This is a genomic window from Ketobacter sp. MCCC 1A13808 (assembly GCF_009746715.1).
In the GTDB taxonomy this organism is placed as follows: domain Bacteria; phylum Pseudomonadota; class Gammaproteobacteria; order Pseudomonadales; family Ketobacteraceae; genus Ketobacter.
The window spans coordinates 115,344-230,686 of record NZ_VRKW01000003.1 but is presented as its reverse complement, the minus strand read 5'-3'; the positions used below and the strand labels follow the sequence as shown (position 1 = coordinate 230,686).

Genomic DNA, 115,343 nt, shown 5'->3' with positions numbered 1-115,343 from the left:
AGCAACCATTACCCCATGACCTATGGCCACCCGCAGGCGTGGGCTGTGCTGATGGCCATTTTATTAATCGGTGCCTGGACCCGGCACTTTTTCAATCTAAAACACAAAGGCATAGTAAAACCGGGCATACTGATCAGTGCCGCTATTGCTACGCTGATCCTGGCGTGGGCTATTGCGCCGAAAGCACTTCCAAAACCGGCTGCTGCGTCGTCCGATCCGGTTAGCATTGTGACTAACGAAGAAGCCTTGAGCATCGTGCAACAACGCTGTGCGAGCTGTCACAGCGCCACACCCACTGATGATATTTTTAAAGCGGCACCGGGTGGTGTAAAACTGGATACCGAACAGGAGATGATGCAATGGGCTCCGCGCATTATGGCACGGTCGGTAAGCAGTAAAGACATGCCGTTTATGAATAAAACAGCCATGACCGACGAGGAACGCATTAAGTTAGGAACCTGGATTACGGCTCAGTAATAACAACGCCAGTTCCAATAAAAAAGGGCGAAGCAATACCATGGGTATCACTTCGCCCCTAAAAAATCATTATTCAGGAACCCCATAACTGATACTGACGGAGTCCACGAAATACTTCGATGTGCTTGATACATCCTGGTAATAGTTATAATACAAACTGGGACGTGTGGTATCGGACACCGCCGGCGCCCACATATTAATTGGGCCTGAATCAGTGGTAACGCCCTGCGCAATTACCGAGATAGTGCAGATATCGGTTGCCTTATCCACATTGAATATCAACACGTGATTGACGTTATTGGTATAGCTACCGATTGTCTGATGGGATGTGTTCCCGGTTTTCTTATAGAGCACGCCATTCTTAAAACGTAATCCACACATGGTTCCGAAATGGCCATCACCAAACCAGATATCCAAACCGGAACCGGAGGCCGATAAACTAGGCCGGCCAGATGCAATCGCCAACAGGCGCCCATTTGACGGGATGTTGGTATTCGCTGAAATCATACCCAGATAACGCTGCCACAACGCGACCGCTATATTGGAATATTGCAGGCTGTTGCTACCGGCAGCATCGAAAAAATTGTTGTTCACTACCTGCCACGATAGCTGGTCCACATCCGACATATAAACCTGATCGCCGGCCGGAGCCCCTGCCGGACTTTCAGACGGAGCGGAACCGACTGCATCGGCCGAGAAGTCATCGTTAAAAATAGTGGTATTATCGCAACCGGTTAAAATTGTAATTTGGGCAATAAACAATAAAGGTAAAGTGCGTCTGAACAGGCGAATCGATGTTCTTAAAAGTGTGCTCATGATGATTTCCTCTCATTGAAGTTAGCAGCGATACAAAAAATGCAGCCCGCCTAAACACGTTTCCTACAACGAATCGGGGCTGTCCTTTTTAGCTTCCACCTGTCGCGGTCTTTTTTCCATTGCATATGCCTGCTTTAATATCCGTTAAATTACAGACCTCTATTGCGGACTGTTTAAGCTTAAAATTGCCACTATGTCGCATTGGGCGCCTTTCGATCGCATACTGCCCCGGCGTCACTTCAATGCTATTATTTCCTGCCGCGATCACAGCCGAGGAAAAGACAGTGTCACAAAGTCCGATAAAATCACCACTAGTCTCGATCTTATGCCCGATCCTCATGAGCAGCCTGGGGCTGTACGGTTGCGCCTTTCAAGATGAAATTCCGATAGCAAGCGGTTATGCCGCTAAAAATATTTGTTCCGATTACTTCGTTAGCGGCCTAAACCCTGAAACCATAAAAATTCGCCTGGTCGCCCCCCAAATTAAACCCTTCAACAAAATCTGGCGTGTCAATCTGGATGAGGATAAAAAAAACGTAACCGTAAGCGATATTATTTTTGGCAACCGCTATGCCCATGAGGCGCATTACCGGGAGGGCTTCGGCTGTACCCTGTTGCACGGATCAACCAATGACGAGCTCAATCAGCAGATACCGCCGTTAAAAACCTGGTCCATCCCCACCGATACCCAATGGCCAATCGGTGCTGGTGGAACGGCGCCGCCTGTTAGCGGTATAGATTACGGCACGCTCGAACGTTCAGTTGAGAATGCGTTTGAAGAAGATAGAGACCTAGGCATTAATACCCTGTCTGTGGCCGTCGCTTACAAAGACCAGCTACTCATGGAAAAATACGCAATGAGTGCCACCGCTCAATCACGATTAATCGGCTGGTCAATGACAAAAAGTTTTACCAGCACTCTGGTGGGGCTGCTCTTCGATCAGGGTAAGCTGGACCCGAAAAAAGCGGCACCGGTTGCAGAGTGGAAAAACACAGAAAAACAAAACATCACGTTGGAAAACCTATTGCATATGGCGGGTGGCCTACAGTGGAGTGAAACATCGAAAGGATCAACCCCGGATCAAGGTATCATGCTGTTCCGGCAACCGGACTACGCTGGCTACTATCTTAAAAAGCCGGTGGTCGCAGAGCCCGGCGTTCAATTCAATTACTCCACAGGAGCCACCAGCTTAATCGCGCGCATTGTTCAGCATCAATTAGGCGGCAGCATCAATCATACTTATCAGTTCATGCAGGACAGCCTGTTCCACAAAATAGCCATTAGCAGCGCTGTTCTGGAATACGACGAAGCAGGACAACCTTCCGGAGGTGCTAATCTTTACATGACGACGCGGGACTGGACGCGCCTGGGGCTGTTATATTTAAGACAGGGAAATTGGTTTGGCGAACAGATACTTTCCAAAGAGTGGATTCAATTCGCGACCAGCCCCTCGCCCGCCAATGCACAATATGGCGCTCAGATCTGGCTCAATACCGAACAGAAGAAATGGCCCGCCCTACCCGCAGACACCTATGCTTTTGTGGGTTTCGAGGGCCAGTACGTGATCATCGTACCTCAGCACGATCTGGTGGTTACCCGGCTCGGAGCGACTTTTGAAACTGACCGTTTCGCCCTCGAAGCGTTGATCAGCGGGGTTATTTCCAGTTTACCGATACCCGCTACCCCGACTGCACCCAGCGCTGGCTCGCATCCCATAATTGTTTCGCCAGTGCTGGATCCTGAGCAGCAGCGGACGGCTCTATGACCTGACATTTTTTGTAATAAAGTCCGCTCTGCTCCGACACCTCATCGCTGGTAGCACAGTACAGACTGGTGGCAGCACCTTCTTCCGGGGTGAGCATCGAGCGCTTAATCCATTTATCCAGCGGCCAGTGCAAAAACCGCCAGACATCCGTTGCAACCACACCCGGATGCAAGGCATAGGTATTCACTCCTGTCCCCTCCAACTGCCTGGCCAGCTGTTTGGCAAACAGAATATTCGCCAGCTTGGCAACACTGTATTCTTTCAGCGCGCCGAAAGAGCGGGTCGGTTTACGCACGGCGTCAAAATCGATCGTATTAACGCCAGTGTGCATTTTACTGGCGACCACTACAATCCGCGCCGGTGCAGCTCGCTTGATGCTATCCAGCAACAGTTGGGTCAACAGGAAATGGCCCACATGGCAGGTGCCAAACGTCAACTCAAAACCCGATGCTGTCTTGCCTTTTGCCCCCGCCAATCCGGCGTTACAAATCAGAAGATGGAGCGGCAAACCCTGCTCCAGAAAACCCTGGGCACACTTCCTTACGGAATCCAGATCGGCCAAATCCAGCGGCAAGAATGACACCTTTGCTTTTCCACCGCTTTGCTCTGCGATTTCATCCAGGACCGGCCGGGTTTTTTGCAGCGAACGACAGGCCAGAAAGACGTGCGCGCCCTGGAGCGCCAACTCACGGGCGGTAACCCGCCCTATACCCGTATTGGCTCCGGTTACCAGTGCCACCTTTGCGTTCATATCCACGGTCGATCCTCTATGCGTTACCCATTGACTATCGTAGTATCTCAAAGATACGGTTAGAAGTAGTCAATAAAAAGCGGGGGCACTCGGCTATGAAGTCTCACTCACCAATAACACATGAGCGAACAGCAGTATGAAAAGAGCGTTTATATGCCTGCTAATTTCGTTGACGATCTCGTGCATAGGACTGCTGTATTTTACCGTATTTGTTGCCAGGGATACTTGCTTGGCTGCAGGTGGGCGCTGGATTGGTGTGGTTCAAGGCTGCGAAGGTGGCAATGAATATAGTTTGAGCCTTCTTCTATCGCCGCTGGCTGTGAGTATTTTCATCGGCATCGTGCTGGGAATCAGCAGCGTACTAATCCAGCTTCACACTCTGATTTTCGGTACTAAAAAGGTGGTCGCTGACCAACAAAACCCTGACACTCCGCTCTGAACAGACACGTTGGGGTTCTAGGGATTTTCCGTCCAAAAACGACAAAATGCTCTGGAGTCCGCGCCATCCATGGCATTCGAATAACGTGTTCAGATCTTGTCCGAGGCAGAACAAGATGAGCTTTATGGACCTCCCGCTTTCACCTCAGCAGACCAACGCTTCTTTTTCTCGCTAAACACCTCCGTCATCGGGGTCAGCGTTACATGCTGGTGGTATCGCTGGGCTATTTCAAAGCCAAGCCGGTGGTGCTGAATCCCGGCTTCCACCAGATCAAGCAGGATCTCAAATACGTTTATCCAACCGTTCTACCAGGGCCAGGCTGTAGACCCTTTAATCTCACGCCAAAAGAGAACGAACGGATTTACCAACGTATTTTCCAATTCTGCAATTACCGGCGCTGGAATGCCAAAGACCACGGAGCGGCGTTGAGCGCCTACGTATCCCAGCAAGCCCGAGCCTGGACGGCTCCAAGACACCTCTTCGATGCGGCCATTGAGTATTGTTCGAGACAGAAGATAGCGTTCCCTGCCTACAGCACGCTGCAAAAGATCATCAGTAAAGTGGTTGGAGATGAACAGGGACACATGGCCGACAGCCTTGAGCCTGCTTCCACTGTCGCAGAAAAATCAGCAAGGCGGCCTAATTACCGGGCTGAGTTAGCTAACTCTTTACTAACCTTTGTTAATTATGTTGAAGGGCAGTAGCTATTACTCTTGGATCTCGGACCTTGCGCGCCGTTAGATTGGGCGTAGGGCAACTACTAACATAAATCAGGATATTCCCATGTACAACTTACTGAGATTCCCCCATCGTTCAATTCTTTGTTGCACTAGTAAGTTAAAAACGAACCGGTTTAAAAATCTAATACTTGTAGCCCTGTTGCCCGTTCTCGGGTTGGTTGGGTGTGGTGGCGATATACAGCAACGCCTGGATCTATCAGCCATAGAGTTGCTGGAGGCCCATGGTAATACCGGAAGCGATGGCGCTCGCTGGCTATATGCTTCGGATATGTATAATTCCGGTCGTGGCTTAGAATTACCGGGGGCGCCATCAGGCGATCGTATTTATGCTTTTAACGATTCGTCAATTAGTGGCGGCAATAGTCGGATTGCCACGCCCAATGGTGAGTTTAGCCCGTCAATAGTACCCAATCTTCCACCCGCACTAACACCCTCAACTTTGGGCGGTGAAGCCAGGACGTTGTGTTTGCGTGCTAACCATGCAATTTCTGAATTGCGTACTAACTATCTGGTGTTTCGCCCTGTAGATTCCTTAGAACAACAGCAAACTACCACAGTGAACCTGGCGATGGCGGTATCAGAAGGCACGCGTTTGGATCTAAACTTCCACGACGACTTTGACTTTAACCAGCTGCGCTTTTGGGGTACCGAAATGGGAGATTCGATATTAGCATTGCGAATTAACGCCGGTGCCATTTATGCCCTAACCCGATTCAGTGGCAATAGCCATGCGACGGCTGAGTGGCTGGCTGACTTTCCTATGAACCGTTCCCGGCTGGCTTTAGATCCTGTCCTTAATCTCGGTATCACGTTTAATTACGAAGAAAATTACTGTTCAGTTCATTTAGCCGAAGCGGGCGGTGGCGGCACCTTAGCCAGTGTTAGAGTGCCCGCTGGCTACTGTGACGTTGATCGAACCCATTCTCGCTTAAAGCTCGCAGCCGTTGCAAAACGCACAGTGCCGCTGGGCCCTGGCACAAGCACGCCGCAAGCCTGCTTCCGATCCGTCAATATTTTCGATTTTATCGCCGACGAAACTTGATGTCTCAATTGTTGACAAGAACAACCCGGTGCCCTGCGGTAAGTTAGACTTTTCTCTGCGTACTGGAGTGTAAGTACATGACGAGGCTAGCAATGAAATAGTTTGAAAATGCGGTAATATTCCCGGCTTTTTTCTGGAATATTACCTGCTTCTCAAGCTGGCCCTGTGGGATTATTGCGTGTAAGTAACGTATTAATTTCAAATTGGGGGCGGTGCATGAAAATGTTGATTGCAGACGATCACGCGCTGATGAGGGAAGCGGTCATACTCAAGTTACAGGCGGAATTCCCGGATGCACGATTCTATGAAAGTGCCTGTTTCGAAGATACTCTGGAACAGCTTCAATCTAACCCGCTCATCGACGTTGCGATAATCGATTTGCATATGCCGGGTATGCAAGGCATCACATCTATTCAGTGCTTTCTATTAGTGAAGCCTGAGACGCCCATTGCCATATTCTCTAACGAACAGAATACCGATTTGATGCTGGAGATACTCAATAGCGGGGTACAGGGTTTTATTCCGAAGACTGAGGCGACAGCCGTGATTGTAAAAGCAATCGAGTTGATTCTGGAGGGCAGTAGATATATTCCCGGTGCAGTGCTTGCGCCCCTGACGGTTCCCGCCACTCCATTAGAAGACATTGAGTTTCCCCTCAGCGGACGGCAGCGTGAATTGATCCGCTATATCTGCGCTGGCTATCCGAACAAGCGTATTGCCAATGAGATGAATCTAAGTCTGGGCACGGTCAAACAGTATATTCATCGGCTCTATCAGCAGTTGTCGGTGTCCTCACGTGTTGAACTACAGAACCGCGTCCGTCAACATGCGTATCTTGAGGTGGGTTGAAGCCGGACTCAGGTAAAGTTAGGGTGAACACGCTGCCTCTACCCAGCTCTGAGCGTACCGTCATTTTAATGTTCAGTAAGCCGCACAAGCGCTGGCAAATAGCGAGCCCAAGGCCCACTCCGCTATCAGGCTGAGGTAGCGGCCCGGCTAACTGAACAAATGCACCAAAAATTCCTTTTAAGTGTTCCGGGGCAATGCCGATGCCGCTGTCCCTCACCTCTATACAGTGGCGCTGGGGGCGCCAAGCAATCCATACGGAGCCCTTGTCTGTATAACGAATGGCGTTGCTCACTAAGTTTGCCATAATGCGTTCCAGTAATAAGCGGTCGGTCTTTATTGCGGTGGTCCGAAACCACACTGCACGAAGGTATAAGTCCTGATTAGAGGCGATTAAACGAAAAGTATTGTGGACGGATTGAAGCAATTCAGTTATCTCGAATACTTCAGGGTGTGCAGAAATTTGTTCGGCTTCAATTTCCCCGATCTGTAAAATGGAATCGAACATTTTTTCAAGATCATCAATACCTTTGTCCATTGACTTTGTTAGCGCATGCACATCGGCGTTATCATTGCGCTGGGTGTCGGTTAGCAACCTCAGTGCGTATAGTGGCTGCTTCAAATCATGACTGATCGCAGACAAGAAAAATTGCTGCGCTTTATGGGCGCGCTCAATACGGCGTTTCTCGACACTCAACTGCGCCAGCAATTCGCCTCTTTCGTGCTGTAGTCGAATCGATTCGCCAAAAGTGAATGAATATCGGTTGGCATAGAGTGAGACCAGAAGCCACATTACAGCAAGCCCTACACCGATGGCTTGAGCGTGCTGCGCTTCTGTCATGAAGCTCACTCCAATAAACGGGAGTATTATGGTAGCAGTGGACGCCAGATAAAATGGCCAAATATACGCGTTCGCCGTGAACACGCCGGTGAAATAAAAGCTGATAAACAAAGCTTGAATATAGAAAGCGTGAGGTAGGCTACTGTCAGCAAATAGCAGGCTGGAACCACCAGCACAAAGGCAATTTACTACACCAATTGCAATATAGGTGGAAACCTTTTGTGATAACGAGTAGCCCGACGCCCGCTGATATACCGGCCTTGCCCAGTATTGAATCGCGCTATTGATAATCCAGACCCCACCCCACGCCACTAATGCCAGCTCAGATACCGTGCCAAAGTAAAGTGATGTTAAGATCACAACGGAGGTTAGATTGGCGAAAATCGATACCCGCTCGTTGGCATAAATGATATCAAGATAGCTGTATAGATTTTGTTCGCCTGTGGAAGCGATTAAACGCGGTATCCCATTCATTTGGCCTCTCTCTGCTGGCTTGCCATTTTATGAGTTAAGTAACTAGAAGCTAACTCGTGTTAATTATGCAGCAGATTTTACTGAAATAGATTCTGTCTTAACCCTGCTTTTTGTGCTCGTTGAGAGTGGTTACCCATTCAATAGAGGGGTTCTGGGGATTTTCCGTCAAAAAACGACAAAGTGATCTGGAAGCCCCGCCATCTGTCGCCTCCAGAGAGGTATTACTTTTTCCATATCCTTATTTTGGCTCTGATGGGGTAAGATTCGGCCTTTTTAGGCTAAATCCATGGCATTCGAAGAACGTGTTCAGATCTTGTCCGAGGCAGAACAAGATGAGCTTTATGGACCTCCCGCTTTCACCTCTGCCGACCAACGCTTCTTTTTCTCGCTAAACGATTCAGCGCGCGCTGAATCGTGGAGAAGCCTATCACCAACTGCGTCGGGCCGTGAGCAGCGTCTACCATGGAGATACCAAGAGCGTCAAACAGGCATACCCTATGACCTTTCCCTACCTTGCGCTGGAGCTGAATCATGCAACCATCAGACTATCCACTGAGCGAAGTCCCCAAGAGCGACCGTAAGGGCCTAATATCGACCTCGGTTGTGCTGCTCGGCTTCACGCTTTTTACCGCCACCATGTTTGCCGGAGGCAAAATCGGCACCGCGTTCAGTCTGACTGAGCTAATAGCCGTCATCGTCGCAGGCAACCTGTTGCTTGGTGCCTACGCGTCAGCGCTGGCCTATATCGCGTGCAAAAGCGGGTTAAATTCCGTGCTTATGGGTCGCTTCTGTTTTGGTGAGTACGGTAGCAAATTGTCTGATCTGATCCTCGGGTTGACTCAAATCGGCTGGTACGCATGGGGAACAGCCACTGTTGCAGTAGTGTTGGTGAAGACTCTGGGGCTGTCTGCTGCGTGGGAAATGCCGCTCATGATCGTGTTTGGTCTTGGTTTTTGCATAACGGCGATGATTGGCTACAAAGGAATGGACCTTCTGTCGCGGGTGGCCGTTCCAGCAATGCTGATCTTTATTCTTATTAGTGTGAACACCGGCCTGGCAGAAGGTGGCACCGGATTAACGGGAAAAAATACCAGCAGTGATATGAGCTTCACTGCGGCGATTACCGTGATTATCGGTACCTTCGTCAGCGGAGGTACGCAAGCGACTAATTGGAGCCGCTTTGCGAAAGCGCCTGGAATTGCGGTATTAGCCACATTGGCAGCGTTTTTTGTCGGAAACGGCCTGATGGTGCTAACCGGGGCCCTGGGCACACTGATATACCAGCAAGCCGACGTGGTTGATGTTCTGCTGGCGCAAGGCTTTGTCACCCTCGCAGTGCTGATGCTATTCCTTAATCTATGGACCACCCAGGACAACACTATCTACAATTTTGCCGTTGCCGGTTGCAACCTACTACGCACCGATAAGCGCCGCCTTATCACCATTGCTGGTGCCAGCGTCGGCACCCTACTCGCCATCGGCGGCATGTATAACATGCTGATCCCGTTTCTGGTTCTACTCGGCACGTTCATTCCGCCCATTGGCGGCGTAATTATGGCGGACTTTTGGTTCAAATACCGGGGCGCTTATCCGAAGCTAATTGATGCATCAATACCGGCTTTTAATTGGGTTGGACTGGGTGCTTACGCCATTGGCAGCGGCTGTGCTTATTTCTCACCGCTGTTACCACCGGTTATCGGTGTTTTAGCAGCAGCTACGGCGTATTTAATTCTTTGGAAATGGATAGAAACGCCGGTGCTAAAGACCGTGAGCAACTGAAGTATAACGAGCCACAACAACAGGGCAGTTTAACGGGATTTTTTACCCGGACCCGCGACGACGCTCAGGGGTTTCGCCACCACTTCTTCGTCATCAACAGCCCAGGATATTTTAATATCCAACCGATGCCGGGATTCGTCTTGTTTCGCAGTGACTTTGAATTGCAACAGCCCCTGGGGTTCCAATTGAATTTCGCCGTCTTCGTCACTGAAGGTCAGCTCACCTTTAGCAATGCCCTTGGTGATGGATTTCAGCATCTCCTGAATACTTTTGCGGTCTTGCAGGGACTCGTGCCGGAAGCTATTTCGGTTTTGTCGCATGAAGTGTGATTTCTTTTAATCAGATGTTAAGCGGTTTTCAGAAAGCGTTGTGGCTCGAACACCTTCGCAAAGGGGTAATCATTACTAATACCGATGACCCGACCTTCCGGACGAATAATGGTGACGCCGATACCATGACCGGAGAGCCCTTCTTTCTGACGCGAATTACGATTCAATGTAATATCACCCTCGATGTGAATCATCCCCCTGCGCAACGAAATTCGCTGCCCGCTGGTCTGATTGCGATGCCCATGCACCACAGCGTGAATACCCATTTCATAGGCGCGCTCTACCCCATCCCGGGTAAGCGGACGGTCGACATCCCGATATTTAGTACGCATCGTGTTGGCCAGCGTGCCGTAATAAAAAGTATAAAGATCGCTATTAATCTGGTGTCGATACAACTGATTCAATTGTTCAATACTGTTGTTGGCCAATAGCGTCGTCATGCTGTCATCCAGGCCTGCGTGCAGAAAAACGAACGACCCTTCACGGTGGATTAGCTGCATTTCATTAAAGAACCAGGCAAACTCACCGCCGGGTTGTAAAAATAACTGGTGACAAACCAACGCCGTACCATACACATCCCGAATGGATAAACCTTCGACTTCGCAACTGGCTTCAAAATCCTTTAGTTTCTGCCGCATGCGGGTCATTTCTTTATCCACAGCGATTTTCGGAATATCCGATTTAGCGATTTTCGGAAAGCCCTTGAACCAGGACTTAGAAGGGTATAGTAGCCGCCGACACTCTTCCGCTGCCGGCACCGGCTGACTGTCCACTCTTTTGCGATACGCATTGAACACTTCTTTTATGAGGGGTATCACTTTCGGCCCCATACGCAGAAACAAATGTTCGGTCCGCATATCACGCTGCAAACTCATGCCCCGCAACCCCATCAACAAGCGTACATCGTGATTTCCGGCCAACAATTTCACATCGGCGCCTATTGTCATTAGGTGCCTAATGGCGCGCAGCAACTGCAAATTACTGGGTCCTTTATCAAGACAATCACCACCAATTACGAAGCGTCCTTTTCGGCCTTCATCCGTTAGCTGGATTTCTCCGCTTAATGATTGGGTAACACCGCCAGATGCAATCAGGGATGATTTGAATGCTTCGGCATCCGCATGGGGATCGGCGACAAAAAATACCGGCTCATCCGGCCATTGCCAAGGCTGTACGCCAACGGCTTTGCGCATTCGCCGGGACAAACTGTTGGCGATGGGCCAGGGTTGTGCGCTGGTGGGTAGTGTGCGACCGCTTATTCCAATGCTGTGATAGTCTGGGAGTTCTACTTTTAATGGCGTTAAGAGCATCGTATTCCGTTTCACCGTTTAGATTATCTTCCTGATATTTGTATTACAGCTGTGTTTCATTTTCGTGAAAAACCACCGATACCGGTTCAAATGCATCCACTTAATCAGTATAGACTGTGTTCTTGCTTCGGACTTTCCATTCACCATCAATATGACGCCATCGGCTTTCACCACTATCCGCTTCGGCGCGGGCATTAAATTCAAAAAACAACGGTTGTGCATGGTGCATACTCAATTTGGCAATATCTTCAAACACCAACAACCCCATGCAATAGGCTGCATGCCGAAATGCAGCTCCGTGACCCACGAATAACTTCAAAGTATCGGAAGTTTCGGTAGTGAACAAGCCCTGCATTTGCTTCTCCAAATGAGCGGCGACCCGCTCACCCGCCTGCATCAGGGATTCTGCACCCTGTAATGGCAAACAATAGTGGCTATTGGATTTCCAGTCTGTGGGGGGATCACGATAGCGAGGGTCGGCCTGAAGAATTTCCTCGATCTGCTGTAGCGTCAGATTTGCAGCACTACCGACACTGCGCTCCGCAAGATCTTCGTAGCCCTGTACGTCGATACCCGTTCGCTGCGATGCAGGAGCCGCCAGCTTTAATGCATCGGCAACGATACGCGCCGTTTGCCAGCCACGCAATAATTGCGAACTGTCGATAGCAGAATGCAACTCACATTGCTGCTGTCTTAAAAATCCGGCAATGCTGGCCGCGCCCTGCCGTGCTTGCTCACAGCCCTGCGCGGTCAGCGGAAACGGTTGCAGGGCACTGGGGGTATTCGCCAATTGATGATAGTCGCCGTGGCGCATTATTGCTGCGATCAAACGAGCCATCAACTCAGTATCTCGTGCTGGCATATTTCTGAAAGCGCCGCAAAGTCGACACCACCGGTTGCTTCATAAACGATAATATTTGCGAATACTTTCAGATACCCTGCTTCTGGCAATACATTTTCCTGGTAATAGTGGCCGTTGGCATCACGATAAAAAGGACCCGGTGACTTCATGACTGCGGGCAGCAAATCACGCCGTTGCCGCAAATCAACCCGGGACACCGTCATCGGTTGAGTGGAATTCGGGTCCCAACTCAGAATCAGCAGTGCCCGCAACGGTGCTTGCTGGGCAATACGATTGTCGCCATAGACCTGTTCAATAAAAACATCGTATTTTTCTTCCAGGTTCCAAAGTGTTTGCTTTGGCAGCGCCAGTAGACGATCTATATGCTCGGCGCTCAGCATAGGCTGCAAGCGCGGGTTGTTTACGATAGTGCCGGGATTGATACGGGGTAATTTGGGAATACCCGCGGCCTCAACCTGTCCGTTTGATTCGCGCACGAACAACCGGTCATTCGTTAAAAACCGGATAGCCGGGTTTTCTAACGTGTGCAGCATCAATGTGGATTTTCCACCTCCGGAAAAACCCGCGATCGCCAATGCAGCTTCGTTGTACACCAATCCGCTGGCATGGCAAATCAACCAGTCCCGTTGTTGCAACCAACTCATATACTGGGCATTAATAAAATTGATCACCTGGTTGTCGTTAGTAACACAGGGGCCGGCCGCTATTTGCGTTTGATCGGAAATTAAAAATACCATTCCGGTTCGCACTTTACGGATCAACCGCCCGTCGCTCAAATCGAAAAAGCTGTCTTTACGACCGCTCTTACCGGGTTCGCGCTTCCAGTCGACAAACTCGACATCCAGATCCAGTGGCGGGCACTCAATAGCGATAATCTCGATATCCCAATGTGCTACAGCATCCGGATGGCAACCCGGCTGCATTAAAACCGGCTTGAAATAGTGCCGTAACATTCCGCTTAATTGTTCTGAATTGGAATGCACTGAGATACGACAGTCACCCAATTGCAAATACAGTTCATAAGCCAGGTGATCGTGCCCTGCTGTCATGCGTTGTGCAAACGCGTTGCAAGATTCCATTATCATCTCTTTTTAAATTCGTTAATGACATAGTCGCTGTAGCGTGCGGCGGCATCAATACCTGCACCTTCCAACGCCCCTTTAAAGCCACCGAATGCGGATACTTCAAAGACAATGGGGCCATCTTCCGTCAGGGCCACATCAACGGTAGTGAAGTCCATATTAAAGGGTGCCTGGGCACGAGTTGCCAATGCAATGATGTCGTCTGCCGGAGTGAATGCTTCATAGCGACCGCCGCTGTGAATAGTGGTATTCCAGGTATCACTTTGCGACACCCGTGCATAGGTCCCAAGATAGTTTCCACCAAGAAAAACCATTCCCAGATCACGACCGGATAGATTGAGTTTGCGCTGGATATACATCATCGGGTTGTGCTGCTGAAAGGCACTCACTTCACTGCGTACTGCGGCAGCATCTTCACTGTGCTCAATCACACACATACCGCGAGCCTTGGTGGAAAACAACGGCTTGAATACGGCACTGCCGAAGCGCTGCACCGCGGCCATCGCAGCCTCAACACTTTCCGTTACCAGTGTGTCAGGCATGGGGATGTCCGCACTGCGCAATGTAACGGTACAGCTGAGCCGATTGACCAGCCGCAACATATTTTCAGCGCCGCTAAAAACCCGCACCCCTGCATGCTCTGCCAATCTCAATAATTCCAGCCGATCTAATGTGTTGGGGCTATATTCGGCACTGATTTTTTTTACTATTAATCCATCCAACTGGCTCAGGTCCTGCCCTTCAAAGCACAACTGACCGGTCACCATATCCAGCTGCACCTGCGCCATATCGACCACTAAACGAAATCCGGTACTGGCTTCAACTGCATCTGCCAGCACTTCCGTTGACCACTTTCCCGGTATACCTACAATGCCGATTCTAGGATCAGTCATTGAATATCTCCTTAATCGGTAACTTAAATCGCCCGGCGTTCTCCAACTCGGTTGCCACCACTTTTTCCAATAAATAACGACTGCGCAGATACATGCTGCGTGCCAGTGATTTATCCAGAATAAAACGGGTAGAGGTGGCAAATGAACGCGCTAACCCTAGCGCCAGGCGAATTTCAAAGGTGTCATCGCCCATTTTCCTGGCGAAACGACGCACGAGCTGATAAAAGTCCAGAGCCAGTTTCAATATTCGCTTGCGTAACGGCGCGTCCAGAATCTGCAACCGGTAATTTGAAACCATAAAGACCGACACATCCTGCACATAGTCCATATAACAGGAACGATGTAAATCAATGAAATGAATGCGCCGTTCCAGTGGGTCGTAGATGATGTTGTCAACGTTAAAATCCCCATGAATATAAACTGAAAAGGGGGCTGGCAGCCTGGCTTCCATGCGTGCGGCCCGATGCACCAGATCGTTATAGGAAATAAGTTTAACGCCACACAGACTGCTCTTGCTGGACTCGAACTCGGGGTGAATTTTATAAACGTCGGTTATACGTTTATCCAGCTGCCCCATGAAGCCCGCCTGCACGGGCTTTTCTGTGTGTGTTTCCTGCCAAACAGACCTCAGGGTCCTGCCCAACTGCTGTAAGGTTTCGTCCAGCAACGGTTCGGATTCATTCAGCAATATGCGTTCGAACGTAAAACCGGGAAGATGCTCTATTAGTAACGCTGCGGATTGTCCCCGTTTTTTATAGGACAGTATTTTGGGTGCCAACCCCGGATAGATCTCATGCCAACTTTGTACGCCCTCTCGCTCTTCTTTCACCTTCCGCTTCAGGCCCTCTTTGAAAATAGCAAAGTACGAGTCACCCGCAGAAGAAGAAAGACCCGAGATGGCACTACCGGAGCGGGTCTCGGCGATCGGAGCCACCTGAATCGCTTCATTTTCCGTTTCCAGTTCCGACACCAATGACTGCAGCGAATGATAGCGCTCCCGATTCATCGGCTGTCCGATATTGGCAGAAATAATTGCCTCACTGATTTGCAGCAGCGCTTCGCCCATCTGACGAATGGTGTGCGCCACAAATAACCCCCGCACCAGATCTTTGGTGTTCTGTTTACCCTTGCCCAGTTGGCCAACGTAGTTTTTAAACACTCGCTTATAGGCGCGTTCAAGCTGGGTTTCCAGTTCGCCGATAGAGAGTGCCAGACTTGCGTCATTCGCTTCCAGAGCCGGCCCCACCAACCCGATGCCGGAACGCACCTTTTCCAGCATGGCAATATATTGGTTTGCCAATACGTGCTGAACTTCGTCTACGTATTCCATTTCCCGCAGGCAATCGCGGATCAGCCCGGTAACCCGTTCCAAATCAGTAGCCACCATCTCGACCCCTCGCAGGGTCAATTTTTGGGTATTGTCGGTTTTGCCTGTGGCTAACCGGTTCACACAACTGGTATGAATACGTGTTTTCAGGTTATAGGCATAGCCGCTGCGGTCCAGAATCCGCCGTGCCATTGCCGTCGTCGGAATGGAAAAGAAGTTCTGTAAATCCGCCACCTGGGAATCCACTTCCACACTGAGGAACCGTAAATTATCTTTAATGCCCTTAGGCAAACGAATGGTCATATCAATTTCCCGGATCTGCATTCTATCGCAGCGTTCTATTTGCTCTGTCACTACCAGCCACGGCTGCTCACACTGTTTCCATTCGCGGAGTTTAACGCATTGCTGTTACAATCATTATAGTTCGGTCACCAGCAGACATCTGGGCGTGACTGCATTTCCGCCTTTCAGACAGGAATTCCTTTTTATGACCAATATCCGGGTGTCACGGACCGTTGAAATTCCGGACTTATTGCGTATTACCCGTTATCGTAAATTACCTGAACTTGGCCCTCGCATTCTGTTTTTCAGCGGCGGCTCAGCTATTAATGGTGTTTGTCAGGTTCTTAAGGAATACACCCATAATTCCATTCACCTCGTTACCCCGTTCGATTCCGGTGGCAGCTCTGCCACCTTGCGTAAAGCCTTTCAAATGCCCGCCATGGGGGATGTCCGCAGCCGCCTGATGGCCTTGGCCGATGAGACCGTACTCGGTCACCCCGAAGTGTATCAACTGTTTAACTACCGCCTGCCAAAGGATAAGCCCGCCGATGTGTTGCTGTGCACCTTGCAGGACATGGTCAGCGGAAAGTCCGCCCTGATCGCCGATATAAATAACCCCATGCGCCAACTGATTCGTCATCAGTTAGGTTATTTTCTGTCTGCCATGCCCGATGACTTCGATCTGAGGGGAGCGAGTATCGGCAATCTGATTCTGGCGGGCGGTTACCTTAACAATCATAAACACCTCGATCCCATCGTGTTCCTTTTTTCAAAACTGGTAAATGTGCAGGGCACCGTCCGCGCGATCGTGAACAAAGACGTCCATTTGGCCGCTCATCTGGCGGACGGCCGCTGTGTGATTGGACAACACCGACTCACCGGAAAAGAAGTGGCCCCGCTCACTTCCCCTGTGACCGACCTGTTTCTGTCGGAAACGATGGATGAAGCGATTCCCACCAGCGTTCAATTACGGAAAAAAAATCGCAAATTGATCGAAACCGCGGATCTGATTTGTTATCCGCCAGGCAGCTTTTACACCAGTCTGATTGCCAATCTATTACCCAAGGGGGTCGGCACTGCCATCCACCAAAACAACTGCCCGAAAGTATTTATTCCTAATTTGGGTTCCGACCCGGAACAATTGGGTATGAGTTTCGAGCAAACCATTCTGACGCTGATTCAACACATTCAATCGGATTTGAATCAATCTTGCAGCTTCGATCACTTTCTGAATTTTGTGCTTATCGATAGCAAGAATGGTCGCTACCCCTACCCCATATCCGAAGAGCTGCTGACCGGCCTGGGCATCAACATCATCGACACCCACCTGGTTAGCAAGAAAAGTGCACCCTACTACGATAATGAGCTTCTGGTTTCTGCATTGTTATCGTTATGCTAAACCTTGAGCTTTTGCCGCACCTCTGACCACAAATTATTATAGTGACTGAAGACCGGCTTGGACGCCGCGAACTCCGCAATCGGGGCTCTGTATTCCGACATTTTTTCAACATCGGATGAGAACGGTATGCGACTTTTCAACATTTTGGGTCTATTTGCTTTTATGCGCTGCATGGCGTCAATATGAACCCGCTTTTGTGCCTGCACCATCGAAAAGAACGGCATAATACGCTTGACCGGAATGTCTTTGCTGTCAAAAAAATCATATAACTGATAAAGCGGGCGCTCCGATAAGGCATTCGGTATGACCGGCACCAACACCATATCGGCGGCATTAAACACGTTTTCCGACAACAGGCTGATCGATGGCGGACAATCTAAAATAATGCAATCATAATAAGGGCGCAAACTGCGCAACAGACGACGCAAACGCTTATCTGCTTTTTTCATATCACTGAGTGCAATATCGAACTGACGAAATGACAGTTGTGCGGGCACCAGATCCAGGTTGTCGAAATCAGACCCTTTTATATGTTTCACCAACGTTTTATGATTACTGAAAAACTGATCACTCCAGTCTTGCTTCTTGCTCTTAATGCGAAAGCAATAAGTGGATGCGCCTTGAGGATCAAGGTCAATAAGCAAAGTACGCTGACCGGAATCGGCAGCAAACCAGGCCATATTGATCGCTGTTGATGTTTTTCCTACACCGCCTTTAAAGCTGTAGCAGGCTATTACTTTCATTTTTTTATCTCCTACTACTGAAACAGTTGATCGGCCAGGGCTTTGGTTTCCGGCGAATAAAAATCAGCGAAACGCAGCTCCACTTTCTCCCGCTGTAGCTGCTGCGCCTGTGCCAGAATCAAAATCAATGCGCCAATCGATTTAGCCAGATCATCGCCCCGCTTACCCGCCTCAAGATACTGCATCAACGCATCCTGCTGTACGGAATAGTCATTAAATTTGCCCAGGGTATTCTGTAATTTTCGCAACCGCGCGGCCATTTCGGGCACCTTATCGTGCTGCAAGAGCGGCCCGAAAAAATCCAGAAGGTAGCGAAATTTTTTGCATTCCTTACGCAATTCATGGACTTCTTCGTCCTCTGTTTCCGGCGTAATCAACACCCCCATTTCACCAATTTTTCTAAAACATTTTCGGGATTTCTTTTTGATTAACGTTTGCAACGATTGATGGGACAGCTCCGTTTCCGGCAACGTGCCCACGTCACGAAAAATACCGGTTATGGCATTCATCTCAGAGGCATAGGCTTCACTTTGCAGCCAGGTTTTCACAGCACGACGGGCTCTTTTCTGTTGCAGGGAAAAATCGGAAAACATAGCAGGTAATCCGTCACGAAGATTATCGGGTAACCGCGCCTGATAATCGTCCTGCTTCAGCAGATACACGTCCAGATCCCGCAATTTATTGGTTTTTCCTGCCAGGAGTCCCAGACGCTTCTTCAGCTCCAGAAAGACTGCTTGCGGAAAGACACCTTTCAGTAAGCTTACTAAAGAGCGCACTTTGCGCAAGCACACCCGATAGTCATGCAAGTATTCGGTGTCTTCACAGTGGTGCAGGATACCCATTTCATTCTGCCGGGCAACGCTCAACATCGTGAGCGAAATTTCTGCGACGGCATCTCGGGCGAGAATATCCTGCGGTAGATTTAATTGCGGACGCAGGCTGTAATTGCTGATCTGATAATCCGACAACGTCAGCAAAACCTGCGGCAAATTGCCTTCGCAGGACTCGGCCTTCATCGCAATCAATTGCATAGTGACCTGCTTGAGCGCTTTTTCGTAACCCCGAACCGGTTTGAGCAATAGGATCTGCCGGTTCAACGTTGTAAGCAGTTCCATTTTCAATACGGCTTTGTCGTCTGTATTGCGCAAGGTCAAAAACTGGCGCTGTAAATCGAACTCCTGTACCGCGTCCAGCTTACGCACGGAGATCAAAGAGCGCAGTCGTTGCCTGAATTCGGACTCTGCAATATCGGCTGCAAAGTGAAACGGTTTTTTACTACTGAACTCAAGCGTCTCAGCCTCTTCGCTATAAAGCTGGTACGTTTCGCCCTGCCTCACCAAAAGGCAGCCGGAACGTATGATATGGTTGACAAAGTCATCCACGATCAGCAGATGTTCTGCTTGACTTGATTCGGAGTTCAAATGGTATTTTCCTGCTAAAGCGTCTGCCAGCTTAGCCAGGGAAGCTGATTGGGGTAAAATCCATTGCATGTTCAATCTATTTTAAATTCACCTTTTAAGTAGCCTTTAATCAACTTTTCCATAATTTTCTGCACGGACAGGTCGTCGTTAATGGCTTTGACTTTTAGTTCTTTTAACGTTTTCGCGTCCAGACGCAACGAGGTGTTTTTTTTATGCTTGTCGTCCTTGCTGATCTTCTTATCCTGCTTTATTTTACTTTGACTGTCTTTCTTTGAAGCTGGCATGGTTTGATTCCGAAGATATGAATATTGCTGAATACTGCCCGACGCGTTACGGGTTAGAGGCCACCTGCAAAAATGACGTCATTACGTCATGACGACGCACTATAAGGCCATCCTGGCGTTTTTTCAATACCTAATCCGATAAGAGGCCACCCCCTTGAGCACGAATGATACCAACCGAAGTTCATTGCCGACCCCTGCCGGTCCGGTTAGCTTATGCCAATTGGATGGGCTTACCTGCCTGCGGGTCGATCATCCCCGCGCGACTGCACTGATTGCATTACAGGGCGCTCAGGTTCTGAGTTACACCCCCGCCGGCGCGCGGCCGGTTATATGGCTGAGCGAAAGCGCGGCATTCGCAGCCGGCACAGCGGTTCGCGGCGGTGTTCCTGTTTGCTGGCCCTGGTTTGGCGATGTTCGCCGCAACCCTGATACCGTGCAGAAGAGCCTGGGGCAAGCCACCGCGCTCCATTCCGCTTCGCCGGCTGAATACCCTGCCCACGGCTGGGCGCGGGATCAATTATGGCTGTTAGAAAAGCTGCATTGCGACGATCAAGGCGTCACGCTTTCCTTACGTTTACCCCGCAGCGTTCCCCTTGCCAGCGCATGGCCGATGGAAGTCGACCTGGAATTGGTTCTATTGATCGGCGACCAATTAACACTTCAGCTCACCACCCGTAATCGCAGCAACGCGCCGATCGCTTTCTCCCAGGCTTTACACAGCTATTTTTCTGTAAGCCATATCAATGACGTTATCGTGCACGGACTGGAGCATTGCCCTTACCTGGATACACTGGATGAGTGGCAACAAAAAGCGGATTCGAAACCGCTACTGATCGGCCAGGAAACGGATCGCATTTATGAGGGCAATCTACAAACGTTGAGCATAGAGGATCCGACCTGGAACAGGCGCATTCATTTGCTCAGCACCGGCTCAAGATCCGCTGTGGTGTGGAATCCGTGGATCGAGAAAGCCAAGCGCCTTAGTCAATTTGACGACTCTGCCTATCAGCGCATGCTCTGCATCGAGACAGCCAACGTGATGAAGGATTACGTGCAGCTTGATAGCGGTGAGTCCCATACCCTGACCGTGACCATAACGTGCGATTAGCGAACCGGTAAGGCCCGCACTGGCAAGCTGCATACTGGTGCAGATCCCCACCCAATTCGCCCGCATTGCACCGTAAAGGGACATTTGTGCTGCCAGTTTCAGCGCTAAAATAAAGCGTTATCACGATCTAACGTACATCTACATCTGTCTCGTTGCGTTACTTCTGATTTAGGTGTATTTCTACTCTCAAGCTCTATAGAAGAGAAAGCATAGGCTCCGTTCACCGGAGGAGATAAGGAAATGAGTTATACCATTAATGCCATAACAGTTTCAGATTGCATGAGTTCAAGATACGTTTCTTTCACGGCACAAACACCGGTGGTTGAAGCTGCAACAGCCATGGTTAAAAATGAATTGATCGGGGGCCCCGTGGTGGACGCGAACGGGTATTTGGTAGGCTGGATATCCGAACAAGATTGTCTGAAGACCGTAACTCAGGTTTTGTATTTCTCGGAACGGGTTGCAACGGTTTCAGATATTATGCGTCGCGAGGTGCTGTCCGTACGCAATGGCGATAGCGTGCTGGATTTAGCCAACCAGATGCTGGGTCAGAAGCCAAAAATATATCCGGTGATCAATGAACATAACAAAGTGATGGGCGTGATATCACGAAGAAGAATTTTGCGTGAAATGTGCAGGCAGATCGCCCTGCAATAAGCGCAGACATCCGCCGACAGGGCACTTGTGCCAGCGCTAAAGCTGGCACTGTGCGGCATTATTTTAGCGGATTGCAATCCTTTATAACCACCTTACCTTCCAGCATATGACCCCGTGAATATTCCTGAAAAATACAGGTATTGGAAACTGGATCGTAATTTTCTATCCACAAATTATCATCTTTCCAGGTAGCGGAGATGTGTACCTGTCCTTGAGGAACTTTAACGCTCATCTTTCCGCCCCAGTTTTTTACAAATGCCTGCTCCAGATAGAAATAATAGAACAGCACCCCGACTACCAGAAAAAAACCAGCGACAAAGAAGCCGGCGGGCCATTTTTTTAGGGAATGCCCAATGAAATACAAAACGCCCAGCACGATGGCTGCCAGAAAAATCCAATAAAAAATGGTGATCATAGTGTTTCCCGTGATTTGATAGACCCGCTCGTTGTACCTGAAGCAGTCAAAAAATGCAAAGTATTGCAAGGGCTTCCGCCCCGGCAAAACTAAGCAATGGTATCAACGATACCCCCATCGACCCGCAATGCAGCACCGGTGGTGGCAGATGCTTGAATAGAGCAGGTGTACACCACCATATTGGCTACTTCTTCGGTGGAGGCCGCCCGCTGAATAATGGATGATGGCCGGATTTCCATAACAAATTCTCGGCCCACCTCTTCAACGGATTTTCCACTTTCCAAATCGTGCTTCAACATGTCCTTTACACCCTCGCTCAGCGTGGGTCCGGGTAACACGGCGTTCACCGTCACACCGGTGCCCGCCATACGTTTGGCCAATCCACGAGACAGACTTAATAGAGCGGTTTTGGTGACGCCGTAATGAATCATTTCAGTGGGAATATTCAGGCCGGATTCCGACGACAGAAAGACCACCCTGCCCCATTGGCTTTTCTCCATATGCGGCAAATACGCACGGGACATCCGAACGGCGGACATCACATTCACATCAAAGAACGTTTGCCATTGACTGTCTTCCGTTTCAAAAAAATCTTGCGGTCCGAATATTCCCAGATTATTGACCAGAATATCGCAGCGCGGTACTTGCCTGATAAAGTCTTCACACCCTTCTGCGGAACCCAGGTCTGCTGCCACACCGATTAAGCCTGCACCCGGCACCCGCTGTTTAATGGATTCTATCGCCTTTTCCACATCCGCCCGCTTGCGCCCATTAATAACCACTTCCGCTCCACAAGCTGCCAATCCCTTCGCACAGGCCCAACCGATACCTTTGGTCGAGCCGGTCACTACTGCTGTTTTTCCGCTTAGATCGATTTTCATCGTATTTATACCTCTGACGTGTCGGTGATGTTTAATACAACAGCTTTGACATGAAGATACAGAAAAGTGTCACTTAAATTTTATCTGGCGGATTTTAAACGAATGAACCATGCAGCTTTTCGAATAGAAAATCGATCAACACCCGGACTCGCAGCGGCTGATACGTTTTTTTCGGATACATGAGACAGGCCGATCGAGCACAGCCGGAATAAGGTTGCAACACCTCCACCAACCGCCCCTGTTGCAAGTCTTTTTCTACCATAAAGCGATAGGTTTGCAGCAGCCCGCCCGCATGCCGCGCCAGATCTACGCAACCCAACAAATCCTCCTCTACACTCAACCCGCCTTGAATTTCGACGGGCTTATCCTGACCCTCTATACGAAATTGCCAGGGCACAGGCGAGCCACTACTCGGAAGCAAAAAGCGGATGCATTGATGACGTGAAAGCTGATCGAGTTTGGAGGGGATACCATTGCGAGACAGGTACTCTGGCGCAGCCACCACAACGAGCGACGCGTCGCCCAGGTGACGCGCAATCAGATCCGATTCCGGTGGTTTGCGCATTCGGATGGCCAAATCGAATCCATCGCCAATAAAATCCACGTTGCGATTGCTCAGTTGCACATTGAGAGCAACATCCGGATAGCGCTGGCAAAACTCCGGCAACAACGGCAAAACCCGCAGCTTCCCCAGGGGTGTGGGCAAACTGATGCGCACACTGCCGGCAGGGTTTTGCTGCTCCCCCGCCAACGCCTGCTCGGCTTCGCGCAAGCCCGATAGCGCTTGCCGACAGTGATGCAAATACCGCTCACCGGCCTCAGTCAAACTCATACGCCGGGTAGTACGGGCAAACAGCTCAACCCCCAAACGCTTTTCCAGGCGACTGATGGAGCGGCTCACCGCCGGCGGCGTCACCCCGGCCTTCACTGCCGCTGCCGAAAAGCTACCCTGCTCTGCGCACAGGCAAAATAGTTCGATGCTACCCAGCATCACTTCGTTAAATTGGCGCACCCATTTATTACCTTATGTAATGTATAAAGTGATTCACAACGCATTTATCATCATTTAGGTAATCAATACACTGATATTGAACTCGACACAACCGTTCCTGGAGACATGATGATGAAGCTTTACTATTCCCCCGGCACCTGCTCACTGGCCCCGCACATTGTGCTGCGGGAAACCGGCTCTGAATTCGACTTAGTACGCGTTGACCTGGCCAACGGCACTACCGAAAGCGGTGACGATTACAGCAAGTTTAATTCCCGCAACCAGGTTCCTTTGCTGCAACTGGACAGCGGCGAGCGGCTGACGGAGGGCGCAGTCATTGCGCGTTATATCGCCGATCAGAAACCCGCACGCGAACTGTTACCCGCGCCGGAAACCCTGCAGCGTTACCGGGTCGAGGTCTGGCAAAACTACATCAGTACCGAGTTACACAAAGGCTTTGCCCCGTTGTTTCATTACTCCTTTGCCGATGAGGTGATGCACACATTCAAAAACGCCCTCCTTGGCAAGTATCAATGGCTGGATCAGCAATTAAAAGACAGCAAATTCCTGTGCGGAGCGACGTTCACTGTAGCCGATGCTTACCTCTATACGGTCACCCGTTGGGCTACACCAGTGCAGCTCGATATACACGCACTGACCCACCTGCAAGACTTTATGCAGCGGGTAGCACAACGACCGGCCGTCCGGGAGGCCCTGCTCGCCGAGGGAATTCGATAATGAATAACTGGAAACAAAGCCGGGTAACGGATCGACTTGGTCTTCGCTTTCCCATTGTTCAGGGACCTTTCGGCGGTGGCCTTTCAAGTGTTGAACTTTGTTCAACGGTGTCTGCATCCGGCGGCCTCGGATCGTTCGGAGCGCATCACCTGAACGGAGCGGAAATTATCGCGACCGCTGCGCAAATCCGCGCCAATACAAGCAAGCCGTTCGCACTCAATCTATGGATTCCGTTTGATGGCAGTGACGTTCCAACTTACTCCAATTCGGAAATCACCCAATTAAGTGCGCAATGGGAACCTTTTTTCGAAGAACTTCAGCTGCCGCTGCCGGAGAAACCGGTGCGGTTCAGCCCCGATTACACGGATCAGATTGACGGAATTTTGAAAGCCCGACCCGCTGTATTCAGTTTTGTGTATGGCATCCCCTCCGCGGATATTTTGACGCAGTGTAAACAGCTCGGAATAACGACATTGGGCACCGCAACCAGTATCGCAGAGGCCGTTGCATTGGAGCGGGCCGGCGTTGATATGGTGGTGGCCAGTGGTTTTGAAGCAGGTGGTCACCGGGTTTCGTTTCTGCAACCGGCGGAAGATGCGCTCACCGGTGGTTTGTCTTTAATTCCCCAAATCGCCGATAGCATCCATATTCCGGTGATCGCGGCAGGCGGCATCGCCGATGGCCGCGGTATCGCGGCCGCACGGGTGCTGGGGGCTGAAGCCGTTCAAATCGGTACCGCCTTTTTAGCCTGTGAAGAATCCGGCACTTCGGCCTTACACAAACAAGCGCTGTTTAGTGAGGAGGCCCGCCACACCGGCTTAACCCGTGTATTCAGCGGACGCCTGGCGCGGGGCATCCGCAATCGGTTGATGCACGAGGGACAGCGCAGGCCTATCGCACCTTACCCGGTGCAAAATTGGCTGATGGGGCAGTTAAAACGGGCAGCGATTGAGGCGGAGCGGAGCGATTTGATGTCGCTATGGTGCGGGCAATCGGCGGCGTTGTTACAGCATCAACAAACCCCGGCACTCATCAACTCTTTAGTTGAGGAAACCGACCGGCTTCTGCAACAAGTTTGAGCGGCATCCGGCGCAGGGGCAGGTTTATGGCACGCCTATTCGACCCGGCGTGCCATCCAGTAATGCTTGCTCCAATAGACGTTATCCAGATCGGAAATCACCACCCCTTTCTGCTCCGACACGTGGAGGAATTTACCGCTCTCAACGTACATCCCCACATGACGGTTTTTACGCCCGGTCTTGAAAAACACCAGATCTCCGGCCCTCAACTGGTGTTTTGCTAAAGGCGAACCCACTGCAGCCTGGTATTGTGTGGTCCTGGGCAATTCTACATTAAATTTATTGGCATAGGTCAGATAGACGAACGCCGAGCAGTCCACGCCCTTGCGATTCATTCCGCCCCAGCGATAGGGAACGTGTTTCCAGTCATGGTATTGCTGGTACAGGGTTTGGGCCACTCCGGCACGATAGGCAAGGTCTTTCTTCGCCGCCGCCGTCAAGGGCACGGCTTGGGAGTCCGCCGATTGATCAGCGTTGGATGAAGCCTTGACGTAGGGGGTCGAATTATAGCCGGAAGGCGTACTACAGCCTGCTAATAGCAGGGCCAAACTAACCAGAGTCATTTTAATAGGCGAATACTTCATGGCATTCAGTGTAGTTGAAGCGGTCACGTCTTTCTCTAAACGACTTAACAATTCCACAGTATCAGACGCGCTATCTGAAACGTTGTCCCAGGAAAATAGATACACTGCGATCTCCCTCATCCGTTGCACCAAAACTCAAATAGGCCGGCCCCAATGGCGTTCGGGCCGCTAAAAACACACTGGCTGCGGTCACCGCACTGCCCCAGCTCATGGCTTTACGGTCAATCCAGACATTGCCTTTTTCGATAGAGGCACCCACGTACACCGGCAGCCCCACCGGCAGCGGACCTTTCTTCGTCAAACGCCGATATAGCACGCTGCGTAACAGCACCCGGTGCCGACCATAACGCGAATCCGGCGGTAAGCCTGATAATTCCAGGAAGCCGCCAATGGAAGGAATGTCGATGAAGTCCGAACTGTCGTTATCACCGATTTCCGCATCACCTTCAATCAGTAACGTCTGCCGCCCGGCGCTAATAGCAACGGTAAAGTCAGAATTAAAACGGGAAAAATTCGATTCCGCACCCAATTGAGAATCGTGCTCTTCATGAGTGATGCTCCAGCGTAAGCCGTTGCTTGGAAACCCCAAATCGTCCAACGAGTCTATCCCGATCCTGACAAAATAATACGAATCATGGAAATCAGAAGTATTTACCCCGAGCGAGGCTAAATCCAATCCGGCCTGTAAATCCAGGCTGGCACTCGCATAAGAGAGGCCGAATCGAATTTCGCCTAGTTCCCGCCACAAAGTACGCCCTAGCGAAAATTCAACCCAGGTAGAACCTTTCTGATATTCAGACAAAGGTGCCTCCTGTAAATCATCCAGATACACATCAAACACTCCCGCTTTATAGCCCACGGCCGGCTCCACAAAATACGTCAAACCGGTGTCCAGCGGCTGCAAAAAACGAAGTTCGATTTCCGTATTCGTTCCAAATTCAAGGCGACCAAATGCGGTACCACCAAGACTGTTTAAACCGGATTGGCGCAGGCTTGCAGAGAGCCCGAAATCACTGTGACCACTAAAATCGTCGGCCATCTCCAAACCCATTTTCAGCCAACTGTTTCCGGTCTCCCGCGCTACGCATATTATCTCCAGCCCGGTTTGATCATCGGCGTTGGTAATGTTGTAACGAACCAGGCTGAAATAGTCCAGACCATACAAGCGGGATAAGTCGTCCTCCAGTTCAGCACGATTTAACTGCTCACCCACTTTTTGTCGTACCAGGCTACGAATCGAGTCGTCACCGACTACGCTGTCGTTTTTGATTTCCAAAAAATCAATCACCGGCTCTATCTCTTCGGCCTCGGGTGTCGCCTCCTGCACGACTTTTAAATTCGATTTATCCTGGTCGAACATGATCAGTGCGGCCTCAACTCCAGCCTCAATTATGCCTTCGTCCTGATCAAAGTCGGCGGCGCCGTAACCGTCCAGATCTGGTAATATCAACACCTCGTCGTCGCGCAAATTGACCCTTTGGGCCACGGTGTTTAAACGCACCAGGAAAGCACTCGTCTGGGAGGCAATCGCAAAAATAGAGTTGAGTTCCTCGCGCTTACGTAAAGGGGCGGTCACGTCCACCGCGATAATAAAATCAGCGCCCATCTGACGCGCCAGATCAACCGGCATGTTGTTGGCGATCCCGCCGTCCACCAATAACCGGCCATCTCGTTGCACCGGAGCTAAAGCACCTGGAATGGACATGCTGGCCCGAATTGCCGATGTCACATCACCACTGTCCAGCACCACCTGCTCACCGGTTTCCAGGTCCGCCGCTACCGCTGCAAACTGAATCGGCAATTGCTCGAATGTCAGGGCCCGACCTTGTTGCTCAAAAAGCTCACCCAATACCTGCTCCAGATGCTGCCCTTCAATTACCCCGCGAGGGAAAGTAATACCGTTCGGACTAATGGACATGCGAAAGTCTGCGGTCATGCCCGCTTCGAGTTGCCGAAAGGGGTAGGGTTGATGACGTCGTGGCGAGGCATCGCTGAGGGCATCGCGCCAATTCATATTACGCGCCAAACGATCAATTTCTTCTGCCGAGCGGCCGGTGGCATAGAGCGCGCCAACTATCGACCCCATACTGGTGCCAGTGATGATATCGGGCTTGATGCCTTGGGATTCCAGCACGCGGATAACACCAACATGGGCCAACCCCCTGGCACCCCCGCCACTCAAAACCAATCCTATCTTGGCATTTTCGGGCACCACGATCTCGGCGTGGACCGCCGCAGAATGCCACCAAACGAACATAATGGCCCAGGTAAGCCGCTGCCACATGCGTATTTTTTCCTTGTGCTTTGAATCGTGAGTCCCGCAATTTCAAATCAATATAAAGCTCGTTGCAACCTATTCGTTACCCCTTCCAAGCACGCTTTCTTGCAAATCCACCCGCCGTCTTTGACTCCAGCTACCAAAAAATGGGCTTTTTCGGTGATTGACGTTTGTCAATTGATTGCCTATTCTGGCTCAATCTTAACCATAACAAACACAAGAGCACTGCATGGACTACGCAGCACAAGGGATTCAACTCCTGATTATTTTATTTTTTCTGCCCGCGGCCATTTTCAAGCTGATTGGCCATCCGCATATGCGCAAAGAATTTGCCCGCTTTCACTTTCCTTTCTGGGTGGCCCGGCTGGCAGGCACAGTCGAATTATTTGCCTGTGTGATGCTAATGATCGGCTTTTCCGGCAACGTCTGGGGTTTACTCGGGGGGCTGCTGCTGGTTGGCGTCATGGCCGGCGCCACCTGGACTAATTTTGCGAAGCGACCCCCGGTGTTCGGATGGGGCACACTGGTGATCCTGCTGCTGTGCGTCGGGGTGTCGGCCTGGCAGCTTGGCTCCCTCGACCCCGCGTGCCGCACCACCGTCAATCACCTAACCCATTGCGTTACCTCAGCCATCGGCAAAGGAGCCTGATCCAGTGACCCAAAAAAAGCCCTCCGAACAGGAAAGCGACTCCCTCACTTCCCGCTATTTTTTAATGAGCGGACTGTTACATGCGTTTTACTGGATGGACGAAGGTTTGCAGAACCATTTCAAAGCTGCCGGCTTTCCCAAGGTATCCCGTACCCAATCGATGATTATGGCGAACCTGGCCGATGGCATCACGCGCCCGTCGGAGCTGGCCCGGCGCATTGGTATCAGCCGTCAGGCGGTGCAGCAATTATTGGTGGATATGGAGCAGCGCAAATTGGTGCGCTTGGTACCGGACCCCGATGACGCCCGCGCCAAGATTGTTCGTTACAATTCCCAGGGTCTGGAAATTGGGCAGGTTGCCATTAATGCCCTGACACGAATCGACGCAGAAATCGAAAATCGGCTGGGGCGCAAGGCGTTACTTGAATTACGCCGTATTCTGGTGGAAAGCGACTGGGGTGTACCGGTGCAAGCGACCGAGGCAGAAGCACGAACACAGGATAACGACAGTTCGATAGATGCCCTGGTACGTCACACAAAAACAAAAAAACCAATTGGTAACCCAGATTTCTGAGGGGAGAAGTGACAATGGAATCCGTTCGCATGGTGTTGATGCCATGGTATATGGAAATCAAATTCATACATTTGTTCGCGGTCATGGCCTGGATCTGGAGCACATCCGTTGCCTATATGTATTATCTGGTGCCGGTATTTAAAGCTTGGCGGCGTAATCCTGATGATATCGGAATTATGGTACTGCGCGACTGGGTAATGGATCGTTTTGACGAAGGAGCCAAGATCGAGCACATCGCCTTTCCGGTTATTATGGTTAGCGGTCCATTGCTGTATCTGGCCGCGGGCTGGAATACCAGCTCGACTTGGCTGACATTAAAATTGCTGATCGTTTTCGGTTTGTTTCTGCCGATCGAATTTCTTGATTACCACCTCTCTCACCTGGGCGGCAACAAACACGCCGTCTTGGCCCGGCAAGGTCCGGAAGCCCATGAACGAAAAATCCGCCAACATTGGTGGTTCTTCCTGATTACAACGCCGCTGATCACCTATTTCGCCGTGATTGTTGTGTTTCTTGCCGTTACCAAACCAGGACTGGCATCATGAACGACACCGTTATAAATAAAGCCCCCGGCTTTCGCACCCGCCCCTTTTCAGGCTCGCCGAAACATTACTTGAGTATCGCTTTTGCCATCGGCGCGGGCACCCATGCGTGGCTCTACGGTGGATTGTTCGTCATTGAATATTGGTGGCACGGCCGGGATTGGATTATCGGCTGGAAGCCCATTACATTCTCGTTACTTTCTGCGGCTGTTTTGACACGCCATACTTATCAGTCGATTATGGGGCTGGACGCCCATCGAGGGCGTGGATCACGCTGGCAATTAACCTCTCGTCATATTAAATTACCGGAACGGAAGGTTTAAGATTGCGGCGACCCCCCGTATAATCAGGGCACCCCTAACCCTAACAAGAACTACCAATGTCGAAAGCCCGCGGCCGACCTCTGGATAAAGACCGAATCAAGCGCGATAAATTATTAGAACTCGCTTTTCAGGAATTTTCAGAACACGATTTTAAAAATGTATCGATCCGTAAACTGGCCGCCGACGTCGGTGTCAGCGACTCGCTGTTTATTCATCATTTCGGTTCAAAGCAAAAACTGTGGTATGAGGTTGTCGACACCCTCATTGAACGGGAATTTAAATCGCTGATCGCACAATATAAACAATTATCAATGCCTACCCAATCATTTGATCTATTACGCGAAAACATCGCCGAGTTATTTCGTTTGGCGAAACTCAGACCGGCTATGTTCCGTTTATTCTTCAGAGAGCTGAACAGCGACAGCGAACGCGCCGATTACCTGAAACGCAAATATCTTCACCCTTATCTTCTGCTGTTTGATGCGGCGATCGACCTGTGCATAAAACGCGGGGACATCAAACCGTTGAATCCGCTCACCCTGCATACGCTTCTGCTGGGCTCTATTAATATTCTAATTAATCCGGGACTGCTTAAACCCGGACTGAATTTTGCGGATGAGCAACAGGATCTGGACTCCGTTGTGGCAGAAGAATTGGTGGACACCATTTTTAACGGCGCCACGTCTGCGCGAACTTAAAAGGGAGCACTGTAGCTGACCTCCAGAAGATACGCGTTCATCTGGCTGCTAAAGTCCGTTCCCGCATAGGGGTTATAGATAAAATTATTAAAATCATCTGAGCTGTTCGCATTGGTACTGGTATTTGCCGGAACACTGGCTTCAGCATGCACATACCCCAACGCCACCTCCAATAACCGGTCATTTCTCATCGTGTATTCAACGCCAAAGCCAAAAAGTTCTGCGTCCCCCACCGGCAACAAGACGTCTTGCTTATCATCCGGAATGGAACTCTTGCGGGGCTCATAACCAAAGCGCAACGCCAGATTATCGTTGTACTGATATTCCACACCGAAGGCCCAATTCCACACACTTTTGTAATGTCGCGGGATCGTTAGCTCAGTCAATTCGGAATACGCCGAGACCAGGGTCGCCAATTTAGTAAAATCCAAGGGCTGATCAAACGATACGCTAAGCCCATCCCAAACTCCCCAATCGGTCCATTTAACGTCGATGTTGAGTTTCCAGCGCGGCGCGGCTTGCAGGCTGATGCCGGTAGAGAAGTGTGCCGGGGTTATAATTTCTATCTCCGCTTTTCCGTATTCAATTCCACGTCCGTGAGGGGAATCCACCTGCCCGTCAGGAAACGGCAACAGGAAATTAATGCCCTGGCCCAAATTGGACTGATGCAAGCCGCCAAAAAAATTGACCCATTCATCGTGATAGGTCAAACGATAAGTGCCATCCAAATTCGCTTTTCGCTCAAATTGATACACTACACCCCAAGTAAACCAGTCATTGGGTTGCCACAGCGCGCCGATATTGATTCCCGCTACCAAACCGGATTCCGCATCAAATTCCAGTTGAGTCGCATTGGTATAGGGTCCCATCCGCGCCAGGCTCTGGTCCAGGCCGCATAGATTTGCCAGTGGCATCGGATCATCCTGCGCCGGACACGCATTTTGTTCCTGTAACCGCCGGGTTAACAACTCCCCCCACGCCAGTGCAATGTTCGGCACTCGTATTGAGGTGCCCGCCGTAACCCCCTGCCAGGAAAAATTGATGGACGCACCCACAGACCAGTGTTCGGTCAGCTGAACGCCGATGGAGGGTGAGAAGTAGGTGATGGTTGCCATCGACATATACTCCCCCATGAATCGCGCTGGATCATCTTCATCCTCACGGATATAGCCAGCCGCCATAGGCGCATAAGCCGCCGTGGCAAAGGTGACGTCCGAGCCCGGCGGCGAATAGGAAGCACCACCCATCGGCATAATTAGAACCGGTAGCGGCCACTCAGTAACGCCTTCGTCGTAGGGCAAGCGCAAACCAATCGTAGAGGTTTTGCTGGTTCGATGAGCGGCTTCATCGTGATATTCAAAACCATCAAGAATCTGTCGGGTTTTATCATCGTGCCCGCCGAATGCGACTTCGAATTCCATCGAGGCCGCCAATACTTTCAGGTTCAACTGACGCCCTTTCAGCTTGGCTAAGCCCGCGGGATTGTAATGGATAGAATCAATGGAAGGTGGGTCAGCCGTCACCGCATTGCCGAGGGAGAGGGCTTTGGCATTACCCATGGTGAGGTTTTCTACTAGAGCGGCCTGCGTCCCAAACGAATTCACAAGCACACTGAAAACCAGCGCCCACAGAGGTACATTTATTTTAGGTCCGATTACATTCATAGTGCGCCATCTTATTGTTTTATTTAAATATTTATTTGTGGCTGCTTACTTTATGTCTGTGCCCAGACCTGCAATTACGGACTCCGAAATTAATTGAGCACGCGCTCAGTATAATGACCCTTCAGTCGGTTGAAAAGCCCCGAATACACAGACTCTGCCCCGTTTCCCCTATCACCGAGCAAAACGTCACCCACTTAGCCGACTGGTGCTATGTATAACTATTCTGCCGTGCTACCCCCCCCCACCTTTGTGTCGCTGATTGCCCGCCCACTTGCGACATTGTGTATTAACTGCCACTGTTAAAGACTATTTCACTTTGTTTACGACGGTGGAATCAAAGTCACGCACGGAGGCGCTTGATGATAAAAATCAACTGCAACGCCCTTGGTATCAGTCCGGCCTTATTCACAGCAACGATGCTGACCATCCCCTGCAATAGCACCGCACAACACACTCTCTCAGGCGGCTTTTGGGCCAACTATCAATATCTGCCAGACGACGAAGCTAACAAAAACAGCTGGGGAGAAATTGGCAGCGAAGCCCTGATTCTCTATCTGGATGGTGCCGCCGATGAAGCCGACGGGCGCTGGCTCTATTCCGCCGAAGTCCGCGCCGGTCGCGGTAGTTTTACCGATCCGGATAACAACTCCAGCGGCGATCAGTGGGGCGTACATAAAGCCTGGGTGGGCTGGCAACTGAGCCCGCAACATCAAATAAAAGTGGGTAAAAGCCAGGTGCCTTTTGGTTGGAAATCTATAAATTTCTGGCCCGGGGATATGCTGCTGGGCGGCTACGGTGATCAGATGGATGTAGGTGCAAAACTGGAAGGTGATTTCACCGGGTGGCGCTATGACGCGGCCCTTTATCTGGCCGATGACTGGGGTACCACCAGCACCGACACTATGGATGATAATGGCCACTGGGGTAGCTCCGACACGTATCGCAAGGTGCAAACCTGGGTCGGCAATATTGAATACAGCCTCACTGCACAGCACACCATCGGGGCATCGGTGCAGGCCGGCAAACTGCAGGATCTAACCGGGAACCCCGAACGCCCGGTGGATGATTCGCACAAAGCGGCCGTCCTCTATTACCAGGGCACCATGGGAAACTGGTATCTCAACGCTTCGCTGGTCAGCACCCAGCGAGACCTGCCGACGGAATACGCTCAAATACAAACCCCACCGCTGCCCGATGAAATTGAAAATCAGCGCTACGGCCTGGAACTGGGATACACCCGTGGTAACTGGAACTGGTATCTGGACACCACCGCAGCCAAGCCGGACACCCAAGGCTCGGATGCCGATACCGTTACCGCATTGGCGCCGGGGTTCAAGTACGACTACGGTCCCGGCTGGGTCTACGTAGAATACTTAACTCAGGACGGTTTTATCGATCGCAACGGCATGATCGGCGAAGGCGACTTTGAAGCGTTGTATGTCACCCTCGATTTCTATCTTTAATTGAAGAGCCCAACTCTATGAATAATGCAACCAAGCCAGACTGGTACAAAATCAATCCACCCGTGTTTTTCAGCTCTGCCGGTTTGTGTTTAATCATTGTGTTGTATGCCGTTCTGGCGCCGGAACAATCCGGAACGGTGTTCGCAGCGCTGCAATCCTGGGTAGTGAACACGGCCGGTTGGTTTTATATTCTGGCAGTAGCGTTGTTTTTGATTTTCGTGGTGATTCTGGCATTTTCCGATTATGGCAAAATAAAACTGGGGCCGGACCACAGTGAACCGGATTACAGCTATGGTTCCTGGTTTGCCATGTTGTTTTCAGCGGGCATGGGTATTGGCTTGATGTTTTATGGTGTGGCCGAACCCATTATGCATATGACCGCACCGCCGGATGCCGCGGATGGTACCGTGGATGCCGCCCGTGAAGCCATGCGCATCACCTTCTTCCATTGGGGTATCCATGCCTGGGCCATTTACGCGGTAGTTGCACTGTCCCTGGCGTATTTTTGCTTCCGCCAGAATTTGCCACTGACGATCCGTTCTTCACTGTATCCACTGATCGGCGAGCGCATTTACGGTCCTATTGGCCATGCGGTGGATACCTTTGCTGTTCTGGGCACCCTGTTTGGGGTTGCCACGTCACTGGGGCTGGGTGTGGTCCAGATTAATTCCGGTCTGCATTATCTGCTGGACGTGCCAAACAACAGCACTTTGCTGCAAGTGGGCCTGATTATCGCGATCACCGGCTTGGCCACGACTTCCGTGGTGATGGGGTTGGATGGCGGCATCCGCCGGGTATCGGAGCTGAATCTGGTGCTGGCACTGGTGCTGATGGCATTCACCTTGCTGGCCGGACCGACCCTTTATTTATTTCAGACCTTTGTACAAAACACCGGGCATTATTTATCAAGCTTGGTGGAAAGCACCTTTAACCTGTATGCCTATCAGAAAAAGGACTGGATTGGTGGTTGGACTTTGTTTTATTGGGGCTGGTGGATCGCTTGGTCGCCTTTCGTGGGTATGTTTATCGCACGTATTTCCCGTGGCCGAACCCTGCGAGAATTCATTATGGGTGTGTTGCTGGTGCCCACGGTTTTTACCTTTTTGTGGATGACAATATTCGGTAATACCGCTATCCATATGGTATTTAATGAAGGCTTGGTTGAACTGTCCGAAGCAGTTTCCGCAGACACCTCCGTCGCCTTGTTTAAATTCTTTGAGCATTTGCCGTTTACTGCCATCGCATCGACCTTAGCGACGGTGCTCATCGTTACCTTTTTCGTGACTTCTTCCGATTCCGGTTCACTGGTTGTCGACATGTTGACGTCCGGCGGTGAGAACGAAGACACGCCGGTTTGGCAAAGAATCTTCTGGGCCGTTGCCGAAGGAGCCATCGCCGCATCGCTGCTATTAGCCGGGGGCTTGAGTGCCCTGCAAACCGCGACCATCGCCAGCGCCCTGCCCTTTACCATAGTGATGCTGTTAATGTGTTGGGGATTGTTCCGTGCCCTGCGCCTGGAAAAGGTAAAACAAACCAGCCTGCGCGACGCCATGCTGGCTCCGCGGGTCATGTCCAATCCGGTTCCCTGGCAAAAACGCTTATCGCGCATCGTCCGGCAACCCTCTCACAACGAGGTCACGGAATTTATGGACACGAACGTGCGTCCGGCAATGGAGCAGGTAGCCGCAGAATTCAGCAGCAAAAATATTCGCGCCAAGGTTAATCATGATCAGGATCAGGTTTGGCTCGAAGTGTTGCATGGTGACGAAATCGATTTCTTTTATTCAGTTCACGCCAAACCCTATACACCACCCAGTTTTGTCATGCGTGATACCAGCAGCCAACGCGGATCTGAGCTGCGCTACTACCATGCGGAAGTGTACTTAAAAGAAGGTGGTCAGGACTACAGCGTGATGGGGTGGGCAACGGAACAGCTGATCGCCGATATGATCGACCAATACGAAAAGCATATGCATTTCTTAAGGGCGTTACGATAGCCTAGAGAGCAACCAGTAAAGCCCGACGATAAAATCGGGCTGTTCCCCACCTCCGGCGCTAGCCGGGCAAAGTGGCAGTGGATCCCACGCTACAACCGTGCTATGGCCATCCACTGCGCATCATGTTTATATATCCCCCTCCAGAATTATTCCAATACCACCTAATACCACCCAACCCAGAGGGCTATGAGTAATGAGTTTGTCCCGAGTCTGCCTCCACCAGATCGTTGTCGCACTGGTTTTGCTCAGTGGCGCGACCGCCAGTTATTCCCAGAGCGAAGCGGTGCCGGTCAGCGTGGTGTCGCCCACCCAAACCGTACCCACCAACCGATTACGATTGAGCGGAAACCTGGTGGCGGTGCAACAGGCCAATCTATCCGCACGGGTAGATGGTTTGGTCGGCCAGGTTAAGGTCGATGCCGGCGATCGAGTGCGCAAAGGGGATGTATTGCTCGACCTGGATGACGCCCTGGAAAAGCATGAACTGGCGCGTTTACAGGCCTCCACTTCGGCCGCCGAAGCACAGGTTAAAGAAGATCGGCGCTTGGTTGATGAAGCACAGCGACTGACCAGCAATAACAGCCTGCCAAAAAATGAATTGTATCTGCGTCAGGCGGCACTGGACGCCAACCTCGCCTTGCTCGCTGCCGCCAAAGCAGAACAGGCGGCGCAACAACAGCGGGTGGAATGGCATCACCTCACCGCTCCGTTCGACGGCGTCATTTACCGCAAACTGACTGAAAACGGCGAATGGGTCACACGCGGCACACCGGTGCTGGAATTGGTGGCGACCGATCGCTTGTATCTGGATGTGCAAGTGCCGCAGGAACGCTTCGGTACACTCAGCCCCGATACTGAAGTTAACGTACTACCGGATGCCATTCCAGGGCAAACGCTGAAAGCCAAAGTCGTGGCCCTGGTGCCGGTGGGTGAAGCTGGCAGCCGCACGTTCCGGGTGCGCCTGGTGATGGAAAACAGCGACAACCAGTTAGCCGGACTGCTGCCCGGTTTTTCCGCCAATGCCGTTTTCAATCTTTCCCAGGGAAATAAAACTGCGCTGATGGTGCCACGCGACGCGTTACTGCGGGACCCGGATGGCAGCTTCAGCCTGATGACCGTGACCGACAGTGACGGGCAGACCCTTGCCAAACGCGTCAAAGTGAAATTGGGTTACCAGTCCGGTACGCAGGTGGAAATTCTGGAAGGTTTGGTCGCTGATGCGAAAGTCGTGACCCGTGGCAATGAAATTCTGCGACACGATCAATTGGTTAAAATTGTGAAAGACAAATAGAGCCGGAAGCCCAGAACCTCCCTTAAATGCAACTTGTTAACCCTTTATTCGCAACCTGACAGCAACAGGATCATTCGATGTTTGAAGCCAGTATACGCCAGGGCATAATTGTTACCGTAACCGTCGCCATTATCTGTGTGCTGGGGATCGCCGCCGCGCTGCGGATTCCGGTACAGATGATTCCGGATCTGGAGGTCCGCACTATCAGCGTGGTAACCGGCTGGCCTGGTGCAACACCACAAGATGTTGAAAAAGAAATTCTGATCGAACAGGAACGCTATCTGCGCAGCGTGCCCAATATGAAGCGCATGACGTCCTTCGCAGAAACCGGAGAAGCCGTCATTGAGCTGGAATTTCCGTTCGGCGTGGACATCAACGAAACCCTGATTCAGGTTAGCAACGCCTTAAGCCAGGTCTCCTCTTACCCTGAAAATGTGGATCAGCCACGCCTGTTCAGTAGCTCCTTTTCACAAAATTCGTTTATGTATTTCAGTGTCATTCCGTTGCCGGGCAACCCCCACAACCTGGATATGGATATGATGTTTGATTTCATCGACGATCAGGTCCGGCCCCGCATGGAACGTGTCAACGGTATTTCCGAAGTCGCGATTCGCGGCGGAGCCGAACGGCAAATACAGATTCTGGTCGATCCCACCAAACTGGCGCAGCGGGGACTGATACTAAGCGATGTACGGGATCGAATCCGTGCCCGCAACCGGGACGCCTCGGCAGGTGATATTGACAGTGGAAAACGACGCTATCTATTGCGCACGGTAGGCCGCTTTGACGATCTGGCGGATTTGGAAAACACCATTTTATCGGAACAAAACAACGCTACCGTGCGCCTGAAGGACGTAGCCACCATTGCGCTGGATCATTTTGAAGTAAGAGAAATGGCCTACGGCGAAGGCGAGCGCAGTATCCGCATGGCAGTACGGCGGGAAGCCGGTTCCAACGTCATTCAAATCAAAGAAGATCTGTTGCCCCTGGTTGAAGAAATGCAAACCGATCTAATGGAACCCAATGGAGTCCGTATCGTGCTGCTGGGCGATGATGTGCGCTACGTACAGGCATCGATTAAAAACGTCTGGACCAATCTCGGGCTCGGTGCCCTGCTCGCCACCCTGATCATGTATTTATTTTTACGCTCCGCCCGGGCCACCCTGGTAGGCGTTCTCAGTATTCCGATCTGCACCATTGCCGCGTTTCTGGGGTTACTGTTGTTCGATCGCACTATCAATGTCATTTCATTGGCCGGTGTCGCGTTCGCGATCGGCATGACGGTGGACAACACCATTGTCGTGCTGGAGAGCATCGAGCAAGCACGACGGCGCGGCCTTGGTCTGTACGAAGCGGCATTGAACGGAGTACGGGAGGTCTGGCCTGCGGTTTTGGCGTCCTCCATGACCACGGTATTGGTGTTCGCCCCGGTGTTATTTGTACAAGAGGAAGCCGGGCAACTGTATTCCGATATTGCCATCGCAATTTCTGCGGCGATTCTGGCTTCCATGCTGGTGGCCATCACGGTAGTGCCTTCAGCCAGTGCCCGTATGGGCTTCGGCATGAAAGAAAGCACTGCGGAAGACAAGGCCAAGCACGGACCGATGCTGCACAGCATCGAATGGCTGATCGACACGGCGCCGCGCCGGTTTATCTGCATGATCCTGACCCTGCTGGCGACCATTGGCGTGGCATGGATGTTTATGCCCGCTGCTGAATATTTACCGGAAGGGGAAGAGCCCAAAGCGTTCTCGATGATGATCGCGCCACCCGGATACAACCTGGCGGAAATGGTCGAAATCGGGGATGAAATACGAGAAATAATTGAGCCCACCGTAAACGCCGACCCCACGTTGTTTGATCAGGGCAAAAGCCCGGTTCCGGCGCTGAAATACTACGCGTTGAACGTCTCATCCGGCTCTATGTGGTTCCTCAGTGAGCCGGTAAGGGAGCAGGACATTGGCCCGATGATGGACGCTCTCACGCATTTATTCCGACAGTATCCCGGCATGCGGGCGTTTTCCTCCCGAGGCTCCATAATTTCCAGCAACGACGGTGGTACGCGGGCGGTCAATCTGGATATATCGGGATCGGATCTGGCGACATTGTATAACACCGGTGAAAGCGCCTATCGCCGTGCCGAAGCCCTGTTTGAAGATCCGCAAATACAAACCGAGCCCTCCTCCCTTTCCCTCGACCAACCCTTGGTGGAAGTGCGCCCAAACTGGGAACGTCTGGCGGAATATCAATACTCGGCACAGGATTTTGGCTACGCCGTCGCGGCACTCAGTGACGGCGCTTATGTCGACGAGTTTTTTTATGGCGACGACAAAGTGGACATGTTTTTGCTCAGCAGCGCTGGACAAACACAGCAGTTGGAACGGCTCGGTGACCTGCCCATGATGACCCCCTCCGGCACCGTACTGCCATTGGATGCACTGGCGACACTGAGGGAAACCGTGGACAGCGCGACCGTACGCCGTGTCGATGGCCACCGGACCGTCACGCTGCGCATTATCCCGCCCCGGAATGTGGCACTGGAAACCGCCGTTAATCGAGTTCAGAATCATCTGATTCCGGAGATGCGGACAGCGGGTGAAATTCCTGCCGGGGTCAATGTGGATATCTCCGGTGCGGCAGATCAACTGGATGCAACCCGTTCTGCGTTGGCAGGTAATTTCACCGTCGCACTGCTGTTGATTTACTTACTGCTGGTAGCGATCTTCCAACACTGGGGTTATCCGCTGATCATCCTGACCACCATTCCCCTGGGATTGGCCGGAGGACTGGTCGGTTTAATCGCTCTGAATCAGCTTGGCATCACACAGCCATTCGATATGATTACCATGCTCGGCTTTTTGATTTTGCTGGGTACCGTCGTGAACAATCCGATCCTGATCGTGGATCAGACCCGCAACAATATGCAGATTCCCGAAATCAGTGTGCGGGAAGCGGTATTATCGGCATTGTCCGTGCGTTTACGCCCCATTCTGATGTCGACCCTGACCACGGTTTTCGGATTGGCCCCCCTGGTTTTATTACCCGGTGCAGGAACAGAATTGTATCGGGGTGTCGGCATCGTGGTATTGGCCGGCATCTTGTTTTCCACCATCATCACCCTGACCTTTCTGCCCTGTTTTCTTATGTTAGTTTTGCGCGCAAAGGAGGGGATAATGAACCGGCAGCAGAGCACCACATAACTTCGTTGCCAACGGCCATTCAGGGAGAGGAGCGTTATGTTTTCCAGCACGTTGACACACATTGCGTTGCACGTAACGCAGATAGGTGCCAGCGTCGATTTTTACCGGCGCTATTGCAACATGCATATTATTCACCAACGCAATGAAGGCGAAATTGTCTGGTTAGCGGAACCCGGCCGGGAAAAGGAGTTTATTTTTGTTCTGATGGCGGGCGGTAAAAAACAACAGCACCCGGAACAGGATTACTCTCATCTGGGCTTTGCTGTTCAATCCAAAGCCGATGTGGACCGGATAGCACAACAGGCCGAGTCCGACGGTTTACTTATCTGGCCACCACGGGAAGACCCCTTTCCCGTGGGTTACTTTTGCGGAGTCAAAGATCCCTCCGGCAACTATATTGAATTCAGTTACGGACAACCCCTGGGGCCAGGCGCTGAAGAGTTTCAGGCACTGCCCAAGCACGCATAGCGGCCCGGAGTCACACGTCTTCCGATGCCGTACTACGTGACCGGCTTCGTCGCTGATTTTCCAGGGCCACTCTTCTGCGGTAATCGGCAATGGCTGCGTCACAGGGGTCTGTGTTTCCGCGAGAGGAAGCATCAGAGACTGCGCCTGCTGGCTCAGCTGACGCTCCGGGCGAGGGTTCGTGTTTGTCAATCGGACCAAACTCTTCAATCTTGTGATTCGGTATGAACACCTTGGGTCCGCACAAGACAATAATTGAAATAATACCCACCAGCATGCCCATCCAGGGCTCAGGAAAAACGCTCAGGGCCATCGCGAAGATCACCATAGTCCCCCGCTCCGTTGCATCCTTAACCAATGAAAGCGCCAATGTCGCGCACGCAAACCCGGTCAGGATCAGGGTGACCGCGAGCGCCAGGGGCAATAGCGGCTGTAACAGGGTAACTGCGGGCAACATAATAAACAGAACGGGCGTCAGGAAAAACATCGCATAAAAGCTACTGAGGGAATCAAAAAATGAATCGACTTTGTCGCGCCCCAAAGCCCAGCGTTTTAACAATATGACCTGGATTCCCGTCCACATGACCCCTTGCGTGGAAAAGAAGGGAGCCGTAACCGCCATCAAGACATTACGGATGCCGGTTGAAAGATGGGTCCGGCTGCTGCTCAGATCGAGCTTTTCATCCGGTCGCGCCAGTTGCGTGTGTTCAATCATCTCATCGCCGGTAACCAAATCACCGAAGAAGAGAATGTAGGTGATCAGAGCCAAGGGGAACGCGCTCAAGAAAATGTCCATGGAAGGCCAACCGATCACAAACGGCGACGTCTTTTGCCAAAGAGCCACGGAGCTGTCGGCCAGATTCAGGAATTCCCAGCGAATATTATACGTGAACTCACCGGTGAAAAAGCCCACCGATCCCGCCAGAATGAAACCGGGCAGCAACCCCAACCCCACCAAAGTCGCTAACCATTTGTGCTGACCCATTCGCTCCTGGATCGGTTTGGAAAAAGCCAGCAACATACAAACCGCCACACCCAAGGTTCCGGCAATTGGCGCTTGCTCGAACACATTTGAGGAATCCCCTTCCTTGGTGACGCGCAAAAAAGCGGCTAATGCTGCGCCAAGAATTATCCCGCCCTTGAACACATCGGGAACAAATTTTACCAGTTTGGCACCCAGCCCCGTGGCCCCCAGGACGATGAGTATCAAAGCGAAATCGATGGACATGGCGGTCATCGCCTGGAACTGAGCGGTATGATCAAAGCCCCCGCCCTCCAGCCTGAAACCGGGAAGGGTCAAAAAGCCGATAACGAAAGGCACTGCAGGAGTCAGCCAACCCGGTGCATAGGGATCACCGAATACAAACCAGGACATCGAAATAAATAGGCTATGAAACATGGCCATGGTGACCGCTTCTTCAAACGACAACCCCATTAGCGAAGTAAAAATAGGCACCAGCGCCAAACCGGTAGCACCAGCGACTGCGATGCCTTGCAAGTAATCCGCCGCTGAAAAACGGGTGTGGACAAAGGGAACCCGCAGGGTAAAAGGTCCCCAGCTGATACCGGGTTGAATTCCACCGTGATGGCGTTTGGATGACATGATCGTAGTCCTTTGATTGATCTAACAGGCCGTCATTCTTTTCGAGGCACGACATTAGGGATGTCTCAAGCTCCATGGTCTTAGCATGGCCTTGTGTACAATAAACATCCATTTCGGATTCAGGTATTGTAACGGGGGAAAAGAATGAACACCCTTTTTGGGGCATCCATTATCGCCAGATCAACTACTTTTCTGGCCGGGTTGAAGCCCGGGTATCGGGGGATAGACGGGAGGAAGAGGAACTTGCTTAGCTGAAAAGGGCTATGTTGTTACCGTGATGCTAGGGAAGGCATTTTAACCAGCACCAATTCGGGCTCCTTCAGGGCTGCGTGTTCAGACAGTTTGACAGCCATCTGCGCTGCTTTTTCCTCAATAACCTGTTCCACTTTCGCTTCCAGCGAGGCGTTTACCCGCTCCTGCAGGTTGGCGGCAAGATCAACAGGCAGCTCGGCGTGTGCGGATGTCACACCCAGCAAAAGGGCAATAGCAAGAAAACGGCTCATGAAACGTACTCCAAATTCGTTAGTGTTACTATTATAAACACAGATCCGGAATGTGCAAATAAGTAACACTAAAAAGTTAAAATCGGAATTTTGGTAACACATTCGACCGCCTACACGGATTATCCGAAACCGAAAGCCAATCCTGATTTATCTATCAGGAACAATGCATTAGCAACCGGTATGAGGGGCTAAAGCCGGCTCCCGTCCCCCCAGAGCCCTGATAACGCCCACCCTAAGGTGCGAAAATCGACCCCATTTAGCCCCGGGCCAGCCTTAGCGTAACAACTCGATTTCTGCCAAAACCGGGTAATGATCGGAGTAGATTCGGGTCTCGGGTGTTTTTAACACCGTCGCATTTCGTACAATATTGGCCGGGCGGGACCATATTCTGTCCAAGCGAAACAGAGGCCACCGGGTCGGAAAGCTGGCCGCCACCGGATGCGGATGCAATACCTGATTAATATGCCGGAACGCAGAGCTGAAGAATTGCCACTCATTAAAATCCCCCCCCACCAACAAGGGCAGTTGTCCGCTTATCTCGGTCTGGCGCAAATGCTGATCCAGCAATGCTAACTGCCTGCGTCGCTCCAGCCGGTTCAGCCCCTTATGCGTATTCACTACGTGCAGCGCCCCTCGCTCTGTTTGCAACACCGCCTCCTGCACATTGCGTGGCTGAAACCCAGCCTGACTAACATCCAAGGTATGGCTGAACAAGACCGGAAAGCGCGCAAGAATCACATTGCCATACCACCCCTGCTCCAGCTCGATTGCCGGCGAAGGAACCAGGGTCGAAAAGTGACCGGCACACAAATCCTCAATATCTTTGTCCGTGTCCCGTTGGGAAGGCCGGGTGTCCATTTCCTGAATGAGCGCGATATCCACTTGCTGCTGCTTCAGGAACTCTCCGATACGGCGGTAGCTCTGAATACCATCCACGCCGATTCCGCTATGTATGTTATAGGTTACAAGTCTGAGCATTCTGCTCCTTTCGTTGCTGTATGAATTTCACCAGGTATTGCGAAGCCACCGCGATGGCAACCCAAAACACGATACCGGCGATCAGATACAGGATCGTTTCCAAGGAAGGGTGCAGAAATATTTTTGCCAACGAATCGCCCACCAACCCTTTGGCGATCATAGGAGGAGCCATCCCAATAAAGGTCCCGCATAAGAACACCGACAGCCGGATCGAGGAAATGCCGCCGATCAGATTGACCAGACTGTAGGGAGCTACCGGAATTAGCCGCAATGCGGCAACGCCGATCACACCGCTGTTGCTGAACTTTTCATCCAGCAATTGCACTTTGTGGCCACCCAACTTACGCAACCCCTGATCACCCAATTTCTGACCGACAAAAAACAACAAAGTGGCACTCGCCAGCGCGCCCAGCATGCCATAGACCGGCCCCCACACTGGCCCAAACACGGCGGCCACTGCCAATGACAATAGCGTAACCGGAAAAAAGAATACGCCGCCGACGATATAAAGCGCGACCACCGCCGGGACCGCCCAGGTGGTTCCCTGGGTACTTTCCAGAAAGGCCTTAAGATTATCAGCAGTTAACCAAGGTATAAAATGATTCGCCAACGCGCCCAACGACAACAGTAAAATTACCGTGCCGGCCACCAGACTCATTATCAGAGTCTTTCTGCGTGGATTGGGTACGCTTATTTTTTTGCCGTTTACCGTTGGCAACGGCGGACACAACGGTTCTTCCGGATCGGAAAACGGTTCCAGAATCTGCTGCCAGGATTGATCGGTAAAGGCATCGTCTTCGACCGTTTTCAGATGATAACGGGATTCCGAAATCGGCGTCATCAATCGCGCTAACGGGTTTTCCTTTCGCAACGCCTCCGCCACCTGAGACACGCTACGCCCGGTATGCTCTGCGATCAAATCGTTGCGCACCCGGGTTATTCGCTCGCGGTTACTGTCGCTGTCGCCTGCAAAAATCAAATCGCATTCGGTATCGAACGTCATGGAACGATTGCTCAGATTAGAGGAACCGATGACCAGGTAACGATCATCAATGGTCATCACTTTGGAATGAATCCGTTTGTGGCCGACGGTGCCGGTTTCGGCTACCGCTAACGAGCTGGCAATTTCGACCCGGCCGGGGTCCACTCCTTGCTGCAAAATACGTTTGAAGTCAATTCGTCCAGCCCAGTACGTTTCGCATTCCATCGTCCCTTTCGGTTTATAGGAACTGACCAACAACACCTTTAAACTGGGGCAGGCTTTCATTCGTCGATTTAATGCGTCGGCAATTTCCTTGCGACTGGCGAATTGATTTTCGATATAGATAAAATCCGATGCTGACGCAATTAAATTCAACAGCATATTGCGCACTTCCTGCGCCGGTTCTGCATCGTCCATATACGGAATCGTTCTCGCGATGGCACAGGGTATTGCCTCAAATACAGGCTTATACTGCGATGGCCACGATGCCGGCACACCCGCTTCAGAAGTGATTTTTCGCGGCGGAATAGCGTCGAAATCAGCCGCACGATTCCAGCGCCAACGGCACAATTCCGCAAAATGCTGAACGATCTCTCCGCTTACCACGACCTGCACATCATGCAGCGGACCGTAAACACCTTCTTCATCTTTACGCTCCGGTTCCTCGACTTTATGATCCCGCGTATCCCAACGTGCCGTCGTCACATCCATGCCACCGCTGAACGCAACCTCGTCATCAATTAAAACCACCTTCTGATGCTGACAGCCCCCCATTGGGATTGTATCGTCCAGGCAGGTGTGCACATTATCCGGTGTCAGGTCATCCCAAACTTCTTTGGCCCACAGCTCACGCATGCTAAAAAACGCCAACGAGGAATCCCAACGCAAAAGGTAAATCTGAATATCAGGATTTTGGCGTGCCTTCCAGGCTATCAATTCCGAGATACAAGAGGGCGCTTCACTCCCGTTTTCTTGTTCACCGCGCAACAAGCGGATACGACTATCAATATCCCAGCCGACAATAAATATACTGTGCTTCGCCCGGCAAATGGAGTCATGCAACGCACGGTAATAGTTAGCACAATCGATCAATGGTGCAGCGTAACTTGCAAATGCCCTGCGCCAACAATTGTTATTCACGTCAAACAATGCGGATGGATTCACTGCGGTAACCCCAGCTCAGTCTATTGATTTTCAGGTCAACCCTGACCTCCTGTCCGTCAACAGAAGCAGGTATCATGCCAGCCGGAAACAGCCGCGAAACAACGCCATAAAGCATGGCACTGCCGGTTTACACTGCAAATCAATGTAAGTTTTACAATACTGGTTCGTTTTGAAAAAGCCGGTCATCCGCGAACTGGGCCACGCCATCAACTCAGTCTTCTTTCACCCCCAACCCCCGAATCACAATTTTACAAAGCACATCGGTTGCCTCTTCAAAATCTTTTTTGTTGAGCTTTTTTTTGCCTAATGCGGCAGAGATTTGCACCTCGAAATCGGAATAATGCTGGGTTGAACTCCAGAGCAAAAATACAATATGAGCCGGTTCTACCGGATCTATCTTGCCCTGCTCCGCCCAGCGTCGAAACACATGAGTTTTACTATTAAACCAGTCCTGATAATCATCGTTAAAGTATTCCGCCAAGCGCGGAGCGCCCGAAAGTATTTCTTTAGCAAACACTTTAGAGGCCAAGGGATACTCGTATGAGAAGCGCATTTTCTCTGTAATATAAGCACGCAGTGCGTCACCCGGCTCAGCATCTCCATCCAAATCATTCAGTGCGTTGTCCCACAAATCAATAATGTTGGTGAGCACTTCAATATAGAGCTGGAGTTTATTCTTAAAGTAGTAATGAATGTTGGACTTGGGCAAATCAGCCCGTTGTGCAATATTGTTCATAGTCGCGCCTTTAAAGCCGTTGTGCGCGAATTCAGCTTCTGCCGCAGCGATAATGATATCTTCATTCTTTTGTCGGATACGACCAGCAGGCTTGTCGTCACGGTGTGATGCAATATCCCACTTCATAGGTAATGCCTTGTATCTGATTCCATTTCTATTTCTAATTGCCTCCGGATGGCTGTGGTCGCATTATACTCAAGTAAGCACTGTCCGCACCATCGCGCAAGGAAAGAGATTATGACTGCATCTGACAATGATCCACGTAAACAGAACCGCGACTTTCTGGGCCGCTGCGTTGATCAGGCGCTAGGCCGTATCGCAGCAGACCTGGTGATTCGCAATACTGAATTTCTGGATGTCATCAGCGGCGAACGAATACCTGGCGACATCGCAATCTGCGGTGACCGTATCGTGGGCACATGCGAATCCTATAGCGGTAACGAAGAGATCGACGGCTCCGGCTTGGTGGTCGTGCCTGGCTTTATTGATACCCACGTCCATTGTGAATCCAGCTTGGTCACCCCCCTTGAATTTGATCGCTGCGTGTTACCCCGGGGTACCACTACGGCCATTTGCGATCCTCATGAAATCGCGAATGTTCTGGGCCGCGAAGGCATCCGGTATTTTATGGACTGCGCAGAACAGACCTGCATGGACCTGCGGGTTCAATTATCGTCCTGTGTGCCCGCAACCCACCTGGAAACCGCCGGCGCACGCCTCGATGCAGACGACCTGGTGGCGCTGCGCGATCATCCCAGCGTTATCGGGCTGGCCGAATTTATGAACTACCCCGGATTATTGGCCAAAGACCCGTTGGTGATGGATAAACTCGCGGCATTCAAAGACCAGCACATTGACGGACATGCGCCACTGGTAAGGGGTCGTGAACTGAATGCCTATCTCGCCTGCGGGATCTGCACTTGCCATGAAACCACCTCACAAGACGAAGCGCTGGAAAAATTACGCAAAGGCATGCATGTGCTGATTCGCGAAGGCACTGTGTCCAAGGATCTCCATGCACTGGCGCCGTTACTGAACACCAATACGTCGAATGCCATGGGCTTTTGCACTGACGACCGAAACCCGCTGGACATCGCCGAAGAAGGCCATCTCGATCACCTTATTCGCACCGCCATTGAGCTGGGAATTGCTCCGGCAGACGCCTATCGAGCAGCGACCTGGTCTGCCGCCCGTGCGTTCGGGTTAAGGGATCGGGGGCTGGTCGCGCCGGGTAAACGCGCAGATCTGGTGTTGCTATCAGACTACAAACAGTGCCGGGTGCACGCTGTTATCAGCGCCGGTCGCGTAGTAACCACGGACTTGTTCCGCCAACGTCAACCCATCGCCGCGGTGGGCTTGAACAGTGTCAAGCGTCAGCCCATCCATAGCCAAGACCTGAAAATCCCCGCCATAGACGCCCCGTTTCCGGTAATCGGGGTCAGTCCCGGCAGTATCATCACCGATCGCCTTAACGTAACCTTGCCGAATCACAACGGCCAACATGTCGCGGACACCCACAACGACATCCTGAAAATTTGCGTGTTGGAGCGCCATGGCTACAACGGCTCCATCGGTCGCGGTTTTGTCAAAGGCTTTGGCCTGCAGCACGGGGCGCTGGCTTCTTCGGTAGGACATGACAGTCACAACCTGTGCGTGCTGGGCAGCGCCGACGACGATATGACCGCCGCCGTCAACCACCTGATCCGTATCGGCGGTGGCTTTGCTATATTCCACCAAGGCCGGTTGATTGCTGAACTGCCATTGCCGTTAGCAGGCCTGATGAGCCTTGCTCCTTATGAACAAGTTCACCAGCACCTGCTCAACTTGCGCGCAGCGGTTCGCCGTATGGGTTGTCCGCTTCCGGAGCCGTTTCTGCAATTGGCGTTTCTGGCACTACCGGTGATCCCCCACCTGAAAATAACCGATCAGGGCTTGGTGGATGTGGATCAGTTTTGTTTGCTTGACGGCTTTTAAACTCGCTTTTTGCATCGTTTTTCCATCAGGCCTTAGACAGCACCGGCTCTGTCGCCCGGTGCTCTTCCGGCATCAGCAAATTCAGCACAATCGCCATTAACCCACCCGTCGTTACCGGCGAGCCGAAAATATTCTGAATCACTTTCGGTGTCACATCCAACACGTTAGGCACCATGGATACGCCCAGGCCAACACCGAATGACACCGCCATGATCAGCATTTTGCGGCGATCCAAATCTTCATTGGCCAGAATTTTAACACCGGCCGCCGCCACTGTACCGAACATCACCAGCGTTGCACCACCCAGCACGGGTTTCGGTATTTGCTGTAAAATTCCGCCAATCACCGGAAACAACCCCAACACCATCAACACCACCGCAATAAACAAGCCGACATGCCGACTGGCAATGCCGGTCAATTGAATAACACCGTTATTCTGGCTAAACGTTGTATTGGGAAAGGTATTGAAAATCGCAGCAATCGCCGAATTCAAACCATCCGCCAACACGCCCCCTTTGACCCGCTTCAGATAAGAATCACCTTCAATAGGCTGCTTTGAAATAAGGCAGTTCGCGGTAATATCACCCGTACTTTCGATGGTGGTAATGACATAAATTAAAGCAATGGGTACAAACGCTGCCCAATCAAAACTAAATCCGTATTTAAACGGAACCGGTACGCTAATCAACGGCAGCGAACTCAGATGGGAAAAATCCAGCTTGCCCAAAAAACCTGAAATAATAAATCCGGCGACCAAACCACTGACGATCGAAGTCAATCGTATCCACTGATTGCGGGACTGATTCAATGCAATTATCAATACCAGCACAAACAAACCCAAAGACAAATTCTGCCACGAACCGAAGTCTGTCGCGTTAAAACCGCCAGCCAGATCCGTCATCCCCACTTTGATTAAGCTGATTCCAATGATGGTGATTACAATTCCGGTCACCAACGGCGTAATCACCTTACTCAGTTTATGCATAAGCTGGCTCAGAAACATTTCAATAAATGCACCTAAAAAGCACACGCCAAAAATTAAAGACAGCATTTCATCCGGCCCACCGCCCTGACCTTTGGCGATGAAGCCCGCAGCCAGAATAGTGCCCAGAAAAGCAAAGCTGGTGCCCTGAACACAAATCATGCCTGCCCCGATACCAGCGGGTCTTCTCGCCTGGATGAAGGTGCCCACTCCGGACACCATCAGTGACATACTAATTAAATAGGGAATATGCTCCCCCAAACCGAGCACTCCGCCAATGATCAGTGTGGGGGTGATAATGCCCACGAAACTGGCCAGTACATGCTGGATCGCAGCAAACGTAGCCTCCATAAAGGGAGGCTTCGAATCTAGAGGGTAAATCATATCAGACGGTGCTGAATCGCTGGAATTCATGAGTATTCACCTCGCTCCGGATGGACTCTTTTAAAAATGCCATTTCACTAACAGGCAGGGATTTTTTTCGTCTACGCCATCGATGCCGTATTTATTCGTCCAGTATGCGTATTCCATGCCGATATAAAACGGCGCCTTACTGCCGATGAGCTGACCGGCGTTCCATTTGAGCTGAGATGTGAAATTCATTTCAGTTGCATTCGTGTCAGACGAGCTTGAATAATCCAGGAAGCCATCATATAAAAACGCCACACCGGCGATGGTAAATGGAGCCCCCCATGAAATCGAAAGCTGCTCGTCGTCATCCCACAAATCATTTTTTACCTGATATATATTCACGTGGAAGTATTTGAATCCCGGCAAATCCAGACTGGTACCCACACCGTACATATAGTTATTGAACTGGCCGCCTTCCCACTGCGAGGCTACGAAAAAGTCTTTGAATATACTGACCCCCAACTTGCTGCCACTGACATAGGACAAGCTTAAACGGGGCGCGAGTTCGAAATAGTTATCAAAGCTATCGTCGTCACTGGTGGTATGATCCAGAAAGAAAAAATTATCACCCCAATTAGACCCGCTCGCGTGTTCAACCGTCAGTACCTGCCGATCCGGATCTCCCACTTCGTATTCCGACCCCTGCAAATAACTCAGGCTGAAATCACTCCAGAACAACTCCGCCTGGGCAGGGCCGGATATCAATAAAGCCGCACCCAGCGCAGAAATGGCGTATTTAAAACTCATCTACAAATCCCCTTGATTCAAAAATTTCGTGGGTAAAAAAACGGGCTACTTTCAGTATAAAGCTGTCCATTTGGTCAGGTTGCCACAAATTTGCAAAAAGTTGGCCACATGGACAGGTTTTTTAACTGCTGGCTGAGAGTCGATACCTATTTTCATGATATTCAGGGAGTTACTGCCCCCTACATTCATCATAGTCCGGATTATCACACTCGGGAGAAACCCGGGTGCAGACGTTCTGCGATTTAAAAAGTGGGACCAAACAGGGCTAAAAAGGGATTGAGTGGCCGTTAACGGTGCAGGTACAGATCGGGTTCGAACTGCTAAACTGTACAGCACTCCCTTAATCCTCCTGCGGATGGCGCTGACGGCATGAAGCGAGTGCGAGTCTATATTTGCATACTGGCATTACTGAACGTAGCCGGAGCCAACGCGCAACAACAGGCCAAAAAACACGTCCTGTTTTTATCCTCCTATACCCCCAGCTATCCTACGTTTTATGAACAGCTGTCCGGCCTCAGTTCAGTGCTTCATCCGGACGACGTACAGCTCGACATTGAATTTATGGATGTCAAACGTTTCGGCCACTTTGACGCATCCATTCAACACAACCTGGAATACAAACTAAAAAACCTGCCACCCTATGACCTGATTATTAGCGGAGACGACGCCGCCACCCAATTCGTCACCCAGCGTCGCTACGGTTTGTTCTCCGATATTCCTATCGTCTTTTTTGGCGTGAATGATATTGATTATGGGCTTAGCTTTGATGAGGATCCCCAGGTAACCGGGGTGGTTGAAAAGGCCTCAATTTCCGACACACTGATCCTGATTCAGGATTTATTCGGATCGGATGCGCCGCTGGTGGTCATCACAGATGAGTCACCCACGGGACAGGTGGATCTGCGTCGTTTTTACAAAGAAACCGGACAACTGGGTTTTGATCACTACGAAGTGCTATCACTCACCAATAACAGTTTTAATGAAATGCTGGAAAAAACCAGCCATCTACATGCACCATCCAGTATTCTGCTCCTGTCTTGTTATGTGGACCGATTGGGCGAATCACAAGAATTCCTCACAACGTTAAAACAGATTTACCGCAATAGCAGCGTTCCTATTTTTCATATGTGGCGACATAGCCTTGGACAGGGAATCTTCGGCGGTAAACTGGTTTCTCATTTTGAGCAAGGGAAAGCGGCGGCCGCCATGGCCAATCGGATTTTGCAGGGCATTCCCGTCAGTAAGACGCCGGTTCAAGGCGACTCAACCAACAGATACTTGTTCGATTTCAATGAAGTGCAGCGATTCGGGTTTACACTCGCCGAAATGCCTCGCTCCAGTCAATTTATCAATCAACCCCGGCCACCGGACCGCACCCTGCTCTATTTGATAATAGCGGCACTTTGTTGCGCTCTCCTGATCGCGGTGACGCTGACCTTGATGTTCCGCACACAAATCAGGAAAAGTATAGAAAAGCGGATGCTTACTGCAAACCAGGAACTGGAAAGAGAGGTGATTTCCCGCACCCAGGCCCTGGAAATAGCTCGCCTGGAATCCGAAAACCTGCTGCGACTACGAAACAGCATTCTCGATAATAGCTTGGTCGGCATGGTATTGATCAAGAACAACAAGGTGGAATGGATTAATCAGCAAGCGGAATCCCTATTTGGTTATAGCGCGGAAGAGGTTCTCGGTAATGATGCGGCCTTTTTGCAACTGAATGCGGCCGCGCTCACCGAGTTTCAGTCCCGATCCAGACAGGCGCTGAAACAAGGGGATACCTACCAGACCGAGTTTTCACTCAATCACAGAAACGGAAAAACTTTTTGGTGCATTGTCAGCGGAAAAGCCCTGGATCCAGAAGATCTGGAAAAAGGGGTTCTCTATATTATGATGGATATCAACTCGCGCAAGATTATGGAAGACGAGCTAAAACAGCTCAATACCAAGCTGGAAACTCAGGCCACCACAGACTATTTGACCAAACTTTATAATCGTCGTTTTGTGTGTGAAAGAATGGAGCAAGAGATTACCCGTAGCAATCGATACAACACGCGGTTTTCTGTCATCCTTCTGGATATCGATCACTTTAAAATTCTAAATGATCGTTTCGGCCACGACATCGGTGACCTGGTATTGAAAGAGCTAGCCGATCTATTGAAGTCCTCCTGTCGGCAGGTCGATACGGTGGCACGCTGGGGAGGCGAGGAGTTTCTAATCCTGTGTCCCTCGACCGACCCCGTTGATGCGGCAAAACTCGCCGAACTGCTTCGCCGCAGGATAGAACTGCACGCCTTCAGCCATGCGGGTAAGGTAACCGCATCGTTCGGTGTCGCCGGCTTTCTGGTGAAACAGTCCATGGCAAGCCTGATCAAAACGGCAGACAACGCGCTCTACCAAGCCAAGGAGGTACGCAATACGGTCATTGCTCCGGAGCCGACGCATTTGCACCGGGCCTGAATTAGGACAACCTCATCGGAGCTAATACCCGCTTTCAAAAAATGTCCGAATTACCGCGTTTTGTGGCAACAAATCCTTTCTTCGTACAAACCCTAGCCTGAACTTTTCGGCGCGTACTTTTCAATGCATTTTATTCAGTAAACAAATATTCAGTATGTGAACCAGCACCATACCAACCGTGTTTTAGATCGCTTTAGAATACGCATCCGAACTGTTTTAACCAGATGATAAATTTTTACCGCGCCATACATCTTAGCTGGCAGGTGTGCGAACTCATGCCCCTGCTATACATTTTTTACTAAACTTACCTGAAGGGACTTATCGTGAAGAAAGGAAGTCTTTTACGGATAGCAACAACGAGCGTCCTAGCGTTCGGTTCTCTGACCATTAATCCCGGTGCGATGGCAGATGAACTTTGTGAACTATCCTACAACGTCGTCAATGATTGGGGGACCGGAGCAACCCACAAAATAAACTTCACCTATAACGGACCCGATGTGGAAGGGTGGCAGCTCACCTGGACCTTCCCCGGCAGTGAGACCATTCTCGATTTATGGGGTGGTGCTCATCAGCAATCCGGAAATAGCGTGGTGGTCAATAACGTCAGTTGGAACAGCACCCTAAGCGCCGGGAAAAACATCAATGTGGGTTTTAATATAAAGAACCCCAGCCAAGGTGAATTACCTACTCTCATGTTGAATGGTACCACCTGTGACACCGTTGATGGCTCAACACCCCCGGTGACTCCGCCGCAAGAACCACCCGAAGAGAATCCCGATGAAACCCCGGAAGTCCCTCCCGTAACGCCCCCGGATATGGAAAATGGCAGCTGGACTCTGGATTCAGACAGTTCCTACTTTCATTTCGTCAGCTATAAAAACCAGGACAAAGTGGAATCCCATTCTTTTGAGCGCCTGAGTGGTAACGTGGCCAAAAACGGCAGCGCAGTACTGGAAATTGACCTGAATAGCGTCAGTACCGGCAATAACACCCGCGATCAACGCATGCGTGACATGTTGTTTGAAACCGCGATGCACGGCACGGCGGTGGTCTCCATGGATGTCGACCCTGACGCCATGGCGCAACTCAATCCGGGCCAACGCAGCACACTGAATGTCAATGCAGCTCTCCAACTACACGGCTTAGAAACACCTCTAACCACCCAACTGTTCGTACAGCGGCTTACAGACACCCGCTATATGGTCCAGAACGTCAGCCCGGTGCTGGTAAAAGCATCTGACTATTCATTGGAAGCAGGTATCGAAGCTTTACGACAAATTGCCGGACTCAACGCCATCAGTACCACGGTGCCGGTTGACTTCGTGCTCTATTACGACCTGCAACCCACACCATAAACGAGACGAGAGGGGAAGTTAACATGAAAAACGGACTGAGAATTTCACTGTTCGCCTTGAGTTTCTCATTGGCGGGACAGCTCTCGGCGCAAAGTGTCTGCAGCGTGCAATACGACACTGTCAACCAATGGCCCAGTGGTTCAACCCAATCCGCTCAACAACGGGTTGTTATCACCAACCACGGCGACCGGGTAGAAGCCTGGAAACTCCAATGGGAGTTCGATCAACAACAAGAGATAAAACAACTTTGGGGTGGCAACCTGACGCAACAAGGCCAGCAAGTCACGGTGACCAATACTACCTACAACAACCGTCTTAGCAACGGCAGCACCGCTGATTTCGGTTTCATCGTCAACAATCACGAAGGCACCACACCCGCCACATTCTATTTTAACGGACAGGCCTGCGGCGAAGAGCCGGACCAGCCAACCGATCCGACTCCGGACCCCACTCCTGATCCAACGCCCGACCCAACTCCCGACCCAAGCCCTGACCCAACACCGGTTGACGGCGCGTGGGGTCTTAACAATAGTAAATCGGTTTTTAACTTTTTAACGGCAAAAAGCACTCACACCGTTGAAGTCATGACATTGAATAAACTTCAAGGCAGCGTCGCAAAAGACGGCTCGGCTACGCTCGCTATTGACCTCAATGGCCTGCAAACCGGCATTGATATCCGCAACGAACGTATGCGTAACTTTCTTTTTGAGACCAATCTGTTGCCAATGCTGTATTACAACGTGAAGCTGGATACCAGTGGCTTTGAAGCTATGGCGACCGGTTCCACCGCCATTAAATCCCTGGGTGGAGCCCTCACATTACACGGTGTAAAAAAGGCCATTAACGCAGAAGTGTTGATCGTTAAAACCGATGCCAACAACGTCAGCGTCTCTACCCTTGAACCGGTGATCGTCAATAGCGCCGACTTTGATTTGAACGCCGGCATTGAAACACTGCGTACCATTGCCAATCTCACCCATATATCCAACACGGTTCCGGTGTACTTTCGCCTGACATTCAGTCGTGACGGGAATGCTGAAGTGGTAACCACACCCGCGCAACCTGCAATGCCCGCCTCATTGACAGGCACCAACTTACTGAATCAGGGCTTACTCACCTGGCAGGACAGCAGCGATAACGAAACCGGATTCCTGGTGCGTAAACTGAATGCGCTGGGCGCGTGGGAAACCCTGACCTCGGTAGAAAAAGATATCAATACACTATCGAACCTGGTGCTGCTTGATGGAAACAATCAATATAAAGTAATTGCGCTGAACGGAAGCGTTCCATCTCCGGCCTCGCCTATTGCCAGCATCGAGTACGGCGGCGATCCTGATCCGACCGACCCGACTGATCCGACCGATCCGACTGATCCGACTGATCCGACCGATCCGACCGATCCGACTGATCCAACCGATCCGACTGATCCAACCGATCCGACCGATCCGACTGATCCGACTGATCCGGAACCGGAAGTCACTGGCAAAGCGCTTTATGATAAGCAGTGTGCCCGTTGCCACGGTGCAAACGCCAACGGCAATCCCATCGGTATCCCCCTGAACAAGGAAACCGATCTGGCCACGTTCGTAGATTACATTGAAGTCGCCATGCCGGCGGGTAACGCTGCCGCCTGTGACGCTGATTGCGCCGCATTGATCGGACAGTACATTCAATCCACTTTCTGGTCGGCGGAACCCGACGAGCCATTAGCCGATGAGATCCCCGGCCCTCGCCAACTGAATCTGTTATCGCGTTATCAATACAACAACACGGTCAACGATTTGCTCGGCTTGAATGTCAACGCGGTCTATAACTTCCCTGTTGAAGCCAAAATCAACGGGTATGACAACAACGCCGCCAACAACGTGGTCAGCAGCCGACACATCTCTGAATATATGAATGCTGCGGAGTCTTTGGCACAACAAGCGGTAAATCAAAAAGCCGATCAGCTGATCCAGTGTGATGCGCAGCAGGAAAACTGTCGTCGCAGCTTCGTACAGGATTTCGGACGTAAGGCCTTCCGACGTGCTCTGAGTAATGATGAAGTCAACACCTACACCGAGCTGTTCGGATCGGAATCCGCACCGGCAGACGGGCTCAAACTGGTGATTCGTTCTATGCTGATGTCGCCTCATTTCCTCTACATTTCAGAAATGGGAACGCAAGACGGAAACAGTTATCGCCTGACGCAATATGAAATTGCCAGCATGCTGTCCTACATATTCTGGGGCACCATGCCGGACAACGCACTGCTGCAAACGGCGCAGAATAACCAACTCAGTTCACCAGAGCAGATCAAAACCGCTGCACGACGCTTGCTGACGAACAATCGCGCCCGCAAGCACATGGGGCACTTTGTTGAGCAATGGCTGGAAGCCGATCGCGGCAATGTAGGATCGAAAGATCCCGCCGTATTCCCACGCTTCAATGACAACGTGCGGGATGCAATGGATGCAGAAATGAAAGCCTTCTTCAACCATGTCGTGTTTGACTCAACTCAACAATTCGATGAGTTGTTTACCGCAGACTATGTCTTTGCCAACAGCACACTGGCCACCTACTACGGTATGGGTGGTGTCACCGGCAATCAGATGCAAATGGTCGCGGATTCCAGCGGCAATCGTGGTGGCCTGTTAACTCTGGGCGCGGTGATGGCAGCTCACGGCCACTCCAACGAAACCGCTCCGATTCCCCGCGGCAAGTTTGTACGTCGCAAAATCATGTGCCAGGACCTGCCTGATCCCCCGGTAGATCTGGATACCAGCTTTCCTGACCCCGACCCGTCGCTCACCACCCGCGAGAAATTTGCGGCAAGAACGTCGAACCCGGAATGCCAGGATTGCCACAAATACCTGAATGGTGTGGGCTTCGGATTTGAAGCATTCGACGGCGCAGGTGCCTTCCGTACCACCGACAATGGTAAAGCGGTGGACAGCAGCGGAGTCATTCTGGGTATGGCGTCCCTGGGCGGTAGTGATCAGACCTCCTACTACGGGGCTCGTGAAATGCAGCAGGCATTGGCACAAAGCGAGAACACCAAAGCCTGTATGGCCAGACAGTTCTACCGGTTTGCCCGGGGCTACAGCGACGGTAACTCCGATCGTAACACCCTGAACAATCTGACCGCCCTGTTTGAACAGAGCGAATACAACTTGCAAGAGATGATGATCAGCGTCACTCAGCTGCAAACATTCACCCTACGACGTAACCAATAAGGGGGAGGTTCAAGATGAAACTGAATAGACGCAAATTTATCCGTACCTTGTCACACGCTGCTTTGGCAGCTCCGTTAATGTCCTTGCCATGGGCCCGCAGCGCGTTCGCCGCTGCGGGTGACAAGCGCGCCATCTTCCTGTACATGCCCGATGGCTGTATACCGGAGCGCTTTCATCCCACCGGCACGGAAACTGACTTTCAACTCAACGACATGACCAGCCCGCTGGAGGACGTAAAACAACATTGCGTATTCACCCGTGGACTGACCATGTACGAAGGCGGCTCCACCCATGAAGGAGGGGTGCGCAAAGTCCTGACCGGGAACTCCGATGTGTCACTGGATTACCTGCTCGGGCAACGCCTGGGTCAAAACCATCCGCTGCGCTCCATCCACCTGGGTGTGGCGGCGAATTTTCAGGCCGGTTCCGATGTACGCTCAGTGACATTCCAGCCCGGTGCCATTCCTGTCAGCTACAACGACAATCCAATCAATGCATTTGACCAGATTTTCAAAGGGGTCAACGGCGGGGATAGCGGCAGCGTGGATTTGGAAACCCGTCGCAATACCAGCATTCTGGATCAAAGCCTGAGCGACCTGAACACGCTAAGAAGTCGCCTCGGTACCGCCGAAAGGCAAAAGCTGGAATTGCATGCGCAAAGTATTCGCGAAATTGAGCAGCGAATATTAGATGCGGCAAATCCCAGCGGTGGCGGCATGTGCAGTGCAGGCAACTGGAACCAGCAGGGATTTTTCGTACCGGAGGGTTATCATGGCTACCCGGCCAAATTCGAGCTGGACGAAAATTTCAAAACCGTCAGCCGTCTGCAATTGGATCTGATCGTCGAATCGTTTAAATGCGATCTAACCCGCATTGGCTCATTGATGTTTTCCCACGCGGTTAGTCCATTGCGCATTGACGGGATCGACCTGGGCCATCACGACACCTCACATTACGGCGCCTTCGAAACCGGCACTGCGGAGAAGTTTGTACAATATCAGCAGTATTTTATCGGTGAACTCAGATACCTGATCCGAAAACTGAACAGTACACCGGACTCGGACGGCAACAGCATGCTGCACAACACCGTGATCTTTCTGTTTTCCGAATTGGGGGACAGCAACGATCACGATCACAACGATATGCCGTTTATTCTGGCGGGTAACGCGGGCGGTGCGTTACAAACCGGGCGCCTACTGGATTTCAAAGGCGACTCACACTCCAAGTTGCTGGTCTCGATCGCCAATATGATGGATGTGAATGTGAACACCTTTGGCTACACCGGCCACGGCAGTGGCGGCCTGGCAGGGCTATAAGCAATAAAACCGACAAAAAAGCCCGGCAAACGATCGCTTTGCCGGGCTTTTTTCAAGAATGTAAGTCAGTCTGCCATCGCGAATGGCTATTGTCAGGAAAACTGCGCAAACACTTCCTCTTCTGTTTGCCGGGTTGTTTCATTAGCAAAATCATACCAGTCCGGTTTCCTATCGATAAAAATCTCTTTTACGAATTCGAACTCAACATCGCCTACGAACAACCCAACCGGCACTTCATACCCCTCGCCACTCAATAGCTTGTAGTAAAGATGCGTTCCGCAATGCCGGCAAAACCCTCTTTGCGCCCAATCCGATGACGCATAATTAGAAATCGCGTCTTCACCCTCAAAAACCACTTCCACTGCATGGGTGACCAGTAAAGGCCCGCCACCCCAGCGCCGACACATTCCGCAGTGACAGGCATCCATATGCTTTTCCACCCGCGCTTGTAATTTTACCGCTGTACACAAGCACTGCCCCTTAACCGTCTGTATCTGTTGCATCCTTAATCTCCCTATTCAGAAATAGCAATTTGCCCTTTTTCACAGGCATTCGTTACAGTTTTCAACGGGTAACGCTATAATCTCGGCGCTACAGGCCCGTTCCGCTCTTGAATTTCGAATATTTGCACAGTTACCACTACACTTAAATGGAATCGGCAGATTTAAAAGGTCATCCCATGCACGGCACCCTATTTGTAGTATCGGCCCCTTCGGGCGCAGGCAAAACCAGCTTAGTAAAAGCGCTGGTAGAAAGCACCCCCGGCCTGCACGTTTCCATCTCCCACACCACGCGCCCGCAGCGCCCCGGTGAAGTGAACGGCGTTAACTATCACTTCGTATCCCAAAGCCAGTTCAATGAGATGCTGGAACGGGATGCCTTTCTGGAGCACGCAGAGGTATTCGGAAACCTCTATGGCACCAGCAATCAAAGCGTCCGGGATCAGCTCCAGGAAGGCAAAGACATCATCCTAGAAATAGACTGGCAAGGAGCGCAGCAGGTACGCAAGCAATCACCTCACGCGGTGGGCGTGTTCATTCTGCCCCCCTCGAAGGACGTGCTGCAACAACGCCTGGTGGGTCGTGGTCAGGATTCGGATTCCGTTATCAACGGTCGCATGGCCCAGTCCGCCGAGCAAATTTCCCATTACGTTGAATTTGATTACCTCATCATTAATGACCAGTTCGACACGGCACTGGCGGAATTAAAATCCGTCATTCAGAGCCAGCGCCTACGACAAGCACAGCAAAGCATCCGCCATAAGGCCCTGCTACGCAGTCTTCTGTCCTGAATTTTGTTCCGAATCGAAACATATGCCCCTTGTCTTTATAAAGTAAACCAGTAAACTAAAGGGCTCGCTAAATCCGAACTGAGGTTAAAAATGGCACGAGTTACCGTCGAAGATTGTCTGGACCGGGTAGATAACCGTTTTTCATTGGTGTTAGTGGCCAGCAAACGTGCTCGTCAAATCGCCACTGGAGGGAAAGACCCCTTCGTTGACTGGGAAAACGACAAGCCCACTGTTGTGGCGCTGCGTGAAATTGCTGAAGGTTATGTCGATCAGTCCATTCTGAGCCGCAAACCTGAACCAAAACAGTTCCGTGATACCTCCTCTTTCCACAGCGCGTTTAACAACCCGTCTTTCGAGGAATAAACAACCGCAAAACGGCTGTTCTCATTACCGCTCAATCCCATTACACTAATCCTCTCAAGAGGGGTTGAGGCATTGCAAACTGTTGAATCACTTATAGAAAAACTTGAATATCTTCCGTCTGAACAGAGGGAGGATATTCGTCGCGCTTATTATTTCGCTGAGGACGCCCACGAAGGCCAGTTCCGGCGTAGCGGCGACCCCTATATAGTTCATCCTCTGGCGGTCAGTAAAATCCTCTCTGATATGCACATGGACGCACAAAGCGTTCAAGCTGCGCTGCTCCATGACGTCATCGAAGACACCTACGTATCCAAAGAAACCCTCACTGAAGCGTTCGGCGAAATTGTTGCCGAACTGGTGGACGGCGTGTCTAAAATCGGTGCGATCAAGTTTGAATCCAAAGCCGAAGCCCAAGCGGAGAACTTCCGCAAGATGGTGCTGGCTATGACCAAGGATATCCGCGTCATCCTGGTGAAGCTTGCGGACCGGCTCCATAATATGCGCACGCTGGGTGTATTACACCCCACGAAGCGCCGCCGCATCGCAATGGAAACCCTGGAAATATACGCCCCCATTGCCAATCGCCTTGGCATGAATAATGTCCGGGTCGAACTGGAAGACCTCAGCTTTACCCATATGTATCCGATGCGCGCCTCGCGCATCAAGAAAGCCACCAAAACCTCTCGCGGGCACCGCAAGGATATGGTGAAAAAAATTCAGGAGGCGGTCGTCAACCGCCTGGAGCGGGACGGCCTGACCGGTCGGGTCACCGGGCGAGAAAAACACCTTTACAGCATCTACAGCAAGATGAAAGAACAGCGCAAACCGTTCAACGAGATAATGGATGTGTATGGCTTCCGCATCATCGTTAACTCGGTGGACATGTGTTACCGGGTGTTGGGCGCAATTCATAACCTGTACAAACCGATTCCGGGCCGCTTTAAAGATTACATTGCCATCCCCAAAGCCAACGGCTACCAATCACTACACACCACCCTGATCGGGATGAATGGCGTACCCATTGAAATTCAGGTGCGCACCGAAGAGATGGACGCCATGGCAAACAACGGGATTGCGGCACACTGGCTCTACAAATCCGACCCGGATCCCGCCGGAGGCGCGCAAAACCGCGCTAAAGAATGGCTTAAGGGCTTGCTGGAAATGCAGCAACGCGCCGGGAACTCTCAAGACTTCCTTGAAACAGTCAAAATTGACCTGTTCCCGGACGAAGTTTACGTATTCACCCCCAAAGGCGATATTCTGGAGCTGCCTACCGGTGCAACCCCGGTGGATTTTGCCTACGCCGTGCATACGGACGTCGGCAACAGCTGCGTCGCAGCACGCCTGGATCATCGTCTGGTCCCCCTTAGCACCCCCATTCAAAGCGGGCAGACCATTAAGATCATCACTGCGCCCGGAGCCTGCCCGAATCCGGCCTGGCTCAGCTTTGTCACCACCGCCAAAGCCCGCGCCAATATCCGCCACTTCCTGAAAACCCAGCAGCGATCAGAATCCGTTGCGTTGGGACAACGCCTGCTGGAAAAGGCGCTGGCACCGTTCGACTGGACCTTCGACGCTATTCCGGCGGAACGCATTGAAACCGCGCTCAGTGAAGCCGGTTTCGCAACCCTGGACGACATGCTGGCGGACATTGGACTGGGCAATCAAATGGCCCAGATTGCCGCCCGCCGCATGCTCCCCACCAGCGAAGAAGACCCCGCAGCAAAAGACAGCAAATCGACGCCACTGGTGATTCGCGGCACGGAAGGCATGGTGATCAATCTAGCCAAATGCTGTCGCCCAATTCCGGGTGATTCCGTGATGGGGCACCTAAGCTCCGGGCGCGGCATGGTCATACACCGAGACAATTGCAAAAATATTGCATCCGAACTGAAAGAAAACCGGGAGAAGTGTTTATCTGTGCAGTGGGCGCAGGACGCCATCGGCGAATACGCTGTCGATCTGCGTGTGCAGATGGAAAATGAGCGCGGCTCGCTGGCAACACTGGCCTCGCTTATTTCCCAAGCCGATGCCAATATCGAAACCATAAATATTAAAGAAAAAGACGCGCACTTGTCGGTGGTCAGCCTGCGTATTTCAATTCACAATCGAGCGCACCTGGCGAAAACCATTCGTCGAATGCGAACCTTGAAAGCAGTTCACCGAATCGTCCGCGTCCGCAACTAAACATTGCTACATCCTACCTGCATGTAAACGCACATGTGATACCACACGGAACGCAACTATCGGAGACCCGGTCATGAGCAAACGCGAAATCATTTCAACCAGCAAAGCCCCCCAAGCCATCGGCACCTATTCCCAAGCGGTCAAATGTGGCAGTACCGTCTATTTATCCGGTCAGATCCCACTGGTTCCAGAAACCATGGAGTTGGTGGATGGTTCCATGGAAGATAATATCGTACGCGTATTTGAAAATCTCAAAGCGGTTGCCGAAGCCGCTGGCGGCTCCCTGCAATCCGTTGCCAAACTGAATATCTTTCTGATTGATTTGGGCCACTTTGCTTTGGTCAATGAAGTTATGGCACGCTATTTTGAACAGCCCTACCCTGCCCGTGCAGCGGTGGCAGTTGCCGCGCTGCCTAAAGGTGCGCAGGTCGAAATGGATGCCGTGATGGAGCTGGACGAGTAAAAACTGGAACGATTGACCTTTCGTTTCCGCCACCCCCAAAAAGGAATTAAGTATCGCCATGTCTGCTGAAAAACCCCCGCTGATCCTCGTTGATGGCTCATCCTATCTATATCGCGCCTTTCATGCCTTGCCCCCGCTCATCACCAGCAAGGGACAACCAACAGGCGCGATAAAAGGCGTACTGAATATGTTGATCCGGCTGCGTAAGGACTACAACCCTGAACACATGGCGGTGGTGTTTGACGCAAAAGGCAAAACCTTCCGCGATGATATGTACGCGGAATACAAAGCGAACCGCCCGCCTATGCCCGACGATTTGCGCAGCCAGATAAAACCGTTACACGACGCTATCCGCAAAATGGGTTTACCACTACTGATCGTCGACGGCGTTGAAGCGGACGATGTCATCGGCACCCTGTGCGAACAGGCAACCCGGCAAGGCATCGACACGATTGTCTCCACTGGCGACAAAGATATGGCGCAGCTGGTTAGCAAACATGTGACGCTGATCAACACCATGAACGACAGCGTGATGGACCGTGAAGGTGTGATAGAAAAATTCGGCATTCCCCCAGAGCGTATTGTCGATTTTCTGACATTAGTAGGGGACAGTGTCGACAATATCCCGGGCGTGCCCAAGTGCGGACCCAAGACCGCGGTAAAATGGCTGACTGAGTACGAATCATTGGATAACCTGGTTGAACACGCCGATGAGATTAAAGGCAAGGTAGGCGAAAATCTGCGTAACAGCTTGTCGCATATTCCACTGTCCAAACAATTGGCCACCATTAAATTGGATGTGGAATTGGATTGCTCGCCGACTCAGCTCGACATTCTGGAACCGGATAACCAGGCATTGCTGGAACTCTATAAAGATCTTGAATTCAAAACCTGGGTAGCAGAGCTCTCTGCGGCTGCAGGAGAAAGCAATCGCACCGATGCTATCGATGCCCTTTCCGAGACCATCGACAATACATCCGAACCGGAATACGAATGCATACTGGATAAAACTCAATTCGGAAAATGGCTTGAAAAGCTAAAACAGTGCGAGCTGTTTGCGTTTGATACTGAAACCACGAGCTTGAATTACATGCAGGCTGAATTGGTCGGTGTGTCGTTTAGTATTGAAGCGGGAGCAGCGGCATACGTTCCGGTTTCACATCGTTACCTGGATGCACCAGAGCAACTGGACCGGGACTGGGTGTTAGAGCAATTAAAACCACTACTGGAAGCCGAAACCCCGAAAAAAGTCGGCCAGAATTTAAAATACGATCAAAGCATTCTGGCCCGGTACGATATTCAATTAAACGGCATCGCATTCGATACCATGCTGGAATCCTACGTACTTGACTCGACTGCCACTCGACACGACATGGACAGCCTTTCGCTTAAATACCTGGGTCATAAAACCATAAGCTTTGAAGAAATAGCGGGTAAAGGCAGCAAACAAATTACCTTCGATCAAATAGAACTGGAAATTGCCGCAAAATACGCAGCCGAAGATGCTGACATCACATTAAAATTGCACCAACATTTGTGGCCCATGCTGGAAGCTGAAAAAAGCCTGCAGTCTGTATTTACAGACATTGAAATGCCACTGGCACCCATACTGTCAAAAGTAGAACGCACCGGTGCGTTAATTGATGCAAACATGCTGCGCTTACAAAGCCAGCATCTGGCCAAGCGGATGATGGAACTTGAAAAAGAAGCACACGACATGGCCGGAGAAGAATTCAATCTGGGCTCACCCAAGCAATTAGGCACCATACTGTTTGAAAAATTAGGTTTACCTGTCATCCAGAAAACACCCAAAGGCGCGGCCTCAACTGCTGAAGCTGTATTACAGGAATTGGCTCTGGATTACCCTTTACCCAAAGTACTGATGGAGTATCGTGGATTAAGTAAATTAAAATCCACTTATACCGATAAGCTACCCGAATTAATAAACGCTAAAACCGGTCGTATTCATACTTCCTATCAACAGGCTGTTGCCGCAACCGGACGCCTATCCTCTACCGACCCTAACCTGCAAAATATTCCAATAAGGTCAGAAGAAGGTAGAAAGATCAGGCAAGCGTTTATTCCGCGTAAAGACTGCAAATTATTAGCCGCCGATTATTCTCAAATTGAATTACGCATCATGGCGCACTTATCTGACGATGCCAGCTTATTAAAGGCATTTAATCAGGGATTGGATATCCACCAGGCTACGGCATCAGAGGTCATGGGGGTAGCACTGGAGGACGTTACTACAGAACAAAGACGCAAGGCCAAAGCGGTTAATTTTGGTTTGATTTACGGCATGTCTGCTTTTGGTTTAGCAAAACAACTGGGCATTGGGCGCAAAGAAGCACAGCAATACATCGACTTATATTTTGAGCGCTATCCCGGTGTACTCAATTACATGGACCGCGTTCGCAAATTAGCCGCAGAACAAGGGTATGTGGAAACCTTGTTCGGCCGTCGCCTGCATTTGCCGGAAATTAATTCCCGTAATGTACCCCGACGTCAGGCAGCGGAACGCACGGCAATAAATGCACCGATGCAGGGTTCCGCTGCGGACATTATTAAGCGGGCAATGATTGATGTGGACGCGTGGCTGGAAAAACAAAAGATGGAAACTCGCATAATCATGCAGGTGCATGATGAATTAGTGTTCGAAGTTCCCCTGAAAGAGTTGGACTGCATCACAAAACAGGTAACGTTACTTATGCAGGGCGCGGCGGAACTGAAAGTTCCCTTGATCGTTGAGGCTGGGGTGGGTGATAATTGGGATCAGGCTCATTAGATTAGGCAGATATCCCCAATGTCAGCTTAGACTCCCCTAGTGAGCCTGGACAACAAAAATAAAAACGCGAAGGGATTGCACCCGGAACCAGCTGGTCACTTAATTTAAAATTATTTTTGAATTTTGGTGAACTAAACCCAGCAAGCGTCGTCTTAATACATGAAGCTAAGGCAGCAATCCCAAGCCGAGTAATCGGCTACAGCAAACCGGCTTTCCCCCAAGAGCCGGACCCTAGCCGGTAGTCTGCCCCAAGACTACCGGCTTTTTTTTGTCTGCAATTTAAGATTACTGCGCTGTTTCGTATTCCTTTTCAAACCCAAACCAATTCGCCAGCACTTCACGCGCCTGCTCAACGCCTTCTTTATTGTGGGATGAAAACAATTGTGCAGTGACCTGGTCACCGTAGGCTTTGATCTCTTTCCGCACCCCTAAAACCGAATTCTTCGCCGGTCCGCGCTTGAGTTTGTCGCTCTTGCTCAGCAATATATGGACGGGCATATTCTGATGCTGCGACCATTCAAGCATCATCCTGTCGAAATCCTTGAGGGGGTGGCGAACATCCATCACCAGAATGAGTCCAGCCAGGCACTGTCTTTGCTCAAGATATTCACCCATATGAGCCTGCCACTCCAATTTCATTTTCTCCGGCACCTTGGCATAACCGTAGCCCGGCAAATCCACCAGCTTGCAGTTGTCATCCATCCGGAAAAAGTTAATCAACTGGGTTCGGCCCGGCGTCTTACTGGTACGTGCCAGTCCGCCGTGATCCACCAGAGTATTGAGCGCGCTGGATTTACCCGAATTGGAACGCCCGGCAAATGCGATTTCAACCCCTTGCTCCGGAGGGCACTGGGCCAGATTAGCCGCACTGATCTCGAATTGAGTCTGACGCAGGCGGGCAGTAAAAATTTTCATTGGATGATCCTGGTAGGTTGAAATCGGAATGCATTTTCGCCAATATTCCTCAGCCATGTAAAGGACATTACCCCTTAAGAGAACTTTGTTATATAATCCCATCGATTTTTTCTATATAAACTTCTGGGTGAGAGGGGTTCGTTCATGAAAAAACTTTTGATGGCGTCTGCCGTTGTGTTAATGGGATTTACTATAAATACTCAGGCTGAAGCGCCGGCTAAATACAATATGTATTGTGTCGCCTGCCATGGTACCGGTGCAGCCGGTGCGCCAAAAACCGGTGACAAGGCCGCTTGGGAACCCCGTCTGGCAGCAGGAATCGACGCTCTGGTCACCAGCTCGAAAAAGGGTAAAAATGCAATGCCCCCTATGGGTCTCTGCAACGACTGCACCGATGCAGAGCTGAAAGAACTCATAGAATTCATGTCGAATTAGCCTTATCCGGAATAACCACCTGATATTTAAAGTATTTTATAATTAGGACCTTGCTATGAAATTGTTAGCTAAATTGTTGCTGACCTCGGCTATCGCCGCGTCCGCAACTGGGGTATACGCTGCCGGAGACGCCGAAGCCGGAAAAAACAAAGCATCAACCTGTGTTGCTTGCCATGGTGCTGATGGTAATAGCACCGTTCCGAACTTTCCGAAATTAGCAGGCCAGTCAGCAGGCTATATTGTTAAGCAACTTCAGGATATGAAAAGTGGCGCCCGCCCGGTACCTGAAATGGCGGCCTTTTTGCCTGCACTGAATGATCAAGATATCGAAGACCTCGGCGCCTATTACGCTGAACAACCCATCCAGCCCGGTTCCGCCGATCCTAAATTGGTTGAGCTGGGACAGAGCGTGTATCGAGCTGGCAACGCAGAAAGTGGTGTTACCGCCTGCGCCGCCTGCCATGGCGCCAACGGGAAAGGCATGCCGGAAGCCGGATTTCCTGCATTAGCAGGTCAACATGCTGCCTATATAGAAAAACAGCTGAAAGCGTTCCGGGCAGCCGGACGTGAAGATCACAATGGTGCCCGTCGTGAAAACGATGGTGAAACCAAAATGATGCGGGCAACGGCAGCACGATTGAGTGATGACGAGATCTCAGCGCTGTCCAGCTACATTAACGGTCTATACTAATCACACTGTTCCAAGCAAAGGCAGCTCAGGCTGCCTTTTTTTATGCCGCCCTATTCAGCCCGGGTTCAGAAGGAACCCTGCAAGATATATTGAGTCATAAGCACATCGAATGAAAAGTCAGGGAATCCTCATGAAAAATAAGATAAATCCAATTCTGAACTTTGGTCTGATCACGCTGTTTACCATGGTGAGCGCACTGGTTCAGGCCGATACCTTTAATGAAGGCGTGGATTACACGCGCCTGCCGCAACCGGGCAAAGTAGAACAACCCGGAAAAATTGAAGTACGGGAATTCTTTTCATTTGCCTGCCCGCACTGCTTTACCCTGGAAGGTTACACAAAAGATTGGAAAAAGACGCTCGCTGACGACGTTAACTTCGTCATGACTCCAGCCGCTTTTCGCAAAGACTGGGAGCCGCTGGCCCGCGCCTATTACATCGCAGAATCCCTGGATAAACTGGATACCATCAAACCGAAATTATTCGAAACCATCCATGTTAAAAAGAAGCCGATGGACACGGAAGAGAACCTGGCTACCTTTTTTGCGGACTACGGCGTTAATGAAGCTGACTTCAAAAAGCTCTATAACTCATTCAGCATCCGGGTAAAAGAGAAACAGGGCATGGCACTGGCAAAGGCATATCAGCTACGTGGGGTGCCTGCAATGGTGGTGAATGGAAAATATATGGTCAACTCTCAAACAGGCAAAACCTATGATCACCTGCTTAAAGTTGCCAACTTCTTGATCGAAAAAGAACGGGCAGCAGGCGCTACCGCAGCCAAATAAAGCCCGAATGACCGCAGGATTCATTCGACATGGGTCTACACTTAACAGGACGTTTCCCTGCCACCAGTCCGGCAGGGTTTGAGGCATGCGCAATCAGGCGTGAGTAAGTAGCCGTGAAATACGATATTAACCCATCAAGCAAATCCAGCTTTGATCCGGAAAACCACCCCAGCGTTTTGCGGTTATTAAGCTACAACATACAGGCCGCTATCGGCACCAGCTCCTTCCATCACTACGTGACCCGCAGCTGGCGTCATGTGTTGCCGGATTGGCGCGGACTGCAACGGCTGGACCGAATAGGCCAGGTGCTTGCCCACTACGATCTGATTTCCTTGCAAGAGGTGGATGGCGGCAGCCTGCGCAGCGGCTTTGTGAATCAAGTGGCCTACTTGGCAGACTTGGGCCGCTTTGACTATTGGTATCAGCAGCTGAATCGAAACCTGGGACGCTTCGGCCAGTTCAGTAATGGGGTACTTTCCCGCTTTGTACCCTTCGAAATCGAAGACCACAAACTACCGGGATTAAAAGGCCGGGGAGCAATCGTTGCCAAGTACGGTAACGACGAACACACTTTAGTGCTGGTCGCCGTTCATCTGGCATTGTCCGAAAAGGCCCGCAACCGGCAGTTGGAATATGTACGTGAAATTATTCAACATTACGAGCACGTTATTGTAATGGGAGACATGAATTGCCGTGCAGACCAAATCAGCTCAACCCCGATTAATTCCCACCTGATGCAGGTTCCCGGTGATCATCATACTTACCCTAGCTGGAAACCCACCCGCAACATTGATCACATACTGGTCTCCCCCAGTTTGAAGATTCGCAACGTCAAAGTATTGGACTGCGATTACTCCGACCACCGTCCCATTTCCATGGAAGTGGCCCTACCAAAGCCACTGGCGCTCGCCTTAATCGGTAAAATTCCGCAAATTAGCTAAAATACGCAAATTTCTATCCATTCTGCCTGTGTTATGCCTGCTCTTTTCCTATACTTTCCTTAACCTACAGTTATAAGGCACCTTTGGCCATGTCCGGGGACAGTACTAACGACTGGAAAACGAAATACCTGACCGTGCTGGAAGAAATGGAAGCCAGCGAAGAAAAAGAGCGCGCAAATCAAAAGCTGATGCAAAGAGCCATCGTGCGCGTTTGCCTGGCGGCGGACGGACTGGACGAACGCCTGGACCATCAGCTGAATGCCTTGCGCAAGGGGCTTAGGGACGGCCACAGCATCGAATCTCTGGAGCCGGTGATTGATCGCCTGGAAGATTCCGTTATGGAACTGGATGACCGGCGCCGGGAGCAGAATCAGGAAACGCAACAGATCATCGAGGAACAGCTGGCAAACTACCAAAAGCTGGACCTGCCACGAACCCAAACCAATGAACTCAAAGCCTTTACCAAAACCCTTCCGGAACTGATTGCCGGTAGCGGCCTTAAACCCGCATTAATTAAACAACTTTCCAGCGTTTACTTCAGCCTCAATCAACACCTATTGCAGCAATCCAACAACGTTGATGAGCCTAAGCCGGGCCTGATATCAAAGTTGTTTGGCGGTAGCAACCGCCCACCGGAACCGGATACACAGAACACCGACACAACACCCCACCCCGGAAACGCAGAGCCGGATGTAATTCAAAAGGATGTGATTTGTGGTGATCCCTATCTGGGGGAACGGCTTAGCCGTACTTTGTGCAATTTACTGGAACAGATCGATGTTCCCGAAGAATTTAGCGAGCGTAAAGAAAAACTAATCGATTCAGTTAAAACCGAATTTCAACCGGAACAGCTACCGGACTTTCTGGATGAAACCACTCAGCTCGTGGCCTCCATCAAGATCATGGCGCAAAAAGAGCTGGAACAATTTCTGGTTACTCTTCACCACCGACTGAATGACATCCAGGACTTTCTGATCAATGCCCGGCAAGGGGAAAAGGAAGCACAGGAAAATCAGGAAAAACTCGACCACGACGTGCGCAAAGAACTCAGGGAAATGCGCAGCAATGTCGAGAAAAGTGATGATGTCGTGCATATTAAACAGGACATCGAATTCATGATGGACCGGATAGTCGCAGCAGTCGACGCCTTTCATGAGCAGGAAAACCACCGCAGACAGGCTGTCCACACACGCTTCGAAAGCCTGACAGAGCGTATGGCCACCATGGAATCAGAGGCTTTGGAACTCAAGATTAATCTGGAAACCCAACGCAAAGAAGCCATGCGCGATGCCCTCACCGAGCTACCGAACAGAGCAGCCTATGACGCTCATATCCAAAGCGAGTTTTCCCGTTGGCGGCGACATTCCCGGCCACTCTCCATTACCATCATCGATATCGATCACTTCAAAAAAATCAACGACACCCTGGGCCATTTACGCGGCGACAAAGTATTGAAATTAGTCGCAAGGGAGATCTCACAGCGACTTCGTAGCGAGGACTTTGTCGCCCGTTACGGGGGAGAAGAGTTCGTGATCATAATGCCGGAAACGGATTTGCAATCCGCATTGGTCGCGACAGAAAAAGTAAGGGCTGCCATAGAAAGCTGTCCATTCAGCTTCAATCAACAACCGATTCCCATTACCGCCTCTTTTGGCGTTACCTCGTTCGAAAACGGCGACGAAATCGAAACGTGCTTTGAACGCGCGGATAAAGCGTTATATCGCGCCAAAGAGCTGGGAAGAAACCGAGTCGAACAAGGCTAAATTACAAAAACCCAACATCCAACCAACCCATCAGGCCAACCCCGCTTCTGAATGGCCACCTTAGCCTATTTATCCCAAATCGGAGGTGATTTAATTTTTCACCAGGCAACACTATAAAAATAATAAAGGGATAACCTGGTGCTGGTGAAAACAACAAATTCTAGTCGCTTGACGTTACTGGACAAGGTCAATGTTTGCCTACAGGACTTTGGTGACCACGTTATGCACTTGGTTTTTGACGTTGAAGGAAAAGTAGACGTTAACCAAATGAATCGAGCGGTCCGCTTATCCTTCATTGAACATCCTATTATGGCGCAGCGCCTGATTTACCAGCGAGGCCAGCCGCGCTGGATTGAGTGGGATGGGGATACACTGGACCGCGCCAAATTCTGCCACTCTTTGAGTAGTGAAAACAAAGAAACGGACATTGATAAATTCCTGGTCCAGGTGGTCGACTTTTCGCTGCAGCCGATGGTACTTATTCAGATTATTGAAGGTAAAACCACGACAGTGTGCATCAAAGTCAGCTGTGTGCCCATTGATGGTCGTGGCTTCCTGATTTACGTTGAACGGCTATTAGCGCTGTATGAAAGTCTGAACGAGCCCTCCAATTGCCAACCCGAAGTGGGTGATCTGACACAGCGCAGCACCAGGGCACTGATTCGCTACTTCCAACCGGCAGACGCGATTAAGTTAGCTATTTCCAGTTTTCGAAATCAACTACAAGACAGCATAACCACGAACAATTGGCGCATACCCAGCCAGAAAAACGGTCAACTGGACAAAGCTTATTATTGTCATACCCTGCCACCGTCGAGCCTGGGTGACATCATTCGATTACGACAGATCCATCAACTGACGTTCAATGATATTCTGCTGGCTGCGTACTACCTGTCGTTGTACGACATTATAAAGCCGAAACAGAGCAAGCCCTTCTGCGTACTGAATACCTATGATCTACGTCGCTATGAAGATAACCATGCACCTGACAGAGTCGCGAACTACTCCAGTTTTATCAACACCAATGTGCCCATTGTTGATGACGACTGTTTGATTTCAGCGGCAAAAAAAGTACAGCAATCGATTGGTCAACGTAAAGCACGTTATCCGGGTATAACGGAAGGACCTTTTATCTGGCCGCTTCTGACGTTGCTGCCTTTTCAATTTGGCCGTTTTATAGTGACTCGATTGCTCAAACACAGGGGCGAAAAGATTCCTGTGTTTACCAATGTTGGTGTCATTCATACTGAGGAAATGCGGCTCAACAAGCAACCCATTCGCAATGTAAAGCCGTTCGCACCGCTTGAGTTTCCGCCAAAATTAGCCGTCACCCTGGCCACTTCCGGAAACAGCATCACTTTGAGTGTCGGCTATAGTCGCAATCACTTTTCCGATGCCATGATCAAACAGCTTTTTCTGCGCATGGAAACGCTGATAACGGATACGGACCGAACGGTCCGGAGCAATGCCGCATGACGCAGGCCTTGTATCACTTGGTAGAGCGGCGCCGAATTTATTTCATCGCCAGCATTACCCTGCTCCTGCTGCTATCAAGCCAACTGGCCCAGATGGCGTTTAACGGCGATGTGAAGGTCATGTTTGATAAGGATGACCCTCACTACCAACGCCTGCAACAGTTGGACACAGACTATGTAGATTCGAATTATCTGGTTATTTTGTTCGAGCCCGCCGACAAAAATATCTACCGGAAAGATAATCTCGTCGTTGTTGAAGCACTCACCAACGCGTTATGGACATTGCCATACACCGTTAGCGTCGAATCCATTAGTAACCATTCGCGCTTATCAGTAGCCGACGATGATATACGGTCAACTGCGCTGATTGATCAAGCCCGGACGCTCACCCCCGAACAAATTCGTTCCATTCAGTATTACGCACGCCAGGATCAACAGATCCGCGGCAAGCTGATTTCACCCGACGAGAATGCAACTGCATTATTTGCCACCATTGCGCTACCGGAATCTCACTTGGAGGCCGTACTGGAACTGCGCTCCGCCGCAATGGCATTGAGAAAGGAGTTTGAGTCCCGTTATCCGGGCAGCACCATTCATATTAACGGCGATGTTGCGATCGAAGGGGCACTGCTGCAAGTTACGATGGATGACATTTTGCGTGTTAACCCCATCGTCTTCCTCACCATTTTTATCCTGACCGGCTTATTTCTACGTTCGATTATGTCCATTGCATCAACCATCGGCGTGGTGATCGCAGCTACTGGCATCTCTACCGGAATCAATATTCTGTCAGGCTTTGAAATGAACCCTATCACCATGATGGCGCCAGCGATTATCATGGTCCTGGCTGTTGCAGATAGCATTCACGTATTAACGACTTACACCCTTTTAAGCCGTCAGGGGCTGCCCTGTAAAAAGGCGATGGTGCAAAGTCTCGAGAAAAATTTGGCTCCGGTATTCTGGACCAGCGTGACCACGGCTGTCGGCTTTCTGGGAATGAATTTCGGCGACTCGCCGCCATTCAGAACTATGGGCAATATGGCTGCAATCGGCGTGCTGTTCGCGTTCCTGGCGACATTTACCGTATTGCCCACTATTGCCTTATTGTTTCCTGCTCAAACCATCCGTAAACCCCTGTCCCTAAGTAAAACAATGGCGTCCCTCAGTAACTGGGTGATTCGATCCAACCGTTTGTTGTTGGTGCTGATGTTTACAGTTTCTGCCGTATTGTTAACCTTCATTCCACGGCTTGATTTCAACGACGATATATCTGAATATTTCGACCCTTCTCTCGACATCTATGAATCCATACAATTTTCAGAAAAAAATACCCGTGGCGTTCATACCTTACTGTATTCATTTGCTTCGGGCACCGAGAACGGAGTGAACGACCCGGATTTTTTACGCAAGGTAGATCAGGTTAGTCAATGGTTGCGGCAGCACCGGGATGTAGCTGAGGTCTACAGCTACATTGACCTGATCAAAAAAATCAATCAAACCCTACATAATGACGATATTGAGTATTATCGCATTCCTGATTCCAAAGCACTTTGCGCACAATATCTTCTGCTGTATGAAATGCTAATCCCGAACGGGATCGATTTGAGTCGCGATCTCACCCTCGACCGATCTGCCTTAAAGATGACCGTCCATATCAAGAACAGCGACAACCAGACTCTAATCGGACTGGAACGGGATATTGACCATTATCTTTCAAACAACCTGCCGGAACTCAACAACAAAGGCTCAAGCCAACTGCTCATTTTTGCTCACATGGGCAACAAGATTATCCATAGCATGGTTGATGGCTCGTTAATAACATTAATTCTGATTTCTATTTTTATGATGATCGCCCTGCGCTCAGTTCGGTTTGGATTACTCAGCATCATCCCCAACCTAATGCCTGCCGTGGTTATATTTGGCATCTGGTCATTGCTAGTGGGCCATGTCAATCACGCAGCCGCCATGACTTTTAGCATTTGCCTGGGACTCGTAGTGGATGACACCATTCACTTTATCAGCCAATACCTCCAATGCCGTCGCAGCGGATACGATCCTGAGACCGCTCTGCGCGAAACATTTGTCCACTCAGGCACAGCCATCGTGATCACATCGATCACCTTATCCTGCGGCATCCTATTATTAACGCTCTCTGATTTTACAGTAAATGACACGCTGAGTTTGATGCTCACCGGTATCATTATGACTGCCTTGCTTTTCGATTTGTTATTTCTGCCCACATTGCTTTTATGGGCAGACAAAGCACCCCAGGAACCAGAGTATTTCAGGAGTTCAAGCGTATGATCGCATCCCGATTCGAAAGTATTGGTGTTTATCTGCCGGAAAAAGAAGTCACGACACAATCCTTAGTGAGCAGCATGGAAACCCAACCCATGTTTGATCTGGAGAAATTAACCGGCGTAAAAAGCAGGCGTTGGCGCTCGGATTCCGAGGATTGCCATACCCTCGCGATGTCAGCGATAGAACGCTGCCTGCACCAGTCGCATTACCGAGCGGATGACATTGACGTTATTGTTTGCACTTCTATCACCCGCTTCACCGGCGGGCTTAGATTTGCGCTGGAGCCCGGCCTCAGCGCCACATTAAAAAATACGCTGGGCATGCGACGTAATGCGTTGAATTTTGACATCACCAACGCCTGTGCCGGTATGTTCACGGGCGTCTACTTGATGGATCAAATGATCAAAAGTGGCGCAGCAAAAACGGGACTGGTAGTGAGCGGCGAATGCATTACGCCGATAACAGAAACGGCGCTCAAAGAAATCAACAATCCGATTGATGAGCAATTCGCATCACTCACGGTGGGCGATTCCGGTGCTGCTGTCATCATGGATAGATCTGTGAACGAACACTCCAGACTGAATTTCCTGGAACTGTTCACCTTAGCTGAATTTTCGGAATTTTGTTTTGGCATGCCAAGTAATAAGAATCCGGGGGTTGCCATGTACACAAAGGCAATGGAGATTCACGCTACCGTCATTCAACGACTTCCATCATTTCTGGGTCAGTTCGCCGAACGCTATCAAGTAAGTGGCATAGATTTTCAGCACGTTATTCCCCATCAGACCTCAGAACGGGCGATCCGTACAGCACTTGAATTGTGCAGTGAGACGTTCGGAGACATCCCGCACATCTGCGTGTCATTGGACAAATTCGGCAATACTTCTTCCACTTCCCATTTTGTCGTACTGGATGACCAGATGCGCCAGGGCATCATTAAACCGGGCGATAATGTACTCATGCTGATCCTGGCTTCCGGAATCATTCTGGGTGCCGCTTCCGTTACCGTGGGCAACTTGAGAGGAATCAATTAATGGGATCCATTATTCGTAAAACCGCAGTGGTGGAGAATAAGAATTTCAGTGCCATCGAAAATACGGCAACGGCGGGAATAAAATGCATTGAGGCGAGCGGCATAGATCCCTCTCGGATAGGTGTTTTGATCTATGCGGGCTTATATAGGGATGACAATATCATGGAGCCGTCAGTAGCCAGTCTGGTACAGAAAAAAATCCAAATTGGTCTGGATATTTCAGCTTCAAATCTTGCAGGAATGACTTTTTCTTTCGATGTCATTAATGGAGCGAACAGCGTAATGAGCGCTATTTCGGTGGCGGATTCCATTTTACAGAATGACCACAAGCAGTTCGTTCTCATCGTTGCGGGTGATGCCCACCCCTCTAAATCCGATCACAAAGAATTTCCGTTTGAGGCGGTTGGCGCAGCCATGCTGCTTGGCTGGGATACGGATTCGTTACGCGGTTTTCACGCGGTCAGCTATCTGAGCGACCATACAAACGCTGAATCCAGTTTCAGTGCCACCGGAAAGCTAGAAGAATTTGGCATGGAGGGACGCAGCCATGTTCGTTTTGAATCTGATCCGCGTTTATCGGAAAGTTATTTGCGCCTAAACGCAGAAAATATTAATCAGTATCTACAGCGCCAACGACCCAAAGCCATCGACTTTATTCTCAGTTCAGAACCGGTCCGTGGTTTCAGTCAGCAGCTGGTTACTATGATTGATTTTCAACACCCGGCGGATGGGGGCGTGGCATTATCCCCACAATCAATCGATCTGCACGGGCATTTTGGCGGTGATATTCATACCGCTGCGCCCATTGCAGCATTTGATGTGCTCATTCCGGAGCTCAAGGATAGGAAAAAAACCACCCTTCTTTTTTCCACGGTCGGGTCCGGTAATGCCAGCGCCTGCGCTCTGTATTGTGTTTAGCCTATTACTGCCGGAGTTTGCATTATGAAGAAAGCGTTAGTGACAGGGGGGGCCGGATTCCTCGGCCTCTATATCGTCGAACAACTGATTAGTCGTGGTTATCAAGTCAGTGTTTTATATCGGGGGGATTATCCGCATCTTGCGCAATTGCCGGTAACGATATTTAAAGGTTCGGTTACGGACCATCAACTTGTTGCGCAGGCTGTAAAAGGTCAGGATCTGGTATTTCATACCGCCGCTAAAGTGGGTTATTGGGGGGATTATCAGGACTACTACCATACCAATGTTGTTGGCACTAAAAATATTATCGCGTGCTGCCAACAGGCCGATGTAAAAAAGCTGATTTACACCAGCTCGCCGAGTGTGACGATGAATAATATCGACATTCATAATGGCGATGAAAGTCTGCCTTACCCGGATTATTACCATACTCACTATTCCGCCACAAAATCCCTGGCCGAACAACTACTGCTAAAATCCCATAACCCGAATGGATTACAAACGTTAGCGATCCGGCCACATTTGATTCTGGGACCACGAGATAACCATTTACTTCCCCGATTGCTGAATCGAGCACAGTCCGGAAAATTAAAACAGATCGGTCCCGGCACCAATCGGGTCAGCGTTACTTACGTAGAAAATGCGGCGCACGCTCATATTCTGGCGGCAGAATCGAACAATACGGGGGGTAAAGCCTACTTTATTAACGAACCTGAACCGGTTTTACTGTGGAATTGGATTAAAGAGGTTTTGCGCACGCTGGGCACTCAGCCACCGCGAATCGGAGTACCCTTTTTTCTTGCCTATGGTGCAGGTTGGTGTCTGGAATGGGTGCATCGTGTTTTTGGTTTGCAGGGTGAACCGATGGTGACGCGTTTTATCGCTTCAGAGCTGTATCGCAATCACTATTTCTCTATACGCCGTGCACAACAGGATTTTAACTATGAACCGCTTTTTAGTTTGCACGAAGCACAAGCCAGAACTATCGCATCACTGCAACAACCAACCTGATTATAGACATGGGTTAATCTAATTCAGTAACTGGCGCAACCGCGCCAGTAAAATATCTTCATCCAGCGGTTTTGTGATTAATTCCGTTACGCCGGACGCCATTATATCGGCGTCTTCTCCGTGGACGGCGTGAGCCGTTAAGGCAATAATCGGCAGACTCCGAAAACGATCTTGTGCCCGTAGCCTGCGGGTTGCTTCTTTTCCATCTATGCCGGGCAACGAAATATCCATTAGGACCACATCAAATTCTTCATTATCCAGCTTGGAAAGACAGTCTTCGGCACAGTTTACGCCGGTCACAACGTAGTTTTCATCTTCCAGAATCCAGGTTACCAACTTCATGTTATCCGGATTGTCTTCTACCACTAATACTTTGTTGCCCATTGCTGCCGACCTGTTAAATCAACTTGAATGTCTTTGCCATTGGTTAAGTGTAGCTGTTTTTATTGAATCTGATATAACGCAATGTCAGCGACCTAAGCGCTTGTATTACAAGGCAACTAAGTCAATTTGCTTTATCAGACTTCACCGTATTGGGCTGCATTTCCCAACCAGCGTTGGATTAACCTTTCACTCCTTGCGGGATCCCGCTCCAGCAGAAGCGCAGCCATTTGCTTACTCTCTTCCAGAAGAGTTTCATCACGCAACAGGTCTGCAATACGAAAACTCATCTCTCCCGTTTGTCTGGTGCCGAGCACCTCACCTGGCCCACGTAGATGTAGATCTTTTTCTGCTATTACAAAGCCGTCGTTCGTTTCCCGCATCACTTCCAGACGCTCACGCCCCATTTTCGACAACGGCTTTTGATATAACAACAAACAAAAACTTTCCGTTGTTCCGCGCCCAACGCGACCACGCAACTGATGTAACTGTGCCAAACCCAATCGCTCTGGGTTTTCAATAATCATGACACTCGCGTTGGGAACGTTGACACCCACCTCGATGACCGTGGTGGCGACCAAAACCTGAATCTCCTCACGTTTAAAGCGATCCATGATATCCGCTTTTTGCGCCGGTTTAAGACGGCCGTGCACTAACTCAATTTCAATCTCTGGCAAAAATTTTTTCAGTTGTTCTGCAGTGTCTTCCGCAGCCTGACATTGCAACACTTCAGACTCTTCGATTAGCGTGCAAACCCAATACACTTGCCTGCCCTGCAGACAGGCATGCCGTACTCGGTCCACTACATCCAGACGACGCTGACTTTCCAGTACGACTGTTTTAACCGGCGTTCGTCCCGGTGGCAACTCATCAATAACGGAGGTATCCAAATCGGCGTACGCACTCATTGCTAACGTACGCGGGATGGGTGTTGCAGTCATAATAAGTTGGTGCGGTATCATGCCTTCGGATTGGCCTTTTTGTTTTAACGCCATTCGTTGGTGCACTCCGAACCGATGCTGCTCATCTATAATCACCAGCGCCAGATCGCGATAGTCAACCTCATCCTGAAACAGCGCATGGGTTCCCACCACCATCTGGGCAGTACCGCTTTGGATCAAAGCCAACTGTTCGTTGCGTTTTTTACCCTTTAGCTTTCCGGACAACCAGGCCACTGTCAGACCAAGCGGCTCAAACCACTCGACAAAAGCATGGTAGTGCTGTTCCGCCAGAATTTCGGTGGGTGCCATCATTACCACCTGATATCCAGCATCAATGGTCATCGCCGCAGCCCGTGCAGCCACCAGCGTTTTTCCAGAACCCACATCCCCCTGCACCAGACGTAACATAGGGTGGCTCTGCTGAAGATCCCGACACAATTCCTGATGCACTCGCTGTTGCGCAGCGGTGGGGGTAAATGCCAAAGACGCCAGCAACGATTGTTCCAATGTTGACTGCGCGGGAATCACCTGTGCACATTGCTCTTTCACCCGCTTTCTCAGCTTCAGCAAACTCAGATGGTGAGCGGTGAGTTCTTCCAGGGCCAATCGTTGTTGCGCCTTATGGGAACCATCCAACAACGCCTGAACCGGTGCCTCTGCCGGTGGCCGGTGAACGTAATGCAATGCTTCCGTCAAGGTTGGCCACTGGGCAGCGTGCATTGCCTCAACGGGCAACAATTCCGCCACGCTCTGGGCTTTGCCCAGTAATTTCAATACTTGATCACTGAGCTTACGCAAGGTAGGTTGCTGAATACCTTCCGTCGCCGGATACACTGCCGTCAATTGCGCCTCTATCGGCTCATCTGCACCCGACAACACGCGGTATTCCGGATGCGCCATTTCCTTTCCGAAGCCGGTTAAACGTATTTCACCATAACAACGCACGATCGCTCCGGTTTGAAATTGGGTTTTCTGACTGGCAGAGAAATGGAAGAAGCGAAGATTCAACTGACCGGTTCCATCCTCTATCCGGCAAATAAGGCTACGGCGTTTTCTCACCACAATATCCGCCATCAGGACCCGCCCCTGGATCAGGCCCTCGCTGCCTTCGCGAGTGGAACCGATCGGTACCAAACGAGTGCGATCCTGATAGCGGAACGGCAAGTGGAACAAAATGTCCTGCAGGTTGTGAATGCCCAAACGGGCGAGCTTTTCTGCCTGAGCCGCACCCACGCCTTTCAATTGCGTCACCGGTGTTGTGGCAAAAAAATCCGGTGTCACAGCGTCGCGGCACCCTGTAATGAGCAGCTGGTCACCGCTTCAACCAATGCCTGTATGGCTTTGGGACGGGAAAATCGTTTTCGCCACACGATCGAGACGCGGCGATAAGGTATTTTTCCGGCAAAAGGGCGTTCGACCAGGGTGTCTGTATCGTATATATGTCTATCAGTAGAGGAGCTGGGTAAAATGGTCAATCCTAAACCCGAGGCGACCATATGGCGCAGGGTTTCCAGCGACGTGCCCTGGGGAATGGTGGTTTCATCGCTGTGCTTCATAATCCCCGGGCACGCATTCAGGACCTGCTCACGAAAACAATGACCTTCACCCAGCATCAATATATTTTCTTTTTCCAATTGTTTGCGGGTGATTTTTTCTTGCTTGGCCAAGGGGTGTCCCGCCGGAATCAATACTTCAAAGGGCTCGTCGTACAAATCGTGAATCTCGACATCCGCTTCTTCGAATGGAAGCGATATAATAATGGCATCCAGCTCGCCATTACGTAGCTTCTGTCGTAAAACACCGGTGTAATTTTCTTCCAGAATCAACGGCATTTCCGGTGCAATTGGTTTAATGCTGCGGATGACGTGGGGGAAAAGGTAGGGCCCAACCGTAAAGATAGCTCCGACCCGCAAAGGCAGATTCAACTGACCTTTGCCTTCCTGAGCGATTTGTTTCACCAGCTCGGCTTCTTCCAGCACTTTGCGTGCCTGAGCGACGATGCGCTCACCCGCCATGGTGACGCGAACATCGGATCGATTACGCTCAAACAGCGCAATATCCAATTCTTCTTCCAGCTTTTTTATTGCCACACTCAGGGTAGGTTGGCTTACGAAGCAGCGTTCTGCGGCCCGCCGGAAATGACGCTCCTGTGCCAAGGTGACGATGTAGCGAAGTTCAGTTAAAGTCATGTGCCCTTCCATTGCCTTACAATCTGCCAAAACGATAGCATAAGGTGATTGAAGACAGAAGTTATTAATAGTTTAACTATCGACAAATTCGTTCCATTACCGATCAGGAAACAGATTATGCCACGCATATTATTAGCCGGTTGCGGCAAAATCGGCACCCAACTCGGGTTACTGATGGCACAGCGAGGGCAGCAACCGATCGGATTGCGTCGCTCCCGGGTTGCCATGCCGTTCACTTGTATACAGGGTGATCTTAGCCAGCCGCTAGCCGACGGGTTAATCCGTGAGCCCATTGATTATGTGGTTTATACCGCAACCCCGTCGGAATACTCAGATGCCGGGTATCAGTCGGCTTACCCAGCGGGAGTTCAGCACCTGTTAGACGCGCTATCCGGGCATGCCGTAAAGCGTTTCTTTTTCGTTTCCAGTACAGCGGTGTATCACCAGAACGATGGTAGCTGGGTGGACGAAGACAGTGCCACAGTGCCCAGCCGTTATAACGGCGTTCGCGTTCTGGAAGCAGAAACGTTATTAAAACGAAGTGCTGTCCCGTCAACCTCTATACGTTTTGGCGGAATCTATGGTGCCGGACGTAGCAGGCTATTGGACAAGATCAGGAAGGGAGCCGATGCGCAGGCCAGCCCTCCTAAATACACCAACCGGATTCATCAGCATGACTGCGTGGGGGTATTGGCTTTTCTGATCGAATGCGTGGAGTCGGGCAAAATACTGGATGAGTGTTATCTCGGGGTAGACAACAACCCGGTGGATGAATGGACTTTATATCAATGGCTGGCTGAAAAATTCAAAGCTCCGGCACCCAATCCGGTAGCGGCTGGACCCGATGCCACACAAAATAAGCGCTGCAGCAACCAGCGACTGACCTCACTTGGCTATTCTTTTTCGTTCCCGGATTATCGCAGTGGTTATGCTCAATAGATTTTTATTCACACCATGAAAGCGTTAACGCAAATATTTGGGAAAAGAATAAATGAACCGCGTCCCGCTCCGCATCGTTTTATCATTCTTTCCGCTTTGTATTCGAAGCGTTGCACCGTGCAAATTCACGATAGCGCCAATAATGACTGAACCTAAGCCTAGGGACATATCCATTACGCAATCTTTTCGCGGAATTCGATGCCGCTTTCGCACCCCGAAGGATTCGATTGCTTCCACACTCATACCAGGCCCGTCATCTTCGACTTCAATCTCAACTCGTTCTCCCTGAACCCTCAATCTAACGTGAACTTCGTTACTGGCATATTTTACCGCATTGTCAAAAGTATTACGCAGTAACCTGCGAAACAGCAGAGGGTCAACTGCCAGTATTACATCGCCTTCCAGACTGCATAGGCGCCAAGTCAACTGGGGATAGGCAATGACTCGACTCTGCACTTCCTCATTCACCAGAACATTGATATTAATTTTCTTCTGCCCGCTTTCGTAACTTGGCTCGGCAATCTCGGAGATAAAGAACAAGTCATCGAGCAGGTCAATAAAGTAGTTTAATTCAGATTGGAGCACCAGAATAAAATCAGTTTGCTGTTCAGGTGACATTTTCCCACGGTAAAGATCCAGAGTTTCCACTGCCGCTTTCATACTGGTGAGCGGGGTTCGCAAATCATGCCCTAATTCTTGCAAAAGGTTTTTCCGTGTAGCTTCGGTTTTCTTGACCCGATTGACTAACAATTCAATTTGCTCTGCCATTCCATTAAAATCGAGCTTCAGGTCATTAATTTGGCCCCATTTACTAATCTTAAATCGAGCTTTCAGATTACCTGAGTGGAGCCCCGATATTACGTCTTTCGCTTCGATAGATGTTCTGCGAAGATATAGAAATGCCACACAAAGCCCGCTAATGGCGGTGATAAAAATGCCAGTCGAAAATAAAATAATTTGAAATAGAGCTAGTCTTTTGATGGGTCTGTTTGCAGTGGGCTTGATCAACGCATAGGTGGGGCTCTGTGCATTCAGCCGTATCAGCGTCATCTCATGAAACATTTGTAACGGACCGCCGGCTCCCGATAATTGGTGCGGCTGATCCGGTTTAGGTATTTCCTGCCACTGCTCAGGGAGAGGGCTTGGTGTATTGGATGCAAGGATTTTTCCATCGCTTGATAGCACCCAAATATTAGAAGCCAGCGACGGCGATTCCACACGAAACTTTTCGAACATTTTCAATGCATCAGTGTAATCGGAGCTTTCCAGTATATTCGCCAGCAATAGATAAAGGTTTTTACGGCCTTCTTCTCTTGCGGGCTTCGTTATGCGTTGGTAACTCGCAAGGCCAACGACGCAGTATATGAGTGATACGATGATACTCAGACAGAGCAACTGAAACCAAAATCGAGATCTCATAATCTCAGGCGGTAGCCTACTCCGTATACAGAATCGATAGTTTCTGATGCATCAATGTTTTTTAACTTCTTGCGTAAGTGACTCAGATGAGAATCAATGGTTCGGTCATATATCATGGCTTCCTGATCAGTCGCTGCTAGTATTTCTTCTCGCGTAACCACGTCACCATTGCGCTCAATAAGCTTCGCCAGAATCAGCAGCTCTCTCTTGCCGAGATTAAGTTCATGTTCGCCTGACCATGCCATAAATTTACTGGAATCAATTCGCAGAGACCCAAAGCTCAATATGCTTCGATCGGATTTACTGATCAACCTTAACATTCTGGCCGAAAGTTCCCGAACACCACAGGGTTTTCGAATGTAATCGTCAGCACCGCATTCAAGGCTTTCGACAGCGGATTCTTCATCTGTTTTAGCAGTGAGAATAAGTATCGGCAACTTGGTATTAGTTGAGCGGATACGCCGACACAATTCGTAACCATTTCCATCCGGTAGATTTAGATCCAATAAAATTACATCAAAGGACTGCTGACGCGCCGCTTCCAAGCCACTAGTAAACGTTTCGCGCAGGGTAACGGAAAATCCTGCAAACGGAAGACTAAGTGACAGCGTTTTTGAAATTAATGGATCGTCCTCCACCAATAAAACTCGACTTGTTTTCATCTTATCATCACGCGCAATTTTTCGTCTATTTTATCAATTAATCACGCGCAACCAATACTTTCCACAAAAATTACAGATTTGATCATTACATTGATCGCACTGTTTACCGAATCTCTTTGTGAGAATCCAGACTCGGAGTAAGCAGAATTAAAAAAACAACCTGGAGGAACGTATCTTGACTACAAAACAATTGCTTTATTCATTGGCAGCTTCTTTAACTTTCATTCCTATCAGTCACGCAGCCGTTTACAACTGCGGAAACTCGTCCAGCTGCGGTGCGAATGATGTGAACTGCAAAAGGACTCACCGTGTTTGCAACGTGTTGAAAAGTCAATCAGCATGCGCACAATCCAAGCTCGGTTCATTTTATTGGGAGATGGGCAACGGCACTAACGTTCTTGCAGCCGGAAGAGTGGGCAATGGTCCCCTTACCAATCCTAATAACACTATTAACATTGCGTCGGCCTCAAAGTGGATCTATGCAACGTACGCAGAGGCTCGAGGCCTGGCCAATTCACCAGCACAAAAGCGCCTACTGACAATGCGGGGTGGACATAGGGCATTTACACCTACTCGGTGCTCGGCAAAAAACCAAGATGGTTCTATGCAGACCGTGTCAGAATGTCTGCAAAAGCCAGGCAATCAATATATCAATGGATCTCAAGTGAATAAATTCTATTACAACGGTGGGGGTATGCAGGACCATGCAGTTAACGTTGCCGGCTTGGGTGGATTCAGTAGCGATAATATCGGAAGAGAATATAACAGTGTTTTGAAAAATATAGGCTTTGGCTTTAGCCTCCCTGCTGTTGCAGGCGGAATGAAGATGACACCCAAAAACTATGGTTTATTTCTACAAGGCATAGTCCGCAATCAGTGGAAAACCATAGGTTATCTGGGAAAAGATTCCATTGCTGCAACTCCACCCGATGCATCAGATGGCAAACAAAACCCATCCAAGACCAATATGCGGTATTCCTACGGCCATTGGGTTGAGTCCCACACCACGCCGCTGCCCGGGGGGCCAAAAGGTGATGGGGCATTCAGTAGCCCAGGCGTATTCGGATTCTACCCCTGGATATCAAAGAACAAAAGTTTTTATGGTCTGCTATCGAGGTACAACCGCCAATCGGATGCGTTCCGGCAATCAGCTGCCTGCGGTCAACACATGCGCAAGGCTTGGCTGGGGAACTAATTGTAATACGGCTTAGAGGTTGAGTGCCGTGTTCTTAGAGGTGTTCTATTACAACCTAAATAAAATGCCCCCTTAAATATTTCTCTTGAAGGGGGCATTACATAAAGGTTTATTGTATTTCCACTTTTGCAGTGACGCTACCACCCATTTCACTGGTTATCGCTACCGAGCTTGGTGTTTGCATCACGTTTTTAAAGCTAGTTTGATAATATCCTTGAACAGCTTTCCAACTTACCTGCCCTAGCGAGGTATTTTCCCCATTTACGGCAACAGTGGCCGTGATGTTAGCACTACCCTCTGGCATAACATCGGATTCGGCGCGAACCCATAACTCATTCGTGTCACTAAAGTAGATTGCTTTTACTACGGCCAGTGTGGCTTCAGGCACCATACCGGCATCCACGGCTAAACGTTTCCAGCTCAGGCTCATGTCGTAGCAGGATGAAAACCCCGTGGTTTCATTGGCATTGCTGTCGAGCGTGTAATCATCGGCGGCTTTTTCTGGGCTGAATCGGTAACCATTGGGCAACATAAATTGCAGTTTGAGGCTGTCTTCGGCAAGGTTATCAAAGTGATATGCACCCATGCTATCGGTGGTGGTAGAGGCTATAAAGTCTCCGATGCAAGAGTGTAGGTGAACGGTCACACCTTCAAGACCCAATTCACCGGCATTCTGGATACCGTCACCGTTGCTGTCTTGCCAAACGTAGTCCCCTAGGGAGCCAGTGCCCTTAGAGGGTGGGTTATTGTCGGAGTCAGGCGTATACCTGAACAACTCTACCCCGAATTCTTCGCTATCGCCGACAAAATACAAATCACCGTTGAATTGAACAAACTTATCCGGTCTGAGGGTAAACTCACTCTTGATTGGCTCGAACATATGGGTCCCGCCCACGGTACCGTCAGTTACCCACATTTGTTGGCCGTTCACAGTATCATCAGCCAGAAAATAGTAACGGTCGTCGATGACCTTTGACGTTGCTCCAAAGCCATTGATGTAACCACTTCTTTCACCAGCAGCAATATCTTTAACGAGAGTTGTACCAGCCGCTGTATTATCGCTGACCCAAAGCTCTGCTCCAGAACTACCATCATCTGCAACGAAAACAAACTTATTCCCCAGCCTTCCAACCGGTTTTTCATCGTTAATATGTCCGGGATAAATACCAGCGAACTCACCAATTAAATTCATAGTCGAGGTGGTGCCGTCTACAGTCCAAAGCTCATATCCAGCGCTGTCATCATAGATACTTACAGCCGCAGTGTTGGTGGTGGTATTGACACTATCCGCGAAAATATGGATTTCCTGCGCGTTTTCTTTCAGCAACTGAGGAGATGAAATATCCTTAAGATCTACAATCCATAGATTGTAACCTAGTGGGGAATTAGGCACAGAAATGAGCAGTTTTTCATTGCCTAACGCTAACGCGCCAACAGCGTTTTTAAATGGTAACTGTACCGTACCATCACTGGTACCGTCTGTGAACCAAACGCTAACTTCCTGAGATATTGCATCCGTTGCGACAAAAACCGGGCCAATTGACGTTTCGGCAATCTTGGAAAGAGTATTGCGACTATCATTATACGCAAATCCGAATGTATCCCTAATCGCAGGCTTAACAGCGACAAGGCTCCCAGTATCATCAATTTTCCATAACCCATAGCCACTATTGCCTGAGCTTCTTGCTAAAAAATACATGTTGCCGTTACTGATGAAGGCGACTTCTTCATAAGTAACAAAAGAACCACCATTCGGGTGTATATCCGTGATTCTTTCAATTTCTATGTCGTTGTTTATTTTATAAAGCTCCCGACCAACAGCGCCGTTTGCTGTAAAATAACTTTCACCGTTGAAATCCAATAGCCAGCGACTAAAGCTACCAGTACTCCCCGGGTTTATATCCGCCAATAATTGAATTCGCCTATCCGTACCTTCACCTTTTACGACCCAAAACTCCTGGCCTGTATTTGCGGTTGATGCGAGAATAACCCTGTCGTCACCTAGTCTATAGTAAAAATCTGGAATCTTAATATCTGGCGTATCGTCTGTCGGCTCTCCAAAAAGATAGGGATTCTGAGACGTCACATAATCTGCCGTGTTATTTACGGTATCCACTTCGTACAGCAAGTAATGAATATAAAGGCCTGTTCTGCTAACGGCCTCCTCTCTCACAATAAAGAACAGTTTATCGTTTTCAGAATAGAAAGAATCAATATAGTAATCCGAATATCCGTAGCTACCATAATCAGCTCTGGGGAACTCTGAAATCAACAGATAGCCCTGTCCATCATCTTCCACGTAGACAGAGTTGTCTCTCGCGACGTACGTTCTTTCGTCAAAATCGGTCCTAATTTTGAAACGATTGTCGTTGCGGCCTACCATCGTCAAGTTGTTATTTGCATCAACAACATACTCATGAACGACATTTCCTATTCCTTCTGGCCCCGCAGTAAAAGATAAATTACCGTCAACCACTTCTATCGAGCTAAAAGCGCTAGACCCCTGACCTGGTGCAAAATCCTCTACCAACTCTACACCCGCTAGCGCTTGTTGACTTTGTATGACCGAAGAACTAGCTGTGATCAAAACTGCGAGTAATACTTTATCCGGTTGCTTAATCATATTTAATCCTATCAGGGTGGTTCACTTACCCTTGCCTTTTATTGCTGGAAAATCGCTTATCGAATCCCGGCGGCTTCTACTTTTCACACCATGAAAGCGTGACCGCATTAATCGATTTTTCGCTACTAGGGCAGCGATAATTTGCAAACTGATGACCATCACTACCAATATGGGGAAATTCAGAAAATTGATTATACGTTATCGGACCGCTGCTGCTCACCGATCCACTGAGCACTTCGTAGGTGATTTTTGCCTCTTTCTTCTTTCTTACTGCATTAGACAATCCGGTGGTATCCGCGTCGAATTTAAAGCCAAAGTTCACTCTGGCTGGATCGTTCACCGAGCCACAAACAGCATCTTGATAAGATAGGGTTTTTCTGACGAGGCCTTTACAATTCATTACGGGCAGCTTAAGTGGATCGAGACTATTGTCGCTCAGCTTGCCGACATCCACCATAAAATCGTTACCTCCATTTGTAGTCAGGCTTATCTCTAGCTTACGGGCTCCTTTGGGGGCGCCGGCGCTACTGTCAGAAACGTCTTCAAATTTGCTTTCAAATATACCGACGTATTCCTCCGGCACGAGCTGCACCAAGATAAAGGCATCGTCGTCACTTTCACAATCGTCACTGCCTTCGATCACATAGCCCCAGCCGTTATAGGATTCCGTTTCGATCTCATCCATAAACTGCTCAGGCATTTGACATCGTTTACCGCTCACCGGCCAGCTGCCGTGCCTTTGATAGTAGCTGAACACCATATTCAAAATGCTGTGGGTTTGTGAAAGAGAATATTCCAGCGCCATGCTTTGACTTTTGGCTTGCGAGCTGGCCGCTTGGTTGATCATAAACAGTGTGAATGCGCATATGATGAAAAGGACGTAGACCAGCGCCATGCCGTGGTGTTTTTGGATTGGGTTTGTTATTTTCATATTTAAACTACCCGCTAGTAACTCTGAGATGTAGATCTATCATAGGCTCATAATTCATAATTTTGTTTTTTACCCAGATCCGCCCAATCATGTGCTCTCGTATATTCTGAGCTTTATTTAGCTCATACCACCTTTTAGCAATCACAAGCTTGACCTCGTATTTTCTGCAATTGTGCTTGTAACTGCTTCACTTGCCGAGCTGCATATTCCAAGTCTTCAGTCAGTACTGTCGAATACTCGACACCCACTAAAGCCTCTTCTATATCCTGAAGCCTAACGCCCTGCGCAATTTCTAAATTGAGACTCATGGTCATCTTAAAACTTCCTCAAACAAACGTTTTCACCATCAATCAAATACAGTTTCTGTAAACCTTTCACCGGCTTTTCATCTAGAAAATTCAACATATCAATTGGACTCAATGGGGAATCAGTAATATTCATGATTATATCTGGTGCCTGGTGATCAACTTTATGTGTCAAATTATCCCTATTGGTGTTCGGATTTTTAGGCTTCGGAGACTATACGTCTGCGGGACTTGTATTTATGTCTAAATCAGGATTACCTTTCTTCCCGTATTAGGTAAATGTGTTACATCCAAGCCCCTATTCGACAAAATTTCTGCTGATTCATTTTGCCTATTGAGCGAACGAACCATATCGGCGTTCGCATTTGGATGAGGCTACTCAGGCTCTCTTCTTAAGGTGCCCGAGTTTACCTTCAATGATTCAGCGCTGTCTGGAAAATCAAAACGCCCAGCGCTTCACCGAGCTAAAAGCTAACTACCAATTAGTTGCCATTCTCCGCTTTGTGCTTCTTGTTGTGACAATAAAACCTTATCGTTCGTCTCGAATGCCTGTAGATCAAAATTAGCCTTTTGATTAAGCATTTTCTTTTCACCAGTGATCGCTAGAGTTTGCCTAACCTCATTACCACGAATCAGATCAAGCTCCTTGCCTATCACATCAAACTTCGGGTCATAGCCAGAGCAAGCCAGTATGGTAACCCCGTCTGATAGTTCAAATTTTTCTCGTACGCTCATTTTTATCTCCACAATTACAGCCCCTTGTCTCTAAGTATTTGAAGTATCTGAACGTCTTCATCACTAAGTCCAAGCATTTTTTGGTGATTGATCATAAAGTCTTTGACATGAGTCTCTGCACTTCCCAGGCCGCTGGTCCCTAGACGATCAGTGATGCCTAGCTTAGCCTGTGTTCCATGTAGGAACTCTTCAAACACAGCTGCTTTGCTTGGATTTTCACGAAGAAGAATATGAGTGTTATTAATGCCACCTACTGATGCCTCGGCTCCAAAGTAATCCAACATACGTAGCTCTTCAGAACCTGGTTGAGCGATAACAACATCACGCTTCTTAGAAACTGCCGATATCAGTTCTTGTGGCGCAGGTTCAACACCCATCAGATCATCGGCACTGCGCATGTTTATTTTGTTTGGAACACCCCTAACCCCCCTAGCAACAACACCCGCTCCTGCCAGCCCCGCAACGCCAGCCATAACATTATCAGGATTGCTCCAGGAATTGATAACACCATCACCGAGTGCAGCAAATGCTCCACTCGCATCACCTCGATTCAACTTGGTTATCGCTAAATTAGCCCCGGCTGCATATTCATCCGGAATGCCGGAGATACCAAAGTGATTTCCGGCTATAACTGCATGCGAGGTGGTGTTTTGCGTAAATTTATCAAGGTGATCCGGGCCAACTACCCATTCATTCCGATTATTATCATTACTTCTTATAACGTAATGATCAACCTGTAGTATTCCATCAACCACATCGCCGCTGGCATAAACATCATAGTATTTATCCCCATCTATGAAGCCTAAGAGGCCTTCAACCGCTCTGACCGATGTCCCTGGCTTCAATGCACCGTCCAATGTTGGATTGCCAGGATCATATAAAGCAGCCATTCTTTAAGCTTAACTCTAAATCATTGTCATTAACCGTGCTCTAAAACTTTCTACCTTCCCTGCTCCTTTAACCTATCGCCTCGAAAAAAGCCTGCCTATGATAAATAACTATCCAAAAATTATTATTCCTAACAAAATATTTTAAAGGCACTTTTTCCTTCCCTTCACTAAAATCAGCATTCTCCGGCAATTAAAGCATATCTTTTTGTGCCTTAATTAGTAATGACTGCACTGGTTTTTACTATCTCCTAGCAACCCTTTCGTCAAGTTCAATCTCCGCAGATACTGACTCTAAGAAATCAGATAGGTCCTTATTTTCTGTTTCCAGGCTTGCACCAAACTCTTTTACGAAACTACCAAACATTCTAAGTCCGTTAGCGTCAAGCTCATCGACACAAATCATATTCATTCCAAAAACATCGATGGTTTCGAGTAACTCTTTCCCAAATTCGGATCCACCTACTCTGTTTCGCAAGGCGTTTACAATTAAATTGAAATCGACGTTCCTCACATCAAAGGTTTTTTTCTTGCTTAGCATAATTGTTCCAGACATTCTATTGCACCAAGTAAATTACTTTCTGTTGAGAGCTGGCCGGAAGTGTCTCGACAAACTCAAACAATCGACTTTTGTTTTTCTCAGTCAAAAATCTAGTGTCAAAGGGCATTAAGTCAGCACCATCAGGTTTCGCTAGCTTATTGGCAAAGGACTGTGAAAATTTTGGAAATGTTTTATCAAAATATTGATTTATTTTCGATGCCTGATCGAACGTATCTGGGGTTAATTTTAGATCGATTTTAGCCCCTGCAAAATCACCCGAATTAACAACAAAATCAGCACTGGATCCACCTGGCGCTCTTTCGAGAGCGCCGCCTAAATAATGTTCCATCTCCGCTGCAGCCCCAGCCTCACCTGGCGCATATGCATTTCGATCCACATCAATTTCATTAAGTCGGCGTTGAGCGGCTATATCAACCGGATTACGAGAAGTAATTGAAGTTGGACGATCAGCATTCAGCGTTAGCCGTTGCGCTCTTTGGGCTGCGTTTGGAACACCCCTAACCCCCTTAGCAACAACACCCGCTCCTGCCAGCCCCGCAACGCCAGCCATAACATTATCAGGATTGCTCCAGGAATTAATAACACCATCACCGAGTGCAGCAAATGCGCCACTCGCATCACCTCGATTCAACTTGGTTATCGCTAAATTAGCCCCGGCTGCATATTCATCCGGAATGCCGGAGATACCAAAGTGATTTCCGGCTATGACTGCATGCGAGGTGGTGTTTTGCGTAAATTTATCAAGGTGATCCGGGCCAACTACCCATTCATTCCGATCATTATCAATACTTCTTACAACGTAATGATCAACCTGTAGTATTCCATCAACCACATCGCCGCTGGCATAAACATCATAGTATTTATCCCCATCTATGAAGCCTGAGAGGCCTTCAACCGCTCTGACCGATGTCCCTGGCTTCAATGCACCGTCCAATGTTGGATTGCCAGGATCATATAAAGCAGCGCCCGAAAAGGCATTGTCTCCCGGTATAAAGCCCTTGATTGCAGGCGCAGATACCGGATTGTCCAAAACGCCCATTGCTTGCTTCTGGCTTTGGGGAACCCCAACAGTATTATCACGCGCACTCACCGCCTGACTGACCACCGGCTCCTCAACATCCTCCGCTGCCGACACCACATGCGGTTCAGCATCGGCTTCCACCACTTGCGGACCGTTCGGCAAACCAGGCTGATTCACATTACCCGGTTTATCGCCCTTATCCGCAGGTTGCGGCGCAGCCGGCGCAGACGCATTGGCAGGCATGCCCGGTATTGCATCACCGCCGGTATTCGCCCGCACCAATGGACCTGTGATGGTAACACCCGTCATATCCAGCTTGACCAAACCCATGCCACCTTTCAGGGTCAGTTCGAAACCCGCTTCAATTACCAGCTTGGTTCCAGCTTTAATACTGATGGTTTGTCCGGCTTCCTCGATATGGGAGCCGTTGATTTTGATCTGGGCATCTTTGCCGACCGTCTGAGCCAGGCTTTGTCCGACGGTGTGCAGGTGGTTGCCTTTGATCGTGGTATTCAGGTCACTGCCGATACTTTCAAATTCATCGTTGCCCACGGTGTTGTGGCGATCGGCTCCGATCCATTCGCGGCTGTCATTTTGTACATTCAGATCCAGGTCTTTTTCACCACGGATGTAGATCGCCTCTGCGCCTTGCTTGTCCTCTATACGTAATTCGTTGAAGCCATCACCACCTGGGGTACTCATGCTTTTGAACAGGGTCCGGGTTTTGTTGGCGGGTAACGGATACGGAGGGTTGTTGGCCCCGTTATATACTGTGCCGGTGACAATCGGGCGATCCGGATCTCCGTCCATAAAACGCACCGTGACCTCCTGCCCAACACGGGGAAGCGCGATCGCGCCCCATTTGTCGCCTGCCAGGGATTGGCTTACCCGCATCCAGCAACTGCTGTCTTGGTCGTATTGCCCTTCCCGGTCCCAATGAAACTGCACTTTGATTCGGCCATGCTCATCGGTGTAGATCTCTTCCCCTTGCGGTCCGGTCACGAAGGCGGTTTGCGTTCCGTTAATAATTGGGGCTTCCAGATCTCGTCGGGGACGAAATTCAGTTCTGGACGGCACTGCGACGAAAGAGACCGAGAACGCCGAACCCTCGCCACTGGCCCCTTCACCCAGGGATTGCGGCTGACGCGCCAAGACCGATAGATGCAACAGCGTGTATTCCGCATTCAGGGCACCCCGCGGATGTTCTTTTATCCTAAAGCGGTAACCCGGCAACAACATGCGCGGACTGTTGCTCCTGCCCTCAATGGTTTCGCAGAGTGCCTGCTGCTCCTGGTAACGCAGTTCGGCATAGCGCTGGCCGTCGGCTGGATCAGTGAATTTCCCAGGATAGCGGTAGTGCTCCAGTTGGGTGAACTGCCCTTGTTCCCTGGTTTTTTCCAGCCGCAAACGCGATTTCTCAAAATCATAATCACGCAACGTCACTTTACCCTGGCTAATGCGCCGATGTGCAGTGAGTTCGTAGATGGACTCTTCTTCGGTCGCCATCCCGGTGCGTTCTTTGTAGCGCAGGGTCGAATCGCCGGGGATGTCCTGGAACGCAGTGCTGCGATCACACAGCACCATCTTATGACCATCCAGACCATGTTCGAAAAAGTAGAAAATACCCTCTTCCTGCATCAGGCGGCTGACAAATTTGAGGTCTGTTTCTTTGTACTGAGTGCAATACTCACGCTGAGGATAGCGCCCGGTTAAACGGAATTCGACCTGATCACCCTGAATACCTGCCTCATCCAGCACCTGGGCAATGATGTCGGGCACCGTTTGGTTTTGAAACAGACGCAGATTACTGCGAAAACCGAGAAAGTAGAGCTTGGGCCGTAAAGACAAATGATAAAGCGTGAATTTATTGCCGGTTTCACCTTGCTGCGCAGCAACGATCTCGCCATGCAGATATTGCGGCAGGCGCTCATCAAAAAGGGCGATGAGGCCGGATTTGGCAATCAGGCTCTGCAGGTCGAGCGCGGCATTTTCACAGGCCAGCTCCAGTTCAATACGGTAAGGCTCCGATACAGAAATCAGAGCACTGAAACCCACCACCCGCAATTCTTCCGCCAGGCTGGGAATTTCGAACAAAAATCGTGTCACATTGGCAGGTACGGTCATTGTTTGCTGAGCCGGATTTGTTAACGTGATGAAAACGACAATAAAGCCGCGTGTACCCATAAAGACATCACGCACTTAAAAATTCAGAGGGAAACATGACTGATTACCGCGACGAAGCGGTAGCCCCCGCTACCAGCATCGAAGAATTCCGCAAAATTGTGACTAGCCGCCGTTCAGTACGCCGCTTTACCGACGAGCCGGTGCCGGAAGACGTGGTCGAGGATTGCCTCGATTTAGCCATGCTCGCCCCCAATTCCTCTAATCTGCAACCGTGGGAATTCTATGTGGTACGGGAAAAACAGGTGATGAGCCAGTTAGCAGAAGCCTGCCTGGGCCAGAACGCCGCCACTACAGCGCAATTGCTGATACCCATCGTGGCACGGTCAAATACCTGGAAAAAGAATAGCTTACGCAATCTGGACTACTGGCCGGAAGAGACTATGCCAAAGATTATTAAGACTTATTACTCCAAAATCGCACTGTTTCATTACAATCCCGGACCCCTGGGCAGTCTGGGTATGGCGAAAAAAGCCATGGGCCTGTTGGCAGGATTAGCCCGTCCGGTACCCCGCGGCCCCTACGGCATCAACGAGATGCGCACCTGGGCGGTAAAATCCACCGCCTTGGCAGCGCAGAATATGATGCTGGCGTTTCGCGCCCATGGCTACGATACCTGCCCGATGGAAGGCTTTGACGAACGTCGGGTCAACAAAATCCTGGCGCTGCCCAACGACGCCATCGTCACGATGATTCTGGGTGTAGGCAAACGCGCCCCCGATGGCATTTATCACCGCCGCTATCGCTTCCCCCGCGACGAGTTTGTGCATTACATCTAGCCTTCACCTTTGGCCACTTTGCCTCCGCTCGACCAACGTCTAATACACAACCCTCCGGTACTGGTTTAAAACAGAACAGTACAAATACAAAAATACGGGATTCGGAGGGTACGTGTATGGCGTTTAAGAATAAAGAAGATGCCACCGCCTATTGGTCTGCCAACGTGAGGTTGATGCTGACGTTATTGGTGATCTGGTTTGTGGTTTCATTTGGGTGCGGCATCATTTTGGTGGATTTTCTCAACCAGTTTCACTTGGGTGGTTACAAGCTTGGATTTTGGTTTGCTCAACAAGGTTCCATTTATGTATTCGTAGTGTTGATTTTTTACTACACCTACAAAATGGGTAAGCTTGATCGCAAATACGACGTCCACGAAAAGTGAGGTAACCGACTATGTCTCTGCAAACATTAACGTACATTGTGGTCGGGTTTACCTTCGCGGTATACATCGGCATCGCTATCTGGGCCCGGGCGGGCACCACAAAAGAATTTTATGTCGCCGGTGGTGGCGTACATCCTGTGGCCAATGGTATGGCTACCGCTGCCGATTGGATGTCGGCAGCTTCCTTTATTTCCATGGCTGGCATGATCGCCTTTATGGGATACGGCGGCTCTGTTTTCCTGATGGGTTGGACCGGAGGTTTCGTATTATTAGCGATGCTGCTGGCGCCGTATCTGCGCAAATTCGGCAAGTTCACCGTGCCGGAATTTATCGGCGACCGCTACTATTCACGGACCGCGCGTATTGTGGCGGTGGTGTGCCTGATCATCGCTTCGATTACTTATGTTATCGGTCAGATGAAAGGAATCGGCGTGGCCTTTTCGCGTTTCCTCGAAGTGGATTACGGCACCGGATTGTTAGTGGGCATGGGCATTGTATTTATCTATGCGGTCATGGGTGGCATGAAAGGCATTACCTATACTCAAATTGCCCAATACTGCATTCTGATTTTTGCCTATACCATTCCCGCCATTTTTATATCGCTGAATCTGACTGGCAATCCGATACCGCAACTGGGTTTGGGCTCCACCATGATAGGCACGGACACGTTTCTGCTTGACCGGCTGGATCAGGTAGTGACGGAACTCGGGTTTAATGAATACACGACCCAGGCCCGGCTGAGCTTAGTCAATATGTTCGCCTATACCATGTCTTTGATGATCGGTACGGCCGGCTTGCCTCACGTTATCATCCGCTTCTTCACTGTGCCTAAAGTGGCCGATGCAAGAAGCTCTGCGGGATGGGCCCTGGTGTTTATCGCAATCCTGTACACCACTGCACCGGCTGTTGCGGCGATGGCTCGCATGAACTTCATGACCACCATCGAGCCAAGCGCCGGTGAATATATGCAATACGACGAACGGCCAAGCTGGTTCAAAAAATGGGAGACCACGGGCTTACTGGCGTTTGAAGATAAAAACGGCGATGGCCGTGTTCAATACACTGCCGATAAATCGGTAAACGAAATGGTGACTGTTGATAACGATATAATGGTGCTCGCGAATCCGGAAATTGCGCGCCTTCCAAACTGGGTGATCGCATTGGTAGCAGCCGGGGGTCTGGCCGCCGCGTTATCCACTGCTGCGGGATTGTTACTGGCCATCTCGTCCGCTATTTCCCATGACTTGTGTAAGGGTGTGTTCATGCCCGACATCTCTGAAAAGCAGGAGCTTTTAGCCAGCCGGATCGCGATGGCCGGGGCAATCGTAGTAGCGGGGTATCTGGGCTTTAATCCGCCGGACTTTGCTGCCGGGACAGTGGCCCTGGCCTTTGGGTTGGCCGCATCCTCGATTTTCCCGGCATTGATGATGGGCATCTTCAATAAACGCGTGAATAAGGAAGGGGCTATTGCCGGTATGCTCGCGGGTATCAGCGTCACTCTGCTGTATGTATTCCAGCATATGGGCTTTATGTTTGTGGCCAGTACATCCTTCCTGGGCGGAATGGAACCCAACTGGTTCCTGGGCATCGAGCCCAACGCGTTTGGGTGCATAGGCGCCGTCGTTAACTTCATCGTCGCTTTTGCCGTGTCACGGGTAACCCAGGCTCCCCCCGAGCACATTCAGGAAATGGTGGAAAGTATCCGCATGCCGGCCGGAGCAACTCAAGCGCATGATCACTAGCAACACCGTTTAGAACCAACGATGTAACAACAACCGGGGCCCGAACACAATTCGGGCCCCTCTCCCCCGGCCTCCGCAATCAAAAGTTACGGGGGCTTTTTTAGGGCAGGCCAAAAGCGTTTTTTCAGAGTAAGCTCAGAGCCTGTCCACAGCAGAGTTCAATCAGGAATCCGTATGTTCAAAAACAAGCACGTTGTTGTCGCTATGATTGTTTCCCCCATTCTCGCCATTATTGCGTATTTTGCCGTGGATATGATGGTCGGGGAAAAGCCGAAGCAGGCACAAGCTGGTCAGTCCTATTCCCTGGCTGCTTTGCCCAACTGTCGTTATCCCAGCGGACATTGCACACTGAAAAACGGCTCCTTTGAAGTGGATATCAAATCAGAGGAAGTGGGGGTCAATGTCCTGACATTGCATCTTACGTCTAAGCACGTCTTGCAGGGAGCCAAAGCCGCGCTGGTGACAAGCCCGGATCAGGCCGGCGAACCCGCCGACATGACAGCAGAAGATGAGAGCGGATTCAAATGGCGCATTGAACTTGAGGGTGAACAAACCGATGATGCGATGATCCGGCTGGTGGTTGCTGCAGAAAGCGCGTTGTATTTTGGCGAAACCGGGTTGGCATTTGTTCAGTACCAGACCAGTTTTGGCAAAGATTTCCGCTAGTGCTTCATTCTGTTCCCACTTTACCGGCTAAACCGGCAACCCCGTGATACTGGAATTGCTGGTGGTAATAAATCCATTGACCCCGCTCAGAGTAGAAGTGGATACCCCTTTTTCCTCTTAAATACGACTTAGCAATTCTACTTTCTTTGCGTTGAATTCATCATCGGTAATTGCACCGGCATCCCGCATTTTGGCCAACCGTTCGATCAAACCGATGATGGCATCCGGAGAATTGTTGGTATTGCTATTCGTACCGACATTCGACATTTCCGCGTCAACGCCCGGCGCATTATAGGTTGTCTGAGGCTGCGACTGAGCGGCAGGCACCTCGGCTACCGGCGGCGGTGGCTCGGCAAAATTGGTGTTCGGAGCGGGTGCCAGACCCGGCCCGGAAATCAACGGCAAACTGGACACCGCAATGGTGCCGTATTGGCTACTAAACGTCAGCGAATTGTCTCCGCCCTGCTGCTGACTTACACCACTGATGTTATTGTCCAGCGTATCGTAAACTGTGATCGCGCCATTCATTTCAATGGCCAAGCGTCCGGGAAATACCGCATAGCGGGTGTTATTTTGCGCACCACTGCTGAAAGGCTGCCCCAGATCCGCCGGCCACCAATGGTTACTGCCGGGTGAGCCCGCCGGTGGCGGCGGTGGAAATATCTGGTTATTGGCCAACGCATTCGACAATTCATTGCATAAATTATCAACTGTCATCTTCAGGCCATGATTAAACATATCACCGACCATGGTCATTCCGCCCCGCATCCACTGACCTGAACCACCCAGCTCAGGGCAATTAAATTGCGCCATTGAACCTGCACCATTTTGAACCGCGATGAGCATGTGGACAACGGCATCCGAACTTAAGTTATATCTGGATGAAATATTGTTGACGATATTCTGGCCCGTCTGAGTAAGCTGTTGCATGTTCGGCCTCCGGTGAGGTGTAAGATTCAGGTTGAGCTTGCCCTGGGTACAGGATAAAGCAGGAACGTGACAATGTTGATAAACAGAAGACACCTGCAGATTCCATGCCTGGATACAGGGGGGTGGAGATACTAAGCTATTTCAGAGGCAAATGCGCGAGATTCCGAAATTAATCTGCAATTAAATACTAACTCGTTTAAGCGCCCTGGAACAAACAGGGTCACCCTTCATTTTGTGTGGGTCTATAGGGTAAAGCCGCCGTTTATTGAGGCCGTTTACTCCAGGTCTGCACGAGAGTGCAGTGTTGCGGATGGCAGACGCAAACCCGAGTCCAAAGCCAAGAAAAAAGGTGCCACCAGGGCACCTTTCTTTAAAGACTAAAGCATAACACTTTATGCAGTAGCAACCTCTTTTACATCATAGTGCTTCAGGATACTTTTGATCGTATCTTTGTTTTTACTGGTGTATTTGACGCCTAATAAAATCGAACCTTTTTTAATGGCATCTTCATAATATTTCACTTCGTGCTCCGGAATTGCGGCGCCGATTGCACCCCCAATTAAAGTTCCGGCAGTGGCACCCGCACCCGCGCCGGCGAGGGCAGCAACGGTGGGACCGGAAATCAAAAGTCCGGCTCCTCCGGTTGCCACTGCACCCACGGCAGTCAATCCGGCGACTACCGCTGTCAACACACCACCAGTGACCGCACCGATCGCAGCACCTTCCGGCATTTTGGATTGCTCGGCGATACCGAAGTTTTCCTGATTAACGGTTTCATTCGCAATTAAACTGATGTCGTCAGCCGATACGCCTTTGGCTTCAAGTTCGTTGATTGCCATAGCCGCTTCTGAAGGCTTGTTAAACAGTCCTGTAATTACATCGCTCATAATAATTTCCCTTTATCATTTGACGTTCTGTCTTTCATTTCCCGAAAGTCGAATCATTTCGCTTCCTGGTGTAGTTACAGCAAAGGCTATGCCATTATTAGCGCACAAACAGGAATCGCCGGAAACTCATGAGGATAGGCTGATAATGCAAGCAAAGCGGCCGGTCAAACAACCGAATTAACCAACGCACCGGGTAACTTTTACAGTTCCGTTCCGCTTTCTTACAAACTACCAAGAAAAAATACCACCAACATAATCGCCCGGGTAACTATCGGCTGACCCGTGATGGTAAACTCATCGTGTGTTTACCAGGGACCATTGCGATTCCGACAAAACGCTACTGACCTTACACGGATACCATTAAGGACTGCCCGATGAGAGCAATAATCTCCGCCATCACAGCACTGACGACGATCATCACGAGTGCTTTCGTTTATGCAGACACAACTGCCCCCAAGGAACTGGCCTACGATTTACGGCTAACAGACTACCCCTACCCCTATGAAGTAAAATTCCACCGTTTTCATTCTCAGGAGAAGACACTTGAAATGGCCTATATGTATCTGCCGCCCCAAAATCAAAATGCCGTGGTGACGTTACTGCATGGGAAGAACTTCAACGGCGCCTATTGGAAACAAACTGCACACTACCTCCACCAAAAGGGGTACGGCGTATTGATACCGGATCAGATCGGCTTCGGAAAATCCTCCAAACCGAAACACTACCAATATTCATTTTCTGCCTTGGCGAATAATACCCGCAATCTAATGACATCACTGGGCATATCCAAAACCATTGTGATCGGCCACTCCATGGGTGGGATGCTGGCAACCCGTTTTGCATTATCGTATCCGCAACAAACCAGCAAACTCCTGTTAGTGAATCCGATTGGGTTGGAAAACTATCTCCACTATGTGGAGTACAAAGATGTGAATTTCTTTTATCAGAATGAGTTGACATTGAACGCCGAAAAAATCAAACGCTATCAACAGAAAAACTATTACGATGGGAAGTGGAACGCGACGTACGACAGCCTGACAAATCCGCTGGTAGGCTGGGTGCAGGGGCCGCACTGGAAAGATATCGCCTACGTCAACGCACTTACTTATGACATGTTATTCACACAACCGGTAATAGAAGAGTTCGGTGATCTTTCCGTTCCGGCAGCGCTGATACTGGGAACCCGGGACCGTACCGGCCCCGGCCGCAACTGGATGAAACCCGGTGTGCAATATGAACTGGGGCGCTACGATCAACTCGGCGATCGGATTCAGCAACGCAATCAGTCCATCGAAATATTCGAACTCAAAGACCTGGGTCACTTGCCCCAGATTGAAGACTTTGAGCGATTTAAAGCGGTTCTTCATAAAACACTTTCTTCGAAATAAAAAAGTATAAAAACGGTTAAAAGCGGCAATAATCCGTACCACTCATCTCCACATCAACGGTCTTCACAGCTCATAAATTTGTTAAAAAAAAACCTAATAGTTTGTTTAAGAATAAACGATAAAATTTATCTATCTCGCTAATAGTTATATTTATACACCCAATTCGTTCCTCACGGACTATAGTACATAGCGCATTTAACTCAACACAGGGACGGGGACATCCATGTTAATAAGAACAATTCCTTTACTCACCGCACTCGCATTTTCCGCAACTACCATCTCCGCAACCGGAGCCGCTCTCACCGAACAAGAACCCATGTCGAACCGCGACTGGTGGCCGGAAAGTCTGGACCTTCAACCGTTACGCCAACATGATAGCGAGTCCAATCCGCTAGGTGAAAAATTCAACTACGCAGACGCATTTAGAACGCTCGACCTGGAAGCTGTTAAAAAAGACATTGAAGCTTTGATGACATCCTCTCAGGATTGGTGGCCAGCGGACTACGGCCACTATGGACCGTTTTTTATTCGCATGGCGTGGCATAGCGCAGGCACCTATCGAGTGGACGATGGACGCGGCGGTGCCGGAGGCGGACAGCAACGCTTTGAACCGCTCAATAGTTGGCCGGACAATGTCAGCCTTGATAAAGCTCGACGCTTGTTGTGGCCAATCAAACAAAAGTACGGCAGCCATATTTCCTGGGCTGACCTGATGGTATTAACCGGGAACGTTGCATTGGAATCCATGGGTTTTAAAACCTACGGCTTTGCCGGAGGGCGTGAAGACGACTGGGAGCCGGATCTGGTGTTTTGGGGGCCGGAGCGAGAATGGCTGGGAGACGAACGCTACCATGGCGATCGCAAACTGGATAAGCCCCTGGCAGCAGTTCAAATGGGATTAATCTATGTAAACCCCGAAGGCCCCAACGGCAACCCGGACCCGCTGGCCGCTGCAAAAGACATCCGTGAAACGTTCGGCCGCATGGCTATGAACGATGAAGAAACGGTCGCCCTTATCGCGGGGGGACACACCTTCGGTAAAGCGCACGGAGCCCACAAACCAGAGGAATGTCTGGGCAGAGAGCCCTCCGCTGCGCCGACCGAGCAGCAAGGCTTCGGCTGGAAAAATAAATGCGGCAAAGGCAACGCCGAAGATACCATCACCAGTGGACTCGAAGGCGCCTGGTCCGTGAGCCCCACTCAGTTCACGACACAATATTTGGACAATCTGTTCAATCATGAATGGGTCAAAACCAAGAGCCCGGCCGGGGCTACACAGTGGATCCCCGCTGATGGCAAAGCGGCCAACCTGGTACCGGACGCCCACGACAAGTCCAAGCGTCACGCACCCATCATGTTCACAACCGATCTTTCACTAAAGGTCGATCCTGAATACAAAAAAATCTCGCTTCGCTTCAAAGAAAATCCGGAAGAGTTTGAAAAGGCGTTTGCCAAGGCCTGGTTCAAATTAACCCACCGGGACATGGGACCGAAGGCACGCTACATTGCCGTCGACCTACCGCCAGAACAGCTTATCTGGCAGGATCCGATACCCGAGTTTGATCATGGTCTGATTGGTGGCCGGGATATTAAGAAAATAAAAAAACAGATTCTGGAATCCGGACTAACGGTAGCGGAACTGGTACGCACTGCCTGGGCCTCTGCTGCCAGTTTTCGTGGCACCGATATGCGGGGCGGGGCCAATGGTGCGCGCATCCGGCTTGAGCCTCAAAAAAACTGGGCTGTTAATAATCCTGAAGAGGTCGCTAAAGTACTCGCCGAACTGGACCGTATCCGCACCGATTTTAACGAAGCCAAATGGGGAGATACCGAAGTTTCCATGGCCGACATGATTGTTCTGGGTGGAGCGGCTGCGATTGAAAAAGCAGCAAAGGATGCCGGGTATGATGATATAGAAGTTCCCTTTGCTCCCGGCCGTGCCGACGCCGCTCAGGAGCAAACGGATGTGGAAGCCTTTGCAGTGCTTGAACCCAAAGCCGATGGTTTCCGTAATTACTTCAGTAAGAACGCCCGTCTTTCTCCCACTGACGCTCTGGTCGAACGGGCCAATCTGCTGACCTTAACCGTACCGGAGATGACCGTATTAATCGGCGGAATGCGAACCTTGGGTGCCAATGCAGACGGCAGCAAAAACGGTGTCTTCACCGATAAACCCGGCACCCTCAACAATGCATTTTTTGTAAACCTGCTGGATATGTCCACCCGATGGTCTAAATCTGATAAAAACGATGGACTGTATGAAGGCTTCGACCGCAAGTCCGGTAAACTGAAATGGACCGCGACCCCGGTGGATCTTATTTTTGGCTCGAATTCAGAATTACGGGCCATTGCCGAAGTCTATGCATCCAATGATGCCGACGAAAAGTTTGTACAGGATTTTGTTAATGCCTGGACCAAGGTGATGACGTTGGACCGGTTTGATATTTAAGCCCTGACCACAAGAGCGCCCCTTTGCGAAACTGGGGGTGCTCTTGTGTAAACACCTCACATGCCCTGATACGATTACTTATCAAGAATGCCTTCCGCAATCGCTTTATCCTCACTGACAAAGATGCCCATGGCGGCATTCATCCGCTTAAAACCCAGCGAATTATAAAATTCCTCGGTATCGGGATCGGTATAAAGCAGAATTTTGCTGTGTCCTCGGGAAAGCTCAACCAGTTTGTTCACAATGGACGCTCCCATCCCTGAATCTTGATAATCCGGATGCACTGCCACATCGCAAAGGTAGGAGCAATCAACGCCGTCAGCCAGAGCACGGCCAGCACCCACTAATTTCCGGTTATCGAATAAAAAACATTTAAACAGGCTGTTGGTAAACGCTATCTCAAGTCGTTCAGGTAGCTTTTTTCCCAACGGCGCGATCCGGTAAAGCTCTGCCAGCTCCCGCCAGTCCACCGCGTCGGCTGTGTAACGCCACTCTATATCCACAAATTCCCCCGCCCGCTGAAAATATCAAGGCGTAAAGAATAAAGAAAAGATAAGAAAAGGCAATTTAGAAGAGTAATGCCTTACAGAACTGCACGGACATAAGCGCTGATTGACCCCGCAATGGATAACCAGGGCTTTTGCATGGGAGGACCAAGCCAGAACAACCAGGCTGCCGTCAGCCCCATCACCAATGACCGGCCGTAGTATTGCATCGAAAATGGCTTCAACGCAGTACCAAAGGAACGTTTAATTCTGACATTGGACAAATCGACGCTATAACATTCGTCCAATATTAAATGAATCAGATAGCCACCCGCCACGAATGCTGCCGCCAACCAACACACCAATGCCGATTGCTGCAACACCCGATGGCCAAAGCAGGCACTGAGTGCACCGACAAAAAAGACCGCCAGCAACGAGTGAAAAACACCGCGATGACGGGAATATTTTTTAAATAATCCCATCAACGGAAAACGTACCAATACGAAAACAGCAGCCAGTACAATCCACAACTGGGCAAAACTCAACCGGGACGCTAACCAGAAGAGCGCGAACGCCATTGCCACTAGCGCCAACCCGTTAAAAAGCAGTTTTAGAACGGTGGCGTTATCGGAATCCACATCCGGCAGCAAACTTCCCCAAACACCCAGCATCCACAAACTCAAGCTCAGCGGCAAACTGCTGAGCTCAGCGGCATAACAAAGGCTGGCACCCATACCGGTGACCACAGTGCCGACTACCAGGTGCGTGTTGAAATTTGCCATTGTATCCCCGTACAAAATAAATGCGTTGCGGCGGCTATTGTACGTACTCTCCGCCTTACTCTAAAGCGGCTTTCAAACCTGTCTTCACCGAAACGCCGGTTTCCGGCCCGATTTCCACAAAGGTATCGTTATCATTGGTATAAAGCGGCCACATCACATCGTCGGTTGCCGGATTCCCTGTTTTAGCAAAATTACTCCACATCGTCATCGTCAATTCAGTTACTGCAGCATCTTTTGCTCCGTATTGCATTGAAGCAAAAACATCCGCTGCGTCTCCCTCTGTACCGGTTACCCCATTACCATTCAAATCACCAATCTCCGGTTTTTCACCTTCCGGGGTTAACACCAGCCCCAACACATAGTTTTGCACCAGCCCCGCAGGATAATTGAATACATAAGGCAATTCACAACCATGACAACTCGCCAGTCCCATTGCACCCCATCCATCCGGCACCCAACTGAATTTATAAACATATTGGTTTGACTGATAGGTGGGCGATCTCTGGGTCAGCCATACAGGAAGAGCGGCGCGCAATGTGTCGTAGTCGCCGGCAGTGGCCCCACTCATGAGCGGCACATCACTGGGCATACCGTCCATTACATTCTGATAATAGGTTTTTGGCTGGTAATAGAAATCGGCATTGGGCACATAGGTTTGACGCGGTATATCATTTTCCAGATCAGCCTGAACCAATGCGGTCCACGGTAAAGCACGAGCTTCTTCCAACGTGGTTACGCCGGCACGTTCAAATAACGCCGACCCAATTGCCTCAGACCCCGCCAAACTATCTTCTGGCCCGCTGGTGGTATCCAACGGTGCGAAGCCGCTCTGCACGATCGCTTTGTGAAACAAACCCGTTGCCTGGGGTGAATTCATTAATGAATACGTTTTTCCACCGCCGCCGGATTGCCCAAACAAAGTCACGTTACCTGGATTGCCTCCGAAGGCGGCGATGTTCTGCTGCACCCACTGCAATGCCATCACCAAATCCATCTGTCCATAATTACCGGAACCACCGTAACCACTCTCTTCCGATAATAATGGATGAGCAATATAACCGAACGGCCCCAGTCGATGATTAACGGTTACCAGCACCACCCCCTTGGTGGTCAGGCTGTCTGGATTATTGTATTGCTTGGAATTGGCCGACAAAATGGCAAAGGAACCTCCATGAAACCAGACCATGACGGGTAAATTTTCGGCCTCTTTTGGCGCGGTGACATTCAAATAAAGCGAGTCTTCACTCATACCGCCTTCGTTCACTGCTTCCAGCGTCGGATTTTGTGCAGATTGATCTGCCCACGCCACTGCATCACGCACCCCTACCCAAGGATCAGGTTGTACCGGTGGACGCCAGCGTAAATCCCCCAGTGGTGGTTTGGCATAGGGAATACCCAGAAATTGCCAGGTTGATTCGTTGGCTGCAAAACCACGCACATCCCCTGCGTTAGTGGCGACTACGATGCGCTCACCAGAGGAACGTAAAAAATGCGCCACTGCATCGGGTGCATCGCGGACAACGCGCGCGCGCGGATCAGTATCAGAAAAAGCACTGTTACTTTCCAGCGTAGCTAATAATGGTTCCAGGCTGCTCCCGAATGCCTCCGCCGGTTGGTCAAAATTGATTGCTGCGGCACTATCAGAAACCGCTGTCCGAATCATCTCTGTAATCTGAATTCCGTTATTGAGATCACCATCGGCATCGATACTTTGCAATAAAATAAGTTTGTTATTCACCGCCGAATCGGTAGCCGCTGTCGCATCCTCGGTAATCGTTAAGGGCGTCATTAATTCTGCGCCTTCAGCCGACCCTAACTCCAGATCGCCGATCGAGAAGGTGATGGTTTCACCTTTCAAATAGTTGAACTCCCCTCCGCTGTCCGTGACGCCGGCCTCCGTGGTGGTACCTTCAAAATTCAGACCGGATACCGCGCTATCAATAAAGGTTCCGGTTAATTGTTTGTCTCCGCCACAACTGGCTAAGGGTAAGAGTATGGGAGAGACGGCGAGAGAGATAATGGCTGAGCGGCGAAGTTGCTTTTTCGTTGGGCGTGTTTTCATCAGATGTCCTTATTATTGTTGAGTCTTCCAAGGGACGATAAAACCGTGACGCTTATTGCGTGTTCTGATGAATACCCAGCGGGGAGATTAACCGCAAAACGAGGAGAGCAATACGGACACATCTTCCTCAGTGATTGTCCTTTTTAACAGCTTATCAGTGCACCCTGTCGGATTGGCAAAACGATCCTAGTCGTCTTTTCGTTTAAACAGGCTTTGAAAATCCACTTCCGGATTATTCTTTTCTTCTATATTCAAACTCTGGTAAATGCGTTCAAGATGGTTTTCCATCCAGGACTTGGCTTCACCCAGGCGCTCGCTTTCCAAAAGGTCGAGTAATTCGGTGTGTGCACCACAGGTACAGCCGGTGCTTTCGTCGGAACCGTAGAGCGCGATAATCAGTGACGTGATGGAGGTCAATTGCGCGACCTGTTCACTCAAAATAATATTATCGGTTGCCATTGCCAGTTGCACATGGAAGCGCGCTGATAGTTGAATTTCTTCCTGGCGATGGTTATCAGCACGGGCTTTTATCTCGCGCTCAGCCAGTTGCCGTAACTGCAGAAAGCCTTCCTCATCGACCTGTTGCACAACTTGGTCAAGCAATCCAGATTCGATGACCCGCCGCGCTACGAACACATCGCGAGCTTCTTTAATGGAGGGACTGGCAACGCTGGCTCCACGTTTTGGTTTGATGCTCACCATGCGCTGCAAGGCCAACCGTTGCAACGCTTTGCGAATAACCGTGCGACTGACCTGAAACGCGTCAGCCAAGGAATCTTCGGGTAGCCGGGTTGCGGGCTTCAGGCGGCGGTCGATAATGGCTTGAAGGATTTCCTTATAGATCTGATCGTCACGGGAATCCGGTGCATTGGAGTTATTCGCCTGGGTATAGAGCGCCAAAGTAATAGAAGGCATTGTTTCCTCATAATTGTATACAGTCTTGTACACGGGTTCGCTGTATTATGACTCGTCATCGCGAACATCGCACCAAAATACGACCCCAATTCTTGCGCTGAATCTCTTTCCGCGCCAAACAACGACACGCTAAACACAATAACCCTCTGAAATTATTTAAAAATAATTGATCTCTTAAGAAGGCGGCAGTTTGGCACGATCTGCGCATACGCGACTGTATACAAATTTATATCCATAACCGTATACAGTTTGCTGCGCTACTTTCGTAACGGCCAGCAAACCCTGACCACCACTACGTGAACGCACTCAAAGGTAATGCCATGCAAACTACCGTCGATAACGTACTCAATAATGACCCGCCTGAAACTCAAGACCGCTCCGCTCGTGCCGCTGGAGATGAAAACCTGTTACCTCAAAAGACCCGGATTATGGGAAGAGTATCCTACCTTTTTGCCTGGATGGGTGGCTGCGTATCGATTGGCACCTTCACCATGGGGTCCAGCATAGTCGGCACTCTGAACCTGTTGCAAGCCGTACTGGCAATCGCTATCGGTTGCCTTTTTATCGGGATTGCCTTGGCCATTAACGGTGCCGCAGGATACAAATACGGCATTCCTTTCATGGTTCAGGCGCGCAGTTGTTTTGGGTTTGGCGGAACACGAATTCCCGGCTTGGTGAGGGCGGTTCCGGCCCTTGTCTGGTATGGCTTTCAGAGCTGGATCGGCGCCGGTGCGCTGAATGCCGTTGCGGCCACCCTCTTTGGCTACGACAACCCGGTATTGTTTTTTATCGTCTTTCAATTGCTCCAGATCGCATTGTCGGTGCTGGGGTTTAAAGGCATCAAATGGTTGGAAAACGTAGGCGTTGTTTTCATCATCTGCGCCCTACTCTATATGTTTTTCAGTGTCATTGACCGATACGGTGACGAAATAACGGCGAACCTGGTGAATGTTGAGGGCACCTGGGGGCTACCTTTCTGGGGCGCGACCATGCTGTTCCTTGGTATATACAGCACCATGATTCTCAATGTCAGCGATTATTCCCGCGAACATACCGAAGGCAGTAGCCCCGGTTTGATGGTAACAATTTATTCCATGTCCATATTACCGGTAACCCTTTTTATGGGCCTGATTGGATTGATGGTATCCGGTGCCACCGGGGTCACCGATCCCATAAAGGTATTTGCCAGTGCAGTGGATAACACACCGTTGATGGTCATCACCCTGGTGTTTATTGCCTTTGCGCAGGTGACGACGAATGTATTGAACAATGTGATTCCACCCACCTATGTATTAATGGATGTGTTCAAAATCCCTTTCAAGCTGGCCGCAATCGTTGTCGGGCTGGCCGCATTTTTGACCTTCCCCTGGCTATTGGCGAGGGATGAATCGGCCCATGGCTTACAGTTATTCGTGCAGGTGTATTCGGCTTTTCTTGGGCCCATATTTGCCATCATGGCTGTGGATTACTACATCCTGCGCAACAGACGTCTCACCTTATCGCAGCTCTACGATGAGCAAGGGCCCTACCGGGGAATTAACCCTGCCGCGGTCGCTGCCCTTACGGGCGGCGTTATTGTGGCACTCATCTTTTCAGCCGTTTCCTGGTACGCCAGCTTGGTTCCCACGGGATTAATCTACTATTTTTTGATGCGCCATTGGCCTGCCTGCGCTCGCTTTATGCAATAAGGGGAACTGAATCGTGCGCATCAATGTGATCAACCCTAACACCTCAAACAGTATGACCGACACCATCGCGGCTGCAGCACGTTCAGTAGCTTCGCCTGGTACCCAAATTATTGCCACCAACCCCAGCGATGGACCGGCATCAATCGAAAGCCATTTTGATGAGGCTGTTTGTTCGGTAGCGCTACTGGAACAGGTTATGGCTGGTGAACACGCGGGCATGGACGCCTACGTTATAGCCTGTTTCGGCGATCCGGGATTGCTCGCTGCGCGTGAAATTGCGCGCGCACCGGTACTGGGCATCGCCGAAGCCGCTATGCACGTAGCCAGTATGATTGCCACCCGCTTCTCCATCGTTACCACTCTGGATCGCACCAAAATTATTTCGCGTCACTTGGTGCGCAACTATGGAATGGAGCATCACTGCGCCCGGATTCGCGCCACAGGGATCGAGGTATTGGAGCTTGAAACGAATACGGATGCAGTGTTCCGGTCGATTCTTGCTGAGTGCCAACAGGCACGGGATGAAGATGATATAGGCGCCATCGTTTTGGGCTGCGGCGGGATGGCTCACCTTGTCGATGAGCTGCAGCAGCAGCTGGGTTTGCCAGTCATTGATGGCGTAGTGGCGGCAGTAAAATTGGCTGAGGCACTCGTGGGGTTGGGTTTGAACACCAGCAAAGCCGGCGACTTGGACTATCCCAGCGCCAAACATTATCGGGGCAAATTCGCCCATTTTTCACCACCACGCCGATAGCTGAACGCAATTTTTCAGGGGCATCCGTGCGGATGCCCGCTGTAACCTGACGGGAGTAGAAAAATGACCAAGTCAACAACAATCTTATCCGCTTCGATTGCAGCTTCGGCTTTATTACTGCCGGTAAGCAGCCAAGGTAGTATCGAATTGGGGCCGGGGTTCGCTGTCATCGGCCAATTTGATGGGGGCTATCGATTTGTAGACCCGACGGAGGAAGGCAGTCAGCACCAACAAACGTTTTCAAGCAACGAATTCCAATTGGATTTTGACTATATTCACACGGATTCGGGACTGTTTGCGCACGTGGAACTGGAAGCCAGAACCAGCGATCAAACCGACAACCAATTTCGTGCAGAGGCCGCCTTCATCGGACGCAATTTTGCTGAGGGCGTCGGCTTTAAAGTCGGGAAATTCATTAGCCCGTCGGGCTACGAAGGCGCTGAAGCCTGGGATCGTTTTACCCGGACCACCGCTTTTGGAGGCATTTTTGCTTACTTACAAAATGGCGTGGCCGGCTACTATCGAAGTGGCATTTTCAATGTTTATGGGGCCGTAGTGGACGGTGCCTGGTCGGCGGATAACGATTTCACGGATCCCAGCGCTGAAATACAATTCGGTGTCACCACAGAGGCCTTTGTTTCGAGGTTGACCATCGCGCTGGAAAAGTACAACGCCGACGACAATCTCGATGGCATCCCAGATCATCCCCCGCAAGATCGTTCGATGATCAACGTGTGGGGCCAGTATAGCTTGGGGGCACTGGTGCTCGCCGCCGAATACAACCTGCTTGCTGATATGAACCAAGTGCTATCCCCCGCCGCCACAGCCTGGGACGGCGAGGCCGCGATGTTGTTTGCCAAATACAGCTTCAATGAACACTGGAAACTGGGACTGCGTTACTCCCAGGCGGAGTATGAAGACAGAGAAGGACAGACCGTTTCAGACTCTTCCGAGTTAACGCTGACTCCGCGTTATCAGATATTAGATGGGGCCGTCGAGTGGGACTTCCGCGCCGATTTTCGTTGGCAGGATGGCGACAATGAAATAGCTGGCGTGTACGACGGATTTTTATTTGAGTTGGGAACAACTTTGCGTTTTTAGCGGGATGTATAGGCGGGTATAACTCTGTCTAGCTTTAAATAATACGTAAATCTGGTATCGTTCTTCTACCGTTGCATTTTTGCCCGCTTTACCTTAGCCACTTGCAATTGAGTAATTCGACAAACCAACCACAACCAGATGACCGGGAATCACCTATGGACGTTAACCAGAACCTGAACCAGGAGCTTGAGCGGGCGGCAGCAATCTACGATATGCTGGTTGAATTTTTCGTGAAGTACAGCTTCCAGATTCTGGGCGCAATCATCATCCTGATTATCGGCTTAGTGGTTGCCAGAAAGATCGGGAACACGGTATTACGCCTTTGCGAACGCAAAGGAATTGATGTCACCTTATCCCGCTTTATTGCGTCAACAGTGCGTCTCTCCATTGTCGTTATCGTCGGCACAATTGTGCTCGGTAAATTAGGCATTAGCGTCACGCCGCTTATTGCGGCCATCGGTGCCCTTTCATTAGGCGCGGGCTTGGCTGTGCAAGGTTTGCTATCGAACTACGGTGCGGGGTTTAATATTATTCTCACCCGCCCGTTTGTCGTCGGCGACACCATCAGCGTCGAGGGGGTCACCGGACAAGTATATGAAGTCAATCTCGCAACCACCGTGCTCATTAATGAAGACGGCGTGCGCATCACCATCCCTAACCGGCATATTGTCGGGGAAATCATTCACAACTCATTTACCAATACACTTGCGGAACTGAGTATTGGGATTGCCTATCACGAAGATCCGGACACAGCGATTTCTGTGATTGAAAAGCAAATAAAGCAGATCGGCGGTTACGACGAATCGAAAACACCTAAAATAGGAATAGAATCGTTCGGTGACAGCAGTATTAATATCGGCATCAGAGTCTGGATACCTACACAGGAATATTACGATAGTCGCTACAAAATCAATAACGCCATTTTGGCGGCGCTGAAAGATAACGCTATCTCGATCCCGTTCCCACAACAGGAAGTGCGTTTACTGGGTAACAACCATCGGGATTCAGAGGCCGGGCGTAGCTAAGGGCACAGGTTGTTGCCGATAAAATTGGCATAACAACTGGTATACCTTGGGCATTTGGTTCTTCATCACCTCCGGTGCTTCAAAAAAGGTTTCACTGCACACAGCAAAAAATTCTGCCGGACTGGTTAACCCGTACGCATCAATGGGCAACGACTGGTTATGTTGCCAGTCCGCCTGCAGGCGGTCCCACGCAGACGAAAAAATATCATGCCATTCCCCTGGCGGCATATCCGGATGCATTGGGGGAGCACCATTGGCACCGTCTCGCAGCATGTCCAGCTTATGTGCCAACTCGTGAATGACGACGTTACTTGCCTTGCCATGCCGCACCTGGGCGCCACTTTCGCAAACCGATTGCCAGGATAGGATAACCGGCCCTCTTAGCCAGGCTTCGCCACTCAAACCCGGGCTGCGTTCATGCACGACACCGTCTTCACTGCGGTACGAACGATTCGGAACGAAGTCCCCTTCATAAATAATGACCGTGTACCAATGGTCGTACCAATCCAGGCCAAGTTTCAAAATTGGAACACAGGCCATCGTACCGAGTTTAAGACACATGGCATCGGTGTATTGAAAACCACTACCGGAAGCAAAATCTTTTCTTGCCAGAAAGCGAAACGTCAGCTCACGCAGTGCAGTGCGCTCTTCACCCTGATATCGCTCCATTACCGGCCAATCAGCAACAGCTGCTTCCCACTGCTCCGTGGTAAAGCCCATCTTACGAACTAGCCGATTTTCTCGCCAGTCACGAAATCGTTTAAACATTCATTTTCGACGCCATATTGAATAAAACAAAAACGACGATGCAGGGGGTTCAGCGCCCTTCTGCATCCAGATGCTCGGTGGCGACCCTTAGGGTTTGCGTTGCCAAATGGGTTTCACGGATAAACAGCAAAAGAGCCACAATCAGACTGAGCATGGCAAGCACAAATAAAATGACGATTCCCCCCACCACCGCAATGCTCCAATAGCTACCGGCAAACAGCGTCACTACCACCACACAAATAAGCAAACCGGATAAGGTACAAAATCCTATCGACCAGTT

The 115,343-nt window shown here is 50.3% G+C and carries 100 protein-coding genes and 1 pseudogene (2 of these 101 cut by a window edge); 54 read left to right on the top strand and 47 right to left on the bottom strand.

Translation table 11 applies throughout. The features are described from left to right. Window positions 1-477, top strand: partial view of a urate hydroxylase PuuD gene (locus FT643_RS07870; RefSeq protein ID WP_156870837.1) — the 3' portion only. It extends 720 nt beyond the left edge of the window; only the last 477 of its 1,197 coding nucleotides appear in the window; its start codon lies beyond the left edge, outside the window; it ends in the stop codon at window positions 475-477. 69 nt (window positions 478-546) lie between these two features. On the opposite strand, the gene FT643_RS07865 is transcribed toward FT643_RS07870, so the two are convergent. Further along, window positions 547-1,293, bottom strand: coding sequence for a hypothetical protein (locus FT643_RS07865; protein ID WP_156870836.1), 747 nt, complete (start codon window positions 1,291-1,293; stop codon window positions 547-549). A gap of 284 nt (window positions 1,294-1,577) precedes the next feature. Here FT643_RS07865 and FT643_RS07860 point away from each other — a divergent pair, with 284 nt between their 5' ends. After that, a complete protein-coding gene (locus tag FT643_RS07860; RefSeq protein WP_198043404.1) occupies window positions 1,578-3,059 on the top strand; it encodes a serine hydrolase domain-containing protein in 1,482 nt (493 codons plus the stop codon). Here FT643_RS07860 and FT643_RS07855 read toward each other — a convergent pair. Then, a complete protein-coding gene (locus tag FT643_RS07855) occupies window positions 2,974-3,810 on the bottom strand; it encodes an SDR family oxidoreductase (RefSeq protein WP_156870834.1) in 837 nt (278 codons plus the stop codon). The two genes, FT643_RS07860 and FT643_RS07855, sit on opposite strands and share 86 nt — an antisense overlap. A gap of 136 nt (window positions 3,811-3,946) precedes the next feature. On the opposite strand from FT643_RS07855, the gene FT643_RS07850 reads away from it, so the two are divergent. The 4 genes and pseudogenes from FT643_RS07850 (at window position 3,947) to FT643_RS07835 (ending at window position 6,880) form a co-directional block, all read left to right on the top strand. After that, complete coding sequence (locus FT643_RS07850) at window positions 3,947-4,249, top strand: hypothetical protein (RefSeq protein WP_156870833.1); 303 nt, start codon at window positions 3,947-3,949, stop codon at window positions 4,247-4,249. Between the two features lie 93 nt (window positions 4,250-4,342). Beyond that, window positions 4,343-4,914: pseudogene (locus FT643_RS07845) on the top strand (DUF4158 domain-containing protein); the annotation flags it as partial. Window positions 4,915-5,032: 118 nt separating this feature from the next. Next, entirely contained in the window at window positions 5,033-6,031 is a 999-nt protein-coding gene (locus tag FT643_RS07840; RefSeq protein WP_156870832.1) for a hypothetical protein, read from the top strand. Window positions 6,032-6,247: 216 nt separating this feature from the next. Next, window positions 6,248-6,880: a response regulator transcription factor gene (locus FT643_RS07835; RefSeq protein ID WP_156870831.1), complete on the top strand. Its 633-nt coding sequence runs from the start codon at window positions 6,248-6,250 to the stop codon at window positions 6,878-6,880. Here FT643_RS07835 and FT643_RS07830 read toward each other — a convergent pair. Beyond that, window positions 6,780-8,192 (bottom strand): sensor histidine kinase, encoded by a 1,413-nt coding sequence (locus FT643_RS07830; RefSeq protein ID WP_156870830.1) that lies wholly within the window; start codon window positions 8,190-8,192, stop codon window positions 6,780-6,782. The genes FT643_RS07835 and FT643_RS07830 overlap by 101 nt on opposite strands. Window positions 8,193-8,720: 528 nt before the next feature. Here FT643_RS07830 and codB point away from each other — a divergent pair. Beyond that, window positions 8,721-9,971 (top strand): cytosine permease, encoded by a 1,251-nt coding sequence (gene codB / locus FT643_RS07825; protein ID WP_317621983.1) that lies wholly within the window; start codon window positions 8,721-8,723, stop codon window positions 9,969-9,971. Between the two features lie 29 nt (window positions 9,972-10,000). Here codB and FT643_RS07820 read toward each other — a convergent pair whose 3' ends face one another. From FT643_RS07820 to FT643_RS23880, 6 genes are all read right to left on the bottom strand, one after another. Then, entirely contained in the window at window positions 10,001-10,291 is a 291-nt protein-coding gene (locus tag FT643_RS07820) for an amphi-Trp domain-containing protein (protein ID WP_156870828.1), read from the bottom strand. Between the two features lie 26 nt (window positions 10,292-10,317). After that, window positions 10,318-11,625 carry a metallophosphoesterase gene (locus tag FT643_RS07815; protein ID WP_156870827.1) on the bottom strand — a complete coding sequence of 436 codons (1,308 nt, stop codon included), beginning with the start codon at window positions 11,623-11,625 and terminating at the stop codon, window positions 10,318-10,320. A gap of 85 nt (window positions 11,626-11,710) precedes the next feature. Then, entirely contained in the window at window positions 11,711-12,472 is a 762-nt protein-coding gene (locus tag FT643_RS07810; protein ID WP_156870826.1) for a histidine phosphatase family protein, read from the bottom strand. After that, complete coding sequence (locus FT643_RS07805; RefSeq protein ID WP_198043403.1) at window positions 12,448-13,551, bottom strand: HprK-related kinase B; 1,104 nt, start codon at window positions 13,549-13,551, stop codon at window positions 12,448-12,450. The genes FT643_RS07810 and FT643_RS07805 overlap by 25 nt, the downstream gene beginning before the upstream one ends. 2 nt (window positions 13,552-13,553) lie before the next feature. After that, a complete protein-coding gene (locus tag FT643_RS07800; RefSeq protein WP_156870824.1) occupies window positions 13,554-14,447 on the bottom strand; it encodes a GAK system ATP-grasp enzyme in 894 nt (297 codons plus the stop codon). Then, window positions 14,440-16,128, bottom strand: coding sequence for an aminoglycoside phosphotransferase family protein (locus tag FT643_RS23880; protein ID WP_198043402.1), 1,689 nt, complete (start codon window positions 16,126-16,128; stop codon window positions 14,440-14,442). Before FT643_RS23880 ends, FT643_RS07800 begins: the two co-directional genes overlap by 8 nt. A 133-nt stretch (window positions 16,129-16,261) precedes the next feature. Here FT643_RS23880 and FT643_RS07790 point away from each other — a divergent pair, with 133 nt between their 5' ends. Then, window positions 16,262-17,455, top strand: a complete 1,194-nt coding sequence (locus FT643_RS07790; protein ID WP_156870823.1) for a GAK system CofD-like protein — start codon at window positions 16,262-16,264, stop codon at window positions 17,453-17,455. On the opposite strand, the gene FT643_RS07785 is transcribed toward FT643_RS07790, so the two are convergent. The 3 genes from FT643_RS07785 to FT643_RS07775 all read right to left on the bottom strand — a co-directional run bounded on the left by FT643_RS07785 (window position 17,452) and on the right by FT643_RS07775 (window position 19,903). Then, window positions 17,452-18,198, bottom strand: coding sequence for a ParA family protein (locus FT643_RS07785; RefSeq protein ID WP_156870822.1), 747 nt, complete (start codon window positions 18,196-18,198; stop codon window positions 17,452-17,454). The genes FT643_RS07790 and FT643_RS07785 overlap by 4 nt on opposite strands. Window positions 18,199-18,212: 14 nt before the next feature. Continuing rightward, a complete protein-coding gene (locus tag FT643_RS07780; protein ID WP_198043401.1) occupies window positions 18,213-19,619 on the bottom strand; it encodes a CHAD domain-containing protein in 1,407 nt (468 codons plus the stop codon). Window positions 19,620-19,690: 71 nt separating this feature from the next. After that, window positions 19,691-19,903, bottom strand: a complete 213-nt coding sequence (locus FT643_RS07775) for a CopG family transcriptional regulator (protein ID WP_156870820.1) — start codon at window positions 19,901-19,903, stop codon at window positions 19,691-19,693. A 154-nt stretch (window positions 19,904-20,057) separates the two neighbouring features. On the opposite strand from FT643_RS07775, the gene FT643_RS07770 reads away from it, so the two are divergent. After that, a complete protein-coding gene (locus FT643_RS07770; RefSeq protein WP_198043400.1) occupies window positions 20,058-21,011 on the top strand; it encodes a D-hexose-6-phosphate mutarotase in 954 nt (317 codons plus the stop codon). A gap of 240 nt (window positions 21,012-21,251) precedes the next feature. After that, complete coding sequence (locus FT643_RS07765; RefSeq protein WP_156870819.1) at window positions 21,252-21,668, top strand: CBS domain-containing protein; 417 nt, start codon at window positions 21,252-21,254, stop codon at window positions 21,666-21,668. Between the two features lie 58 nt (window positions 21,669-21,726). Here FT643_RS07765 and FT643_RS07760 read toward each other — a convergent pair whose 3' ends face one another. The 3 genes from FT643_RS07760 to FT643_RS07750 all read right to left on the bottom strand — a co-directional run bounded on the left by FT643_RS07760 (window position 21,727) and on the right by FT643_RS07750 (window position 23,955). After that, on the bottom strand, window positions 21,727-22,083 hold the full coding sequence (locus FT643_RS07760; protein ID WP_156870818.1) for a hypothetical protein: 357 nt from the start codon (window positions 22,081-22,083) through the stop codon (window positions 21,727-21,729). Window positions 22,084-22,172: 89 nt separating this feature from the next. Beyond that, window positions 22,173-22,964, bottom strand: a complete 792-nt coding sequence (locus FT643_RS07755; protein ID WP_156870817.1) for an SDR family NAD(P)-dependent oxidoreductase — start codon at window positions 22,962-22,964, stop codon at window positions 22,173-22,175. A 94-nt stretch (window positions 22,965-23,058) separates the two neighbouring features. Further along, window positions 23,059-23,955: a LysR family transcriptional regulator gene (locus FT643_RS07750; protein ID WP_156871156.1), complete on the bottom strand. Its 897-nt coding sequence runs from the start codon at window positions 23,953-23,955 to the stop codon at window positions 23,059-23,061. A 129-nt stretch (window positions 23,956-24,084) separates the two neighbouring features. On the opposite strand from FT643_RS07750, the gene gstA reads away from it, so the two are divergent. Together gstA and FT643_RS07740 are read left to right on the top strand one after the other, a co-directional pair. Further along, window positions 24,085-24,693: a glutathione transferase GstA gene (gene gstA, locus FT643_RS07745; protein ID WP_232339989.1), complete on the top strand. Its 609-nt coding sequence runs from the start codon at window positions 24,085-24,087 to the stop codon at window positions 24,691-24,693. Next, window positions 24,693-25,772: an NAD(P)H-dependent flavin oxidoreductase gene (locus FT643_RS07740; RefSeq protein ID WP_156870816.1), complete on the top strand. Its 1,080-nt coding sequence runs from the start codon at window positions 24,693-24,695 to the stop codon at window positions 25,770-25,772. The genes gstA and FT643_RS07740 overlap by 1 nt, the downstream gene beginning before the upstream one ends. A gap of 35 nt (window positions 25,773-25,807) precedes the next feature. Here FT643_RS07740 and FT643_RS07735 read toward each other — a convergent pair whose 3' ends face one another. Further along, a complete protein-coding gene (locus FT643_RS07735; protein WP_317621971.1) occupies window positions 25,808-26,461 on the bottom strand; it encodes a C40 family peptidase in 654 nt (217 codons plus the stop codon). Further along, window positions 26,427-28,640, bottom strand: a complete 2,214-nt coding sequence (locus FT643_RS07730) for a patatin-like phospholipase family protein (RefSeq protein WP_156870815.1) — start codon at window positions 28,638-28,640, stop codon at window positions 26,427-26,429. Before FT643_RS07730 ends, FT643_RS07735 begins: the two co-directional genes overlap by 35 nt. Window positions 28,641-28,863: 223 nt before the next feature. Between FT643_RS07730 and FT643_RS07725 the strand changes: the two genes are divergently transcribed. Genes FT643_RS07725 through FT643_RS07705 form a run of 5 tightly spaced genes read left to right on the top strand, consistent with a single transcriptional unit; the run spans window position 28,864 to window position 31,420 of the window. After that, a complete protein-coding gene (locus tag FT643_RS07725) occupies window positions 28,864-29,283 on the top strand; it encodes a DoxX family protein (protein ID WP_156870814.1) in 420 nt (139 codons plus the stop codon). A gap of 4 nt (window positions 29,284-29,287) precedes the next feature. Continuing rightward, window positions 29,288-29,857 carry a MarR family winged helix-turn-helix transcriptional regulator gene (locus FT643_RS07720; protein ID WP_156870813.1) on the top strand — a complete coding sequence of 190 codons (570 nt, stop codon included), beginning with the start codon at window positions 29,288-29,290 and terminating at the stop codon, window positions 29,855-29,857. 14 nt (window positions 29,858-29,871) lie between these two features. Beyond that, a complete protein-coding gene (locus tag FT643_RS07715; protein ID WP_156870812.1) occupies window positions 29,872-30,402 on the top strand; it encodes a hypothetical protein in 531 nt (176 codons plus the stop codon). After that, window positions 30,399-30,722: a hypothetical protein gene (locus FT643_RS07710; protein ID WP_156870811.1), complete on the top strand. Its 324-nt coding sequence runs from the start codon at window positions 30,399-30,401 to the stop codon at window positions 30,720-30,722. The genes FT643_RS07715 and FT643_RS07710 overlap by 4 nt, the downstream gene beginning before the upstream one ends. 56 nt (window positions 30,723-30,778) lie before the next feature. Next, the gene (locus FT643_RS07705) at window positions 30,779-31,420 is read left to right on the top strand and encodes a TetR/AcrR family transcriptional regulator (protein WP_156870810.1); all 642 of its coding nucleotides are present in this window, start codon (window positions 30,779-30,781) and stop codon (window positions 31,418-31,420) included. Here the strand turns inward: FT643_RS07705 and FT643_RS07700 are convergent. Further along, entirely contained in the window at window positions 31,417-33,084 is a 1,668-nt protein-coding gene (locus FT643_RS07700) for an OmpP1/FadL family transporter (protein WP_156870809.1), read from the bottom strand. The genes FT643_RS07705 and FT643_RS07700 overlap by 4 nt on opposite strands. 359 nt (window positions 33,085-33,443) lie before the next feature. On the opposite strand from FT643_RS07700, the gene FT643_RS07695 reads away from it, so the two are divergent. The 5 genes from FT643_RS07695 to FT643_RS07675 all read left to right on the top strand — a co-directional run bounded on the left by FT643_RS07695 (window position 33,444) and on the right by FT643_RS07675 (window position 41,503). Continuing rightward, window positions 33,444-34,547 carry a hypothetical protein gene (locus FT643_RS07695; RefSeq protein WP_156870808.1) on the top strand — a complete coding sequence of 368 codons (1,104 nt, stop codon included), beginning with the start codon at window positions 33,444-33,446 and terminating at the stop codon, window positions 34,545-34,547. A 17-nt stretch (window positions 34,548-34,564) separates the two neighbouring features. Further along, window positions 34,565-36,544, top strand: a complete 1,980-nt coding sequence (locus FT643_RS07690) for a BCCT family transporter (RefSeq protein WP_156870807.1) — start codon at window positions 34,565-34,567, stop codon at window positions 36,542-36,544. Window positions 36,545-36,737: 193 nt separating this feature from the next. Next, complete coding sequence (locus FT643_RS07685) at window positions 36,738-37,835, top strand: efflux RND transporter periplasmic adaptor subunit (protein WP_156870806.1); 1,098 nt, start codon at window positions 36,738-36,740, stop codon at window positions 37,833-37,835. A gap of 77 nt (window positions 37,836-37,912) precedes the next feature. Continuing rightward, the gene (locus FT643_RS07680) at window positions 37,913-41,035 is read left to right on the top strand and encodes an efflux RND transporter permease subunit (protein ID WP_156870805.1); all 3,123 of its coding nucleotides are present in this window, start codon (window positions 37,913-37,915) and stop codon (window positions 41,033-41,035) included. A gap of 36 nt (window positions 41,036-41,071) precedes the next feature. Then, a complete protein-coding gene (locus FT643_RS07675; protein WP_156870804.1) occupies window positions 41,072-41,503 on the top strand; it encodes a VOC family protein in 432 nt (143 codons plus the stop codon). A gap of 10 nt (window positions 41,504-41,513) precedes the next feature. Here FT643_RS07675 and FT643_RS07670 read toward each other — a convergent pair whose 3' ends face one another. The 5 genes from FT643_RS07670 to FT643_RS07650 all read right to left on the bottom strand — a co-directional run bounded on the left by FT643_RS07670 (window position 41,514) and on the right by FT643_RS07650 (window position 47,592). Next, on the bottom strand, window positions 41,514-43,103 hold the full coding sequence (locus FT643_RS07670) for a hypothetical protein (protein ID WP_198043398.1): 1,590 nt from the start codon (window positions 43,101-43,103) through the stop codon (window positions 41,514-41,516). Window positions 43,104-43,372: 269 nt separating this feature from the next. Next, on the bottom strand, window positions 43,373-43,606 hold the full coding sequence (locus FT643_RS07665; protein ID WP_156870803.1) for a hypothetical protein: 234 nt from the start codon (window positions 43,604-43,606) through the stop codon (window positions 43,373-43,375). A gap of 273 nt (window positions 43,607-43,879) precedes the next feature. Then, window positions 43,880-44,584: an endonuclease/exonuclease/phosphatase family protein gene (locus tag FT643_RS07660; protein ID WP_156870802.1), complete on the bottom strand. Its 705-nt coding sequence runs from the start codon at window positions 44,582-44,584 to the stop codon at window positions 43,880-43,882. Further along, complete coding sequence (locus FT643_RS23875; protein WP_198043397.1) at window positions 44,562-46,730, bottom strand: VTT domain-containing protein; 2,169 nt, start codon at window positions 46,728-46,730, stop codon at window positions 44,562-44,564. The genes FT643_RS07660 and FT643_RS23875 overlap by 23 nt, the downstream gene beginning before the upstream one ends. A gap of 211 nt (window positions 46,731-46,941) precedes the next feature. After that, window positions 46,942-47,592: a TetR/AcrR family transcriptional regulator gene (locus tag FT643_RS07650; protein WP_156870801.1), complete on the bottom strand. Its 651-nt coding sequence runs from the start codon at window positions 47,590-47,592 to the stop codon at window positions 46,942-46,944. A gap of 111 nt (window positions 47,593-47,703) precedes the next feature. Here FT643_RS07650 and ade point away from each other — a divergent pair, with 111 nt between their 5' ends. Beyond that, entirely contained in the window at window positions 47,704-49,440 is a 1,737-nt protein-coding gene (gene ade, locus FT643_RS07645) for an adenine deaminase (RefSeq protein ID WP_156870800.1), read from the top strand. A gap of 25 nt (window positions 49,441-49,465) precedes the next feature. Here the strand turns inward: ade and FT643_RS07640 are convergent, their stop codons facing one another. Together FT643_RS07640 and FT643_RS07635 are read right to left on the bottom strand one after the other, a co-directional pair. Continuing rightward, complete coding sequence (locus tag FT643_RS07640; protein WP_156870799.1) at window positions 49,466-50,836, bottom strand: uracil-xanthine permease family protein; 1,371 nt, start codon at window positions 50,834-50,836, stop codon at window positions 49,466-49,468. Between the two features lie 30 nt (window positions 50,837-50,866). Next, window positions 50,867-51,580 carry an ion channel protein Tsx gene (locus FT643_RS07635; protein WP_156870798.1) on the bottom strand — a complete coding sequence of 238 codons (714 nt, stop codon included), beginning with the start codon at window positions 51,578-51,580 and terminating at the stop codon, window positions 50,867-50,869. A 369-nt stretch (window positions 51,581-51,949) separates the two neighbouring features. Between FT643_RS07635 and FT643_RS07630 the strand changes: the two genes are divergently transcribed. The 4 genes from FT643_RS07630 to FT643_RS07615 all read left to right on the top strand — a co-directional run bounded on the left by FT643_RS07630 (window position 51,950) and on the right by FT643_RS07615 (window position 59,926). Next, window positions 51,950-54,040, top strand: a complete 2,091-nt coding sequence (locus tag FT643_RS07630) for an ABC transporter substrate binding protein (RefSeq protein WP_156870797.1) — start codon at window positions 51,950-51,952, stop codon at window positions 54,038-54,040. 323 nt (window positions 54,041-54,363) lie between these two features. Next, window positions 54,364-55,395, top strand: a complete 1,032-nt coding sequence (locus FT643_RS07625) for a cellulose binding domain-containing protein (protein WP_156870796.1) — start codon at window positions 54,364-54,366, stop codon at window positions 55,393-55,395. 23 nt (window positions 55,396-55,418) lie between these two features. Then, window positions 55,419-58,610, top strand: a complete 3,192-nt coding sequence (locus tag FT643_RS07620; RefSeq protein WP_156870795.1) for a DUF1592 domain-containing protein — start codon at window positions 55,419-55,421, stop codon at window positions 58,608-58,610. 14 nt (window positions 58,611-58,624) lie between these two features. After that, complete coding sequence (locus FT643_RS07615; RefSeq protein WP_156870794.1) at window positions 58,625-59,926, top strand: DUF1552 domain-containing protein; 1,302 nt, start codon at window positions 58,625-58,627, stop codon at window positions 59,924-59,926. 92 nt (window positions 59,927-60,018) lie between these two features. Here the strand turns inward: FT643_RS07615 and FT643_RS07610 are convergent, their stop codons facing one another. Then, a complete protein-coding gene (locus tag FT643_RS07610; protein ID WP_156870793.1) occupies window positions 60,019-60,429 on the bottom strand; it encodes a GFA family protein in 411 nt (136 codons plus the stop codon). A 176-nt stretch (window positions 60,430-60,605) separates the two neighbouring features. Here FT643_RS07610 and gmk point away from each other — a divergent pair, with 176 nt between their 5' ends. The 5 genes from gmk to polA all read left to right on the top strand — a co-directional run bounded on the left by gmk (window position 60,606) and on the right by polA (window position 67,018). Continuing rightward, window positions 60,606-61,217 (top strand): guanylate kinase, encoded by a 612-nt coding sequence (gene gmk / locus FT643_RS07605; RefSeq protein ID WP_156870792.1) that lies wholly within the window; start codon window positions 60,606-60,608, stop codon window positions 61,215-61,217. Window positions 61,218-61,307: 90 nt separating this feature from the next. Next, the gene (gene rpoZ / locus FT643_RS07600) at window positions 61,308-61,580 is read left to right on the top strand and encodes a DNA-directed RNA polymerase subunit omega (protein ID WP_156870791.1); all 273 of its coding nucleotides are present in this window, start codon (window positions 61,308-61,310) and stop codon (window positions 61,578-61,580) included. A 72-nt stretch (window positions 61,581-61,652) separates the two neighbouring features. Next, on the top strand, window positions 61,653-63,767 hold the full coding sequence (gene spoT / locus FT643_RS07595) for a bifunctional GTP diphosphokinase/guanosine-3',5'-bis pyrophosphate 3'-pyrophosphohydrolase (protein ID WP_156870790.1): 2,115 nt from the start codon (window positions 61,653-61,655) through the stop codon (window positions 63,765-63,767). A gap of 73 nt (window positions 63,768-63,840) precedes the next feature. Further along, window positions 63,841-64,230, top strand: coding sequence for a Rid family detoxifying hydrolase (locus FT643_RS07590; protein ID WP_156870789.1), 390 nt, complete (start codon window positions 63,841-63,843; stop codon window positions 64,228-64,230). A 58-nt stretch (window positions 64,231-64,288) separates the two neighbouring features. Continuing rightward, the gene (polA, locus tag FT643_RS07585; protein WP_156870788.1) at window positions 64,289-67,018 is read left to right on the top strand and encodes a DNA polymerase I; all 2,730 of its coding nucleotides are present in this window, start codon (window positions 64,289-64,291) and stop codon (window positions 67,016-67,018) included. 285 nt (window positions 67,019-67,303) lie between these two features. On the opposite strand, the gene yihA is transcribed toward polA, so the two are convergent. Next, window positions 67,304-67,933 (bottom strand): ribosome biogenesis GTP-binding protein YihA/YsxC, encoded by a 630-nt coding sequence (yihA, locus tag FT643_RS07580; protein WP_156870787.1) that lies wholly within the window; start codon window positions 67,931-67,933, stop codon window positions 67,304-67,306. 144 nt (window positions 67,934-68,077) lie between these two features. Here yihA and FT643_RS07575 point away from each other — a divergent pair, with 144 nt between their 5' ends. From FT643_RS07575 to FT643_RS07530, 10 genes are all read left to right on the top strand, one after another. Then, the gene (locus FT643_RS07575; RefSeq protein ID WP_156870786.1) at window positions 68,078-68,368 is read left to right on the top strand and encodes a c-type cytochrome; all 291 of its coding nucleotides are present in this window, start codon (window positions 68,078-68,080) and stop codon (window positions 68,366-68,368) included. A gap of 55 nt (window positions 68,369-68,423) precedes the next feature. Continuing rightward, the gene (locus tag FT643_RS07570; RefSeq protein ID WP_156870785.1) at window positions 68,424-69,059 is read left to right on the top strand and encodes a c-type cytochrome; all 636 of its coding nucleotides are present in this window, start codon (window positions 68,424-68,426) and stop codon (window positions 69,057-69,059) included. A gap of 130 nt (window positions 69,060-69,189) precedes the next feature. Continuing rightward, a complete protein-coding gene (locus FT643_RS07565) occupies window positions 69,190-69,846 on the top strand; it encodes a thiol:disulfide interchange protein DsbA/DsbL (RefSeq protein ID WP_198043396.1) in 657 nt (218 codons plus the stop codon). 113 nt (window positions 69,847-69,959) lie between these two features. Next, entirely contained in the window at window positions 69,960-70,787 is an 828-nt protein-coding gene (locus FT643_RS07560) for an endonuclease/exonuclease/phosphatase family protein (RefSeq protein WP_317621970.1), read from the top strand. Window positions 70,788-70,876: 89 nt separating this feature from the next. After that, complete coding sequence (locus tag FT643_RS07555; protein WP_156870783.1) at window positions 70,877-72,550, top strand: GGDEF domain-containing protein; 1,674 nt, start codon at window positions 70,877-70,879, stop codon at window positions 72,548-72,550. 144 nt (window positions 72,551-72,694) lie between these two features. Further along, window positions 72,695-74,026, top strand: a complete 1,332-nt coding sequence (locus FT643_RS07550; protein WP_156870782.1) for a hypothetical protein — start codon at window positions 72,695-72,697, stop codon at window positions 74,024-74,026. Further along, window positions 74,023-76,329, top strand: coding sequence for an efflux RND transporter permease subunit (locus FT643_RS07545; RefSeq protein ID WP_156870781.1), 2,307 nt, complete (start codon window positions 74,023-74,025; stop codon window positions 76,327-76,329). Before FT643_RS07550 ends, FT643_RS07545 begins: the two co-directional genes overlap by 4 nt. Then, a complete protein-coding gene (locus FT643_RS07540) occupies window positions 76,326-77,360 on the top strand; it encodes a 3-oxoacyl-ACP synthase III family protein (protein ID WP_198043395.1) in 1,035 nt (344 codons plus the stop codon). The genes FT643_RS07545 and FT643_RS07540 overlap by 4 nt, the downstream gene beginning before the upstream one ends. After that, window positions 77,360-78,277, top strand: a complete 918-nt coding sequence (locus tag FT643_RS07535) for a hypothetical protein (RefSeq protein WP_156870779.1) — start codon at window positions 77,360-77,362, stop codon at window positions 78,275-78,277. Before FT643_RS07540 ends, FT643_RS07535 begins: the two co-directional genes overlap by 1 nt. Before the next feature lie 24 nt (window positions 78,278-78,301). Continuing rightward, the gene (locus tag FT643_RS07530; protein ID WP_156870778.1) at window positions 78,302-79,288 is read left to right on the top strand and encodes an NAD-dependent epimerase/dehydratase family protein; all 987 of its coding nucleotides are present in this window, start codon (window positions 78,302-78,304) and stop codon (window positions 79,286-79,288) included. A gap of 18 nt (window positions 79,289-79,306) precedes the next feature. Here the strand turns inward: FT643_RS07530 and FT643_RS07525 are convergent, their stop codons facing one another. The 3 genes from FT643_RS07525 to FT643_RS07515 form a co-directional block, all read right to left on the bottom strand. Further along, window positions 79,307-79,672: a response regulator gene (locus FT643_RS07525; protein ID WP_156870777.1), complete on the bottom strand. Its 366-nt coding sequence runs from the start codon at window positions 79,670-79,672 to the stop codon at window positions 79,307-79,309. A 134-nt stretch (window positions 79,673-79,806) separates the two neighbouring features. Then, a complete protein-coding gene (gene recG / locus FT643_RS07520; RefSeq protein WP_317621969.1) occupies window positions 79,807-81,891 on the bottom strand; it encodes an ATP-dependent DNA helicase RecG in 2,085 nt (694 codons plus the stop codon). Beyond that, window positions 81,888-82,799: a hydrogen peroxide-inducible genes activator gene (locus tag FT643_RS07515; RefSeq protein WP_156870775.1), complete on the bottom strand. Its 912-nt coding sequence runs from the start codon at window positions 82,797-82,799 to the stop codon at window positions 81,888-81,890. Before FT643_RS07515 ends, recG begins: the two co-directional genes overlap by 4 nt. A gap of 117 nt (window positions 82,800-82,916) precedes the next feature. On the opposite strand from FT643_RS07515, the gene FT643_RS07510 reads away from it, so the two are divergent. Beyond that, the gene (locus FT643_RS07510; protein ID WP_156870774.1) at window positions 82,917-83,738 is read left to right on the top strand and encodes an NAD-dependent epimerase/dehydratase family protein; all 822 of its coding nucleotides are present in this window, start codon (window positions 82,917-82,919) and stop codon (window positions 83,736-83,738) included. Window positions 83,739-83,762: 24 nt separating this feature from the next. Here the strand turns inward: FT643_RS07510 and FT643_RS07505 are convergent, their stop codons facing one another. Further along, window positions 83,763-85,157: a sensor histidine kinase gene (locus tag FT643_RS07505; protein WP_156870773.1), complete on the bottom strand. Its 1,395-nt coding sequence runs from the start codon at window positions 85,155-85,157 to the stop codon at window positions 83,763-83,765. Continuing rightward, complete coding sequence (locus FT643_RS07500; RefSeq protein ID WP_156870772.1) at window positions 85,154-85,819, bottom strand: response regulator transcription factor; 666 nt, start codon at window positions 85,817-85,819, stop codon at window positions 85,154-85,156. The genes FT643_RS07505 and FT643_RS07500 overlap by 4 nt, the downstream gene beginning before the upstream one ends. A gap of 604 nt (window positions 85,820-86,423) precedes the next feature. On the opposite strand from FT643_RS07500, the gene FT643_RS07495 reads away from it, so the two are divergent. Further along, complete coding sequence (locus FT643_RS07495; protein WP_156870771.1) at window positions 86,424-87,014, top strand: hypothetical protein; 591 nt, start codon at window positions 86,424-86,426, stop codon at window positions 87,012-87,014. A gap of 109 nt (window positions 87,015-87,123) precedes the next feature. Here the strand turns inward: FT643_RS07495 and FT643_RS07490 are convergent, their stop codons facing one another. The 7 genes from FT643_RS07490 to tssI all read right to left on the bottom strand — a co-directional run bounded on the left by FT643_RS07490 (window position 87,124) and on the right by tssI (window position 96,277). Continuing rightward, entirely contained in the window at window positions 87,124-89,637 is a 2,514-nt protein-coding gene (locus tag FT643_RS07490; protein ID WP_156870770.1) for an SdrD B-like domain-containing protein, read from the bottom strand. A 76-nt stretch (window positions 89,638-89,713) separates the two neighbouring features. After that, a complete protein-coding gene (locus tag FT643_RS07485) occupies window positions 89,714-90,568 on the bottom strand; it encodes a hypothetical protein (protein WP_156870769.1) in 855 nt (284 codons plus the stop codon). A gap of 134 nt (window positions 90,569-90,702) precedes the next feature. Then, window positions 90,703-90,876: a hypothetical protein gene (locus FT643_RS07480; RefSeq protein ID WP_156870768.1), complete on the bottom strand. Its 174-nt coding sequence runs from the start codon at window positions 90,874-90,876 to the stop codon at window positions 90,703-90,705. Between the two features lie 468 nt (window positions 90,877-91,344). After that, window positions 91,345-91,608, bottom strand: coding sequence for a hypothetical protein (locus FT643_RS07475; protein ID WP_156870767.1), 264 nt, complete (start codon window positions 91,606-91,608; stop codon window positions 91,345-91,347). A gap of 14 nt (window positions 91,609-91,622) precedes the next feature. Next, on the bottom strand, window positions 91,623-92,498 hold the full coding sequence (locus FT643_RS23105; RefSeq protein ID WP_198043393.1) for a hypothetical protein: 876 nt from the start codon (window positions 92,496-92,498) through the stop codon (window positions 91,623-91,625). A 241-nt stretch (window positions 92,499-92,739) separates the two neighbouring features. Next, window positions 92,740-93,051, bottom strand: coding sequence for a hypothetical protein (locus FT643_RS07465; protein WP_156870766.1), 312 nt, complete (start codon window positions 93,049-93,051; stop codon window positions 92,740-92,742). A gap of 1 nt (window position 93,052) precedes the next feature. Beyond that, a complete protein-coding gene (gene tssI, locus FT643_RS07460; RefSeq protein WP_198043392.1) occupies window positions 93,053-96,277 on the bottom strand; it encodes a type VI secretion system tip protein TssI/VgrG in 3,225 nt (1,074 codons plus the stop codon). A 20-nt stretch (window positions 96,278-96,297) separates the two neighbouring features. Here tssI and FT643_RS07455 point away from each other — a divergent pair, with 20 nt between their 5' ends. The 4 genes from FT643_RS07455 to FT643_RS07440 all read left to right on the top strand — a co-directional run bounded on the left by FT643_RS07455 (window position 96,298) and on the right by FT643_RS07440 (window position 99,829). Beyond that, on the top strand, window positions 96,298-97,038 hold the full coding sequence (locus FT643_RS07455) for a nitroreductase family protein (protein ID WP_156870764.1): 741 nt from the start codon (window positions 96,298-96,300) through the stop codon (window positions 97,036-97,038). A 116-nt stretch (window positions 97,039-97,154) separates the two neighbouring features. Beyond that, the gene (locus FT643_RS07450) at window positions 97,155-97,421 is read left to right on the top strand and encodes a DUF4212 domain-containing protein (protein WP_156870763.1); all 267 of its coding nucleotides are present in this window, start codon (window positions 97,155-97,157) and stop codon (window positions 97,419-97,421) included. 11 nt (window positions 97,422-97,432) lie between these two features. Beyond that, window positions 97,433-99,163, top strand: a complete 1,731-nt coding sequence (locus FT643_RS07445; RefSeq protein WP_156870762.1) for a sodium:solute symporter family protein — start codon at window positions 97,433-97,435, stop codon at window positions 99,161-99,163. A 174-nt stretch (window positions 99,164-99,337) separates the two neighbouring features. Beyond that, window positions 99,338-99,829 (top strand): hypothetical protein, encoded by a 492-nt coding sequence (locus FT643_RS07440; protein WP_156870761.1) that lies wholly within the window; start codon window positions 99,338-99,340, stop codon window positions 99,827-99,829. Between the two features lie 117 nt (window positions 99,830-99,946). Here the strand turns inward: FT643_RS07440 and FT643_RS07435 are convergent, their stop codons facing one another. Continuing rightward, entirely contained in the window at window positions 99,947-100,759 is an 813-nt protein-coding gene (locus tag FT643_RS07435) for an SHOCT domain-containing protein (RefSeq protein ID WP_156870760.1), read from the bottom strand. Between the two features lie 392 nt (window positions 100,760-101,151). Beyond that, window positions 101,152-101,646: a hypothetical protein gene (locus tag FT643_RS07430; RefSeq protein ID WP_156870759.1), complete on the bottom strand. Its 495-nt coding sequence runs from the start codon at window positions 101,644-101,646 to the stop codon at window positions 101,152-101,154. Between the two features lie 374 nt (window positions 101,647-102,020). Here FT643_RS07430 and FT643_RS07425 point away from each other — a divergent pair, with 374 nt between their 5' ends. Together FT643_RS07425 and katG are read left to right on the top strand one after the other, a co-directional pair. Further along, window positions 102,021-103,034 (top strand): alpha/beta fold hydrolase, encoded by a 1,014-nt coding sequence (locus tag FT643_RS07425; RefSeq protein ID WP_156870758.1) that lies wholly within the window; start codon window positions 102,021-102,023, stop codon window positions 103,032-103,034. Between the two features lie 316 nt (window positions 103,035-103,350). Further along, window positions 103,351-105,483 (top strand): catalase/peroxidase HPI, encoded by a 2,133-nt coding sequence (katG, locus tag FT643_RS07420; RefSeq protein WP_411267801.1) that lies wholly within the window; start codon window positions 103,351-103,353, stop codon window positions 105,481-105,483. A gap of 74 nt (window positions 105,484-105,557) precedes the next feature. Here the strand turns inward: katG and FT643_RS07415 are convergent, their stop codons facing one another. The 4 genes from FT643_RS07415 to FT643_RS07400 form a co-directional block, all read right to left on the bottom strand. Continuing rightward, window positions 105,558-105,986, bottom strand: a complete 429-nt coding sequence (locus tag FT643_RS07415) for a GNAT family N-acetyltransferase (RefSeq protein ID WP_198043391.1) — start codon at window positions 105,984-105,986, stop codon at window positions 105,558-105,560. Between the two features lie 80 nt (window positions 105,987-106,066). Further along, window positions 106,067-106,750: a metal-dependent hydrolase gene (locus FT643_RS07410; RefSeq protein WP_156870756.1), complete on the bottom strand. Its 684-nt coding sequence runs from the start codon at window positions 106,748-106,750 to the stop codon at window positions 106,067-106,069. Window positions 106,751-106,805: 55 nt separating this feature from the next. Then, complete coding sequence (locus FT643_RS07405; RefSeq protein WP_156870755.1) at window positions 106,806-108,812, bottom strand: carboxylesterase/lipase family protein; 2,007 nt, start codon at window positions 108,810-108,812, stop codon at window positions 106,806-106,808. 186 nt (window positions 108,813-108,998) lie between these two features. Further along, window positions 108,999-109,727 carry a GntR family transcriptional regulator gene (locus FT643_RS07400; protein WP_156870754.1) on the bottom strand — a complete coding sequence of 243 codons (729 nt, stop codon included), beginning with the start codon at window positions 109,725-109,727 and terminating at the stop codon, window positions 108,999-109,001. A 320-nt stretch (window positions 109,728-110,047) separates the two neighbouring features. On the opposite strand from FT643_RS07400, the gene FT643_RS07395 reads away from it, so the two are divergent. From FT643_RS07395 to FT643_RS07380, 4 genes are all read left to right on the top strand, one after another. Further along, a complete protein-coding gene (locus tag FT643_RS07395; RefSeq protein WP_156870753.1) occupies window positions 110,048-111,415 on the top strand; it encodes an NCS1 family transporter in 1,368 nt (455 codons plus the stop codon). Window positions 111,416-111,428: 13 nt separating this feature from the next. Next, window positions 111,429-112,169, top strand: a complete 741-nt coding sequence (locus tag FT643_RS07390; RefSeq protein ID WP_317621968.1) for an aspartate/glutamate racemase family protein — start codon at window positions 111,429-111,431, stop codon at window positions 112,167-112,169. Window positions 112,170-112,232: 63 nt separating this feature from the next. Next, window positions 112,233-113,270, top strand: coding sequence for an outer membrane beta-barrel protein (locus FT643_RS07385; protein WP_156870752.1), 1,038 nt, complete (start codon window positions 112,233-112,235; stop codon window positions 113,268-113,270). Window positions 113,271-113,425: 155 nt separating this feature from the next. After that, a complete protein-coding gene (locus FT643_RS07380; RefSeq protein WP_156870751.1) occupies window positions 113,426-114,295 on the top strand; it encodes a mechanosensitive ion channel family protein in 870 nt (289 codons plus the stop codon). Here FT643_RS07380 and FT643_RS07375 read toward each other — a convergent pair. Next, entirely contained in the window at window positions 114,275-115,063 is a 789-nt protein-coding gene (locus tag FT643_RS07375) for a M90 family metallopeptidase (protein WP_156870750.1), read from the bottom strand. The genes FT643_RS07380 and FT643_RS07375 overlap by 21 nt on opposite strands. Before the next feature lie 49 nt (window positions 115,064-115,112). Next, a protein-coding gene (locus FT643_RS07370; RefSeq protein ID WP_198043390.1) for a DUF2721 domain-containing protein crosses the window boundary here: on the bottom strand, window positions 115,113-115,343 show its final stretch. Its footprint extends 234 nt past the window's final position; only the last 231 of its 465 coding nucleotides appear in the window; its start codon lies off the right edge, out of view; its stop codon occupies window positions 115,113-115,115.

What these genes read in the sequence shown, in the direction of transcription:
- FT643_RS07785 (WP_156870822.1), bottom strand. Translation starts at nt 18,198, where the DNA reads ATGAAAGTAATAGCCTGCTACAGCTTTAAAGGCGGTGTAGGAAAAACA.
- FT643_RS07515 (WP_156870775.1), bottom strand. Translation starts at nt 82,799, where the DNA reads ATGACTTTAACTGAACTTCGCTACATCGTCACCTTGGCACAGGAGCGT.
- FT643_RS07680 (WP_156870805.1), top strand. Translation starts at nt 37,913, where the DNA reads ATGTTTGAAGCCAGTATACGCCAGGGCATAATTGTTACCGTAACCGTC.
- FT643_RS07385 (WP_156870752.1), top strand. Translation starts at nt 112,233, where the DNA reads ATGACCAAGTCAACAACAATCTTATCCGCTTCGATTGCAGCTTCGGCT.
- FT643_RS07440 (WP_156870761.1), top strand. Translation starts at nt 99,338, where the DNA reads ATGTTCAAAAACAAGCACGTTGTTGTCGCTATGATTGTTTCCCCCATT.
- FT643_RS07490 (WP_156870770.1), bottom strand. Translation starts at nt 89,637, where the DNA reads ATGATTAAGCAACCGGATAAAGTATTACTCGCAGTTTTGATCACAGCT.
- FT643_RS07690 (WP_156870807.1), top strand. Translation starts at nt 34,565, where the DNA reads ATGAATAATGCAACCAAGCCAGACTGGTACAAAATCAATCCACCCGTG.
- FT643_RS07395 (WP_156870753.1), top strand. Translation starts at nt 110,048, where the DNA reads ATGCAAACTACCGTCGATAACGTACTCAATAATGACCCGCCTGAAACT.
- FT643_RS07835 (WP_156870831.1), top strand. Translation starts at nt 6,248, where the DNA reads ATGAAAATGTTGATTGCAGACGATCACGCGCTGATGAGGGAAGCGGTC.
- FT643_RS07810 (WP_156870826.1), bottom strand. Translation starts at nt 12,472, where the DNA reads ATGCCAGCACGAGATACTGAGTTGATGGCTCGTTTGATCGCAGCAATA.
- FT643_RS07545 (WP_156870781.1), top strand. Translation starts at nt 74,023, where the DNA reads ATGACGCAGGCCTTGTATCACTTGGTAGAGCGGCGCCGAATTTATTTC.
- FT643_RS07685 (WP_156870806.1), top strand. Translation starts at nt 36,738, where the DNA reads ATGAGTTTGTCCCGAGTCTGCCTCCACCAGATCGTTGTCGCACTGGTT.
- FT643_RS07665 (WP_156870803.1), bottom strand. Translation starts at nt 43,606, where the DNA reads ATGAGCCGTTTTCTTGCTATTGCCCTTTTGCTGGGTGTGACATCCGCA.
- FT643_RS07475 (WP_156870767.1), bottom strand. Translation starts at nt 91,608, where the DNA reads ATGAGCGTACGAGAAAAATTTGAACTATCAGACGGGGTTACCATACTG.
- FT643_RS07730 (WP_156870815.1), bottom strand. Translation starts at nt 28,640, where the DNA reads ATGTGGCAGCGGCTTACCTGGGCCATTATGTTCGTTTGGTGGCATTCT.
- FT643_RS07660 (WP_156870802.1), bottom strand. Translation starts at nt 44,584, where the DNA reads ATGCTCAGACTTGTAACCTATAACATACATAGCGGAATCGGCGTGGAT.
- FT643_RS07740 (WP_156870816.1), top strand. Translation starts at nt 24,693, where the DNA reads ATGAATAACTGGAAACAAAGCCGGGTAACGGATCGACTTGGTCTTCGC.
- FT643_RS07590 (WP_156870789.1), top strand. Translation starts at nt 63,841, where the DNA reads ATGAGCAAACGCGAAATCATTTCAACCAGCAAAGCCCCCCAAGCCATC.
- FT643_RS07455 (WP_156870764.1), top strand. Translation starts at nt 96,298, where the DNA reads ATGACTGATTACCGCGACGAAGCGGTAGCCCCCGCTACCAGCATCGAA.
- FT643_RS07620 (WP_156870795.1), top strand. Translation starts at nt 55,419, where the DNA reads ATGAAAAACGGACTGAGAATTTCACTGTTCGCCTTGAGTTTCTCATTG.
- FT643_RS07500 (WP_156870772.1), bottom strand. Translation starts at nt 85,819, where the DNA reads ATGAAAACAAGTCGAGTTTTATTGGTGGAGGACGATCCATTAATTTCA.
- FT643_RS07450 (WP_156870763.1), top strand. Translation starts at nt 97,155, where the DNA reads ATGGCGTTTAAGAATAAAGAAGATGCCACCGCCTATTGGTCTGCCAAC.
- FT643_RS07755 (WP_156870817.1), bottom strand. Translation starts at nt 22,964, where the DNA reads ATGAAAATCGATCTAAGCGGAAAAACAGCAGTAGTGACCGGCTCGACC.
- katG (WP_411267801.1), top strand. Translation starts at nt 103,351, where the DNA reads ATGTCGAACCGCGACTGGTGGCCGGAAAGTCTGGACCTTCAACCGTTA.
- FT643_RS07640 (WP_156870799.1), bottom strand. Translation starts at nt 50,836, where the DNA reads ATGAATTCCAGCGATTCAGCACCGTCTGATATGATTTACCCTCTAGAT.
- FT643_RS07820 (WP_156870828.1), bottom strand. Translation starts at nt 10,291, where the DNA reads ATGCGACAAAACCGAAATAGCTTCCGGCACGAGTCCCTGCAAGACCGC.
- FT643_RS07695 (WP_156870808.1), top strand. Translation starts at nt 33,444, where the DNA reads ATGATAAAAATCAACTGCAACGCCCTTGGTATCAGTCCGGCCTTATTC.
- FT643_RS07530 (WP_156870778.1), top strand. Translation starts at nt 78,302, where the DNA reads ATGAAGAAAGCGTTAGTGACAGGGGGGGCCGGATTCCTCGGCCTCTAT.
- FT643_RS07765 (WP_156870819.1), top strand. Translation starts at nt 21,252, where the DNA reads ATGAGTTATACCATTAATGCCATAACAGTTTCAGATTGCATGAGTTCA.
- ade (WP_156870800.1), top strand. Translation starts at nt 47,704, where the DNA reads ATGACTGCATCTGACAATGATCCACGTAAACAGAACCGCGACTTTCTG.
- FT643_RS07505 (WP_156870773.1), bottom strand. Translation starts at nt 85,157, where the DNA reads ATGAGATCTCGATTTTGGTTTCAGTTGCTCTGTCTGAGTATCATCGTA.
- FT643_RS07465 (WP_156870766.1), bottom strand. Translation starts at nt 93,051, where the DNA reads ATGTCTGGAACAATTATGCTAAGCAAGAAAAAAACCTTTGATGTGAGG.
- FT643_RS07430 (WP_156870759.1), bottom strand. Translation starts at nt 101,646, where the DNA reads ATGAGCGATGTAATTACAGGACTGTTTAACAAGCCTTCAGAAGCGGCT.
- FT643_RS07445 (WP_156870762.1), top strand. Translation starts at nt 97,433, where the DNA reads ATGTCTCTGCAAACATTAACGTACATTGTGGTCGGGTTTACCTTCGCG.
- FT643_RS07495 (WP_156870771.1), top strand. Translation starts at nt 86,424, where the DNA reads ATGCAGACCGTGTCAGAATGTCTGCAAAAGCCAGGCAATCAATATATC.
- FT643_RS07725 (WP_156870814.1), top strand. Translation starts at nt 28,864, where the DNA reads ATGGACTACGCAGCACAAGGGATTCAACTCCTGATTATTTTATTTTTT.
- gmk (WP_156870792.1), top strand. Translation starts at nt 60,606, where the DNA reads ATGCACGGCACCCTATTTGTAGTATCGGCCCCTTCGGGCGCAGGCAAA.
- FT643_RS07375 (WP_156870750.1), bottom strand. Translation starts at nt 115,063, where the DNA reads ATGTTTAAACGATTTCGTGACTGGCGAGAAAATCGGCTAGTTCGTAAG.
- FT643_RS07760 (WP_156870818.1), bottom strand. Translation starts at nt 22,083, where the DNA reads ATGATCACCATTTTTTATTGGATTTTTCTGGCAGCCATCGTGCTGGGC.
- FT643_RS07535 (WP_156870779.1), top strand. Translation starts at nt 77,360, where the DNA reads ATGGGATCCATTATTCGTAAAACCGCAGTGGTGGAGAATAAGAATTTC.
- FT643_RS07435 (WP_156870760.1), bottom strand. Translation starts at nt 100,759, where the DNA reads ATGCAACAGCTTACTCAGACGGGCCAGAATATCGTCAACAATATTTCA.
- FT643_RS07480 (WP_156870768.1), bottom strand. Translation starts at nt 90,876, where the DNA reads ATGAGTCTCAATTTAGAAATTGCGCAGGGCGTTAGGCTTCAGGATATA.
- FT643_RS07670 (WP_198043398.1), bottom strand. Translation starts at nt 43,103, where the DNA reads ATGTCATCCAAACGCCATCACGGTGGAATTCAACCCGGTATCAGCTGG.
- FT643_RS07510 (WP_156870774.1), top strand. Translation starts at nt 82,917, where the DNA reads ATGCCACGCATATTATTAGCCGGTTGCGGCAAAATCGGCACCCAACTC.
- FT643_RS07800 (WP_156870824.1), bottom strand. Translation starts at nt 14,447, where the DNA reads ATGACTGATCCTAGAATCGGCATTGTAGGTATACCGGGAAAGTGGTCA.
- FT643_RS07615 (WP_156870794.1), top strand. Translation starts at nt 58,625, where the DNA reads ATGAAACTGAATAGACGCAAATTTATCCGTACCTTGTCACACGCTGCT.
- FT643_RS23105 (WP_198043393.1), bottom strand. Translation starts at nt 92,498, where the DNA reads ATGGCTGCTTTATATGATCCTGGCAATCCAACATTGGACGGTGCATTG.
- FT643_RS07840 (WP_156870832.1), top strand. Translation starts at nt 5,033, where the DNA reads ATGTACAACTTACTGAGATTCCCCCATCGTTCAATTCTTTGTTGCACT.
- FT643_RS07570 (WP_156870785.1), top strand. Translation starts at nt 68,424, where the DNA reads ATGAAATTGTTAGCTAAATTGTTGCTGACCTCGGCTATCGCCGCGTCC.
- FT643_RS07425 (WP_156870758.1), top strand. Translation starts at nt 102,021, where the DNA reads ATGAGAGCAATAATCTCCGCCATCACAGCACTGACGACGATCATCACG.
- FT643_RS07380 (WP_156870751.1), top strand. Translation starts at nt 113,426, where the DNA reads ATGGACGTTAACCAGAACCTGAACCAGGAGCTTGAGCGGGCGGCAGCA.
- FT643_RS07855 (WP_156870834.1), bottom strand. Translation starts at nt 3,810, where the DNA reads ATGAACGCAAAGGTGGCACTGGTAACCGGAGCCAATACGGGTATAGGG.
- FT643_RS07540 (WP_198043395.1), top strand. Translation starts at nt 76,326, where the DNA reads ATGATCGCATCCCGATTCGAAAGTATTGGTGTTTATCTGCCGGAAAAA.
- FT643_RS07575 (WP_156870786.1), top strand. Translation starts at nt 68,078, where the DNA reads ATGAAAAAACTTTTGATGGCGTCTGCCGTTGTGTTAATGGGATTTACT.
- FT643_RS07400 (WP_156870754.1), bottom strand. Translation starts at nt 109,727, where the DNA reads ATGCCTTCTATTACTTTGGCGCTCTATACCCAGGCGAATAACTCCAAT.
- FT643_RS07700 (WP_156870809.1), bottom strand. Translation starts at nt 33,084, where the DNA reads ATGAATGTAATCGGACCTAAAATAAATGTACCTCTGTGGGCGCTGGTT.
- FT643_RS07715 (WP_156870812.1), top strand. Translation starts at nt 29,872, where the DNA reads ATGGAATCCGTTCGCATGGTGTTGATGCCATGGTATATGGAAATCAAA.
- FT643_RS07525 (WP_156870777.1), bottom strand. Translation starts at nt 79,672, where the DNA reads ATGGGCAACAAAGTATTAGTGGTAGAAGACAATCCGGATAACATGAAG.
- FT643_RS07865 (WP_156870836.1), bottom strand. Translation starts at nt 1,293, where the DNA reads ATGAGCACACTTTTAAGAACATCGATTCGCCTGTTCAGACGCACTTTA.
- yihA (WP_156870787.1), bottom strand. Translation starts at nt 67,933, where the DNA reads ATGAAAATTTTTACTGCCCGCCTGCGTCAGACTCAATTCGAGATCAGT.
- FT643_RS07610 (WP_156870793.1), bottom strand. Translation starts at nt 60,429, where the DNA reads ATGCAACAGATACAGACGGTTAAGGGGCAGTGCTTGTGTACAGCGGTA.
- FT643_RS07650 (WP_156870801.1), bottom strand. Translation starts at nt 47,592, where the DNA reads ATGAAGTGGGATATTGCATCACACCGTGACGACAAGCCTGCTGGTCGT.
- FT643_RS07705 (WP_156870810.1), top strand. Translation starts at nt 30,779, where the DNA reads ATGTCGAAAGCCCGCGGCCGACCTCTGGATAAAGACCGAATCAAGCGC.
- FT643_RS07775 (WP_156870820.1), bottom strand. Translation starts at nt 19,903, where the DNA reads ATGCCAGCTTCAAAGAAAGACAGTCAAAGTAAAATAAAGCAGGATAAG.
- FT643_RS07635 (WP_156870798.1), bottom strand. Translation starts at nt 51,580, where the DNA reads ATGAGTTTTAAATACGCCATTTCTGCGCTGGGTGCGGCTTTATTGATA.
- rpoZ (WP_156870791.1), top strand. Translation starts at nt 61,308, where the DNA reads ATGGCACGAGTTACCGTCGAAGATTGTCTGGACCGGGTAGATAACCGT.
- FT643_RS07830 (WP_156870830.1), bottom strand. Translation starts at nt 8,192, where the DNA reads ATGAATGGGATACCGCGTTTAATCGCTTCCACAGGCGAACAAAATCTA.
- FT643_RS07565 (WP_198043396.1), top strand. Translation starts at nt 69,190, where the DNA reads ATGAAAAATAAGATAAATCCAATTCTGAACTTTGGTCTGATCACGCTG.
- FT643_RS07485 (WP_156870769.1), bottom strand. Translation starts at nt 90,568, where the DNA reads ATGAAAATAACAAACCCAATCCAAAAACACCACGGCATGGCGCTGGTC.
- FT643_RS07410 (WP_156870756.1), bottom strand. Translation starts at nt 106,750, where the DNA reads ATGGCAAATTTCAACACGCACCTGGTAGTCGGCACTGTGGTCACCGGT.
- FT643_RS07630 (WP_156870797.1), top strand. Translation starts at nt 51,950, where the DNA reads ATGAAGCGAGTGCGAGTCTATATTTGCATACTGGCATTACTGAACGTA.
- FT643_RS07405 (WP_156870755.1), bottom strand. Translation starts at nt 108,812, where the DNA reads ATGAAAACACGCCCAACGAAAAAGCAACTTCGCCGCTCAGCCATTATC.
- FT643_RS07750 (WP_156871156.1), bottom strand. Translation starts at nt 23,955, where the DNA reads ATGCTGGGTAGCATCGAACTATTTTGCCTGTGCGCAGAGCAGGGTAGC.
- FT643_RS07805 (WP_198043403.1), bottom strand. Translation starts at nt 13,551, where the DNA reads ATGGAATCTTGCAACGCGTTTGCACAACGCATGACAGCAGGGCACGAT.
- FT643_RS07555 (WP_156870783.1), top strand. Translation starts at nt 70,877, where the DNA reads ATGTCCGGGGACAGTACTAACGACTGGAAAACGAAATACCTGACCGTG.
- FT643_RS07710 (WP_156870811.1), top strand. Translation starts at nt 30,399, where the DNA reads ATGAACGACACCGTTATAAATAAAGCCCCCGGCTTTCGCACCCGCCCC.
- FT643_RS07790 (WP_156870823.1), top strand. Translation starts at nt 16,262, where the DNA reads ATGACCAATATCCGGGTGTCACGGACCGTTGAAATTCCGGACTTATTG.
- FT643_RS07675 (WP_156870804.1), top strand. Translation starts at nt 41,072, where the DNA reads ATGTTTTCCAGCACGTTGACACACATTGCGTTGCACGTAACGCAGATA.
- polA (WP_156870788.1), top strand. Translation starts at nt 64,289, where the DNA reads ATGTCTGCTGAAAAACCCCCGCTGATCCTCGTTGATGGCTCATCCTAT.
- gstA (WP_232339989.1), top strand. Translation starts at nt 24,085, where the DNA reads ATGATGAAGCTTTACTATTCCCCCGGCACCTGCTCACTGGCCCCGCAC.
- FT643_RS07850 (WP_156870833.1), top strand. Translation starts at nt 3,947, where the DNA reads ATGAAAAGAGCGTTTATATGCCTGCTAATTTCGTTGACGATCTCGTGC.